General features: G+C 55.4%; 101 protein-coding genes and 1 pseudogene. 51 read left to right on the plus strand and 51 right to left on the minus strand.

Annotated features, from left to right (window positions below; translation table 11 throughout):
- The first annotated feature begins 208 nt into the window (after positions 1–208).
- From metA to aceK, 4 genes are all read left to right on the plus strand, one after another.
- On the plus strand, positions 209–1138 hold the full coding sequence (gene metA, locus QMG44_RS21445) for a homoserine O-succinyltransferase (protein WP_025206409.1): 930 nt from the start codon (positions 209–211) through the stop codon (positions 1136–1138).
- 270 nt (positions 1139–1408) lie between these two features.
- Positions 1409–3010 (plus strand): malate synthase A, encoded by a 1602-nt coding sequence (gene aceB, locus QMG44_RS21450; protein ID WP_281853272.1) that lies wholly within the window; start codon positions 1409–1411, stop codon positions 3008–3010.
- A 31-nt stretch (positions 3011–3041) separates the two neighbouring features.
- A complete protein-coding gene (aceA, locus tag QMG44_RS21455) occupies positions 3042–4346 on the plus strand; it encodes an isocitrate lyase (RefSeq protein ID WP_086533128.1) in 1305 nt (434 codons plus the stop codon).
- A gap of 88 nt (positions 4347–4434) precedes the next feature.
- Positions 4435–6162, plus strand: coding sequence for a bifunctional isocitrate dehydrogenase kinase/phosphatase (gene aceK / locus QMG44_RS21460; protein ID WP_020882863.1), 1728 nt, complete (start codon positions 4435–4437; stop codon positions 6160–6162).
- Positions 6163–6205: 43 nt separating this feature from the next.
- On the opposite strand, the gene iclR is transcribed toward aceK, so the two are convergent.
- Positions 6206–7033 carry a glyoxylate bypass operon transcriptional repressor IclR gene (iclR, locus tag QMG44_RS21465; protein WP_020882862.1) on the minus strand — a complete coding sequence of 276 codons (828 nt, stop codon included), beginning with the start codon at positions 7031–7033 and terminating at the stop codon, positions 6206–6208.
- 194 nt (positions 7034–7227) lie between these two features.
- Between iclR and metH the strand changes: the two genes are divergently transcribed.
- From metH to rluF, 3 genes are all read left to right on the plus strand, one after another.
- Positions 7228–10911: a methionine synthase gene (gene metH, locus QMG44_RS21470; RefSeq protein WP_032681927.1), complete on the plus strand. Its 3684-nt coding sequence runs from the start codon at positions 7228–7230 to the stop codon at positions 10909–10911.
- Positions 10912–11025: 114 nt separating this feature from the next.
- Entirely contained in the window at positions 11026–12657 is a 1632-nt protein-coding gene (locus QMG44_RS21475; protein WP_281853273.1) for a Na/Pi cotransporter family protein, read from the plus strand.
- A 134-nt stretch (positions 12658–12791) separates the two neighbouring features.
- Positions 12792–13661 (plus strand): 23S rRNA pseudouridine(2604) synthase RluF, encoded by an 870-nt coding sequence (gene rluF / locus QMG44_RS21480; RefSeq protein ID WP_025206405.1) that lies wholly within the window; start codon positions 12792–12794, stop codon positions 13659–13661.
- Here the strand turns inward: rluF and QMG44_RS21485 are convergent, their stop codons facing one another.
- From QMG44_RS21485 to lysC, 3 genes are all read right to left on the minus strand, one after another.
- Entirely contained in the window at positions 13662–13934 is a 273-nt protein-coding gene (locus QMG44_RS21485; protein WP_014168182.1) for a DUF3811 domain-containing protein, read from the minus strand.
- 50 nt (positions 13935–13984) lie between these two features.
- A complete protein-coding gene (gene panS, locus QMG44_RS21490) occupies positions 13985–14929 on the minus strand; it encodes a ketopantoate/pantoate/pantothenate transporter PanS (protein ID WP_014168183.1) in 945 nt (314 codons plus the stop codon).
- 92 nt (positions 14930–15021) lie between these two features.
- A complete protein-coding gene (gene lysC, locus QMG44_RS21495) occupies positions 15022–16371 on the minus strand; it encodes a lysine-sensitive aspartokinase 3 (RefSeq protein WP_014168184.1) in 1350 nt (449 codons plus the stop codon).
- A 375-nt stretch (positions 16372–16746) separates the two neighbouring features.
- Between lysC and pgi the strand changes: the two genes are divergently transcribed.
- The 5 genes from pgi (at position 16747) to QMG44_RS21520 (ending at position 22593) form a co-directional block, all read left to right on the plus strand.
- Positions 16747–18396 carry a glucose-6-phosphate isomerase gene (gene pgi / locus QMG44_RS21500; protein WP_020882856.1) on the plus strand — a complete coding sequence of 550 codons (1650 nt, stop codon included), beginning with the start codon at positions 16747–16749 and terminating at the stop codon, positions 18394–18396.
- A 367-nt stretch (positions 18397–18763) separates the two neighbouring features.
- The gene (gene yjbE, locus QMG44_RS21505) at positions 18764–19006 is read left to right on the plus strand and encodes an exopolysaccharide production protein YjbE (RefSeq protein ID WP_014168186.1); all 243 of its coding nucleotides are present in this window, start codon (positions 18764–18766) and stop codon (positions 19004–19006) included.
- Between the two features lie 118 nt (positions 19007–19124).
- Complete coding sequence (locus QMG44_RS21510; RefSeq protein ID WP_025206403.1) at positions 19125–19763, plus strand: YjbF family lipoprotein; 639 nt, start codon at positions 19125–19127, stop codon at positions 19761–19763.
- A complete protein-coding gene (locus tag QMG44_RS21515; RefSeq protein WP_086533129.1) occupies positions 19760–20497 on the plus strand; it encodes a capsule biosynthesis GfcC D2 domain-containing protein in 738 nt (245 codons plus the stop codon). The genes QMG44_RS21510 and QMG44_RS21515 overlap by 4 nt, the downstream gene beginning before the upstream one ends.
- Positions 20497–22593, plus strand: a complete 2097-nt coding sequence (locus QMG44_RS21520) for a YjbH domain-containing protein (protein WP_014168189.1) — start codon at positions 20497–20499, stop codon at positions 22591–22593. The genes QMG44_RS21515 and QMG44_RS21520 overlap by 1 nt, the downstream gene beginning before the upstream one ends.
- A 38-nt stretch (positions 22594–22631) precedes the next feature.
- Here QMG44_RS21520 and QMG44_RS21525 read toward each other — a convergent pair whose 3' ends face one another.
- Together QMG44_RS21525 and QMG44_RS21530 are read right to left on the minus strand one after the other, a co-directional pair.
- The gene (locus tag QMG44_RS21525) at positions 22632–23087 is read right to left on the minus strand and encodes an acyltransferase (protein ID WP_086533130.1); all 456 of its coding nucleotides are present in this window, start codon (positions 23085–23087) and stop codon (positions 22632–22634) included.
- Between the two features lie 8 nt (positions 23088–23095).
- Positions 23096–23609, minus strand: a pseudogene (locus tag QMG44_RS21530) (GNAT family N-acetyltransferase).
- A 129-nt stretch (positions 23610–23738) separates the two neighbouring features.
- Here QMG44_RS21530 and psiE point away from each other — a divergent pair.
- Positions 23739–24149, plus strand: a complete 411-nt coding sequence (gene psiE / locus QMG44_RS21535; protein WP_020882851.1) for a phosphate-starvation-inducible protein PsiE — start codon at positions 23739–23741, stop codon at positions 24147–24149.
- 96 nt (positions 24150–24245) lie between these two features.
- On the opposite strand, the gene malG is transcribed toward psiE, so the two are convergent.
- The 3 genes from malG to malE all read right to left on the minus strand — a co-directional run bounded on the left by malG (position 24246) and on the right by malE (position 27952).
- The gene (gene malG, locus QMG44_RS21540) at positions 24246–25136 is read right to left on the minus strand and encodes a maltose ABC transporter permease MalG (RefSeq protein WP_014168193.1); all 891 of its coding nucleotides are present in this window, start codon (positions 25134–25136) and stop codon (positions 24246–24248) included.
- A 14-nt stretch (positions 25137–25150) separates the two neighbouring features.
- Positions 25151–26695, minus strand: a complete 1545-nt coding sequence (malF, locus tag QMG44_RS21545; RefSeq protein ID WP_020882850.1) for a maltose ABC transporter permease MalF — start codon at positions 26693–26695, stop codon at positions 25151–25153.
- Positions 26696–26761: 66 nt separating this feature from the next.
- Positions 26762–27952 (minus strand): maltose/maltodextrin ABC transporter substrate-binding protein MalE, encoded by a 1191-nt coding sequence (gene malE, locus QMG44_RS21550; RefSeq protein WP_020882849.1) that lies wholly within the window; start codon positions 27950–27952, stop codon positions 26762–26764.
- 372 nt (positions 27953–28324) lie between these two features.
- Between malE and malK the strand changes: the two genes are divergently transcribed.
- The 5 genes from malK (at position 28325) to ubiA (ending at position 33415) form a co-directional block, all read left to right on the plus strand.
- The gene (malK, locus tag QMG44_RS21555; RefSeq protein WP_086533131.1) at positions 28325–29434 is read left to right on the plus strand and encodes a maltose/maltodextrin ABC transporter ATP-binding protein MalK; all 1110 of its coding nucleotides are present in this window, start codon (positions 28325–28327) and stop codon (positions 29432–29434) included.
- 42 nt (positions 29435–29476) lie between these two features.
- The gene (locus QMG44_RS21560; protein ID WP_020882848.1) at positions 29477–30787 is read left to right on the plus strand and encodes a maltoporin; all 1311 of its coding nucleotides are present in this window, start codon (positions 29477–29479) and stop codon (positions 30785–30787) included.
- Positions 30788–30901: 114 nt separating this feature from the next.
- Positions 30902–31855: a maltose operon protein MalM gene (gene malM / locus QMG44_RS21565; RefSeq protein ID WP_032681924.1), complete on the plus strand. Its 954-nt coding sequence runs from the start codon at positions 30902–30904 to the stop codon at positions 31853–31855.
- Between the two features lie 180 nt (positions 31856–32035).
- A complete protein-coding gene (gene ubiC / locus QMG44_RS21570; RefSeq protein ID WP_014168199.1) occupies positions 32036–32533 on the plus strand; it encodes a chorismate lyase in 498 nt (165 codons plus the stop codon).
- Between the two features lie 12 nt (positions 32534–32545).
- Positions 32546–33415, plus strand: coding sequence for a 4-hydroxybenzoate octaprenyltransferase (ubiA, locus tag QMG44_RS21575; RefSeq protein ID WP_025206398.1), 870 nt, complete (start codon positions 32546–32548; stop codon positions 33413–33415).
- Positions 33416–33479: 64 nt separating this feature from the next.
- Here the strand turns inward: ubiA and plsB are convergent, their stop codons facing one another.
- A complete protein-coding gene (gene plsB / locus QMG44_RS21580; RefSeq protein ID WP_063925900.1) occupies positions 33480–35900 on the minus strand; it encodes a glycerol-3-phosphate 1-O-acyltransferase PlsB in 2421 nt (806 codons plus the stop codon).
- 154 nt (positions 35901–36054) lie between these two features.
- On the opposite strand from plsB, the gene QMG44_RS21585 reads away from it, so the two are divergent.
- From QMG44_RS21585 to QMG44_RS21600, 4 genes are all read left to right on the plus strand, one after another.
- On the plus strand, positions 36055–36423 hold the full coding sequence (locus tag QMG44_RS21585; protein WP_014168202.1) for a diacylglycerol kinase: 369 nt from the start codon (positions 36055–36057) through the stop codon (positions 36421–36423).
- A 108-nt stretch (positions 36424–36531) separates the two neighbouring features.
- A complete protein-coding gene (gene lexA, locus QMG44_RS21590; protein ID WP_014168203.1) occupies positions 36532–37140 on the plus strand; it encodes a transcriptional repressor LexA in 609 nt (202 codons plus the stop codon).
- 63 nt (positions 37141–37203) lie between these two features.
- Complete coding sequence (gene dinF / locus QMG44_RS21595; RefSeq protein WP_014168204.1) at positions 37204–38541, plus strand: MATE family efflux transporter DinF; 1338 nt, start codon at positions 37204–37206, stop codon at positions 38539–38541.
- 119 nt (positions 38542–38660) lie between these two features.
- Positions 38661–38870, plus strand: coding sequence for a CsbD family protein (locus QMG44_RS21600; protein ID WP_014168205.1), 210 nt, complete (start codon positions 38661–38663; stop codon positions 38868–38870).
- Between the two features lie 48 nt (positions 38871–38918).
- Here QMG44_RS21600 and zur read toward each other — a convergent pair whose 3' ends face one another.
- Positions 38919–39431 carry a zinc uptake transcriptional repressor Zur gene (gene zur, locus QMG44_RS21605; protein ID WP_014168206.1) on the minus strand — a complete coding sequence of 171 codons (513 nt, stop codon included), beginning with the start codon at positions 39429–39431 and terminating at the stop codon, positions 38919–38921.
- Between the two features lie 115 nt (positions 39432–39546).
- Here zur and QMG44_RS21610 point away from each other — a divergent pair, with 115 nt between their 5' ends.
- From QMG44_RS21610 to pspG, 4 genes are all read left to right on the plus strand, one after another.
- Positions 39547–40035 (plus strand): cupin domain-containing protein, encoded by a 489-nt coding sequence (locus QMG44_RS21610; RefSeq protein ID WP_014168207.1) that lies wholly within the window; start codon positions 39547–39549, stop codon positions 40033–40035.
- 221 nt (positions 40036–40256) lie between these two features.
- Positions 40257–41516, plus strand: coding sequence for a conjugal transfer protein TraF (traF, locus tag QMG44_RS21615; protein ID WP_153853120.1), 1260 nt, complete (start codon positions 40257–40259; stop codon positions 41514–41516).
- Positions 41517–41598: 82 nt separating this feature from the next.
- A complete protein-coding gene (gene dusA, locus QMG44_RS21620) occupies positions 41599–42594 on the plus strand; it encodes a tRNA dihydrouridine(20/20a) synthase DusA (RefSeq protein ID WP_086533132.1) in 996 nt (331 codons plus the stop codon).
- Between the two features lie 136 nt (positions 42595–42730).
- The gene (gene pspG / locus QMG44_RS21625) at positions 42731–42973 is read left to right on the plus strand and encodes an envelope stress response protein PspG (protein WP_020882842.1); all 243 of its coding nucleotides are present in this window, start codon (positions 42731–42733) and stop codon (positions 42971–42973) included.
- Positions 42974–43158: 185 nt separating this feature from the next.
- Here pspG and QMG44_RS21630 read toward each other — a convergent pair whose 3' ends face one another.
- Positions 43159–44142 (minus strand): quinone oxidoreductase, encoded by a 984-nt coding sequence (locus tag QMG44_RS21630; protein ID WP_014168211.1) that lies wholly within the window; start codon positions 44140–44142, stop codon positions 43159–43161.
- Positions 44143–44208: 66 nt separating this feature from the next.
- Between QMG44_RS21630 and dnaB the strand changes: the two genes are divergently transcribed.
- From dnaB to QMG44_RS21670, 8 genes are all read left to right on the plus strand, one after another.
- Entirely contained in the window at positions 44209–45621 is a 1413-nt protein-coding gene (dnaB, locus tag QMG44_RS21635; RefSeq protein ID WP_008503375.1) for a replicative DNA helicase, read from the plus strand.
- A 16-nt stretch (positions 45622–45637) separates the two neighbouring features.
- Positions 45638–46717, plus strand: a complete 1080-nt coding sequence (gene alr, locus QMG44_RS21640; RefSeq protein ID WP_014168212.1) for an alanine racemase — start codon at positions 45638–45640, stop codon at positions 46715–46717.
- 22 nt (positions 46718–46739) lie between these two features.
- On the plus strand, positions 46740–47297 hold the full coding sequence (pnuC, locus tag QMG44_RS21645; RefSeq protein ID WP_025206391.1) for a nicotinamide riboside transporter PnuC: 558 nt from the start codon (positions 46740–46742) through the stop codon (positions 47295–47297).
- The gene (locus QMG44_RS21650; protein ID WP_025206390.1) at positions 47294–48304 is read left to right on the plus strand and encodes an AAA family ATPase; all 1011 of its coding nucleotides are present in this window, start codon (positions 47294–47296) and stop codon (positions 48302–48304) included. The genes pnuC and QMG44_RS21650 overlap by 4 nt, the downstream gene beginning before the upstream one ends.
- Positions 48305–48379: 75 nt before the next feature.
- The gene (gene tyrB / locus QMG44_RS21655) at positions 48380–49573 is read left to right on the plus strand and encodes an aromatic amino acid transaminase (RefSeq protein ID WP_086533133.1); all 1194 of its coding nucleotides are present in this window, start codon (positions 48380–48382) and stop codon (positions 49571–49573) included.
- A gap of 253 nt (positions 49574–49826) precedes the next feature.
- The gene (gene aphA, locus QMG44_RS21660) at positions 49827–50540 is read left to right on the plus strand and encodes an acid phosphatase AphA (protein ID WP_014168217.1); all 714 of its coding nucleotides are present in this window, start codon (positions 49827–49829) and stop codon (positions 50538–50540) included.
- A 113-nt stretch (positions 50541–50653) separates the two neighbouring features.
- On the plus strand, positions 50654–51070 hold the full coding sequence (locus QMG44_RS21665) for a secondary thiamine-phosphate synthase enzyme YjbQ (RefSeq protein ID WP_014168218.1): 417 nt from the start codon (positions 50654–50656) through the stop codon (positions 51068–51070).
- A gap of 2 nt (positions 51071–51072) precedes the next feature.
- Positions 51073–51426 (plus strand): MmcQ/YjbR family DNA-binding protein, encoded by a 354-nt coding sequence (locus QMG44_RS21670; RefSeq protein ID WP_014168219.1) that lies wholly within the window; start codon positions 51073–51075, stop codon positions 51424–51426.
- Between the two features lie 3 nt (positions 51427–51429).
- On the opposite strand, the gene uvrA is transcribed toward QMG44_RS21670, so the two are convergent.
- Positions 51430–54252: an excinuclease ABC subunit UvrA gene (gene uvrA / locus QMG44_RS21675; RefSeq protein ID WP_014168220.1), complete on the minus strand. Its 2823-nt coding sequence runs from the start codon at positions 54250–54252 to the stop codon at positions 51430–51432.
- Between the two features lie 251 nt (positions 54253–54503).
- Between uvrA and ssb1 the strand changes: the two genes are divergently transcribed.
- Complete coding sequence (gene ssb1 / locus QMG44_RS21680) at positions 54504–55031, plus strand: single-stranded DNA-binding protein SSB1 (RefSeq protein ID WP_020882840.1); 528 nt, start codon at positions 54504–54506, stop codon at positions 55029–55031.
- A 63-nt stretch (positions 55032–55094) separates the two neighbouring features.
- On the opposite strand, the gene QMG44_RS21685 is transcribed toward ssb1, so the two are convergent.
- Positions 55095–55376 carry a YjcB family protein gene (locus tag QMG44_RS21685; protein WP_020882839.1) on the minus strand — a complete coding sequence of 94 codons (282 nt, stop codon included), beginning with the start codon at positions 55374–55376 and terminating at the stop codon, positions 55095–55097.
- Positions 55377–55865: 489 nt separating this feature from the next.
- Here QMG44_RS21685 and QMG44_RS21690 point away from each other — a divergent pair, with 489 nt between their 5' ends.
- Positions 55866–57266 (plus strand): sensor domain-containing diguanylate cyclase, encoded by a 1401-nt coding sequence (locus QMG44_RS21690; RefSeq protein WP_086533134.1) that lies wholly within the window; start codon positions 55866–55868, stop codon positions 57264–57266.
- 339 nt (positions 57267–57605) lie between these two features.
- Entirely contained in the window at positions 57606–59171 is a 1566-nt protein-coding gene (locus QMG44_RS21695) for an EAL domain-containing protein (protein WP_086533135.1), read from the plus strand.
- A 6-nt stretch (positions 59172–59177) separates the two neighbouring features.
- Here QMG44_RS21695 and soxS read toward each other — a convergent pair whose 3' ends face one another.
- Positions 59178–59504, minus strand: coding sequence for a superoxide response transcriptional regulator SoxS (gene soxS / locus QMG44_RS21700; protein WP_013095071.1), 327 nt, complete (start codon positions 59502–59504; stop codon positions 59178–59180).
- Between the two features lie 98 nt (positions 59505–59602).
- Here soxS and soxR point away from each other — a divergent pair, with 98 nt between their 5' ends.
- The 4 genes from soxR to QMG44_RS21720 all read left to right on the plus strand — a co-directional run bounded on the left by soxR (position 59603) and on the right by QMG44_RS21720 (position 64480).
- Entirely contained in the window at positions 59603–60061 is a 459-nt protein-coding gene (soxR, locus tag QMG44_RS21705; protein WP_014168225.1) for a redox-sensitive transcriptional activator SoxR, read from the plus strand.
- 302 nt (positions 60062–60363) lie between these two features.
- A complete protein-coding gene (locus QMG44_RS21710) occupies positions 60364–61035 on the plus strand; it encodes a glutathione S-transferase family protein (RefSeq protein ID WP_063157163.1) in 672 nt (223 codons plus the stop codon).
- A 296-nt stretch (positions 61036–61331) separates the two neighbouring features.
- The gene (gene ghxP, locus QMG44_RS21715; RefSeq protein ID WP_020882835.1) at positions 61332–62681 is read left to right on the plus strand and encodes a guanine/hypoxanthine transporter GhxP; all 1350 of its coding nucleotides are present in this window, start codon (positions 61332–61334) and stop codon (positions 62679–62681) included.
- A gap of 152 nt (positions 62682–62833) precedes the next feature.
- A complete protein-coding gene (locus tag QMG44_RS21720) occupies positions 62834–64480 on the plus strand; it encodes a Na+/H+ antiporter (protein ID WP_014168228.1) in 1647 nt (548 codons plus the stop codon).
- A gap of 48 nt (positions 64481–64528) precedes the next feature.
- Here QMG44_RS21720 and QMG44_RS21725 read toward each other — a convergent pair whose 3' ends face one another.
- Complete coding sequence (locus QMG44_RS21725) at positions 64529–65410, minus strand: LysR family transcriptional regulator (protein ID WP_086533136.1); 882 nt, start codon at positions 65408–65410, stop codon at positions 64529–64531.
- Positions 65411–65512: 102 nt separating this feature from the next.
- On the opposite strand from QMG44_RS21725, the gene QMG44_RS21730 reads away from it, so the two are divergent.
- Together QMG44_RS21730 and QMG44_RS21735 are read left to right on the plus strand one after the other, a co-directional pair.
- Complete coding sequence (locus QMG44_RS21730) at positions 65513–65923, plus strand: CidA/LrgA family protein (protein ID WP_020882833.1); 411 nt, start codon at positions 65513–65515, stop codon at positions 65921–65923.
- On the plus strand, positions 65916–66605 hold the full coding sequence (locus QMG44_RS21735) for an LrgB family protein (RefSeq protein WP_023310063.1): 690 nt from the start codon (positions 65916–65918) through the stop codon (positions 66603–66605). Before QMG44_RS21730 ends, QMG44_RS21735 begins: the two co-directional genes overlap by 8 nt.
- Positions 66606–66637: 32 nt before the next feature.
- On the opposite strand, the gene actP is transcribed toward QMG44_RS21735, so the two are convergent.
- The 3 genes from actP to acs form a co-directional block, all read right to left on the minus strand.
- Positions 66638–68287: a cation/acetate symporter ActP gene (gene actP / locus QMG44_RS21740; RefSeq protein ID WP_281853274.1), complete on the minus strand. Its 1650-nt coding sequence runs from the start codon at positions 68285–68287 to the stop codon at positions 66638–66640.
- Complete coding sequence (locus QMG44_RS21745; RefSeq protein ID WP_014168233.1) at positions 68284–68598, minus strand: DUF485 domain-containing protein; 315 nt, start codon at positions 68596–68598, stop codon at positions 68284–68286. Before QMG44_RS21745 ends, actP begins: the two co-directional genes overlap by 4 nt.
- Before the next feature lie 71 nt (positions 68599–68669).
- Entirely contained in the window at positions 68670–70628 is a 1959-nt protein-coding gene (gene acs / locus QMG44_RS21750; protein ID WP_086533137.1) for an acetate--CoA ligase, read from the minus strand.
- A gap of 423 nt (positions 70629–71051) precedes the next feature.
- Between acs and gltP the strand changes: the two genes are divergently transcribed.
- Complete coding sequence (gene gltP, locus QMG44_RS21755; RefSeq protein WP_013095082.1) at positions 71052–72365, plus strand: glutamate/aspartate:proton symporter GltP; 1314 nt, start codon at positions 71052–71054, stop codon at positions 72363–72365.
- A 73-nt stretch (positions 72366–72438) separates the two neighbouring features.
- Here gltP and QMG44_RS21760 read toward each other — a convergent pair whose 3' ends face one another.
- Positions 72439–73113, minus strand: a complete 675-nt coding sequence (locus QMG44_RS21760) for a tetratricopeptide repeat protein (RefSeq protein ID WP_014168236.1) — start codon at positions 73111–73113, stop codon at positions 72439–72441.
- A gap of 323 nt (positions 73114–73436) precedes the next feature.
- On the minus strand, positions 73437–75584 hold the full coding sequence (gene fdhF, locus QMG44_RS21765) for a formate dehydrogenase subunit alpha (RefSeq protein ID WP_078774721.1): 2148 nt from the start codon (positions 75582–75584) through the stop codon (positions 73437–73439).
- A 255-nt stretch (positions 75585–75839) separates the two neighbouring features.
- On the opposite strand from fdhF, the gene QMG44_RS21770 reads away from it, so the two are divergent.
- Positions 75840–76571 (plus strand): response regulator, encoded by a 732-nt coding sequence (locus tag QMG44_RS21770; protein WP_025206379.1) that lies wholly within the window; start codon positions 75840–75842, stop codon positions 76569–76571.
- Here the strand turns inward: QMG44_RS21770 and QMG44_RS21775 are convergent.
- The 6 genes from QMG44_RS21775 to QMG44_RS21800 form a co-directional block, all read right to left on the minus strand.
- On the minus strand, positions 76568–77575 hold the full coding sequence (locus QMG44_RS21775) for a carbohydrate kinase family protein (protein ID WP_086533138.1): 1008 nt from the start codon (positions 77573–77575) through the stop codon (positions 76568–76570). The two genes, QMG44_RS21770 and QMG44_RS21775, sit on opposite strands and share 4 nt — an antisense overlap.
- A complete protein-coding gene (locus QMG44_RS21780; protein WP_086533139.1) occupies positions 77572–78432 on the minus strand; it encodes a ketose 1,6-bisphosphate aldolase in 861 nt (286 codons plus the stop codon). Before QMG44_RS21780 ends, QMG44_RS21775 begins: the two co-directional genes overlap by 4 nt.
- A gap of 10 nt (positions 78433–78442) precedes the next feature.
- Complete coding sequence (locus QMG44_RS21785; protein WP_014168242.1) at positions 78443–79129, minus strand: D-lyxose/D-mannose family sugar isomerase; 687 nt, start codon at positions 79127–79129, stop codon at positions 78443–78445.
- 84 nt (positions 79130–79213) lie between these two features.
- A complete protein-coding gene (locus QMG44_RS21790; protein ID WP_014168243.1) occupies positions 79214–80155 on the minus strand; it encodes an ABC transporter substrate-binding protein in 942 nt (313 codons plus the stop codon).
- 30 nt (positions 80156–80185) lie between these two features.
- On the minus strand, positions 80186–81181 hold the full coding sequence (locus QMG44_RS21795) for an ABC transporter permease subunit (protein ID WP_014168244.1): 996 nt from the start codon (positions 81179–81181) through the stop codon (positions 80186–80188).
- Positions 81178–82698 carry a sugar ABC transporter ATP-binding protein gene (locus QMG44_RS21800; protein ID WP_020882824.1) on the minus strand — a complete coding sequence of 507 codons (1521 nt, stop codon included), beginning with the start codon at positions 82696–82698 and terminating at the stop codon, positions 81178–81180. The genes QMG44_RS21795 and QMG44_RS21800 overlap by 4 nt, the downstream gene beginning before the upstream one ends.
- A 181-nt stretch (positions 82699–82879) precedes the next feature.
- Here QMG44_RS21800 and QMG44_RS21805 point away from each other — a divergent pair, with 181 nt between their 5' ends.
- A complete protein-coding gene (locus QMG44_RS21805; protein ID WP_086533140.1) occupies positions 82880–85201 on the plus strand; it encodes an ATP-binding protein in 2322 nt (773 codons plus the stop codon).
- Here the strand turns inward: QMG44_RS21805 and alsK are convergent.
- From alsK to alsR, 6 genes are all read right to left on the minus strand, one after another.
- The gene (gene alsK, locus QMG44_RS21810) at positions 85113–86057 is read right to left on the minus strand and encodes an allose kinase (RefSeq protein ID WP_086533141.1); all 945 of its coding nucleotides are present in this window, start codon (positions 86055–86057) and stop codon (positions 85113–85115) included. The two genes, QMG44_RS21805 and alsK, sit on opposite strands and share 89 nt — an antisense overlap.
- The gene (gene alsE / locus QMG44_RS21815) at positions 86041–86736 is read right to left on the minus strand and encodes a D-allulose 6-phosphate 3-epimerase (protein ID WP_086533142.1); all 696 of its coding nucleotides are present in this window, start codon (positions 86734–86736) and stop codon (positions 86041–86043) included. The genes alsK and alsE overlap by 17 nt, the downstream gene beginning before the upstream one ends.
- A gap of 10 nt (positions 86737–86746) precedes the next feature.
- Complete coding sequence (gene alsC, locus QMG44_RS21820) at positions 86747–87727, minus strand: D-allose ABC transporter permease (RefSeq protein WP_044857668.1); 981 nt, start codon at positions 87725–87727, stop codon at positions 86747–86749.
- Positions 87706–89238 (minus strand): D-allose ABC transporter ATP-binding protein AlsA, encoded by a 1533-nt coding sequence (gene alsA / locus QMG44_RS21825; protein ID WP_014168250.1) that lies wholly within the window; start codon positions 89236–89238, stop codon positions 87706–87708. The genes alsC and alsA overlap by 22 nt, the downstream gene beginning before the upstream one ends.
- Before the next feature lie 76 nt (positions 89239–89314).
- Positions 89315–90250, minus strand: coding sequence for a D-allose transporter substrate-binding protein (alsB, locus tag QMG44_RS21830; RefSeq protein ID WP_086533143.1), 936 nt, complete (start codon positions 90248–90250; stop codon positions 89315–89317).
- A gap of 65 nt (positions 90251–90315) precedes the next feature.
- The gene (gene alsR, locus QMG44_RS21835) at positions 90316–91206 is read right to left on the minus strand and encodes a D-allose utilization transcriptional regulator AlsR (RefSeq protein WP_014168252.1); all 891 of its coding nucleotides are present in this window, start codon (positions 91204–91206) and stop codon (positions 90316–90318) included.
- A 351-nt stretch (positions 91207–91557) separates the two neighbouring features.
- Here alsR and rpiB point away from each other — a divergent pair, with 351 nt between their 5' ends.
- A complete protein-coding gene (gene rpiB / locus QMG44_RS21840; RefSeq protein ID WP_032681899.1) occupies positions 91558–92007 on the plus strand; it encodes a bifunctional allose-6-phosphate isomerase/ribose-5-phosphate isomerase RpiB in 450 nt (149 codons plus the stop codon).
- A gap of 69 nt (positions 92008–92076) precedes the next feature.
- On the plus strand, positions 92077–92400 hold the full coding sequence (gene yjdP, locus QMG44_RS21845; protein WP_014168254.1) for a DDRRRQL repeat protein YjdP: 324 nt from the start codon (positions 92077–92079) through the stop codon (positions 92398–92400).
- 54 nt (positions 92401–92454) lie between these two features.
- Here yjdP and phnP read toward each other — a convergent pair whose 3' ends face one another.
- From phnP to QMG44_RS21925, 16 genes are all read right to left on the minus strand, one after another.
- Positions 92455–93213 (minus strand): phosphonate metabolism protein PhnP, encoded by a 759-nt coding sequence (phnP, locus tag QMG44_RS21850; protein ID WP_086533144.1) that lies wholly within the window; start codon positions 93211–93213, stop codon positions 92455–92457.
- A 9-nt stretch (positions 93214–93222) separates the two neighbouring features.
- Entirely contained in the window at positions 93223–93657 is a 435-nt protein-coding gene (gene phnO / locus QMG44_RS21855; RefSeq protein ID WP_014168256.1) for an aminoalkylphosphonate N-acetyltransferase, read from the minus strand.
- Positions 93650–94201: a ribose 1,5-bisphosphokinase gene (gene phnN, locus QMG44_RS21860; RefSeq protein WP_086533145.1), complete on the minus strand. Its 552-nt coding sequence runs from the start codon at positions 94199–94201 to the stop codon at positions 93650–93652. The genes phnO and phnN overlap by 8 nt, the downstream gene beginning before the upstream one ends.
- On the minus strand, positions 94198–95334 hold the full coding sequence (gene phnM / locus QMG44_RS21865) for an alpha-D-ribose 1-methylphosphonate 5-triphosphate diphosphatase (protein WP_086533146.1): 1137 nt from the start codon (positions 95332–95334) through the stop codon (positions 94198–94200). Before phnM ends, phnN begins: the two co-directional genes overlap by 4 nt.
- Positions 95331–96011 (minus strand): phosphonate C-P lyase system protein PhnL, encoded by a 681-nt coding sequence (phnL, locus tag QMG44_RS21870; RefSeq protein ID WP_014168259.1) that lies wholly within the window; start codon positions 96009–96011, stop codon positions 95331–95333. Before phnL ends, phnM begins: the two co-directional genes overlap by 4 nt.
- A 9-nt stretch (positions 96012–96020) precedes the next feature.
- The gene (gene phnK / locus QMG44_RS21875) at positions 96021–96776 is read right to left on the minus strand and encodes a phosphonate C-P lyase system protein PhnK (protein ID WP_281853275.1); all 756 of its coding nucleotides are present in this window, start codon (positions 96774–96776) and stop codon (positions 96021–96023) included.
- Positions 96773–97618, minus strand: coding sequence for an alpha-D-ribose 1-methylphosphonate 5-phosphate C-P-lyase PhnJ (gene phnJ / locus QMG44_RS21880; protein ID WP_014168261.1), 846 nt, complete (start codon positions 97616–97618; stop codon positions 96773–96775). Before phnJ ends, phnK begins: the two co-directional genes overlap by 4 nt.
- On the minus strand, positions 97611–98675 hold the full coding sequence (locus QMG44_RS21885; protein WP_086533147.1) for a carbon-phosphorus lyase complex subunit PhnI: 1065 nt from the start codon (positions 98673–98675) through the stop codon (positions 97611–97613). The genes phnJ and QMG44_RS21885 overlap by 8 nt, the downstream gene beginning before the upstream one ends.
- Entirely contained in the window at positions 98675–99259 is a 585-nt protein-coding gene (phnH, locus tag QMG44_RS21890) for a phosphonate C-P lyase system protein PhnH (RefSeq protein WP_014168263.1), read from the minus strand. The genes QMG44_RS21885 and phnH overlap by 1 nt, the downstream gene beginning before the upstream one ends.
- Positions 99256–99708: a phosphonate C-P lyase system protein PhnG gene (phnG, locus tag QMG44_RS21895; protein ID WP_086533148.1), complete on the minus strand. Its 453-nt coding sequence runs from the start codon at positions 99706–99708 to the stop codon at positions 99256–99258. Before phnG ends, phnH begins: the two co-directional genes overlap by 4 nt.
- The gene (phnF, locus tag QMG44_RS21900) at positions 99709–100434 is read right to left on the minus strand and encodes a phosphonate metabolism transcriptional regulator PhnF (RefSeq protein WP_032679404.1); all 726 of its coding nucleotides are present in this window, start codon (positions 100432–100434) and stop codon (positions 99709–99711) included.
- A 20-nt stretch (positions 100435–100454) separates the two neighbouring features.
- Positions 100455–101234 carry a phosphonate ABC transporter, permease protein PhnE gene (phnE, locus tag QMG44_RS21905; RefSeq protein ID WP_025206369.1) on the minus strand — a complete coding sequence of 260 codons (780 nt, stop codon included), beginning with the start codon at positions 101232–101234 and terminating at the stop codon, positions 100455–100457.
- Positions 101235–101286: 52 nt separating this feature from the next.
- Entirely contained in the window at positions 101287–102303 is a 1017-nt protein-coding gene (gene phnD, locus QMG44_RS21910) for a phosphonate ABC transporter substrate-binding protein (protein ID WP_014168267.1), read from the minus strand.
- 24 nt (positions 102304–102327) lie between these two features.
- Positions 102328–103116 carry a phosphonate ABC transporter ATP-binding protein gene (gene phnC / locus QMG44_RS21915; protein ID WP_014168268.1) on the minus strand — a complete coding sequence of 263 codons (789 nt, stop codon included), beginning with the start codon at positions 103114–103116 and terminating at the stop codon, positions 102328–102330.
- 136 nt (positions 103117–103252) lie between these two features.
- Positions 103253–103690: a VOC family metalloprotein YjdN gene (gene yjdN, locus QMG44_RS21920; protein WP_086533149.1), complete on the minus strand. Its 438-nt coding sequence runs from the start codon at positions 103688–103690 to the stop codon at positions 103253–103255.
- 80 nt (positions 103691–103770) lie between these two features.
- Positions 103771–104106: a zinc ribbon domain-containing protein YjdM gene (locus QMG44_RS21925; RefSeq protein WP_020882810.1), complete on the minus strand. Its 336-nt coding sequence runs from the start codon at positions 104104–104106 to the stop codon at positions 103771–103773.
- Between the two features lie 596 nt (positions 104107–104702).
- On the opposite strand from QMG44_RS21925, the gene crfC reads away from it, so the two are divergent.
- Positions 104703–107057 (plus strand): clamp-binding protein CrfC, encoded by a 2355-nt coding sequence (crfC, locus tag QMG44_RS21930; RefSeq protein ID WP_086533150.1) that lies wholly within the window; start codon positions 104703–104705, stop codon positions 107055–107057.
- A complete protein-coding gene (locus QMG44_RS21935; protein WP_014168272.1) occupies positions 107054–107932 on the plus strand; it encodes a diguanylate cyclase regulator RdcB family protein in 879 nt (292 codons plus the stop codon). Before crfC ends, QMG44_RS21935 begins: the two co-directional genes overlap by 4 nt.
- Before the next feature lie 32 nt (positions 107933–107964).
- On the opposite strand, the gene kdgT is transcribed toward QMG44_RS21935, so the two are convergent.
- Positions 107965–108957 carry a 2-keto-3-deoxygluconate transporter gene (gene kdgT / locus QMG44_RS21940; protein ID WP_086462936.1) on the minus strand — a complete coding sequence of 331 codons (993 nt, stop codon included), beginning with the start codon at positions 108955–108957 and terminating at the stop codon, positions 107965–107967.
- 649 nt (positions 108958–109606) lie between these two features.
- Between kdgT and proP the strand changes: the two genes are divergently transcribed.
- On the plus strand, positions 109607–111109 hold the full coding sequence (gene proP / locus QMG44_RS21945) for a glycine betaine/L-proline transporter ProP (RefSeq protein WP_020882807.1): 1503 nt from the start codon (positions 109607–109609) through the stop codon (positions 111107–111109).
- A gap of 33 nt (positions 111110–111142) precedes the next feature.
- On the opposite strand, the gene QMG44_RS21950 is transcribed toward proP, so the two are convergent.
- Positions 111143–112096, minus strand: a complete 954-nt coding sequence (locus QMG44_RS21950; protein WP_047355931.1) for a nickel/cobalt transporter — start codon at positions 112094–112096, stop codon at positions 111143–111145.
- Between the last annotated feature and the right edge of the window lie 352 nt (positions 112097–112448).

Consider the following 112448-nt stretch of genomic DNA (forward strand, 5'->3'; position numbering starts at 1 on the left):
TCCCCATGTGAGAGTAGGGAACTGCCAGGCATCAATTAAAAGAACCCCGTACCGTATGGTGCGGGGTTTTTTGCTTTTTGGGCTTCTTACTTCCTCCTTGAAACTTTCTCACCTTCCGCTTGCAGACTCGACATTCAGCCTGTTTCTGGGTATCGTTAGCTGTCTGGATGTCTAAACGTTTATACGTATGCTGTGAGGATATGAGGTTATGCCGATTCGGGTGCAGGACGAGCTACCAGCCGTCAATTTCTTACGTGATGAAAACGTCTTTGTGATGACGACTTCACGCGCTACAGGTCAGGAAATTCGCCCACTGAAGGTGCTTATTCTCAATCTGATGCCGAAAAAGATCGAAACAGAGAACCAGTTCCTGCGTTTGCTTTCGAACTCGCCGCTGCAGGTTGATATCCAGCTGCTGCGAATCGATGCCCGTGAGTCGCGAAATACGCCTTCTGAGCATCTGAATAATTTTTACTGTAACTTCGACGACATTCGCGACGAAAACTTCGACGGACTGATTGTGACCGGTGCACCGCTGGGCCTGGTTGAATTTAATGATGTTGCCTACTGGCCGCAGATCAAACAGGTACTGGAGTGGGCTAAAGATCACGTCACGTCCACGCTGTTTGTTTGTTGGGCGGTGCAAGCCGCCCTGAATATCCTCTATGGGATCCCCAAACAAACCCGCACTGAGAAGCTTTCAGGTGTTTACGAGCACCACCTTGTTCAACCTCACGCCCTGTTGACGCGCGGGTTCGATGACTCCTTCCTGGCCCCACACTCGCGCTACGCCGATTTCCCGGCGCAGCTGATTCGTGATTACACCGATCTCGATATCCTGGCCGAAACCGAAGACGGGGATGCTTACCTGTTTGCCAGTAAAGACAAGCGCATTGCCTTTGTTACCGGCCATCCTGAGTACGATCCGTACACCCTCGCGTCGGAGTATTTCCGTGACGTTGAAGCCGGTCTGAATCCGGACGTTCCGTACAACTATTTCCCCAAAAACGATCCACAGAACAAACCGAGAGCCACCTGGCGTAGCCACGGGAATTTGCTGTTTACTAACTGGCTCAACTATTACGTCTACCAGATCACGCCATACGATCTGCGCCACATGAATCCAACGCTGGAGTAATCTTCTGCACTAAACGATCCTAAAGCGTTTCAGCTATTCACATCAGGCACCTTCGGGTGCCTTTTTCATTTCCGAAATACCACCCAACAAACAATAAAACTTTAATTTCATATTAATCAATGTATTAAGTGCATTTAATAATTAAAATGGAAATTGTTTTTGATTTTGGAAAAAATATAGATAGTCTTAATTCTGCTGAGCGAAAACTACACAACGATCTTTCGTTCGCATCGGGGGCGTGATTTTGGATCTTTGATGAGGAGCAGAGTAATGACTCAACAGGCAACGACGGTCGATGAACTGGACTTTACCCAGCCGCATGGCGAGCAAGAACAGCAAATTTTGACAGCAGACGCTGTCGAATTCCTGACCGAACTGGTGACCCGCTTTACGCCAACGCGCAATAAGCTGCTGGCGGCACGCATTCATCAGCAGCAGGAAATTGACGATGGCAAGTTGCCTGGGTTTATTTCGGAAACCGCTTCCATTCGCCGTGGTGAGTGGAAAATCCGCGGCATTCCGGATGATTTACAGGATCGGCGCGTCGAAATCACCGGCCCGGTGGAGCGCAAAATGGTGATCAACGCCATGAACGCGAACGTAAAAGTCTTTATGGCAGATTTTGAGGACTCACTGGCGCCGGACTGGCATAAGGTTATCGACGGGCAAATCAATCTGCGCGATGCCGTGAACGGCACCATCAGCTATACCAACGAAGCCGGCAAAATCTATCAACTGAAACCCAATCCGGCGGTTCTGATCTGTCGCGTACGTGGACTGCATCTGCCTGAAAAGCATGTTACCTGGCGTGGCGAAGCCATTCCGGGCAGTCTGTTTGACTTCGCCCTCTATTTCTTCCACAACCACAAGAATCTGCTGGCAAAAGGCAGCGGTCCCTATTTCTATCTGCCGAAAACACAGGCCTGGCAGGAAGCGGCCTGGTGGAGTGAAGTGTTTAGCTTCACGGAAGATCGTTTCAACCTGCCGCGTGGCACCATTAAAGCCACCCTGCTGATTGAAACGCTGCCTGCGGTGTTCCAGATGAACGAAATTCTGCATGCGCTGCGCGACCATATTGTTGGGCTGAACTGTGGACGCTGGGATTACATCTTCAGCTACATCAAAACCCTGAAAAATCATCCCGATCGTGTACTGCCGGATCGCCAGGTGGTCACCATGGATAAACCGTTCCTGAGTGCCTACTCACGCCTGTTGATTAAGACCTGCCACAAGCGTGGGGCCTTTGCGATGGGGGGAATGGCGGCATTTATCCCAAGCAAAGATGCTGAACGTAACAATCAGGTGCTCAACAAGGTGAAAGCCGATAAAGAGCTTGAAGCACGAAATGGCCATGACGGAACGTGGATCGCGCATCCGGGTCTGGCGGATACGGCAATGGACGTCTTCAACCGCGTACTCGGTGAGAACAAAAACCAGCTGTGTGTGACGCGTGATGAGGATGCCCCAACGGCTGAAGAACACCTGCTGGCACCGTGTGCGGGCGAGCGTACGGAAGAGGGTATGCGCGCCAATATCCGCGTAGCCGTCCAGTACATTGAAGCGTGGATCTCCGGTAATGGCTGCGTGCCGATCTACGGCCTGATGGAAGATGCCGCTACCGCCGAAATCTCTCGCACCTCAATCTGGCAGTGGATCCACCATCAAAAAACGCTCAGCAACGGCAAGCCGGTGACCAAATCCCTGTTCCGTCAGATGCTGGCCGAAGAGATGCGGGTGATCCAGGACGAACTGGGTGAACACCGCTTCAGCAGCGGACGTTTTGATGACGCCGCACGCCTGATGGAGCAAATCACCACATCCGATGACTTAATCGACTTCCTGACCCTGCCGGGCTACCGCTTCCTGGCGTAATTCACCCCACAACAATATGGAGCATCTGCACATGAAAACCCGTACCCAACAAATCGAAGAATTGAAGAAAGAGTGGACCCAACCTCGCTGGGAAGGCATCCGCCGCCCGTATAGCGCGGAAGAGGTGGTGAAATTGCGTGGCTCGATCAATCCGGAATGTACCCTGGCGCAGCGCGGCGCGGCGAAAATGTGGGAGCTGCTGCACGGCGGTGCCAAAAAAGGTTACATCAATAGCCTCGGCGCGCTGACTGGCGGCCAGGCCCTGCAGCAGGCGAAAGCCGGCATCGAAGCCATCTATCTTTCCGGCTGGCAGGTTGCGGCGGACGCCAACCTGGCCTCCAGCATGTATCCGGATCAGTCGCTCTATCCGGCAAACTCGGTACCAACCGTGGTGGATCGGATCAACAACACCTTCCGCCGTGCGGATCAGATCCAGTGGGCGGCAGGCATTGAGCCAAACGATCCGCGTTTTATTGACTATTTCCTGCCAATCGTCGCGGATGCGGAAGCGGGATTCGGCGGCGTGCTGAACGCCTTTGAGCTGATGAAATCGATGATTGAGGCCGGTGCAGCGGCCGTTCACTTCGAAGACCAGCTGGCGTCAGTGAAGAAATGCGGACACATGGGCGGGAAAGTCCTTGTCCCAACCCAGGAAGCGATTCAGAAGCTGGTTGCGGCGCGTCTGGCGGCTGACGTGCTCGGCGTACCTACGCTGGTGATTGCCCGTACCGATGCGGATGCGGCTGACCTGATCACCTCTGACTGCGATCCTTACGACAGCGAGTTCATTACCGGCGAACGCACCAGCGAAGGGTTTTATCGTACCCATGCTGGCATTGAACAGGCGATCAGCCGTGGGCTGGCATATGCACCGTATGCGGACCTGGTCTGGTGCGAAACCTCCACGCCGGACCTGGCGCTGGCAAAACGCTTTGCCGATGCTATCCACGCCAAATATCCGGGCAAACTGCTGGCCTATAACTGCTCGCCGTCCTTCAACTGGCAGAAGAAACTGGACGATAAAACCATCGCCAGCTTCCAGCAGCAGCTGTCCGACATGGGCTACAAATATCAGTTCATCACGCTGGCTGGCATTCACAGCATGTGGTTCAACATGTTCGACCTGGCGCATGCCTACGCGCAGGGTGAAGGCATGAAGCATTACGTTGAGAAGGTGCAGCAGCCGGAATTTGCTGCCGGTAAAGAGGGCTATACCTTCGTTTCGCATCAGCAGGAGGTCGGGACCGGTTACTTCGATAACGTGACCACTATCATCCAGGGGGGCACCTCCTCCGTCACCGCCTTAACGGGATCGACGGAAGAAGCCCAGTTCTGAGCCGTGTAATGCCCGGTGGCACGCTACCGGGCCTGTGAACATACTCCCTCTCCCGTCGGGAGGGGGCCGGGGTGAGGGAGCATGAACAATGTCGCGTGGTCTGGAATTACTGATTGCCCAAACTATTCTGCAGGGCTTCGATGCCCAGTACGGACGTTTCCTGGAAGTCACATCCGGCGCGCAGCAGCGTTTTGAGCACGCCGACTGGCATGCGGTTCAGCAGGCCATGAAGCAGCGAATCCACCTTTACGACCACCATGTGGGTCTGGTGGTGGAGCAGTTGCGTTGCATTACCGACGGCAAAATCCCTGACGCGGAGTTTTTACTGCGCGTGAAGGAGCATTACACCCATCTGTTACCTGATTACCCGCGCTTCGAGATTGCGGAGAGCTTTTTCAACTCCGTCTATTGCCGGTTATTTGACCACCGCTCATTATCTCCTGAGCGGTTATTTATCTTTAGCTCTCAGCCGGAACGCCGCTTTCGCACTATTCCGCGTCCGCTGGCGAAGGATTTCTTTCCCGATCGCGGCTGGGAAAAACTCCTGCATCGCGTATTAACGGATTTGCCGCTGCGTTTGCCCTGGGAGAATAAAACCCGTGATATCGGCTATATCTCTGCGCATCTCAAGGAGACCTTTGGCGAAGAGGTGCTCGGGCAAAGCCATTTGCAGGTTGCCAATGAGCTTTTTTACCGTAATAAGGCCGCCTGGCTGGTCGGTAAACTGATGACACCGTCGGCCATTGTGCCGTTTCTGTTACCCATCCATCGTACCGATGACGGTGAACTGTTTGTTGATACTTGCCTGACGACCAGCGCCGAGGCCAGCATTGTCTTTGGTTTCGCCCGCTCCTACTTTATGGTGTATGCCCCGCTGCCTGCTGCTCTGGTGGAGTGGTTGCGCGAGATCCTGCCGGGGAAAACCACCGCCGAGCTGTACATGGCCATTGGCTGTCAGAAACACGCCAAGACGGAAAGCTATCGGGAATATCTGCGCTATGTCACCACGGCAGATGAGCAATTTATCGAAGCCCCCGGTATTCGCGGCATGGTGATGCTGGTCTTTACCCTGCCGGGTTTTGATCGGGTGTTTAAGGTCATCAAAGATACGTTCGCGCCGCAGAAGGAGATGACCGCTGCTCACGTCCGCGCCTGCTACCAGCTGGTTAAAGAGCACGATCGCGTCGGGCGAATGGCGGACACCCAGGAGTTCGAGAACTTTGTGCTGGATAAGCAGCAGATCGATCCGGCATTAATGGCGTTATTACTGCAGGAAGCGCCGGCGAAAATCACCGATCTGGGCGACAAAATTGCCATCAGCCATCTCTATATCGAACGCCGCATGATCCCACTCAATATCTGGCTGGAGCAGTCCGAAGGTCAGGCACTGCGTGATGCCATTGAAGAATACGGCAACGCTATCCGTCAGCTTGCCGCCGCGAATATCTTCCCGGGTGACATGCTGTTTAAAAACTTCGGGGTCACCCGTCACGGGCGGGTGGTGTTCTACGATTATGATGAAATTTGCTATATGACTGAGGTGAATTTCCGCGATATACCGCAGCCCCGCTATCCGGAAGATGAACTGTCCGGCGAGCCGTGGTACAGCATCTCACCGGGAGATGTCTTTCCTGAGGAGTTTCGCCACTGGCTGTGCGCTGACCCGCGCATCAGGCCACTGTTTGAAGAGATGCATGATGACCTGTTCCGCGCCAGCTACTGGCGGGGCCTGCAGACGCGCATCAAGAATGGGCATGTGGAAGATGTGTATGCCTATCGCCGCAAACAACGGTTTTGCATCCGATATGCGGTGTAATGCCCCCTCTCCCGACGGGAGAGGGATTCAGGTGCACCCGATGTTATCGAATCCCGCCATATGCCAGCGTGACCTCTTTCGCCGCCTTAATCACCAGCGCACCTAACTCCGTGACGCGGTCATCGGTCATACGGGAAATCGGTCCGGAGATCGAAATGGCGGCAAACGGCTCGCGGTGCTCGTCAAAGATGCAGGCCGCAATGCAGCGCAGGCCTAACGCATGCTCCTCGTCATCAAACGAATAGCCGCGCTTGCGGGTCAGGGCCAGATCTTCTTTCAGATGTACCGGTGAGACCAGCGTGGCGTGGGTGTAGGCGTGCAGCCCTTTACGGTGCAGCAGCCCGGTGACCTGCTCTTCGCTGAGCTGCGACAGAAACGCTTTCCCCGCCCCGGAGGCATGCATCGGCAGCTTGCCGCCAATTGGTGCCGACATACGCATTAGCTGAGTGCACTGTACCTGGTCGATGATAATGGCCTGATGGTCGCTCTGGTCGAGCACGGCCAGGTTTACCGTCTCGCCGGAATCTTCCATCAGTTTACGCAGAATAGGGTGCACAATCGCCAGCAGGTTGCGGCTCTGCAGGAAGCTGCTGCCGACGATAAACGCATGTGCGCCCACCGCCCAGTGTCCCAGCTCACCCACCTGGCGCACAAAGCCCAGCTGCTGCATCGTGGTCAACAGTCGATGGGTCGTTGAGTTCGGCAGGCCAGCCTGCTGTGCCAGCTCTGTCAGGGCCACGCTGCTGTGCGACTCGGCTATCCATTCCAGCAGCTTCAAACCGCGCGTGAGCGATTGAACCTGTCCGCCCTGAGAGGCGGCGGTGGTGGCAGCAGGTTTTCTGCCGCGTTTAGCGGGAACGGTCGTGACCATGACGAACTCCTTTTTCTGTATCGTGGAAATCATTTTCGTTTTATTTGGTGATTTTGCAACCGTTATCCTGACTGATCGGATGAGTGATAGTGAACATGTCTCATGTTACCGCTGTGTGACTTTTACACCCTGCGAGATTGTGCCAGTATGGACTGCTGGCCTTTTGGCCTGGTTGAGCGTTGTCGGGAGCAAGTGTGAGCAGCAAAGTAGAGCAACTGCGTGCGCAGTTAAATAAACGAATTCTGGTGCTGGACGGCGGCATGGGTACCATGATCCAGAGCTATCGTCTGAGTGAAGACGATTTCCGCGGCGAGCGTTTCGCCGACTGGCCATGCGACCTCAAAGGTAACAACGACCTTCTGGTGCTCAGCAAACCGCAGGTCATTTCGGCGATCCACAACGCGTATTTCGAGGCGGGTGCGGATATCGTCGAAACCAACACCTTTAACTCGACAACCATCGCCATGGCGGATTACCAGATGGAATCCCTGTCGGCGGAGATAAACCTTGCCGCGGCAAAGCTGGCCCGCGCCTGCGCTGATGAATGGACAGCCCGTACGCCGGACAAACCGCGCTACGTGGCCGGGGTGCTTGGCCCGACCAACCGCACCGCGTCGATTTCACCCGATGTAAACGACCCGGCCTTTCGTAACATCAGCTTTGATCAGTTGGTGGCGGCGTATCGTGAATCGACCAAAGCGCTGGTGGAAGGCGGTTCCGATCTGATCCTGATTGAAACGGTATTCGACACCCTCAATGCCAAAGCCGCGATTTACGCGGTGAAAGAGGAGTTCGAGGCGCTGGGCGTCGACCTGCCGATCATGATTTCCGGTACCATCACCGACGCCTCTGGTCGTACCCTCTCCGGCCAGACCACAGAAGCTTTTTATAACTCCCTGCGTCACGCTGAAGCGCTCTCCTTCGGCCTGAACTGCGCGCTGGGTCCCGATGAGCTGCGCCAGTATGTGCAGGAACTTTCGCGCATCGCTGAATGCTATGTCACCGCACACCCGAACGCCGGCCTGCCGAACGCCTTTGGTGAATACGATCTGGATGCAGACACCATGGCGGCGCAAATCCGCGAGTGGGCCGAATCCGGTTTTCTGAATATCGTCGGTGGTTGCTGCGGTACCACGCCAGAGCATATTGCCGCGATGAGCAATGCGGTGGCGGGTCTGCCGCCGCGTCAACTGCCTACGCTGCCGGTTGCTTGCCGTTTGGCTGGTCTTGAGCCGTTGACCATCGGCGACGACAGCCTGTTTGTGAACGTCGGGGAGCGGACTAACGTGACCGGTTCGGCGAAATTCAAACGGCTGATTAAAGAAGAGAAGTACAGTGAAGCGCTGGACGTGGCCCGCCAGCAGGTTGAGAGCGGCGCCCAGATCATCGACATCAATATGGATGAGGGAATGCTCGACGCCGAAGCGGCGATGGTGCGCTTCCTCAACCTGATTGCCGGTGAGCCGGACATTGCCCGGGTGCCGATCATGATTGACTCCTCTAAGTGGGAAGTCATCGAGAAAGGGCTGAAGTGTATTCAGGGTAAAGGCATTGTTAACTCCATCTCGATGAAAGAAGGCGTTGATACCTTTATCCACCACGCGAAGATGGTGCGCCGTTATGGTGCCGCCGTGGTGGTGATGGCCTTCGATGAAATGGGCCAGGCCGATACCCGTGCGCGCAAAATTGAGATTTGTCGCCGCGCATACAAAATTCTGACCGAAGAGGTGGGCTTCCCGCCGGAAGACATCATCTTCGATCCGAACATTTTCGCGGTTGCCACCGGTATTGAAGAGCACAATAACTACGCGCAGGACTTTATTGGCGCGTGTGAAGACATCAAACGCGAGCTGCCGCATGCGCTGATCTCCGGCGGCGTATCGAACGTGTCATTCTCCTTCCGCGGTAACGATCCGGTGCGTGAAGCTATCCACGCCGTGTTCCTCTATTACGCTATCCGTAACGGTATGGACATGGGGATCGTTAACGCCGGACAGCTGGCCATTTACGACGACCTGCCGGCAGAATTGCGCGATGCCGTAGAAGACGTGATCCTCAACCGGCGTGATGACGCCACCGAGCGCATGCTGGATCTGGCCGAGAAATACCGCGGCAGTAAATCCGACGCATCGGTAAACATTCAGCAGGCGGAGTGGCGTGCCTGGGACGTGAAAAAACGTCTGGAATACTCACTCGTAAAAGGAATTACCGAGTTTATTGAACAGGACACCGAAGAAGCACGGCAGCAATCCACGCGCCCGATTGAAGTGATCGAAGGGCCGCTGATGGACGGCATGAACGTGGTCGGCGATCTGTTTGGCGAAGGCAAAATGTTCCTGCCGCAGGTGGTGAAATCCGCACGCGTCATGAAGCAGGCGGTGGCCTATCTCGAACCCTTTATCGAAGCCAGCAAAGAGAAAGGCTCCAGCAACGGTAAAATGGTGATCGCCACCGTGAAGGGCGACGTGCATGACATCGGTAAGAACATTGTGGGCGTCGTACTGCAGTGTAATAACTACGAGATTATCGATCTTGGCGTGATGGTGCCGGCGGATAAAATCCTCAAAACTGCGCGCGAAGTGAATGCTGACCTGATTGGACTTTCCGGGCTGATTACCCCGTCGCTGGACGAGATGGTCAACGTGGCGAAAGAGATGGAGCGTCAGGGCTTTACCATTCCACTGCTGATTGGCGGGGCGACAACGTCCAAAGCGCACACGGCGGTGAAAATCGAGCAGAACTACAGTGGCCCGACGGTTTATGTGCAAAACGCCTCGCGTACCGTGGGCGTCGTGTCGGCATTGTTGTCTGCCACCCAGCGTGATGATTTTGTCGCGCGTACCCGCAAAGAGTACGAGACCGTGCGTATTCAGCATGGCCGTAAGAAACCGCGGACGCCGCCGGTGACACTCCAGGCCGCGCGCGATAACGATCTGGCGTTTGACTGGGCCAGCTATACGCCCCCTGTGGCGCATCGTCTGGGCGTTCAGGACGTCACTGCCAGCATCGAGACGCTGCGTAACTACATCGACTGGACACCGTTCTTCATGACCTGGTCACTGGCGGGCAAATATCCCCGCATCCTTGAAGATGAGGTGGTCGGGGAAGAAGCCAAACGCCTGTTCAACGACGCCAACGAAATGCTTGACCAGTTGAGTGCGCAGAAAAGCCTCAACCCGCGCGGCGTGGTGGGCCTGTTCCCGGCGAACCGTGTGGGCGACGACATCGAAATTTATCGCGACGAGACCCGCACGCACGTGCTGGCAGTAAGTCGCCATCTGCGCCAGCAAACCGAGAAAGTGGGCTTTGCTAACTACTGCCTGGCCGATTTCGTTGCACCGAAGCTTTCCGGGAAAGCGGATTATATCGGGGCGTTTGCCGTGACCGGGGGTCTTGAGGAAGATGCGCTGGCGGAGGCGTTCGACGCGCAGCACGATGATTACAATAAAATCATGGTGAAAGCGATTGCCGATCGTCTGGCGGAAGCCTTCGCAGAGTACCTCCACGAGCGCGTGCGCAAGGTACACTGGGGCTACGCGGCCAATGAGAACCTCAGCAACGAGGAGCTGATCCGCGAAAACTATCAGGGGATTCGTCCGGCTCCGGGCTATCCAGCCTGCCCGGAACACACCGAAAAGGGCACTATCTGGACATTGCTGGATGTAGAAGCCCATACCGGCATGAAGCTCACCGAGTCTTTCGCCATGTGGCCTGGGGCATCGGTGTCCGGCTGGTATTTCAGCCATCCCGACAGCAAATACTTCGCCGTCGCGCAGCTGCAGCGCGATCAGATTGAAGATTACGCCCTGCGCAAAGGCATGAGTGTCTCAGAGGTTGAACGCTGGCTGGCACCCAATTTAGGCTACGACGCTGACTAACGTCACTTTTCCTTACAACAAACAGGGCGCTCATGAGGCGCCCTGTCTCTTTCTTACGTTTAAACCCTTATACTGAATCATAAAAACGTAGAACGATAAGGAGGAGAACCTTCCGTGCTGACCCTGTTACACTTGCTTTCCGCAGTAGCACTGCTGGTATGGGGCACGCATATTGTCCGTACCGGCGTTATGCGCGTCTTTGGCGCGCGCTTACGCACCGTTCTCAGCAGCAGCGTTGAGAAGAAGCCGCTCGCCTTCTGCGCGGGCATCGGCGTGACGGCACTGGTGCAGAGCAGTAATGCGACGACCCTGCTCGTGACCTCGTTTGTGGCGCAAGATCTGGTGGCGCTGGCACCGGCGCTGGTCATTGTGCTGGGCGCTGACGTGGGGACCGCGCTGATGGCGCGTATCCTGACCTTCGATCTCTCCTGGCTGTCGCCGCTGCTGATTTTTATCGGTGTCATCTTCTTCCTTGGCCGTAAGCAGACGCGTGCCGGACAGCTTGGCCGCGTGGGGATTGGCCTTGGGTTGATCCTGCTGGCGCTGGAGCTGATTGTGCAGGCGGTGACCCCCATCACCGAGGCCAACGGCGTTCAGGTCATCTTTGCCTCGCTGACCGGGGACATCATGCTGGATGCGTTGATCGGCGCGGTATTTGCCATCGTCAGTTACTCCAGCCTGGCCGCTGTGCTGCTGACGGCGACGTTAACCGCCGCGGGGGCGATCTCGTTCCCGGTCGCGCTGTGTCTGGTGATCGGGGCCAACCTTGGCTCTGGCCTGCTGGCGATACTCAATAACAGCGCCGCAAACGCTGCTGCCCGGCGCGTGGCGCTCGGAAGCCTGCTGTTTAAGCTGGTGGGCAGCCTGATTATTCTGCCGTTTGTCTATCCGCTGGCCAACCTGATGGACAATCTCCCGTTACCGAAGGCTGAGCTGGTAATCTATTTCCACGTGTTTTACAACCTGGTGCGTTGTCTGGCGATGGTGCCTTTTGCTGAACCCATGGCCCGCTTCTGCGAACGGCTTATTCGGGATGAACCGGAGCTGGATGCGCGTCTGAAACCTAAGCATCTGGACACGTCCGCGCTGGATACCCCGGCACTGGCGCTGGCTAATGCCGCGCGCGAGACGCTGCGCATGGGCGATGCCATGGAAACGATGCTTGAAGGGCTGCAAAAGGTCATGCACGGAGAGCCGCGAGAAGAGAAAGAGCTGCGCAGGCTGGCGGACGATATCAACGTGCTCTATACCGCCATCAAGCTCTACCTGGCGCGTATTCCGCAGGATGAACTGGCAGAGGAAGAGTCCCGCCGCTGGGCGGAAATCATCGAAATGTCGCTTAATCTCGAGCAGGCCTCGGATATCGTTGAGCGTATGGGAAGTGAAATTGCTGACAAATCCCTTGCCGCGCGCCGCGCCTTCTCGGTTGAAGGCCTGAAGGAGCTGGAGGCGCTGCACGAGCAGTTGCTGAGCAACCTGAAGCTGGCAATGCTGGTCTTCTTCTCCAGCGACGTACCGAGCGCACGCCGCTTGCGTCGTAACAAACATCGCTTCCGTATCCTCAACCGGCGCTACTCGCACGCCCACGTTGAACGACTGCACCAGCAGAACGTCCAGAGCATTGAAACCAGCTCCCTGCACCTGGGGTTGCTGGGGGATATGAAGCGTCTCAACTCGTTATTCTGCGCGGTCGCTTATAGCGTCATGGAGCAGCCGGATGAAGACGACGATCGAGATGAATATTAATCTCTGAAAGCGCCTATATAAGGTGGTTAACCTCAAAACCAGCAGGTTTACGCCGGGCATGATGCCCGGTAACCGTCGGCTAATCTTTTTACCAGCCCAAACCTAAGGTATATTTCGCCTTTACAGGAGAAACTATGCTGCCAACTCAATCAACACGATTAAACAAATACATTAGCGAGAGCGGGATCTGCTCACGTCGCGAGGCGGACCGTTACATTGAACAGGGTAACGTGTTCCTCAACGGCAAACGCGCCACCATCGGTGACCAGGTCGTGCCCGGTGACGTGGTCAAAGTGAATGGTCAGCTCATTGAACCGCGTGATGCGGAAGACCTGGTATTTATCGCGTTGAATAAGCCGGTTGGCATCGTCAGTACCACGGAAGACGGCGAGCGGGACAACATTGTTGATTTCGTTAACCACAGCAGCCGTATCTTCCCGATTGGCCGCCTTGATAAAGACTCACAGGGGCTGATTTTCCTGACCAACCACGGCGATCTGGTGAACAAAATTCTGCGTGCCGGTAACGACCACGAGAAAGAGTACATCGTTACGGTCAATAAGCCGGTCACGGACGACTTTATCCGCGGTATGGGCGCAGGTGTGCCGATTCTGGGGACCGTCACGAAGAAGTGCAAGGTGAAGAAAGAGGCGCCGTTTGCTTTCCGCATTACCCTTGTGCAGGGCTTAAACCGTCAGATCCGCCGGATGTGCGAGCACTTCGGTTATGACGTGGTGAAGCTCGAACGTACGCGCATTATGAACGTGAGTCTGTCAGGTATTCCACTGGGCGAGTGGCGTGATTTAACGGATGACGAACTGATTGAGCTGTTCAGGCTCATCGAGAATTCATCGTCTGAAGCGAAGCCAAAAACGAAAGCCAAACCGAAAACCCAGGCCATTAAGCGTCCGGTGGTGAAAGCGCCGCCATCAGAAGAGAAAAGCCGCGGCAAGCCTGCGGGCAAACGCTTCGTCCAGCCGGGGCGTAAAAAGAAAGGGCGCTAATTAGCGCCTTCCACGGGGTGAGGTATTGGCTGACCAGGAAAAGGTCGCTTCTTTATCGGGTTTATAAGCCTGCTCTTTTTTCAGCTTGCGGGCTTGTTTCGCCTCAGTTTCACGCTGAGCCATCAATTTATCGATGTACTCTTTTTTAACCTGATTGGTTTCGGCGTTAGTCAGCGTGCGGCCATGGGCGATACGAGCGCGGTCGAGGAGCGTTTTCAGTTCGCGCTGCTCAGCTTCCGTCATGTCTTTCTGGGTCAAACGTGGTGTAGCCATTGCTGAAGCCTCCTGAAGGGGAGGCTCCAGTGTAAAGCAAGCGAAGGAAATTAACCCTGTTTCACTGCATCTTTTTTCGCGGGCTCATTAATGGGTTTGCCAGACCAGTAGCCTGCCAGCAGCGAGCCGGACAGATTATGCCAGACGGAGAACAGCGCACCCGGCAGGGCTGCCAGCGGCGAGAAGTAGATCTTGCCCAGTGCTGCGGCCAGCCCCGAGTTTTGCATTCCCACTTCGATTGCCAGCGTACGACAGGTGGATTCGTCGAAACCAAACAGCTTCCCGCCCCAGTAACCGCCCAAAAGACCAAGGGTGTTATGCAACACTACCGCGATGATCACCACAAAGCCCACTGAGGCAATGTGCGATGCAGATCCGGCAACCACGGCGCTGATGATAGCCAGAATGCAGACCATCGAGAAGGCAGGCAGGTACGGTTCAACGGCTTTGACCACGCGTGGGAACAGATGGTGAATCACCAGGCCCAGCGCAATCGGGATCACCACAATCTGCAGAATACTGAGTAGCATCCCCATGACGTCTACCTGAATCTGCGCATCCACATACAGACGCGTTAACAGCGGCGTGGCAATCACGCCCACCAGCGTTGAAACGGAAGAGATGGTCACCGAGAGCGCCACATCACCTTTTGCCAGGTAAATCATCACATTGGATGCCGTGCCGCTGGCCACGCTGCCGACCAGCACCATACCGGCGGATAAATCTGGCGGCATTTTAAAGGCCATGGCCAGCAGCCACGCCGCAAGCGGCATGACCAGGTAGTGCAGGAAAATCCCTGCCGCTACGGGGGCTGGGCGCGACAGAACGCGTTTGAAGTCGTCAATTTTCAGGTGTACGCCCATGCCGAGCATAATCAGCATCAGCAGCGTCGTGACCCACGGGCCAATGCCCGTAAAGTGGGTGGGAGTGTAATACGCGAGTACGGAAAGCAGCAGTGCCCACAACGGGAACAGCCGGGTGATGGCGGATAACATAGATAGTCCTTGCAGTATTGTCGTGTTGTTTAGTTATAAAAAAGCCGGGTCTGTGCCCGGCTTATAGGTATTGTTTATCGTGCTAACGAATTTTATTCAAACAAATTCTGATGAAGTTTTTGCACGACCTGCTCGGCCTGATCGGCTGGCACCAGGAAGCAGAGGTTGTAGCTGGAGGCGCCGTAGCAAATCATACGAATGCTGAACGGGTCGAGTACGCCGAAGACCTCTTTGCCCACGCCGCAGGCACGCGACAGCTTGTTGCCGATGATGGCAACCAGCGCCAGATCTTCTTCCACTTCCACGCGGCACAACTCAGAGAGTTCGATCAGCAACGACTGCGTCAGCAGGGTGTCGCCGGTTGACGTGGAGCCAGTGGTGTCCAGCGTCAGCGCGATGCTCACTTCGGATGTGGTGATCAAATCCACGGAGATATTATGGCGCGCGAGGATGCCAAACACTTCCGCCAGGAAACCGCGAGAATGCAGCATATTGTGGCTGTGCAGCGTCACCAGCGTCTGGCGGCGGCGCAGGGCCAGCGCTCGGAACAATGGCGGGTTTTCGGTTTTCTTGCACACCAGCGTACCGCCTGCTTTGGGATCCTTACTGGAGCCAACGAAGACCGGGATATCGCTGCGCACGGCCGGCAACAGCGTCGCCGGGTGCAATACTTTCGCGCCGAAGGTGGCCATTTCTGCCGCCTCTTCAAACGCGATCACATCAATGCGTTTCGCCGCAGAGACCACGCGCGGGTCGGTGGTGTAAATACCCGGCACGTCAGTCCAGATATCCACACGGGTGGCATGCAGCGCTTCGCCGAGCAGGGCTGCCGTATAGTCACTGCCGCCGCGGCCAAGCGTTGTTGTACGGCCTTTGGCTTCGCTACCGATAAAGCCCTGAGTGATCACCATCCCTTCTGCCAGGCGCGGGGCCAGCTGCTGCTGGGTCAGTTCGGCCAGCATTTCAACATCCGGCTCGGCACGGCCAAAGCGATCGCTGGTGCGCATGACTTTACGCACGTCAAACCACTGAGCATGGACGTTACGCTCGCGGAGGATCTCCACGAACAGCAGCGTGGACATCAGCTCGCCGTGGCTGACCAGTTCATCGGTCAGCGCGGTGGAGGTCGCCAGAGAGGCGGCTTCAGCCAGGGTAGTGATATTTTCCAGCAGGCGTTCCACTTCCTCACGGATTACGTTCGGATTCTGCAGACGTTCAAGGATGTTGAACTGAATTTTGCGCAGTGCGTCCAGCTTAACGAAACGTTCGGTTGCTTCCAGTCCTTCAGACAGAGAAACCAGCAGGTTCGTCACGCCAGCAGAGGCGGAAAGCACCACCAGGCGGGTATTCGGATCGGCCAGCACCACATCGGCGCTGCGGTTCATGGCATCGTAATCGGCCACACTGGTGCCGCCAAATTTGGCGACCACAAAACTCGTCATAACAACCTCGTGTCAGGGAATGAATAAAGCGACCTTGGCACAAGAATGAAACGAGAACAGGTGCAGGCGCAAAATACGGCCCTATAAATAAAATGTGGGGGAGGTCCTGTCAATGCTGGGATTATGCGGATTTTTTATGGGGGGGTACCCCTCAGTAACAGGACTTATAACAGGGCCATATTTTATGCTCCTTTTTACCGCCTTTTGACCGACATTTCGCCGCCCCTGAAGGGCGTTTCAGCAGCTATACTTTTCGGGTCTTTTCACCTGTGTTTGATGCAGGCCAGGGCAATGGCATAAAAACCATCACAATTTTTATTTGCAGGCGCTACAATCGACCGCAGTCACAATTCTCAAATCAGAAGAGTATTGCTAATGAAAAACATCAACCCAACGCAGACCGCTGCCTGGCAGGCACTACAGAAACATTATGATGAAATGAAAGACGTCACCATCGCGGACCTGTTCGCGAAAGATGCCGATCGTTTCAATAAGTTCTCCGCGACCTTCGATGACCTGATGCTGGTGGATTTCTCCAAAAACCGCATTACCGAAGAAACGCTGGCGAAGCTGCAGGATCTGGCGAAAGAGACTGAGCTGGCCGACGCCATCAAATCCATGTTCTCCGGTGAGAAGATCAACCGCACCGAAGACCGTGCCGTGCTGCACGTGGCGCTGCGTAACCGTAGCAATACTCCGATTATCGTTGACGGCAAAGATGTGATGCCGGAAGTGAACGCGGTGCTGGAAAAGATGAAAGCTTTCTCTGAAGCGATCATCTCCGGAAGCTGGAAAGGCTACACCGGCAAACCGATTACGGATGTCGTTAACATCGGTATCGGCGGGTCTGACCTCGGCCCATTCATGGTCACCGAAGCGCTGCGCCCATACAAAAACCACCTCAACATGCACTTTGTTTCTAACGTCGATGGTACCCACATCGCCGAGGTGCTGAAGAACGTGAATCCGGAAACGACCCTGTTCCTGGTCGCGTCTAAAACCTTCACCACTCAGGAAACCATGACCAACGCCCACAGCGCGCGCGACTGGTTCCTGAAAACCGCAGGCGACAACAAGCACGTGGCGAAACACTTCGCCGCGCTGTCGACCAACGGGAAAGCCGTTAGCGAGTTCGGTATCGACACCGCGAACATGTTCGAGTTCTGGGACTGGGTGGGGGGGCGTTACTCTCTGTGGTCCGCTATCGGCCTGTCGATCATCCTCTCCGTCGGCTTCGACAACTTCGTTGAGCTGCTCTCCGGCGCGCATGCGATGGATAAACACTTCTCCACCACCGCACCTGAGAAAAACCTGCCTGTGCTGCTGGCGCTGATTGGTATCTGGTACAACAACTTCTTCGGGGCTGAAACCGAAGCGATTCTGCCATACGACCAGTACATGCACCGTTTTGCGGCCTACTTCCAGCAGGGCAACATGGAATCCAACGGTAAATACGTTGACCGTAACGGTAACGCCGTGGATTACCAGACTGGCCCAATCATCTGGGGCGAGCCAGGCACTAACGGCCAGCATGCGTTCTATCAGCTGATCCACCAGGGCACCAAAATGGTCCCGTGTGATTTCATCGCCCCGGCCATTACCCATAACCCGCTGTCAGACCACCATCCGAAGCTGCTGTCTAACTTCTTCGCACAGACTGAAGCGCTGGCGTTCGGTAAGTCTCGTGACGTGGTTGAGCAGGAATACCGCGACCAGGGTAAAGATCCGGCCACGCTGGACCACGTTGTGCCGTTCAAAGTGTTCGAAGGCAACCGTCCAACCAACTCCATCCTGCTGCGCGAAATTACGCCGTTCAGCCTGGGTGCGCTGATTGCCCTGTACGAGCATAAGATCTTCACTCAGGGCGCTATCCTGAACATCTTCACCTTTGACCAGTGGGGCGTTGAGCTGGGTAAACAGCTGGCAAACCGTATCCTGCCTGAACTGGGTGACGATAACGCGATTAACAGCCACGACAGCTCCACAAATGGTCTGATCAACCGTTATAAAGCATGGCGCGCGTAATTAAAGTGTCATGAAAAAGTGCCGGCGAAATGCCGGCATTTTTTTATCGGATAATTCCTGATGTCTGTTATTCAACTCAAATTCCTGTAGTGAGTTTAATCTGAAAATAGTCGTTAACCTGTTAATTGCTGCGGTTTATTTTAGGAAAATACGGATAATTACCGTCACGGGATATAATTCTATTTCATTGATTTATATAAGTTATATTATTACCTAATCGTCCTTTTGTTTCCATTTTATCCAATTGTCCGAAAACCCTTCTTCTATTTACCCCTACGGCAAACCCTCACCTTTAGTTGTGTATACTCGAATCCGCCTGAAATTCTTTTTGGGCAAATCTCCATTCATTAAATGAAGGGAAATTCTTATGAAGAAAGTACTGTATGGCATTTTCGCCATATCTGCGCTTGCGGCGACATCTGTTAATGCGGCTCCGGTTCAGGTCGGAGAAGCGGCAGGGTCGGCTGCGACGTCTGCGTCTGCGGGGATTTCTACCGCGTCCAGCGCCAGCACCGTAAGTTCAGCCGTGGGTGTCGCCCTGGCGGCAACCGGTGGCGGTGATGGCTCCAATACCGGAACCACGACCACCACGACCACCAGCACCCAGTAATAACGGGTGTTTTAATCATAACCACACTTCGGTGTGGTTATTCTGGCTTTTCAGTAGCCTTCGGGACCTGTAGACCGGGTAAGCGCAGCATCACCCGGCAATAATGCGGAGAAGAGTCGTGAAGCGACCTGGGATCATCCTGATTTGTCTGCTTTTGCAGGCGTGCTCGGCCACCACCAAAGGGCTGGGCCATTCACTGTGGGAAAGCATGTTCGGTACGCCGGGCGTGCATCTGACCGATGACGAACTTCAGAACATGCCCTATGCCAGTCAGTACATGCAGCTCAACGATGGCCCACAGCTGTTTGTGGTGCTCGCTTTCGATGAAAACGGGCAGCAGAAATGGGTGACGCAGGATCAGGCCACCATCGTAACGCAGCATAGCCGTATCGTGAAAACCCTGCTCGGGGGCGACAACCTGCTTGAAGTCAACAATCTCGCCGCCGATCCGCTGAACAAGCCGAACCAGATAACCGACGGGGCAAGCTGGACCCGCACGATGGGCTGGACCGAACACAAGCAGGTTCGCTATGCCACCGCCCGCTCCACCTTCCGCTGGGATGGCACGGACAGCGTCAATGTGGGCAGCGACGAAACCCGGGTTCGCGTGCTGGATGAAGAGGTCACTACCGATCAGGCAACCTGGCATAACCGCTTCTGGGTGGACGATGACGGCCAGATACGCCAGTCGTTACAGTATCTTGGTGCCGGATTCTTCCCGGTCAAAACCACGCTGATCAAGGCCGCGAAATCATGAAAACACTTATTCGCGTTGCGCTGATCGCAAGCTTTGCTACGCCGCTCGCATGGTCTGCCGGGACGGTGAAAGTCTATACGCAGGACAATACGAAGCCTAAAACATTGGCCAACGCCGGACACTTGATCGATCTCGTCGGCCAGCCAAGGCTGGCGAACAGCTGGTGGCCAGGTGCGGTCATCAGTGAACGACAGGCGACGGTGGTGGCGGAGCAACAACATAACGCGCTGCTCGCCAGGCTAACAGGGCTGGCGGAGCAGGAAGAGGGTGACGACGCGGCGGCCATTAACAGCCTTCGCCAGCAGCTTAAGGCGCTGAAGGTCACCGGACGGTTGTCGGTCAATCTCGATCCGGACCACGTTCGCGTCGCGGAAACGGCTAACCCGTCACTGGAAGGTGAGTACACGCTCTGGCTACCTGTTCAGCCTTCTACCATTACCGTGTTCGGGCTTGTCAGCAGTCCCGGTGACAAGCCGTTTATGCCGGGTCGCGATGTGGCGAGCTATCTCGATGAACAAAATTTGTTGGGCGGTGCGGATAAGAGCTACGCATGGGTGGTGTACCCGGACGGCCAAACGCAAAAAGCACCGGTAGCCTACTGGAATAAACGCCATATCGAACCGATGCCAGGCAGCGTCATTTTTGTCGGTTTTGCCGACCATTTCTGGACGAAGGCATATGACGGGCTGAACGCCGATATCCTTCACTCCCTGAAACAGCGGATACCGGAATAATGAAAAGAACCTATCTCTATAGCATGCTGGCGTTGTGCGTGAGTGCCGCCTGCCATGCAGAAACGTATCCGGCACCCATTGGCCCGTCTCAGTCAGACTTCGGCGGCGTCGGTTTACTGCAAACGCCTACCGCGCGCATGGCGCGGGAAGGGGAAATCAGCCTCAACTACCGTGATAACGATCAGTACCGCTACTACTCCGCCGCTGTACAGCTGTTTCCGTGGCTCGAAACCACACTGCGCTACACTGACGTGCGCACCAAACGGTACAGCAGCGTCGAGTCCTTCTCCGGCGATCAGACCTACAAAGATAAAGCGTTCGACGTGAAGCTGCGTCTGTGGGAAGAGAGCTACTGGATGCCGCAGGTCTCCGTTGGCGCGCGGGATATCGGCGGTACCGGTCTGTTTGATGCGGAATACGTGGTGGCCAGCAAAGCCTGGGGACCGTTTGATTTCTCACTCGGTCTCGGCTGGGGGTATCTGGGCACCAGCGGCAACGTGAAAAACCCGTTCTGCTCCTACAGCGACAAATACTGCTATCGCGATAACAGCTATCAGAAAGCGGGCTCCATCAACGGCGACCAGATGTTCCACGGCCCGGCCTCGCTGTTTGGCGGCGTAGAGTACCAGACGCCCTGGCAGCCGCTGCGCCTGAAGCTGGAATACGAAGGGAATGACTATTCACAGGATTTCGCCGGCAAGATTGAGCAGAAGAGCAAATTTAACGTCGGTGCCATTTACCGTGTGGCTGACTGGGCTGACGTTAACCTCAGCTATGAGCGTGGCAATACCGTGATGTTTGGCGTGACGCTGCGTACCAACTTTAACGATATGCGGCCACACTACAACGACAACGCGCGCCCTGCCTACCAGCCGGAGCCGCAGGATGCCATTCTGCAGCACTCCGTCGTGGCGAACCAGCTGACCCTGCTGAAATACAACGCCGGTCTGGCGGATCCGAAGATTCAGGTGAAAGGCGATACGCTGTACGTGACCGGCGAGCAGGTGAAATACCGTGACTCGCGGGAAGGGATCGAACGCGCCAACCGGATCATCATGAACGATCTTCCGGACGGGATCAGCACGATCCGCGTGACCGAAAACCGTCTGAACATGCCGCAGGTCACGACGGAAACGGATGTCGCCAGCCTTAAGCGCCATCTGGAAGGCGAACCGCTTGGGCATGAAACCGAGCTGGTGCAAAAACGCGTTGAGCCAGTGGTGCCAGACACCACCGAGCAGGGCTGGTATATCGATAAGTCGCGCTTTGATTTCCATATCGATCCGGTACTGAACCAGTCTGTTGGTGGGCCAGAAAACTTCTACATGTATCAGCTGGGCGTCATGGCGACGGCGGATCTGTGGGTCACCGACCACCTGCTGACCACCGGCAGCCTGTTCGGTAACCTTGCCAACAACTACGACAAGTTCAACTATACCAACCCGCCGAACGACTCGAAGCTGCCGCGCGTGCGTACTCGCGTACGTGAGTATGTGCAGAACGACGCCTACGTAAACAACCTGCAGGCCAACTACTTCCAGTACTTTGGTAACGGTTTCTACGGCCAGGTTTACGGCGGTTATCTGGAAACGATGTTTGGCGGCGCGGGGGCTGAAGTGCTCTACCGTCCGGTAGACAGCAACTGGGCGTTTGGTCTTGATGCCAACTACGTGAAACAGCGTGACTGGCGCAGCGCGCAGGACATGATGAAGTTCACCGACTACAGCGTTAAAACCGGCCATCTGACGGCCTACTGGACGCCGTCGTTTGCCCCGGACGTACTGGTGAAAGCCAGCGTTGGTCAGTATCTGGCGGGGGATAAAGGCGGCACGCTGGATATCTCTAAACACTTCGACAGCGGTGTGGTGGTCGGTGGCTATGCCACGATCACTAACGTCTCGCCGGACGAGTATGGGGAAGGGGACTTCACCAAAGGCGTGTACGTCTCCATTCCGCTGGATCTGTTCTCGTCAGGCCCAACCCGCAGCCGTGCGGCAATTGGCTGGACGCCGCTGACGCGTGACGGTGGTCAGCAGCTGGGGCGTAAATTCCAGCTGTACGACATGACCAGCGATAAGAACATCAACTTCAGATGATGCGTGAGTGCCCGGTAGCGTTACGCCTGCCGGGCACCTTACAAACGCCGCAACAGTCTCGCCGGGTTGCCGGCGTAAACCCCTTTCTCGGTGATGGACTTTGTCACCACGCTTCCCGCCCCAATCACCGCCCCATCACAAATTGAGACAGCCAGAATGGTGGCCCCGCTGCCGATTGAAACGTCGTTGCCCACACGAATGTGTCCCCAGCTGCGCCGGTCGGCATTGGGTTTACCGTCGCGGAACATATCGTTGGCGAACATCACCCCATGGCCAATGAAACAGCGCTCGCCGACGGTGACGAACTCGCAGATGAAGGTATGGGACTGAATTTTGCTGTCAGCACCGATGTGCGAGTTAGCCTGGATTTCAACAAACGGGCCGATAAAGACGTTATCGCCCAGCGAACATTCATAAAGATTCGCGGGTTCGTAAATGACGACGTTTTCGCCGCAGACAACATGACGAATAGCCGTCTGGCGTTGCTCTGGCATACATCTCCTTAGACTGGCATCGACATAATATGGAGGGTGCTGGTTTGTGCCGCAGTGACGAAGAGGGTGTCTTTGACATGTTTCAGCCCCTGCGCTTCGTAAAACCGGCGTGCGCGAGGGTTCTTTTCGAGGACTTCCAGCCACAGCAGATTTTCCGAACAGGCTTTTGCCTGGCGAATCACTTCCGCAAGGAGTTGCTCGCCGTAGCGGTGTCCCGTGGCATCCGGCAATAAATAGAGTTTATGCAGGAGCGTACCCGACAGCCCCTCGGGCTCGATGGTCTGCTGGGTTGAGAATTTTGCGAAACCGACTGGTGTCTGTGCGCTGGCAATGAGCCAGTAAGTGCCCGGCTGCATCAGGCTGTCTGCTATCGCCTGCGGCGTATTCCTGCTCAAGAAAGGCGGCAAGCTCTGTCTGGCTTTCCCATAGATGCCCAAAGTGATGCCGGTAGCTGGCATACCCCATTTCACTCAGCTGTTTTGCATCATCCACGGTGGCGCGTTGAATGGTTAATTTCATCATCCCTTCGTCGAAATAAGCGTGTCACAGTGCAACATGCCACAGCTCTGAACATAATATAAACAAAAAATATAGATCACCGTCACATTTTTGCGTTATACAGGAACCTCGCCCTGGAGAATGAGGTGCTCTATGACATCCCTGACTCGCCCGCGCGTTGAGTTTATCTCAACAATCCTCCAGACCGTGCTGAACCTCGGTCTGCTGAGCCTTGGCCTGATACTGGTCGTCTTTTTAGGCAAAGAGACGGTGCATCTGGCGGATGTGCTGTTCGCCCCTGAACAAACCAGCAAATATGAGCTGGTGGAAGGCCTGGTGGTTTACTTTCTCTACTTTGAATTTATCGCGCTGATTGTGAAGTATTTCCAGTCGGGCTTTCACTTCCCGCTACGCTATTTTGTTTACATCGGGATCACCGCGATTGTGCGGCTGATCATCGTGGATCATACCTCCCCGCTCGACGTACTGATCTATTCGGCGGCGATCCTGCTGCTGGTGATCACGCTCTGGCTGTGCAATTCGAAACGGCTGAAACGGGAATAAAAAAATGGCGGCCCGGAGGCCGCCTAACAACAGTCACAAGTTGGGTCAATACAATACGTCTAAAGTTGAGGGTTGCAGTGGCATAACAAATGAAACTTAACCTTTCACACCGCCCGCCGTCAGGCCATTCACCAGCCAGCGCTGCGCCAGCAGGAACACGACGGTGATAGGGATGGCGGAGAGTACAGCCGCCGCAGCAAAGTCGCCCCACAAATAGTTCTGCGGATTGAGGTATTGCTGCATACCGACGGCCAGCGTATAGCTGTTGACATCACGCAGTAACAGGGAAGCGACCGGCACTTCGGTGATGGCTGCGATAAACGACAGGATAAAGACCACCGCCAGGATCGGCACCGACAGCGGCAGAAGCACCAGACGGAATGCCTGCCACGGGGTCGCGCCATCCAGCGCCGCCGCTTCTTCCAGCGAGCCGTCAATGGTTTCGAAATACCCTTTGATGGTCCACACATGCAGCGCGATACCGCCAAGATAGGCGAAGATGACGCCACCGTGGGTATTCAGGCCGATAAACGGCACATACTGGCCCAGTCGGTCAAACAAGGCATACAACGCCACCAGTGACAGTACCGCCGGGAACATCTGGAAAATCAGCATCCCTTTCAGCAGCGTGGCCTTACCCGGGAAACGCATACGGGCAAAGGCGTAAGCACAGGTCGTGGAGAGTGCGACAATTCCAATCGCGGTAATCCCGGCAATTTTCACCGAGTTCCACAGCCATAACAGCACCGGGAACGGCGGTGGCGTGACGCGGCCATCCGCGTGTTCAACGCTGAAGCCCAGCGCTAACTTCCAGTGCTCCCAGGAGATTTCATCCGGGATCAGGCTCCCGGTCGCGAAGTTACCGGCACGCAGGGAGATGGCGATAACCATCAGCAGCGGGAACATGATTGCCGCGATAAAAATCAGCAGCCCTAAATGCGTCGCGAAGAGGCGCAGTTTCTGAGATTTGGGTTGGACCATAGACATATTCTGTGCCCTCCTTAGTCGAATTTCATGCGTGTTGCTTTCAGGTTCACAATCGCCAGAGCGCCAACCAGCAGGAAGATCAGGGTGGCAATTGCTGCCGCCAGACCGAAGTCCTGACCGCCGCCGCCTTCGAAGGCGATACGGTAGGTGTAGCTGACGAGCAGGTCGGTATAACCTGCCGGCGTGGTGGTGCCAAGACGGTCAGGCCCACCGTTGGTCAACAGCTGAATCAGCACGAAGTTGTTAAAGTTGAAGGCAAAGCTGGCAATCATCAGCGGCGTCAACGGCTTAATGAGCAGCGGCAGCGTAATCTTAAAGAAATTCTGGAACGGACCCGCGCCATCCATTGCCGAGGCTTCGTACAAATCGTCCGGAATCGCCTTCAGCAGGCCCATGCACAGGATCATCATGTACGGATAACCGAGCCAGGTGTTCACGATGATAATCATCGAGCGGGCGGTGATGGGGTCGCTGAACCAGGCCGGTTTGATACCGAACAGCGCGCTCAGCATCATGTTGATTTCACCGAAGCTCTGGTTAAACAGCCCTTTGAAAATCAGAATCGAGATAAACGACGGGACGGCATACGGCAGGATAAGCAGCACGCGGTAAATAGCTTTCCCTTTCAGAGATTCCCACTGCACCAGACACGCCAGCACCATGCCCACGGCAACGGTCAGGATCACCGTCAGTATGGAGAACACTACGGTCCAGACAAAGATGGCGAAGAACGGTTTCTGGATCCCTTCATCGGTGAAGACGCGGGTGAAGTTGTCCCAGCCTATCGTCACGGTGTAGCCCGGGCTGAGCTTGTCATCACCCCATTTGCCATCAGCCGTAATGGACTGGTAAAAACCAATGTCATTGTTTGGACGGTACTTCACGCCGCTCTGGTTGTTGGTCAGCGTGCCGTCGTCCGCCAGCGTATAAAGCGGTTGTGTTCCGGAGAACTGGCGCAGTGAACTCATGGTCACTTTGCTTTCGTCCGGCAGTTGGGCGGTAAGCTGCGTCAGTGCCTGACGGTTCTGCGTAATGATGCGCAGGTTAGCGCGTTCGCCTTCCGGCAGGGCCGCAGCCTCTTTTAAGGCCAGCTTCTGCTCGCCGCCAAATTTGAAAGCGTCGGAGACATAATTTTTGCCGGTTTCTTCGTCAGTGAGTGCTAACTTCCACTCGCTGCCCGCAGGATACAGGCCGAAGTTAAAGGTTTTGCCCGCCTGATAAGAGCGGTCCATCAGCACCTGTTGGGCGCGTTCCTGCGCAAGCTGGTTGGTGCTGCTGTAGTTGGTGAACGCGATAGCAATGGTACAAATCAGCGGGAACAGGACAAACAGACCCATCCCGGCCACGCCCGGGTAAACATATCGCCAGGCATAGGCTTTACGGTTGGCGAAAATATACAGGCCAGCAGAGCTTAAAATCAGCGTCATGATGGCGAACAGATATTCCCCTTGTACGTACATTAAAACAACAAGGTAACCCACCAGCAGACACAGCAGACCCATTACAGACCACTTCAGGGCAGAGCTTTGCCACCAGTGTTTCTTTTTAATGACATCCATGGGGTTCTTCCTCTACAACACATTTTGTTCTCCCTCTCTCCGCAGGGGAGAGAGGGGATAAAAGCCTTACTTCGTGATACGACCCTGAGCATCTTTCAGCGCAGCATCAACCGTCTGACGACCGCTTGCTGCGTTGATGACGGCGGTACGGGTGGCGTACCAGAACGCTGCCATTTGTGGGATGTTCGGCATGATTTCGCCTTTCTGGGCGTTATCCATGGTTGCCGCGATACGTGGGTCTTTCGCCAGCTGATCCTGGAAGGATTTCAGCGCAACCGCGCCCAGCGGTTTGTCCTTGTTCACTTCATCCAGACCCTGATCGGTCAGCAGGTAGTTTTCCAGGAACTCTTTCGCCAGCTCTTTGTTCGGGCTGGCAGCGTTAATACCTGCGCTCAGCACGCCAACGAACGGTTTAGACGGCTTGCCTTTAAAGGTTGGCAGCAGGGTTACGCCGTAGTTGATTTTGCTCTTGTCGATGTTGGTCCAGGCCCACGGACCGTTGATGGTCATCGCGGTTTCGCCTTTGTTGAACGCCGCTTCTGCGATGGAGTAGTCGGTATCCGCGTTCATGTGTTTGTTTTTGATCAGGTCAACCAGGAAGGTCAGGCCTGCTTTCGCGCCAGCGTTGTCCACGCCCACGTCTTTCACGTCATATTTGCCGTTTTCAAATTTGAACGCGTAACCGCCGTCGGCAGCAATCAGCGGCCAGGTGAAGTACGGTTCCTGCAGGTTGAACATCAGCGCGCTCTTACCTTTCGCCTTCAGCTCTTTATCCAGTTTCGGGATCTCTTCCCAGGTTTTCGGTGGGTTGGGTACCAGGTCTTTGTTGTAAATCAGAGACAGCGCTTCTACCGCGATTGGGTAAGCGATGATCTTGCCATTATAGCGAACGGCATCCCAGGTGAACGGGTACAGTTTGTCCTGGAAAGCTTTGTCTGGCGTCACTTCAGCCAGCAGACCCGACTGCGCGTAGCCACCGAAACGGTCATGTGCCCAGAAGATGATGTCCGGACCGTCACCCGTTGCAGCAACCTGCGGGAATTTCTCTTCCAGTTTGTCCGGGTGTTCAATGGTAACTTTGATACCGGTGTCTTTCTCGAATTTCTTGCCCACTTCGGCCAGGCCGTTATAGCCTTTATCGCCGTTAATCCAGATAACCAGCTTACCTTCTTCAATTTTGGCGAGAGCCGGTGCGGAAATCATCATTGCTGCAAGGGCGGACAATGCGAAAACGCGTGCGCCAGTCTTGATCTTCATATCTGCCATCCTTTTTTGGTGATGTGCTCGTGGATACACTGAGGTGGTTCAACGTGACTCAGTCTCCTTATTTGACATCCTCTTTCCATCCTCCCAACCCCTACGCCCCACCCCCCGTTTGTGTGATCTCCGTTACATAAATTTAAGTTATGAGTGCTGGCGCACATAAAAACACAGTGAATTTTGCAGGTGGCTTCACGAATTTCGCCTCAGCCCTCCAGCGGCGGTCGCAGAGCCTGCTCTCTCATCCTCCCGCCTCCTCCCCCATAAAAAAGCCGGGGGGTGGAGGATTCACGAAAGTAATGGATACCCCATAGTGAACTTATCTTGAATGTTTCTGTCGGTGACAGGTTGTAACGAAGGGAGAAGGGCATGGCGAGCGTACAGCTGCGTAATGTAACGAAAGCCTGGGGTGACGTTGTGGTGTCGAAAGACATCAATCTGGACATCCACGAAGGTGAATTCGTGGTATTTGTCGGCCCATCTGGCTGCGGTAAATCAACTCTGCTGCGTATGATTGCCGGTCTTGAAACCATCACCAGCGGCGATTTGCTGATTGGTGATACCCGAATGAATGACATTCCGCCTGCCGAACGTGGCGTCGGCATGGTTTTCCAGTCTTATGCACTCTATCCCCACCTTTCCGTAGCCGAGAACATGTCCTTCGGTCTGAAGCTGGCGGGCGCGAAAAAAGAGGTGATTAACCAGCGCGTCACGCAGGTGGCGGAAGTGTTACAGCTGGCACACCTGCTTGAGCGTAAACCAAAAGCCCTTTCTGGTGGTCAGCGTCAGCGTGTGGCAATTGGCCGTACGCTGGTCGCCGAACCGCGTGTGTTCCTGCTCGATGAACCGCTTTCTAACCTGGATGCCGCTCTGCGCGTCCAGATGCGTATCGAAATCTCCCGTCTGCACAAACGTCTTGGCCGCACGATGATTTACGTCACCCACGATCAGGTCGAAGCGATGACGCTGGCCGACAAAATTGTGGTGCTGGACGCCGGTCGCGTGGCGCAGGTGGGTAAACCGCTGGAGCTTTATCACTACCCGGCAGACCGCTTTGTTGCGGGCTTTATTGGCTCGCCAAAGATGAACTTCCTGCCCGTCAAAGTGACCGCGACAGCCATTGAACAGGTACAGGTGGAGCTGCCAAACCGTCAGCAAGTGTGGCTGCCGGTCGACAGCGCCAACGTACAGGTGGGGGCCAATATGTCCCTCGGTATTCGTCCTGAGCATTTACTGCCGAGCCACATCGCCGATGTGACGCTGGAAGGTGACGTTCAGGTCGTCGAACAACTTGGTCACGAAACACAGATTCATATCCAGATCCCCGCCATCCGTCAGAACCTGGTCTACCGCCAGAATGACGTGGTGTTGGTAGAAGAGGGTGCCACATTCGCTATCGGTTTGCCGCCAGAGCGTTGCCATCTGTTCCGTGAGGATGGCACCGCATGTCGTCGGTTGCACACAGAGCCAGGCGTTTAAGCATTCCAATTACAAAGAAAAGCAATGATCTCAGGAGATAGAATGATGATTACTCTGCGCAAACTTCCTCTGGCAATCGCCGTGACGGCAGGCATTTTGTCTGCACACGCGGGTGCCGTGGACTTTAAAGGTTATGCTCGTTCTGGCATTGGCTGGACCGGGAGTGGCGGTGAACAACAATGTTTCCAGGCAACCGGTGCACAAAGTAAATACCGTCTCGGTAACGAATGTGAAACCTACGCTGAACTGAAACTGGGTCAGGAAGTGTGGAAAGAGGGCGATAAGAGCTTCTATTTCGACACTAACGTTGCGTATTCCGTTTCTCAACAGAATGACTGGGAATCCACCAGCCCGGCCTTCCGTGAAGCAAACGTGCAGGGTAAAAACCTGATTGAATGGCTGCCAGGCTCCACCATCTGGGCCGGTAAGCGTTTCTATCAGCGTCATGACGTCCACATGATCGACTTCTACTACTGGGATATCTCTGGTCCTGGTGCGGGTATCGAAAACATCGATCTGGGCTTCGGTAAACTGTCTCTGGCCGCGACCCGTTCTTCTGAGTCCGGCGGTTCTGCAACCTTCGCCGATCGTGATGCGAACGGCGACCGTATTTATGACAACGTAGTACCAAACGATGTCTTCGACGTCCGTCTGGCCGGCCTGGAAACCAACCCGGGTGGTACACTGGAACTGGGTGTTGACTATGGTCACACCAACATTCCTGACGACTACTATCTGCAGCCTGGCGCCTCTAAAGATGGCTGGCTGTTCACCGCTGAGCACACCCAGAGCATGTTGAAAGGCTTCAACAAGTTCGTGCTGCAGTACGGTACGGACTCCATGACCTCTAACGGCAAAGGTATTCCGCAGGGCGGTAGCATTGATAACGACGGTTCCATGTGGCGTGTGCTGGACCACGGTGCAATCACCCTGGCAGACCGTTGGGACCTGATGTACGTCGGTATGTACCAGAATATCGATCGTGACAACAACAATGGTACAGAGTGGTGGACTGTCGGCGTTCGTCCAATGTTCAAATGGACGCCAATCATGAGCACCCTGCTTGAAGTGGGCTACGACAACGTTAAGTCTCAGAAAACTGACGAGAAAAACAGCCAATACAAAATCACCCTGGCACAGCAATGGCAGGCAGGCGACAGCATCTGGTCTCGCCCGGCTATCCGTGTCTTCGCAACCTACGCGAAGTGGGATGAGAAATGGGGCTATGCGAACAACGACTCAGGCGCAGGTTACACCTCTGGCGTAGCGTATAGCGACACTTCCGCGAAAACCTTCAGCCGTGGCGACTCCGACGAGTGGACCTTCGGTGCCCAGATGGAAATCTGGTGGTAATTCGGTAGACCTGACGTAATGACCTAAAAAGAGGGGCGTAAGCCCCTCTATCCTTAGGGTGCTGCGCGCTATTGCCTGGCCACCGCAGTGCTCACGCTATCAGAGGTAATAACAATGAAAATGAAGAAAAGTCTCGTCGCGCTGTGCCTCTCTGCGGGGCTGCTGGCCTGTGTTCCGGCGATCACCTTCGCAGATGTCAATTTCGTGCCACAAAATACCAGCGCTGCGCCTGCCATCCCGGCGGCAGCGCTCCAGCAACTGACCTGGACGCCGGTTGACCAATCCAAAACCCAGTCAACCCAACTTTCTGCGGCAGGCCAACAGCTTAACGTGCCGGGAATTGCCGGTCCGGTTGCCGCTTTCAGCGTCCCGGCCAATATTGGTGAGCTGACCCTGACGCTGACCAGCGAAGTAAGTAAGCAGACCAGCGTATTTGCGCCTAACGTCCTGATTCTGGATCAAAACCTGACGCCATCTGCCTTCTTCCCGAGCGACTATTTTGGTTACCAGGAACCTGGCGTCATGAGCGCTGACCGCCTCGAAGGCAAAATGCGCCTGACGCCTGCTCTGGGACAGCAGAAGATTTATGTCCTGGTCTTCACCACGGACAAAGATTTGCAGCAGACCACTAAGCTCACCGACCCGGCAAAAGCCTATGCCAAAGGAACCGGTAACTCTGTTCCGGATATCCCGGATCCGTTAGCGCGTCATGTCACCGACGGGTTGCTGAAGCTGAAAGTCTCAACAAACAGTGCTTCCAGCGTACTGGTTGGCCCTCTGTTTGGTTCATCCGGTACAGGCCCGGTCACGGTGGGGAACACTGCTGCGCCTGTGTATGCCGCACCCGTTGCTACGGCGGCGGCTCCGGCTGCAACCGCAGCTCCAGCTCCGGCGAAGAAAGCCGAGCCGGTACTGAACGACACCGAAGAATACTTCAATAACGCCATTAAGCAGGCGGTGAAGCGCGGCGATGTCGACAAAGCGCTGAAACTGCTTGATGAAGCCGAACGTTTAGGTTCAACCACTGCCCGTTCCACCTTTATCAGCAGTGTAAAAGGCAAGGGGTAACCGTTTCCCCACAGTGCTGATTTGTTAGTAGTTTAGTGCGCCTGAGTGGGCGCACTTTTTTTGGTGTCACACGGGCTGTTGCGCTCTTGTTGCGATCGTGATCGTTAAATAACGTTTGGCCCCCCTCAATCCGCTTTTCTGCGATACAATGCCATTACGTTATGTATCGGAGAGTCTGGCATGTCACACCCCGCGCTAACGCAACTGCGTGCGCTGCGCTATTTCGACCAAATACCTGCGCTTGACCCGGAGCAACTGGACTGGCTGCTGCTGGAAGATTCCATGACTAAACGTTTCGAGCAGCAGGGCAAAACCGTTACGGTGACCCTGGTTCAGGAAGGGTTTGTCTCTTGTGCTGAGATCGCCTCTGAGCTGCCGCTGTTGCCGCAGGAAGAACGCTACTGGCTGCGCGAAATTTTACTCTGTGCAGACGGTGAGCCATGGCTTGCCGGACGAACGGTCGTTCCCGAGTCTACCCTTTCCGGGCCAGAACTGGCGCTACAACGGCTGGGGAATACGCCGCTGGGGCGTTATCTTTTCACGTCGTCCGAGCTTACCCGGGATTTTATTGAGATTGGTCGCGATGCCGAACTGTGGGGGCGTCGTTCCCGCCTTCGCCTGAGCGGTAAACCGTTAATACTGACGGAGCTTTTTTTACCGGCATCGCCGTTGTACTAAGAGGAAGAAAAAATGGAGTGGAGCCTGACGCAGAATAAGCTGTTGGCTTATCACCGCTTGATGCGTACAGATAAACCCATCGGCGCGCTGTTGCTGCTGTGGCCGACCCTATGGGCGCTATGGGTAGCAACACCAGGGGTACCGCCGCTGTGGATCCTGGGGGTGTTCATTGCAGGCGTCTGGCTGATGCGTGCGGCGGGCTGCGTAGTCAATGACTATGCGGATCGTAAATTCGACGGGCACGTAAAACGTACGGCCCATCGTCCGTTGCCCAGCGGACAAGTGACCGAAAAAGAGGCCCGTACGCTGTTTATCGTACTGGTGCTGCTCTCTTTCCTGCTGGTGTTAACCCTGAACACCATGACCATTCTGCTTTCAGTCGCGGCCCTGGCTCTGGCCTGGGTTTATCCGTTCATGAAGCGCTACACCCACCTGCCTCAGGTGGTGCTGGGCGCGGCGTTTGGCTGGTCGATCCCGATGGCGTTTGCGGCGGTGAGTGAGTCCGTCCCGTTAAGCTGCTGGCTGATGTTCCTGGCGAACATTCTCTGGGCCGTGGCATACGACACGCAATACGCGATGGTAGACCGCGACGATGACCTGAAGATTGGCATTAAATCGACGGCGATCCTCTTCGGACGTCATGACAAGCTGATCATCGGTATCCTGCAGGTTGCGGTGCTGGCGTTAATGGTGACGATGGGTTACCTGAACGGGCTCAACTGGGCGTTTTACTGGGCCGTGCTGGTGGCGGGAATGCTGTTTGTCTACCAGCAGAAGCTGATTGCGAAACGGGAGCGTGAAGCCTGTTTCAAGGCGTTTATGAATAACAACTATGTCGGTCTGGTGCTGTTTTTAGGGCTGGCGATGAGCTACTTTTCGTAAAAAAACGGCAGCCAGAAGGCTGCCGTTTTTGTTTTCATCGCAGGTCATCAGACCGCTGCACGCTTCATTCGCCTTGCGTCGCACTTTCAATCGTTAAACGCACATCAGACGTGATCAGTTCGGCCAGCATCTGGTACACCTTCAGCGTCTCTTCCGGCTCGGCATCGCCCGTATCACTGATAAACCCTTCATCACGCAGCGTCAGCACCAGAGAGCTGAAGACCGCTTTGTCGAAGAATTCCGGGGCGTTAATCCCGTGCAGAACAGACAGGCGCTGTGCCAGCGTCCGGCTCTCTTTCTCGAGCGTACCGCGGTTAATGGACGGATTCGCGCTCAGCAACCAGAAGGTGATAGCGTAGCGCTGCAGCGTTTCACGCGCGCCCGCCGCCAGCAGTTGCAGGGTACGGGACCGTGACGGATTGATATGCAGCTCGTCGTTCGTGACGGTAATCAGCCCCTGACGACGCAGCTCTTCGGTCAGTTTATCCAGCTCAGTCGCCAGTTCGTCCTTGTCCCAGCGCAGGAACAGCTCCGCTTTCAGCATTGGATAGAGCGTTTCAACATGACGCAACAGCTCCTGACGCGAGATGCGACGATGCTGGGTGATGATGGCCGCCATGAGCGAGGGCAGCATTAGCATATGCGCGATGTTGTTGCGATAGTAAGTCATCAGCACCGCCTGCTCGCGCGGGAGAATGATGATGTCGCCGATGGTGTCCTTTTCGACTTCAAACTTGTTCATCTGCAGGGCATGCTCGATAAGCTCGCTTGCTGTGCTTACCGGTACGGTCGAATCCACCGAGTACGGCACGTTGCGCATCATGTCCAGATAGCAATCCAGCTGCTCCGTAAGCTGTTCACGGGTCAGTGAACGCTGACGAGAGGCCAGAAGCGCCGTACAGCACAGGTTCATGGCGTTTGCCGCACCGGCGTTGTTAATACGCACCATCAGTTCAGAGGCGATGCTGTTGACCGTAGGCGTCAGCCAGGCCGGGCGAATCGCTTCGATAGGATCGATAGACTCGCGCCACTCCGGAACATGGTTGTTCAGGTAGGTCATCAGCGGCATCGGCTCGCCAAAGTTGACGTAGCCCTGGCCAAGGTTGCGTAACTTGCTCAGGCCGCGCAGCATCTGCGGCAGGCTCTCTTTCTCTTTGGTCGCACCGCGCAGCTCTTTGGCGTAGGTGCCCACTTCCATCACGTGCTCGTAGCCAATGTAGATGGGTACCAGGGTGATCGGGCGGGTTCCCCCGCGCAGCATCGCCTGAATGGTCATCGACAGCGTGCCGGTTTTAGGATCGAGCAGACGACCGGTACGGGAGCGACCCCCTTCCACGAAGTATTCAACGGAATAACCGCGGCTGAACAGCTCGCCAAGATATTCACGGAATACGGTGGAGTAGAGCTTGTTGCCCTTAAAGGTACGACGGATAAAGAACGCCCCCAGGCGGCGGAAAATCGGGCCGGCTGGCCAGAAGTTCAGGTTAATGCCGGCAGCGATGTGCGGCGGTACTAGACCCTGGTGATAGAGCACATAGGAGAGGAGCAGATAGTCCATGTGGCTGCGGTGGCAGGGGACATAGACAATCTCATGGCCATCATGGGCCAGCTGGCGTACGCGCTCGGCGTTATGAACGTTGATGCCCTGATAGAGGCGGTTCCACGTAAAGCCCAGAATACGATCGGAAAGACGAATCATCTCGTAAGAGAAGTTCGCGGCAATCTCCTCCATCAGTGCAATAGCGTTCTGCTGTGCTTTCTCATGGGAAATCTTTTTGCTACGCGCTTCGTCTTCAACGGCTCTGGCAATCGCTTTGGAGGCCAGCAGCTTGTTGAACAGGTCCTGACGTGCAGGAAGACGCGGGCCGACGGCAGCCAGACGCTGACGGGCGAAGTGCATACGCGCCACGCGCGCCAGTTTTTGCGCGATAATCTTGTCGGTGCCGTGCTCGTCCGCCATACGGCGCAGCGAAACGGACGGGGAGAAACGCACGAAGCTGTCACGTCCCAGCCAGGAGACCGCGAAGAATTTCTGAATACCGTTAAGCATGCGCAGCGGCGGGTTCTCTTCACCTTTCTCTCTGCCCGGGCGGCGACCAAACATCACCGATACCGGCACCATCTGCACATCCAGACCCGGATTGCTGCGGTGCAGGTCGAGATAGTCGTGGAAAAGCTTGATGGACTCTTCCTTTGGCGTGTAATAGGTAAACACGCGCGGCCCGCCGTGAATGAACACATAGCGCGGCAGCAGAGTGCCGTCGACTTCGAGGGGGTCAAGCGGGTCAGGTAAATCATGCGCCAGACACTGGGCGCGAAGCGTCAGTAGGTCTGCCTTCGAGTTATAAGGCAAAACGTACATAATTGGGCGTGACGTATCGAGCCCCAATTCCAGCGCGGGTTCCGCTGGGATAGACTTGCTTTTTACCAGGACGCTTAATGGTAAATTAAGTAATTTGTAGTAAATTCGTGGCCAGCCGGACATAAACGATGTAAAGCCTCTGGTTAATAATGCAATTGCGGCGCAAGGATAACAGAAAGCGCGCAAAATTTCTGTTGTTACCCGTCATACTTCAGGCAGCAGCGAAACACGCTGCGCCTACTGTTACTGACGCTATTTTAATTAAAAGGTTCTTTTAATGGCCAATAATACCACTGGGTTAACCCGAATCATCAAAGCCGCCGGCTATTCATGGAAAGGTTTCCGTGCCGCGTGGGTCAATGAAGCCGCGTTTCGCCAGGAGGGCGTCGCCGCTATCATCGCGGTGATTATCGCCTGTTTCCTTGATGTTGATGCGATTACCCGCGTTTTGTTGATCGGCTCCGTGCTGTTGGTGATGATAGTGGAAATTCTCAATAGCGCTATTGAGGCCGTGGTGGACCGTATCGGCTCTGATTTCCATGAGCTCTCCGGCCGGGCGAAAGACATGGGGTCCGCTGCCGTATTGCTGGCGATTATCACTGCGGTCATCACCTGGGTCACGCTGCTTTGGTCACATTTCCGATAAGCCTCGAGAAATAATTAAGTCCCTGGTTTTTTGTGCAGTTTTTGGTTCCAAAATCGCCTTTGACTGTATATACTCACAGCATAACTGTATATACACCCAGGGGGCGGAATGAAAGCGTTAACGACCAGGCAGCAAGAGGTGTTTGATCTCATCCGGGATCATATCGGCCAGACGGGTATGCCACCCACGCGTGCGGAGATCGCTCAGCGTCTGGGTTTCCGTTCTCCGAATGCTGCCGAAGAACACCTGAAAGCGCTGGCGCGTAAAGGCGTCATTGAGATTGTATCGGGCGCTTCACGTGGCATCCGTCTGCTGGTGGAAGAAGAGACAGGCATTCCGCTGGTGGGCCGTGTCGCGGCAGGTGAACCTTTGCTGGCACAACAGCATATTGAAGGTCACTACCAGGTTGACCCAGGCATGTTTAAACCGAGCGCAGATTTCCTGCTGCGCGTCAGCGGCATGTCGATGAAAGATATCGGTATTCTGGACGGCGATCTGCTCGCAGTTCATAAAACCCAGGACGTGCGCAACGGGCAAGTTGTGGTCGCGCGTATTGACGATGAAGTTACCGTTAAGCGTCTGAAAAAGCAGGGTAACACCGTCCAGTTACTGCCTGAAAACAACGAGTTCTCCCCGATTGTTGTGGATCTCCGCGAACATAACTTCTCTATTGAAGGGCTGGCTGTTGGGGTTATCCGCAACGGTGAATGGCTGTAATCATGTCATAACAGGCTACGGACCTGCCGTAGCCTGATTCAATCTCCACTGCCGGTATTTTTCATGTCACTGCTGACGACATCAGATAAGGCATTGTGGCGTCTTGCACTGCCAATGATTTTTTCCAATATCACCGTCCCTCTGCTGGGACTGGTAGACACGGCTGTTATTGGTCATCTGGATTCCCCCGTTTATCTGGGCGGCGTCGCGATCGGCGCGACGGCAACCAGCTTCCTTTTTATGCTGCTGCTCTTTTTGCGTATGAGTACCACCGGGCTTACGGCTCAGGCGTACGGCGCAAAAGATCCGTTGCGTCTGGCGCGAGCGCTGGTACAACCCTTGATCCTTGCCCTGGGCGCAGGTGCGCTGATTGTGGTGTTGCGCACGCCACTGATTGATCTGGCGCTGCATGTCGTTGGCGGGAGCGAGGCGGTACTTGAGCAGGCGCGACGCTTCCTTGAAATTCGCTGGCTCAGCGCGCCCGCATCACTGGCGAACCTGGTCCTGCTTGGCTGGTTACTCGGCGTGCAGTATGCCCGTGCGCCAGTCATTCTGCTGGTGGCAGGCAATCTTCTCAACATCGTGCTTGATGTCTGGCTGGTGATGGGTCTGCATATGAACGTGCAGGGCGCCGCGCTGGCGACGGCAATTGCAGAATACGGTACCTTTTTCATCGGCCTGTGGATGGTCTGGCGCGTGCTGGCCCTGCGCGGTATCTCGCTTGCGATGCTCAAAACCGCGTGGCGCGGTAATATCCGCACGCTGCTGGCGCTCAACCGCGACATTATGCTGCGCTCGTTACTGCTTCAGCTCTGCTTTGGCGCGCTGACGGTCTTTGGGGCGCGACTTGGGCCGGAGATCGTCGCGGTTAATGCGGTCCTGATGACGCTGCTCACCTTTACCGCGTATGCGCTGGATGGCTTTGCCTATGCCGTTGAAGCCCATTCCGGGCAAGCGTATGGCGCACGCGAAAGCGGCCAGCTCCGCGAGGTGTGGCGGGCCGCCTGTCGTCAGTCAGGCCTGGTGGCGCTGGCGTTTGCACTCATTTACGCCTGTCTGGGTGAACAGATCGTTGCCTTACTCACCTCCCTCCCATCGCTGCGCGAGCTGGCGAGTCACTATCTCTTCTGGCAGGCAATCTTACCGGTGGTGGGCGTGTGGTGTTATCTGCTGGACGGCATGTTTATTGGCGCGACGCGAGGTGCGGAGATGCGCAATAGCATGGCGGTCGCTGCGGCGGGATTTGGTCTGACGTTGCTGACGCTGCCGTATCTGGGCAACCACGGTTTGTGGCTGGCTCTGGCGGTTTTCCTCGCGTTACGTGGTCTGTCGCTGGCCTTTATCTGGCATCGTCACTGGCGAAATAACACCTGGCTGCCTTCCCGCCACGATATATCGTGACGGTTAAAGATTCCGAATATAAAAACAACTGCCGGATCCTTAACTACAATAATAATCACGTCCAGCAGAAAAGAACGAAGCGGACGAAACTTACAGACGCTTAACACGAGGACACGATTATGAATAAAGACGAAATCGGCGGCAACTGGAAGCAGTTCAAAGGTAAAGCGAAAGAACAGTGGGGTAAGCTGACGGATGATGATATGACCATCATCGAAGGTAAACGCGATCAGCTGGTGGGTAAAATTCAGGAACGTTACGGCTACGAGAAAGATCGTGCTGAAAACGAAGTGAAAGACTGGGAAACCCGTAACGATTATCGCTGGTAATCCTTTACTCCCCCTGAGGGCGGCTTCGGGCCGCCTTTTCTTTTGCCGTTAACGCGGCTTTTTCTTCACCAGTACAGAATGGTCGTGCTGGCACTCATCCTGGTGACGACAGGCTTCTACCTCTACGCAGGCTGAGCACAGGCCGTGCGCTTCAATCACGTTATGACGCAACGCAAAGCCCATTTTGGCTGCCAGCGTATGCATAATATCTTCAACGCCTTCCGCACCTTCTTCCTTCACGCTGCCGCAGCGATCGCAGATAAACATGGCCGACGTATGGGTTGGCTGATCGAACAGATGGCACAGCACATAGCTGTTTGTCGATTCAACCTTATGCACAAAGCCCTGTTCCAGCAGGAAATCCAGCGCGCGGTACACCGTTGGCGGTTTAGCCTGTGGCTCGCTTTCGCGCAGCAGATCAAGCAGATCGTACGCGCTGATCGCGCCCTGCTGCAGGCTCATCAAACGTAATACTTCAAGGCGCTGCGGAGTCAGGCGCACATTGCGTTGCACGCACAGCTTTTCTGCCTGCGCTAACAGCTCTTTTGTGGACTTATCCATTTAGCACCCCGGATGTTATAGGCTGGAAAACCCCCACTTTATCATGTTCTGCTAAAAACACCGAGATCCGCCAGGCTGTGCTATACCTGACGCAACGCAATCCGGGGAATAAACGATGAAAAGACCTGACTGTATTCGACACTGGCGCGACGTAGAAGGCGCAGATGACTCAACCTATCCCGACAGTAGTGAACGTTTTGCCATTGGCGCACCGCTGGCGCGTAAGCTCGGCCTTGGACGCATTGGTATACACCATGAGCGCTTACCGCCAGGCCGACGGACCTCTTATCCTCATGCTGAAAGCGACGAAGAAGAGTTTATCTACGTGCTTGAAGGCTACCCTGAAGCCTGGATTAACGGATATCTATGGAAACTTGAACCTGGCGACAGCGTGGGCTTTCCCGCCGGAACCGGGGTCTGTCATACCTTCATCAACAACACCGACGAAGAGGTACGGCTTCTGGTGGTGGGTGAGGCCAACAAGAAGCATAACCGTATCTATTATCCGCTTAATCCGGAGTACGCCGCCACGCGCGACGATCGCTGGGTAGACCACCCTCCTCAGTTTTTTGGACCGCACGATGGAAAACCTGGGAAAAAATAATTTCCTCTTCTATAAATATTGAGGGCCGTCACAAATAACAACAGGCCTGGCGGGAATTTAACTTAAGGAAATAGCGGGTCTTTTTGCACTTATTCACAGCAATAGTTCGTTCCTGTTTGGGAGATAACAGACAGGGGTTATTTAATAACAGACTATAAGACGAGCATACTGTGAAAAAACATTTTAAATTTTCGGTGGTTAGCATCGCTGTCTCCTTGTTTATGGCAAATCAGGCGGGAGCAGCCAATACCTGGACAGAATCACGTAGCGACGCCATGGGGGGCACGGGTGTCGCGGCCGGAAACTATGGCAGCGGGGCGTTAATCAACCCTGCGCTACTGGCGAAGGCGAAACCGGACGACGATGTGACGGTCATTTTACCGTCCGCTGGCGTGCAGGTGACTGATGAAGACAATCTTCAGGATGAGATTGATACCATCAACGATAAAATCAACCATTACAAAGACGTGGTTGATAACCTTACACCGATTGAGATCATTACCAACCCGTTAGGTTCCATCAACCAGTTCCAGGGCGCGGCGAAAGATCTCGCCGATGAGCTGGATTATCTCAAGGGCAAAACGGCACGCGCCACGGCGGGTGCGGGGATAGCCGTCAGTATTCCTAACGATGTCCTTTCCGTGGCCTTTATGGCTAAAGGCTATGCCCACGGACGCGTCAGTTCTTCTATTGATCAGCAAGATATTGATTACCTGCGCGGTATTCAACGCAGCGATGCGGTGGCTGCCGGCGTTGCACTGGACGCTGCGCTGAACGGCACCGATCAAATCACGAAAAACCTCAACTCAACGGCGTCTGGCCGGGCGGCAATTGTCTCCGACTATGGTATCGCGGTGGCGCGTCAGTTCGAGCTTGGCGGTGTTCCGGTATCTGTTGGCGTCACTCCAAAACTGCAAAAGACCTGGGTCTATAACTACACCACCTCCATTTACGATTATGACAGCAACAAGTGGAACGACAGCCGCTACCGTACTGACGACACCGGCTTTAACGTTGATGCCGGTATCGCGGCCGATTTTGGTGAGCACTGGACGGTCGGCGTGAGCGGACAAAACCTGATGTCACGCGATATCGACACCAAAGACATTCGCATCCGCAACGGGCGCACGGGTGAGGTGGTGAGCTATAAAGACACCTACCAGATCCGCCCTCTGGTTACCGCGGGTGCCGCCTGGCATAACGATCTGGTGACGTTAACCGCCGATGGCGATCTGACGGAAACCAAAGGCTTCAAAAGCGAAGACACTTCTCAGTATGTTGGCGTAGGCGCCGAAGTGACGCCGCTGAACTGGCTGGCGGTGCGTGCGGGTTTCCGTGCTGACATGAAAGGTAACGACAGCAATGTCTTCACTGGCGGTGTCGGTTTTGCACCGTTTAACACGGTCCATGTCGACCTGATGGGCCTGTACGGTGAAGACGAGACCTGGGGCGCAGGCGCCCAGCTGAGCATGACCTTCTAAAGTGCACCGGAGGCGCTGCGCCTCCGGCTTTTCTTTGTGCTATAGTAGCGCCCCCTTTTCACCAGATGCTTAAAACTTCGCCATGTCGTCAGAATTACAGACTGCTTTCCCTGCATACCGTTTCTCCATTGCGCCGATGCTCGACTGGACGGACAGACACTGTCGCTACTTCCTGCGTCAGCTCTCCCGCCATACGCTGCTGTACACCGAAATGGTGACCACCGGAGCAATTATTCACGGAAAGGGCGACTATCTGGCCTACAGCGAAGAAGAGCATCCGGTTGCGCTGCAGCTTGGCGGTAGCGATCCCGCTGCGCTGGCGCAGTGTGCGAAGCTTGCAGAAGCGCGTGGCTATGACGAGATTAACCTTAACGTTGGCTGTCCGTCCGATCGTGTGCAGAACGGCATGTTCGGCGCGTGTCTGATGGGCAATGCATCCCTGGTGGCAGATTGCATCAAGGCGATGCGCGATGTGGTTTCCATTCCGGTGACGGTCAAGACCCGTATCGGCATTGACGACCAGGACAGCTACGAATTTCTCTGCGATTTTATCAATACGGTCTCCGGAAAAGGCGAGTGCGAGATGTTTATCATCCATGCGCGTAAAGCCTGGCTCTCCGGACTTAGCCCGAAAGAGAACCGTGAAATCCCGCCGCTGGACTACCCGCGCGTGTACCAGCTAAAACGTGACTTCCCGCAGCTCACGATGTCGATCAACGGCGGCATTAAATCGCTGGAAGAGGCCAAAACACACCTGAAGCATATGGATGGCGTAATGGTCGGGCGCGAGGCGTATCAAAATCCAGGCATTCTGGCGACGGTCGACAGGGAAATCTTTGGCGTTGAAGGCGCAGATACCGACCCGGTTGCCGTGGTACGCGCCATGTATCCCTACATTGAGCGTGAGCTGAGTAACGGGACGTACCTTGGTCATATCACCCGTCATATGCTGGGCCTGTTCCAGGGGATCCCGGGAGCACGCCAGTGGCGTCGCTACCTTAGCGAGAACGCGCATAAAGCCGGTGCAGATATCGAGGTGCTGGAACACGCGCTACGTCTGGTCGCTGATAAGCGATAATTTTCGCTAAAAGATCGTCAAATTCACCACGCCTCGCACACCCGTGCGGGGCGTTTTGCTTTAAGAACAGCGGGTTATGGTTGGCATGATTCTTGTAATGATCGCGGTATCATTTGGGAACGCGTGGGAGAGCACCATGTTAGAACTACTTTTTGTGATTGGCTTTTTTGTCATGCTGATGATGACGGGTATTTCCCTGCTCGGGATTCTGGCGGCTATCGTCGTGGCGACGGTGGTCATGTTTATCGGGGGATTATTTGCCCTGACGCTGAAGCTCCTGCCGTGGCTGTTGCTGGCCATTGCCGTGGTGTGGGTGATACGGGCGATTAAATCACCAAAACTGCCCACTTATCAGCGCAATAACCGTTTTCGTTACTAAGGTATTGAGGTGTTCGTCACATACCTGCAACTTTTCCGGCAGCATTGCTTAGAACAGAATAGGATTTACTTATCGAATCTGTCACTATGACTGCCGCTAAAGAATTCATCGAGCTGTACCCTACATACAGCCGAATTAAAAAAAAGAAAGGGCTTCCCATGGGAAGCCCAATTTCTTTTTAGGGGTCAGGGAATTAACAGACTTGAACCCTGTGTTGCTCTGCTCTCCAGCACCTCATGTGCTCGCCTGGCATCGGTTAGTGCGTATTTCTGCGCCTCCGCCACATCCACTTTAATCACGCCGCTGGCGATCAGCGAAAAGAGCTCGTTGCTGGCCTCGATCAGCTCTTCCCGGTTAGTGATATACCCCTGCAGGGAAGGGCGAGTCACATACAGCGACCCTTTCTGGTTGAGAATGCCAAGATTAATGCCGGTCACGGCGCCCGAGGCGTTGCCGAAGCTCACCATCAGCCCGCGACGCTGCAGACAATCCAGCGACGCCTCCCAGGTATCTTTACCCACCGAGTCATAAACCACGCGCACCTTTTTGCCGTTGGTTATCTCTTTGAGGCGCTCAGCAATGCTCTCTTCACGGTAGTTAATCACCTGCCAGGCGCCGGCCTGAAGCGCGCGCTGGGCTTTTTGTGCACTGCCCACCGTGCCGATAAGTTTTGCACCGAGCGCTTTGGCCCACTGACAGGCGATCAGCCCCACGCCGCCCGCTGCGGCATGAAACAGGAACTGCTCGTCAGGTTTGATCTCATAGGTTTTGCGCAGCAGATAATAGACCGTGAGTCCTTTCAGGAATGAGGCGGCCGCTTGTTCAAACGAGATGGCATTTGGCAGAAGGGCGGCTTTATCGGCCGGCACGTTGTGCACGGAGCTGTAGGCACCCAGCGCGGATTGCGCGTACACCACGCGATCGCCCTCTTTAATATGCTTAACGGCACTGCCCACTTTGAGCACGACGCCTGCCGCTTCCGTTCCCAGTCCGCTTGGCATGGAGGGAGGCGGATAGAGACCGCCGCGAATATACGTGTCGATGTAGTTAATGCCGATGGCTTTGTTTTCAACCTGAACTTCGTTTTCACCAGGCGCTGCGGGGGTAAACTCCACCGCGTTTAACACTTCTGGCCCACCATGTTTCTGGAATTCAATGCGCGTTGCCATGCTCCCTCCGTCAGAAAAATATGGTAATCTTTCGACCCACTCTTTATCTCGGTAACTCCATTCACTATGGCAGGAAACAAACCCTTCAACAAACAGACTGAACCTCGCGAGCGTGATTTCCAGGTCGCAGGATTAAAAGTCCCGCCGCACTCGATTGAAGCGGAACAGTCGGTGTTGGGCGGTTTAATGCTGGATAACGAACGCTGGGACGACGTCGCCGAGCGCGTGGTGTCCGAGGATTTCTATACCCGTCCGCACCGTCATATCTTTACCGAAATGGCACGTCTGCAGGAGTCGGGCAGCCCGATTGACCTTATCACGCTCGCGGAATCGCTGGAGCGTCAGGGGCAACTGGACAGCGTGGGTGGGTTTGCTTACCTGGCGGAACTGTCAAAAAACACGCCAAGTGCGGCGAATATCAGCGCTTATGCCGATATCGTGCGCGAACGTGCAGTTGTTCGTGAGATGATCTCGGTGGCGAATGAGATCGCCGAAGCCGGTTTTGATCCGCAGGGGCGTACCAGCGAAGACCTGCTTGATCTGGCCGAGTCCCGCGTCTTTAAAATCGCGGAAAGCCGGGCAAACAAAGACGAAGGCCCGAAAAATATCGCTGATGTGCTTGATGCTACCGTCGCGCGTATTGAGCAACTGTTCCAGCAGCCGCACGACGGTGTCACCGGCGTGAACACCGGCTATGACGATCTCAATAAGAAAACCGCGGGTCTGCAGCCGTCAGATTTGATTATCGTTGCGGCGCGTCCCTCCATGGGTAAAACGACATTTGCGATGAACCTCGTCGAAAATGCGGCGATGTTGCAGGACAAGCCGGTTCTTATCTTCAGTCTTGAGATGCCATCAGAACAGATCATGATGCGTTCTCTGGCGTCGCTGTCGCGCGTGGATCAGACCCGTATCCGTACCGGCCAGCTCGACGATGAGGACTGGGCGCGTATCTCCGGCACCATGGGTATCCTGCTGGAAAAACGGAATATTTATATCGATGACTCCTCCGGCCTGACGCCGACGGAAGTGCGCTCCCGTGCGCGCCGTATCGCCCGTGAACATGGCGGCATTGGCCTTATCATGATTGACTACCTTCAGCTGATGCGCGTGCCGTCGCTGTCCGACAACCGTACGCTGGAAATCGCGGAGATTTCCCGCTCGCTCAAGGCGTTAGCCAAAGAGTTGCATGTGCCCGTGGTGGCGCTGTCGCAGCTTAACCGCTCCCTGGAACAACGTGCTGATAAGCGCCCGGTCAACTCCGACCTGCGTGAATCGGGCTCCATCGAGCAGGATGCCGACTTAATCATGTTCATCTACCGTGACGAGGTTTATCACGAGAACAGCGACCTGAAAGGGATCGCCGAAATTATTATTGGTAAACAACGTAACGGCCCTATCGGTACGGTACGTCTGACCTTTAACGGACAGTGGTCGCGTTTCGACAACTACGCCGGTCCTCAATATGATGATGAGTAATTTTTAAGGAATTCAAATGCAAGCGGCAACTGTAGTCATTAACCGCCGCGCTCTGCGACACAACCTGCAACGTCTGCGTGAACTGGCTCCCGCCAGTAAACTCGTTGCAGTCGTGAAAGCGAACGCTTACGGACACGGTCTTATTGAGACCGCGCGAACGCTCCCCGATGCCGACGCCTTTGGCGTCGCCCGTCTTGAAGAAGCCATCCGCTTGCGCGCGGGCGGGATCACTCAACCGATTTTGCTGCTGGAAGGCTTTTTTGAAGCGGCAGATCTGCCGACCATTGCTGACCAGCATCTGCACACCGCGGTACATAACGAAGAACAACTCGCGGCGCTGGAAACCGCCGAGCTGAGTGAGCCGGTCACCGTCTGGATGAAGCTCGATACCGGCATGCACCGTCTGGGCGTGCGCCCGGAAAAGGCGGACGCGTTTTATCAGCGTCTGTGTCAGTGCAAAAACGTCCGTCAGCCGGTGAATATCGTGAGCCACTTTGCCCGTGCCGATGAACCCGAGTGTGGCGCGACCGAGCAGCAGCTGGATATTTTTAATACTTTCTGCGAAGGCAAGCCAGGAATGCGCTCCATTGCCGCGTCTGGCGGTATTTTGCTGTGGCCGCAGTCGCACTTCGACTGGGCGCGTCCAGGCATTATTCTTTACGGCGTCTCTCCACTGGAGAACAGACCCTGGGGGCCGGATTTTGGTTTCCAGCCGGTAATGTCCCTTGTGTCTAACCTGATTGCCGTGCGCGATCACAAAGCGGGTGAGCCCGTGGGCTACGGCGGAACCTGGACCAGCGAGCGCGACACACGCCTTGGCGTGGTGGCGATGGGCTATGGCGACGGTTATCCCCGCGCCGCGCCGTCCGGCACGCCGGTACTGGTCAATGGCCGTGAAGCGAACATCGTGGGCCGCGTGGCGATGGACATGATCTGCATTGACCTCGGGCCAGATGCGCAGGATAAACCGGGTGATGACGTGGTGATGTGGGGTGAGGGTTTGCCTGTTGAACGCATCGCTGAAATCACAAAAGTGAGTGCTTACGAACTTATCACGCGCCTGACATCAAGGGTTGCGATGAAGTACATCGACTAACAGACCTTTCCAGGGAGGGGTAATGTCACCATCCGAAATGGCCGCTTGTCTGGCTTATGCCCTCTCGGTCTGGCTGGCTGCCAGAAACAGTATTCACACGTGGTGGATAGGCATCATCGGCAGTGGGCTTTATGGCTGGGTCTTTTATTCGGTTCAGCTTTACGCTGACGTTACCCTGCAGCTCTTTTTCATCATCACCAGCATCACCGGCTGGGTGCACTGGCTCAAAGGTCATCGCGGGGAGGTATTGCCCGTTCGGCGTACCCCGCCCAGACATTTCTTCATCCTGCTCGCCTGCGCCCTGCTGGTGGCCGCGGGTTATGGCCTGATCTTGCATCGCTACACTAACGCCTGGGCCCCCTGGGTGGACTCCGTTATTTTGACATTCAGCGTGCTTGCACAGTTTATGTTAATGGGGCGACGCCTGGAGAACTGGTACGTCTGGCTGGCTGTAAACACGCTGGCGGTACCGTTATATGCGATGAGAGATCTGCATTTGACCGCGGGTTTATATCTGGTGTTTTGGTTTAATGCCTGGCACGGTTTATATCAGTGGCGTAAGGAGATTCGCACCCAGTGAAGCCTTATCGCGACGGTCTGGTTGTGGGCAAATTTGCGCCATTACACGTGGGGCATGAAGCGCTGATAAATGCTGCGCTGGCCCAGTGTGAGACGGTCTATATCATCAGTTATTCGCGTCCGGAAATCCCGGGTTATGACCCCGACAAGCGCCTTCACTGGTTAAGCGCGCGCTTCCCGCAATGTCATCACCTTGTGCTGACGCCGGAGGTCATCGCGACCCATGCGCTTGAACCACTGCCGCATAATGATGCGGATGCCGATCTTCACCGGCATTACGTGGCAACGCTGTGTGAAAAAATACTTCACTGCCAGCCACAGGCCGTATTTACCGCCGAAGACTACGGCGACGGATTTGCGGCGGTGTTAAGCCAGCGTTTTGGCAAGCAGGTTACGCATGTCCGCCTCCAGCGTCCGAAGGGGCCTGATGCGCCCTCGGGAACCCTGATACGTTCTGACGTCCATCGCTACCGCACGATGATGTCCCCGGAGGTCTACCGTAGCTTTGTCTTTCGGATTTGTTTATTGGGGGGCGAATCGACAGGAAAAAGCACGCTTTCCCGCGCGCTGGCGACGACGCTCAACGCCCCATTTGTCGCCGAGTTTGGCCGAGAATACTGGGAAGAGAAGAACGGCGTGCTGGGATGCGACGATCTGCTGCATATTGCCCGCGAGCAGGTGCGTCGTGAAGCGATGGCCAGCACGGCTCCCTTCCTGGTTTGCGATACCTCGCCCTTAACCACGCTGTTTTATATGCTCGACCAGTTTGGCAGCGCGCCACGGGAGCTAGAGGAATTAGCCGGGCGTGCATATTCTCTGGTGGTGCTCTGTGGCGATGAGTTTCCTTTTGTTCAGGATGGTACCCGTCAGGGGGCTGCATTCCGCCAGCGACAACAGGCATGGTACATCCGCGCGTTAACTGACAGAAATATCCCCTATCTGCCTGTTTCTGGTTCGCTCGCTGAACGCATTGAACAGATTCGACGACATCTGCAGGAACGGATCTGATATCGCTCTCGATCTTCTGTCATATCCGGTTTATTGTTGAAATCCCTGCCTCATCGAATTCCGGAGAATCATCGCGTGTTTCAGAAAGTTGACGCCTATGCCGGCGACCCCATTCTCTCCTTAATGGAGCGTTTCAAAGAAGATCCTCGCAGCGACAAAGTCAACCTCAGTATTGGTTTGTATTACAACGAGGAGGGCATTATTCCTCAGTTGCAAGCCGTGGCAGAAGCGGAAGTGCGTCTTAACGCCGTCCCGCACGGGGCCTCGCTCTATCTGCCAATGGAAGGGTTAAACAGCTACCGCAACACCATTGCGCCGCTGCTGTTTGGTGCCGATCACGCCGTGCTGACACAAAAACGGGTGGCGACCATCCAGACGCTGGGTGGTTCGGGCGCATTAAAAGTTGGCGCTGACTTTCTGAAAAAATACTTCCCGGATTCTGGCGTGTGGGTCAGTGACCCGACGTGGGAAAACCACGTGGCGATTTTTGAGGGCGCGGGCTTTACGGTGCAGACCTATCCGTGGTTTGACAGCGAAACCAACGGCGTGCGTGTTGACGCGCTGCTGGAAAAACTGAATACGCTGCCGGAGCGCAGTATTGTTCTGCTGCATCCGTGCTGCCATAACCCGACCGGTGCAGACCTGACTAATACCCAGTGGGATGCGGTAATCGACGTGCTGAAGACGCGTAACCTGATCCCCTTCCTCGACATCGCCTATCAGGGCTTTGGCGCGGGCATGGAAGAAGATGCCTACGCTATCCGCGCCGTTGCCAGCGCCGGACTGCCTGCGCTGGTCAGCAACTCGTTCTCAAAAATCTTCTCCCTGTACGGTGAGCGCGTCGGCGGCCTGTCAGTGGTCTGTGAGGACGCTGAAGCGGCCGGACGCGTGCTCGGTCAGCTGAAGGCGACCGTGCGCCGCATTTACTCCAGCCCGCCAAACTTTGGTGCGCAGGTAGTCGCCACGGTGCTGGGTGACGATCGGCTGAAAGCGTCGTGGCTCGCCGAAGTGGAATCTATGCGCAAGCGCATCCTGACGATGCGTCAGGAGCTGGTCGACGTGCTGAAAGAGGCCGTCCCAGGGCATAATTTTGACTATCTGCTTAAGCAGCGTGGGATGTTCAGCTACACCGGCCTCAGCGCGGCTCAGGTCGATCGCCTGCGTGAAGAGTTCGGCGTCTACCTGATTTCCAGCGGCCGTATGTGCGTGGCGGGGCTTAATGCCAGCAACGTTCATCGTGTTGCGCAGGCGTTTGCGGCAGTGATGTAAGCACTCACTATCCATGCTCTCTCCCTGCGGGAGAGGGCCGAGTGAGAGCATCATGACGCACAAATATCCTGTCCGGTGGCGCTGCGTCTACCGGGCTTTCGGACCTCATCCGCGCTTTGTGATCTTCTTCTTTTTATTCAGCTTCATAAGTAAAAACTCCTTTCCTTCATCTCCCCCCGGGGTTATGGTCGGATAGTTTTTTGACCATTCACTCAAAATAAAACGATAACAAACTGAATATTCAGGGGAAAACATGCGCAAGATCACACTGGCGCTCAGCGCCGCCTGCTTATTATTCTCGCTAAATAGTGCCGTCGTGGCGCGCGCTTCCGCACCGACGCCACTTTACACCGGCACAACAGCCGCCATGCTTGCCGAGCAGGCACCTGTTCACTGGGTATCCGTAGCCCAAATCGAAAATAGCCTGTTAGGGCGCCCGCCAATGGCTGTAGGCTTTGATATCGACGATACGGTCCTGTTTTCCAGCCCGGGATTCTGGCGGGGCAAAAAAACCTACTCACCGGACAGCGAAGCGTATCTGAAGAACCCCGAGTTCTGGGAAAAGATGAATAACGGCTGGGACGAGTTCAGCATTCCTAAAGAGGTGGCGCGCGCGCTTATCGCCATGCACGTTAAACGCGGTGACAGCATTTACTTTGTGACCGGACGCAGCCAGACCAAAACCGAAACCGTCTCTAAAACGCTGCAGGATGATTTTCAGATCCCGGCTTCCAGCATGAATCCGGTTATTTTTGCCGGCGACAAACCCGGCCAAAACACCAAAACCCAATGGCTGGAACAGAAGAACATCAAAGTCTTCTATGGCGATTCAGATAACGATATCACCGCCGCGCATGACGTCGGAGCCAGAGGGATCAGGGTGTTACGCGCCTCAAACTCTACGTATCGACCGTTGCCCATGGCCGGAAAGTTTGGCGAAGAAGTGATTGTTAATTCTGAGTATTAACCGCCGGGCGGCGAGGCTGCCTCTTTTTTAATCAAATCTCGCCGCTGTGGGTTTTACCTTTCGCTTTCTTGCTGCACACTTAGAAAGATTCATCTTTCATAACGGAGCAGCACATGTGGTATCAACAGACCCTGACCTTAAGCGCGAAACCTCGTGGATTTCATCTGGTGACTGATGAAGTCATTGGGCAAATTCGCGACCTCTCGCGCATCAGGACGGGGTTACTGCATCTGCTGCTTCAGCACACGTCAGCCTCTCTCACGCTTAATGAAAATTGCGATCCCACCGTCCGGTCTGACATGGAGCAGCATTTTCTCAAAACCGTTCCGGACAACGCCCCTTATGAACACGACTATGAGGGAGCAGATGACATGCCGTCGCATATCAAATCCTCTCTGCTGGGCGTATCGCTGATGCTGCCGGTGCACAATGGTCGGTTACTGCTGGGAACGTGGCAAGGGATCTGGCTGGGAGAACATCGTATTCACGGTGGTTCGCGTAAAATTATCGCAACGCTACAAGGGGAATAAAGATGACAATTTCGGAGCTACTTCAGTACTGCATGAGTAAACCTGGCGCGGAGCAAAGCGTTCACAGCGACTGGAAAGCCACGCAGATTAAAGTGGGGGATATTCTGTTTGCGATGGTGAAAGAGGTTGAGGGTCGCCCGGCGGCGTCGCTGAAAACCAGTCCGGAACTGGCGGAGCTGTTACGCCAGCAGCACCATGACGTCCGGCCAAGCAAGCATCTCAACAAAGCGCACTGGAGTACCGTTTATCTCGACGGTTCACTGCCGGGTTCGCAAATTTACTATCTGGTGGACGCGTCTTATCAGCAGGCGGTAGAGCTGCTGCCGGAAGCGACCCGACAGCAACTCTCCGTGTGACAATTACAGCAACGGTTTGAGGAAGCGCGCGGTGTGCGAGGCTTCGCACTCTGCAACGGTCTCTGGCGTACCGGAGACGAGGATTTCACCCCCGCCGCTGCCGCCTTCCGGGCCGAGATCGACAATCCAGTCCGCGGTTTTAATCACGTCCAGGTTGTGTTCAATGACCACAATCGTGTTGCCCTGATCGCGAAGCTGATGCAGAACATCAAGCAGCTGCTGGATATCGGCAAAGTGCAGACCGGTGGTCGGCTCATCGAGAATGTACAGCGTCTGGCCGGTACCGCGTTTGGAGAGCTCACGCGCCAGCTTCACGCGCTGTGCTTCACCGCCAGACAGCGTGGTGGCAGACTGCCCCAGACGAATATAGGTCAGGCCCACATCCATCAGCGTCTGCAGCTTACGCGCCAGCGCAGGGACCGCGTCAAAGAACTCACGCGCCTCTTCGATGGTCATATCCAGCACTTCGTGGATGGTTTTGCCTTTGTACTTAATCTCCAGCGTTTCGCGGTTATAGCGTTTGCCTTTGCACTGGTCGCACGGCACGTAAATATCCGGCAGGAAGTGCATCTCAACCTTGATAACCCCGTCGCCCTGGCACGCTTCACAGCGTCCGCCGCGCACGTTAAAGCTGAAACGTCCTGGCGTATACCCGCGTGAACGCGCTTCCGGCACACCTGCAAACAGTTCACGTACGGGTGTGAACACGCCCGTATAGGTGGCAGGGTTGGAACGCGGAGTCCGCCCGATTGGACTCTGATCGATATCGATCACTTTATCGAAATGCTCCAGCCCCTGGATGTCACGGTACGGCGCCGGTTCGGCCAGCGTCGCGCCGTTCAGCTGCGTCTGCGCAATCGGGAACAGCGTATCGTTGATCAGCGTCGACTTACCGGAACCGGATACGCCGGTGATACAGGTAAACAGCCCAACCGGCAGCGTCAGCGTCACATCTTTCAGGTTGTTGCCGCGGGCGCCGGTCAGCTTCAGCACTTTTTCCGGGTTCGCCGGTACACGCTGTTTCGGCACTTCAATCTTGCGCTTGCCGCTCATGTACTGGCCGGTCAATGACTCCGGCACCGCCATAATATCTTTCAGCGTTCCTTCCGCGACCACCTGGCCGCCGTGTACGCCAGCGCCCGGGCCGATATCGATAACGTGGTCAGCGGCGCGGATCGCGTCTTCATCGTGCTCAACCACAATCACCGTGTTACCGAGATTACGCAGGTGGACAAGCGTGCCGAGCAGACGCTCGTTGTCACGCTGGTGCAGGCCGATTGAGGGTTCATCCAGCACATACATCACGCCGACGAGGCCTGCGCCAATCTGGCTCGCGAGGCGGATACGCTGAGCTTCGCCACCGGAGAGGGTCTCTGCGGAGCGGGAAAGCGTCAGGTAATTCAGGCCGACGTTCACCAGGAACTTCAGACGATCGCCGATCTCTTTCAGCACTTTTTCCGCGATTTTCGCGCGCTGGCCGGAGAGCTTCAGGTTGTTGAAGAAGTCCATCGCGTGACCGATGCTCATGTCTGAGATGGTCGGCAGCGCCGTGTTTTCAACAAACACATGGCGAGCTTCACGGCGCAGACGCGTACCTTCACAGGTCGCACAGGAACGGTTGCTGATAAACTTCGCCAGCTCCTCGCGAACCGCGCTGGATTCGGTCTCTTTGTAGCGGCGTTCCATATTGTGCAGCACCCCTTCAAACGGGTGACGGCGCACGGAGGTATCACCGCGATCGTTCATGTACTTGAACTCGATGTTCTCTTTGCCGGAACCGAACAGCACCACTTTGTGCACGTTCGGGTTCAGGCTGGCCCACGGGGCTTCGACGTCGAATTTATAGTGCTCTGCCAGCGACTTCAGCATCTGGAAATAGTAGAAGTTGCGGCGATCCCATCCGCGGATCGCACCGCCAGCCAGCGACAGCTCCGGGTTTTGGATCACGCGGTCCGGGTCAAAATATTGCTGTACGCCCAGCCCGTCACACGTCGGACAGGCGCCCGCCGGGTTGTTGAACGAGAACAGACGCGGCTCCAGCTCGCGCATGCTGTAACCACAAATCGGACAGGCAAAGTTGGCGGAGAAGAGCAGCTCTTCCGCTTTCGGGTTGTCCATATCGGAGACCACGGCCGTACCGCCAGAGAGTTCCAGCGCGGTTTCGAAGGATTCGGCCAGGCGGGTCGCCAGATCGTCACGGACTTTGAAACGGTCAATCACCACTTCGATGGTGTGCTTCTTCTGCAGCTCCAGCTTAGGCGGATCCGACAGGTCACACACTTCGCCGTCGATACGGGCGCGGATATAGCCCTGGCTTGCCAGGTTCTCCAGCGTTTTGGTGTGCTCGCCCTTACGCTCTTTAATGATGGGCGCCAGCAGCATCAGGCGTTTGCCTTCCGGCTGCGACAGCACGTTATCCACCATCTGGCTTACGGTCTGCGCGGCCAGCGGGACGTCGTGATCCGGGCAGCGCGGTTCACCCACGCGTGCATACAGCAGACGCAGGTAGTCATGAATTTCGGTAATCGTACCAACCGTTGAACGCGGGTTATGCGAGGTGGATTTCTGCTCAATGGAGATAGCAGGTGATAACCCTTCAATATGGTCTACATCCGGTTTTTCCATCAGTGACAGGAACTGACGTGCGTATGCAGAGAGTGACTCCACGTAACGACGCTGTCCTTCGGCATATAAAGTGTCGAAAGCCAGTGAGGATTTGCCAGACCCCGAAAGCCCGGTCACGACGATGAGTTTGTCGCGAGGGATTATGAGGTTGATATTCTTGAGATTGTGGGTGCGGGCGCCCCGAACTTCGATCTTATCCATTCACCTTTCCCGGTTGGAACACGGATTGCCTGGTTTGTTTGAAGGACAAACGGCTGTCAGAAACGGCTAATTATGACACAAAATGACCTGTTTGAATATACAGTATTGGAATGCATTTTCTGATTCACTGTGTAACAATGTCGAGTTCGCGAGAGATTTCGGAACCGACTACGCAACTATGCAAATTGCAGCGTGGAAATGGTACACTCGCGCGTTTACACTATTAAGAAACGTATTCAGGAGACACGAACATGGCCAGCAGAGGCGTAAACAAGGTGATTCTCGTCGGTAATCTGGGCCAGGACCCGGAAGTACGCTACATGCCGAGTGGTGGCGCAGTTGCCAACATTACGCTGGCTACTTCCGAATCCTGGCGTGATAAAGCGACCGGTGAGATGAAAGAGCAGACCGAATGGCACCGCGTAGTGCTGTTTGGCAAACTGGCGGAAGTGGCTGGTGAGTATCTGCGTAAAGGTTCTCAGGTTTATATTGAAGGCCAACTGCGTACCCGCAAATGGACCGATCAAGCCGGCGCTGAGAAGTACACCACGGAAGTTGTGGTCAACGTGGGTGGCACCATGCAGATGCTCGGTGGCCGTCAGGGCGGTGGCGCACCAGCAGGTGGCGGTCAGCAGCAGCAGGGCGGTTGGGGTCAGCCTCAGCAGCCACAGGGCGGCAACCAGTTCAGCGGTGGCGCGCAGTCTCGCCCACAGCAGCAGTCCGCGCCAGCACCGTCTAACGAACCCCCAATGGACTTCGACGACGATATTCCGTTCTGATATCCGACTGTTTAAAACAAAAAACCCAGACCTCGGTCTGGGTTTTTTTATTCATCTCAGGGATCAGGTAATCACCATCGGCCAGTCTGGCGGGGTATGGCTCATGGCTTCCACCATGACCACTTTAATATTTTCCCAGACGGCAGCGAGATCCAGCAGGGTGATGCCAAGCAGGCCCGTTGCGAACCAGCATGCTGCGCCCAACCCCAACAGGGTGCTGATGACAGCAAGGCCAGCATAGTCAGATTTACGAAACTGAATGTTTAGCGTGCTGGCCAGGAACATCAGCACCGCACTTAACAAAGGCCAGCGCAGGAGAACCATGCTGGTAGTAATGGTTGCCATAAAACCCATCCTCAACAAAACAGACGAACTGAATGAAACAGTGTTTCTCGTTACACAATATGTGTGAACTATATCACATTTGTTGATTTATTCGCCAGCCTCAGACGGGTGAAAAAAGCAGGAATTATCACAGCCAGGCGTCGCACGAGGATTGAGGGGAAAATATATCTTTGCACGCTAATGACCCCCTTTTATCGCTTCCAGGTAATAAATTCATTGAGATAACAAATCCTCTGCAAATTGAGGTGTGCTGTAGAACGTTTACAGCAACAACCCTTTGGATTATGCTTGAGTGGATAAATAAATTTACTCGCATTCTATAATTCAGGTTTTTGAATTTTATTGGTTTTTTTCTCTTTGTACGTTTTTAATTACACACAACGTCTCGCACTCCAGCTGTGCTGATATTCAGCATCCTGCTCTGGCTCGCCGATTTTTGAATCTGAAGAAAGTTGCGTCCGGTTTAACGCTTAATAATCTGCGAAGAAAATGAAAGAAAAACGACGTGAGATTGTTAATGACAGCCTGCGGGCGTTGCATGCGCTGGCAGATCTGATGCCCCAGCTTCACGCCCATTGTTCGCTGGGTGAGATGCTTGAGACGATCAACCGGGCCTTCGGGGCAAGCCTGGCCTGGATTAGCGTTGATACTGACGGGCTGCAGCGCGTGGTCTGTGCCGGTGAAGTGACCTGTCACTCATTTGAGGTGGCCGATTTTCTTGCCGGTACCCTGCTGGAGAAGCATCACCGCGCGTGGCGGGTCGTCTACTGGAAAGAGAATATCGGCCGCGCATTATTCTCCGCTCATCATCCTGGTTATTCGCAATTGCAAAGCGGGGTGTTATGCAAGCTTTCAACCCATAACGGACAAGGCAGCGGCTATTTCTTTCTGGCGTTTGCTGAGCCGTTATATTCTCTGGCCATCCTGAAAAGTATTGTTGCGGTACTGGTCGAAAAATTAAAAGACTATTTTTCAGAAATTATCGTTCGTGAAAAAACAGCGCAGGAAATGCAGCGTGTGGTGACCCAATATAAAACCCTGTTTGAACGAGCGCCTGTTTTAATGAACTCATTCGATAAATTTAACCGCTGCGTGCTGTGGAATGCTGAGTGTGAAAAAGTGTTTGGCTGGACAATGGCGGAGATCAGCGCCCATGCCGATCCGCTCTCACTGTTTTACCCCGACCCGGAAGAGCGGCGACGGGTCAGGGAGTCGGTAAATGTCTCGCCGCTAAAGGATATGTACGAGTGGCATCCACTGCGTAAAGACGGTACGCCGTTGACGGTTTTGTGGTCAAACATTCTGCTGCCGGACAGCTCAGTCCTGAATATCGGGCTTGATATTACCGAGCGTAAAAAAGCCGAACAGCAGCTGGAAGTGAAAGCCACCACGGACGATCTTACCGGGTGTTTTAACCGTTCAACCATTTTACAGCAGCTGGAATCCGCGCTGGCGGCAAATGCCAGGCAGGATGCTGACAGCCATTTTTGCGTGCTCATGTTTGACCTGGATTTTTTCAAACAGATCAACGATCGGTGGGGGCATCAGGTGGGCGATCGGGCACTTATCCACTTTTGCCAGGCAATCCGTGAGTTAAGCCCCGAGAACGCTGCGCTTGGCCGTGTGGGCGGCGAGGAGTTTTTACTCCTGCTGGCACGAACCGACGGCAACGCGGGCGCCCTTTTTTCGGCGAGGCTACGTACTGCCCTCAAAACCAACCCGCTCGTGGTGGGAGAGAAAAAGCTGGTGCTGTCATTCAGCGCCGGGGCGGTGGAGGTCTGCCAGGGCCAACACGATACTTCAGGATTACTGATGCGTGCCGATAAAGCATTATATGACGCCAAGCGTACGGGTCGGGGGAAAACGGTGGTGGCTGCTGATTATTTATAAATCAAAAAACAAAATACGCGCGAGTAAATAGCATAAAATGTCATGTTGCCGTTGTTGTTTTTTCACACTGTCAGAAGTTTGGCTTAATCAACGATCCTCTGTTGTGTTATCTTAAAACCTCCCGTACCCGCTGGATAATTATTTTCCTTAATTGAAACGGAACGAATACTTACAGTTTAGCTTACGGGAAAATATTATCGTCATAACGAAAATTAAGATTTTTAATACTAAAAGTCAGTTGCTAACTTCGCATGATTCATGCAACGTAATCACCTGTTAAACAAAGCATCCGGCCTTCATTACTACAGGCGTACAACATGCAGGGATATAGGGCGGGAAATGAATCGTAGCGCGCGGCGCAAGATGCTCAGGGTGGTAGGGATCATCATGGTAGTTATGCTGCCGGTGATGCTTGCGCTATGGTTTGCCCAGATAAGAGCCGTGTCGGAAACAAGCGCCCAGCTACGTACCTTTGCTGAACTGGCGTTAGACAAAACAGAGCTGGTAATTCAACAGGTTGATCTGGCCCGCGACGAGGCTGAAAAATATCAGGGTGAACGTTGTACACCAGAACATCGCCAATATATGTTGAACGTTGTTCGGGGTCGTCTGTTTGTGGCGGATTTAATTTATGCAGAAGGTCAGAATTTTCTTTGTTCGACCGTTTTTACACCCGCCAATCCTTATCTGATATCCACTGCTAATTACACACGTAAACCTGACGTTGCTATCTATTATTATCGCGATACGCCATTTTTTACTGGCTATAAAATGACATATATGCAGCGCGGAAATTATGTTGTGGTGGTCAATCCGCTTTCCTACAGCGAAGTAATGTCGACAGATCATTCCCTTTCGTGGGGGGTATACGACACGGTAACGAATGCATTCTTTTCCGTCAGTCAGCGCGCGAATGTTTCTTTATTAAGTTCGATGATTCGGGATAAGGAATCGGTATTTCAAAAAGATAACCGTTTTTATACAGTCGTCAAATCCCCAAAACGGCCTATTGCCGCTATCGTGTCGACGTCGAATAAACGTTTTTATGAAATGCTTTATCACCAGGCGACGTTGACGCTACCGCTGGGGATGATCTGCAGCATAATTATTTTGCTGGTGTGGTCTCGCACCCATCGTGAACTCAATTCTCCCGGGCGGTTACTGCAGCGAGCGCTCAATAAACGCCAGCTTTGTGTTCACTATCAGCCGATTATTGATATCAAGAACAACCGGTGCGTGGGAGCCGAGGCGTTATTACGCTGGCCTGGCTTTAACGGGCCGGTCATGAGCCCGGCTGAATTTATTCCGCTGGCGGAAAAAGAGGGCATGAGCGAGCGAATTACGGATTATGTTGTCGAAGAGGTATTCAGCGATCTGGGGACATTCCTGGCAACGCATCCGCATCTCTATATTTCGATTAACCTGTCGGCCACGGATTTCCACTCTTCACGGCTGATCGCCATGATTTCGGACAAGGCCCGACACTACGCCGTGCGTGCGCAGCAAATTAAAATCGAAGTCACGGAGCGCGGTTTTATTGATGTCCCTAAAACCACTCCGGTTATTCAGGCGTTCCGTCAGGCGGGTTACGAAGTGGCGATTGATGATTTTGGAACGGGTTACTCTAACCTGCACAACCTTTATTCGCTGAATGTCGATATTCTGAAAATCGACAAATCCTTTATCGACACCCTAACAACCAACAGCACCAGCCACCTTATCGCCGAGCATATTATTGAGATGGCACAAAGCCTGCGGCTTAAAACCATTGCGGAAGGGGTGGAAACGGCAGAACAGGTGAGCTGGTTGTTGAAACGTGGCGTTCAGTTCTGTCAGGGATGGCACTTCGCGAAAGCGATGCCGCCCCAGGAGTTTATGACCTGGCAGCAGCAACCTTTGCATTGAGAGTCATTAATTCAACTGGTGGCGATAGTCGCTCGGTGTGCGGTCAAACTCGCGGCGAAACACGCGGGAAAAGGTTTGTTGCGACACATATCCCAGATCCATCGCGATATCAAAAATGGGCCGCTGCGTTGAGCGTAAGGCCTGCGCCGCCAGCAGCAGTCTGCGCTGACGAATGTACTCACCCAGCGTCTGGTGCATAACGGTACGGAACATTCTCTGTAAATACCATTTCGAATAGCCGGATTTTTTAGCGACCACATCAATGTTCAACGGTTGGTCGATATGTTCATCAATCCATTCAATAAGTGTCTGAATAATTTGCTGATGCGACATAAGGTTGCCCCTCTGTAGATACAACTGCCCTGGTTGATTCGTCGTTTTCTCTGCGGGCGAGTATAATTCCTCAAGTTAACTTGAGGTAAAGAGGTTTTATGGAAAAGAGATTGCCGCGAATTAAAGCGTTGTTAACCCCCGGCGAAGTGGCGAAGCGAAGCGGCGTTGCGGTGTCGGCGCTCCACTTCTATGAAAGCAAAGGGTTAATTAAAAGCATCCGAAACGCCGGAAACCAGCGACGCTACACGCGTGATGTGCTCCGTTATGTCGCGATTATCAAAATTGCCCAACGAATCGGAATCCCCCTGGCCACCATCGGCGATGCGTTCGGCGTGCTGCCGGAAGGGCACTCTCTCAGCCCGAAAGAGTGGAAAGAGCTTTCCTCTCAGTGGCGTGAAGAGCTGGATCGACGCATTCACACGCTGGTAGCGCTGCGTGATGAACTGGACGGATGTATTGGCTGCGGCTGTTTGTCGCGCAGTGATTGTCCGTTGCGTAACCCGGGCGACAGGCTGGGTGAGCAGGGGACAGGGGCGCGGTTGCTGGAGGAAGACTGAGATGCGGCAGAAAACCGCACCTCATACCGCACCTCATAAAGAACTAAAGCGCCACAAAAGGGCGCTTTAGTTTTTCCCGGTCTTTGTCTTTCACTCTATCCCGCTGGTTCACGGGAGGGTTTCCCCCGACATCAGCACCCCTCATGTCGAGCGTGTTGGGGAGGTTCCGGATTGTGCTGACACTTTAATTCTATGCAAGACCCGTCTTTTCGCCAGTCGGTCAGGCCATTTTTTAGGCGAATTTTTTTCGCGGTGTTGTTCGATTTTCTATAGTTAAAAAGTATGAATAAAAGGAGAATACAATGCTCACGGTACACCACCTGAACCAGTCCCGCTCACACCGTGTGATCTGGGCGCTGGAAGAACTTTCCCTGCCCTATGAGATTGTTCATTACCAGCGCGAAAAGAGCATGCTGGCGCCTGAGTCGCTCAAAAAAGTGCACCCGTTGGGCAAATCGCCGGTTATTGAAGATAACGGCCTGATCCTCGCCGAGTCGGGGGCCATCCTCGAATATCTTCAGGAAACCTACGATCCTGAGTCGCGGCTTAAACCTCTGGATCCTGCGCATAAGGTGCAATACCGCTTCTGGTTGCACTATGCCGAAGGTTCGCTAATGCCGCTGCTGTTGATGAAGCTGGTTTTCAGTAGCCTCGGTAAGCCGCCCGTGCCGTTTGGTATCCGCACGTTGGGTAAAGCGCTGGGGCAGGGAGTGCAAAAAGCGTATCTCAACCGCCAGCTTGAAACCCATGCACGCTTTATTGAGTCGCATCTTGCCGAAAACAGCTGGTTTGCCGGCGACGCGCTCAGCATGGCGGATATTCAGATGAGCTTCCCGATTTTTGCCCTGCTGGCGCGCGGTGGCATCGATAACCTCCCGCATACCCAGGCCTGGAAGAAAAAAGTAGAGAGCAGCCCTGGCTGGCAAAAAACGCTGGAGCAAGGTGGCCCGTTATCGATTCCGGGTGGGGAGTGAAATGTAAACAAATTGCGCACAGACGATAACGTTTGCGCATCCTCTGTTTATTTCTTCAGCGTCATAAGGGAATTTTAGCGAAAAACGATAAAGTTCAGTTGAAAAGGGCGGGGATTAGGCTAGATAATCGTTTGCCTTAATTTGACCACCCGTTTGTAAGCGCGGAGCTAAACGTTTGCTTTTTCTGTGACGCCCCTTTCGTCGCAAATGCAAAACACGGATTTGACGTTTAGCTGGCAGTGGCGTCTCCACCACGCTTACGGACTTTCTATAAAAACTCTCAGGGGATGTTTTCTATGTCTACGCCATCTGCGCGTACTGGCGGTTCGCTTGACGCCATTTTTAAAATTTCGGCTCGCGGCAGCACCGTGCGTCAGGAAATCGTTGCCGGTCTGACCACGTTTCTGGCGATGGTTTACTCCGTCATTGTCGTTCCGGGTATGCTGGGTAAAGCGGGCTTCCCGCCGGCTGCTGTCTTTGTTGCTACCTGTCTCGTGGCGGGCGTTGGCTCCATCGTGATGGGCCTGTGGGCGAACCTGCCGCTGGCGATCGGTTGTGCAATCTCGTTGACCGCCTTTACCGCTTTCAGCCTGGTTCTGGGTCAGCACATCAGCGTACCGGTTGCGCTCGGTGCCGTGTTCCTGATGGGTGTACTGTTTACCGTTATCTCCGCCACCGGCATCCGTAGCTGGATTTTGCGCAACCTGCCTCAGGGCGTGGCGCATGGCACCGGCATTGGTATCGGGCTGTTCCTGCTGCTGATTGCCGCAAACGGCGTCGGCCTGGTGATCAAGAACCCGCTGGACGGTCTGCCGGTGGCGTTGGGGCACTTCGCGAGCTTCCCGGTCATTATGTCCCTGATCGGTCTGGCGGTAATTATTGGTCTGGAAAAACTGAAAGTCCCGGGCGGCATTTTGCTGACCATTATCGGGGTGTCCATTGTTGGCCTGATTTTCGATCCTAACGTTCACTTCTCCGGGATTTTCGCCATGCCGTCGCTGAGTGATGACAAAGGCAACTCTCTGATTGGCAGCCTGGATATCATGGGGGCGTTGAACCCGGTGATCCTGCCAAGCGTGCTGGCGCTGGTGATGACCGCGGTGTTTGATGCAACGGGTACCATCCGTGCCGTCGCGGGTCAGGCGAACCTGCTGGATAAAGACGGTCAGATTATCGATGGCGGCAAAGCGCTGACCACCGACTCCCTGAGCAGCGTCTTCTCGGGTCTGGTGGGCGCGGCTCCGGCTGCGGTCTATATCGAGTCCGCTGCGGGTACGGCGGCAGGCGGTAAAACCGGCCTGACGGCCATTACCGTTGGCGTGCTGTTCCTGCTGATCCTGTTCCTCTCTCCGCTCTCCTACCTGGTGCCGGCCTACGCGACCGCACCTGCACTGATGTACGTTGGTCTGCTGATGCTGAGCAACGTGGCGAAAATCGATTTTGCTGATTTTGTGGATGCGATGTCAGGCCTCATCACGGCGGTCTTTATCGTGCTGACCTGTAATATCGTGACCGGCATCATGATCGGTTTCGCGTCGCTGGTGATTGGGCGTCTGGTCTCCGGCGAGTGGCGCAAGCTGAACATCGGCACCGTTGTGATTGCCGTCGCGCTGGTGGCGTTCTACGCGGGCGGCTGGGCAATCTAAGTTGTCCATTGATGCGAAAACGGGTGGCTCAGGCCGCCCGTTTTTATTTTCAGGACTCATCCCGTTGTCTTTTGCGTTACTCTGGGGAAGATAGAATAACAGGCACGACGCCTTAGGTTTGGCTTTTAAGAAACACAGCAAACAGGGAACGCATGGAAATCTTCTTCACAATACTCATCATGACTCTTGTGGTCTCGCTATCCGGGGTAGTCACACGCGTACTGCCCTTTCAGGTCCCCCTGCCATTAATGCAAATTGCCATCGGCGCGCTGCTGGCGTGGCCGACGTTTGGCCTGCACGTGGAGTTCGACCCCGAACTGTTCCTCGTGCTGTTTATTCCGCCGCTGCTGTTTGCCGATGGCTGGAAAACGCCCACGCGTGAATTCCTTGAGCACGGGCGAGAGATATTAGGTCTGGCGCTGGCGCTCGTGGTGGTCACGGTGGTTGGGATTGGTTTCCTGATCTACTGGGCGGTACCGGGCATTCCGTTAATTCCGGCCTTTGCGCTGGCCGCGGTGCTGTCACCAACCGATGCCGTGGCGTTGTCCGGCATTGTCGGTGAAGGCCGTATTCCGAAGAAAATCATGGGGATTTTACAGGGTGAGGCGCTGATGAATGACGCCTCTGGCCTGGTTGCCCTGAAATTTGCCGTGGCCGTCGCGATGGGCACGATGATCTTTACCGTAGGCGGCGCGACCCTGGAATTCTTCAAGGTGGCGATTGGCGGTATCCTGGCCGGGTTTGTGGTGAGCTGGCTGTATGGTCGTTCGCTGCGCTTCCTCAGCCGCTGGGGCGGCGATGAACCGGCGACACAGATTGTACTGCTGTTCCTTCTGCCGTTTGCCTCTTACCTGATTGCCGAACATATCGGCGTGTCGGGCATTCTGGCGGCGGTGGCGGCGGGGATGACCATCACCCGCTCCGGCGTAATGCGCCGTGCGCCGCTGGCCATGCGCCTGCGTGCAAACAGCACCTGGGCGATGCTGGAATTTGTCTTTAACGGGATGGTGTTCCTGCTCCTGGGCCTGCAGTTGCCGGGCATCATGGAATCCTCGCTGGTGGCGGCCGAGGCCGACCCGAACGTCGAAACGTGGATGTTGTTCACCGATATCGTGCTGATCTACATGGCGCTGATGCTGGTGCGTTTCGGCTGGCTGTGGACGATGAAAAAATTCAGCATGCGCTTCCTGACGAAAAAACCGATGGAGTTCGGCTCGTGGACCACGCGGGAGCTGCTGATTGCTTCTTTTGCTGGCGTTCGCGGGGCGATTACGCTTGCCGGTGTGCTGTCCATTCCGCTGCTGCTGCCCACGGGCGATGTCTTCCCGGCGCGCTATGAACTGGTGTTCCTGGCGGCAGGGGTGATTCTGTTCTCACTGTTTGTCGGCGTGATAATGCTGCCTCTTCTGCTGCAGCATATTGAGACGGGTGACTCGACTCAGCAGCATAAAGAGGAGCGTATTGCCCGCGCGGCGACCGCCGAAGTGGCGATTGTGGCCATTCAGAAGATGGAAGAACGTCTTGCGGCGGACACGGAAGAGAACATCGACAACCAGCTGCTGACCGAAGTGAGCTCGCGCGTGATTGGTAACCTGCGTCGTCGTGCCGATGGCCGCAACGATGTGGAAAGTTCGCTGCAGGAGGAGAACCTGGAGCGCCGGTTCCGTCTGGCGGCGCTGCGCTCAGAGCGTGCGGAGCTGTACCACCTGCGCGCCACGCGGCAAATCAGCAATGAGACGCTGCAAAAACTGCTGCACGATCTGGATTTGCTGGAAGCCTTGCTGATAGAGAATCAGTAGTCCGTGCGGGCTGATGCCCTCACCCTGACCCTCTCCGCCCGGAGAGGGTCAGGGGACCCAAAATCCTTCGCAGCATTTCAGCCACGCCTGCGCGCTGTGCGATAAATAAACCCCTTCGCGCCAAATCATCCCTAACTGCCAGTGCAAATCGCTTTCCAGCGGGATCCAGCGCAGGGTGTTTTTATCGAGCCGTTCGCAAATCGGCTGCGGCAATATCGCAATGCCGACGCCAGCCTGCACCATCGCGGCCAGGAAATCCCACTGCCCGCTGCGCACCGCAATGCGCGGCTTCACGTTGTGTTGATTAAACAGCGCCATCAGCTGGCGGCTGAGGGCGAAATCTTCGTTGTAAATCAGCAGCGGGTGTTCACCGAGCCGTTCGGGTTTCACCGTGTTGACCTTCAGCCAGTCACCAGAGCGGGGTACCAGCACGCACAGCGGGTGGCTAAAGAGCGGCAGCGTCGCCAGACCGCTCTCTTCTTCCACGGGGAGGGCGGTCATGGCGACATCCAGCTCGCCGTTGGTGACCGCCTGTTGAACCGTTAAGCCGCCAAACTCGGAAATCTTCAGCTCAACGCCGGGATAACGCTGGCGAAACAGGCTGATGGGGCCGGCCATCATCATCCCAACCATCGGCGGGATGCCGAGGCGCAGCAGCCCTTTTGTCAGGTGATTGATATCGCCAAGCTCCGCTTCCAGCTGACGGAACTCCGCCAGGATCGCCAGCCCGCGTTCAAAGACGACCCGCCCGGTATCGGTCAGCAGCAGCTTCCGTCCATCGCGGATAAGCAGGGTGCAGTTCAGTTCATCTTCGAGGTTTTTCAGCATCTTGCTGATGGTGGGTTGGGTGACAAACAACTTCTCCGCTGCGCGGGTAAAACTTTGCTGACGAACCACTTCGACAAAATAGCGCAGCGTTCTTATGTCCATGATTATTCCTCGGAACTATACCTTTGATGATTTTAATTCATTTCAGTCCATTACGTGCGCTCACTATACTGGCGCCTCGTCTCATTTTTGAGGAAAACCCCCATGGCCATGGCGTTAAGCCGTGTTACGCCTGCCGTTGTGCAACGACTTCAGGTACCGGTTCAGGTACTGCTTTATGCGGGACTGTTTGTTTTCGCGGAATATCTTGTCAACTGGTTGCATCTGCCGCTGCCTGCCAACCTGGTCGGAATGGTGCTGATGCTGACGCTTATCCTCTGCCGCGTTATCCCCCTCAACTGGGTACGCGCCGGCGCGCGCTGGCTGCTGGCGGAGATGCTGCTGTTCTTTGTGCCTGCCGTGGTCGCGGTGGTGAACTATGCGCAACTGCTGAGGGTAGATGGCTGGCGCATCTTCGCGGTCATTGCGCTGAGCACGCTGATGGTGCTGGGGGCCACCGCCTGGGTGGTTGATAAAGTGTATCGGTTTGAAATCAGCAGGCAAAAGCATGACTAACTTCCAGATAAGCGTGTTGTGCCTGATTGCCACCCTGGCGATCTACTTTGCCAATAAACGCCTGTATCGCCGTTTTCACGCGCTGCCGCTGATGCCGCTGGTCTTTACGCCGATCCTGCTGGTCCTGATGCTGGTCTTTGGGCATATCTCCTGGCAGAACTACATTGGGGAATCCCACTGGCTGCTGTGGCTACTGGGGCCTGCGACCATTGCCTTTGCGGTACCGGTGTATGACAACCTGGCGATCATCAAACGCCACTGGATGTCGCTCAGCGCTGGCGTGATCACGGCCACGGTGGTGGCGGTCTGCAGTTCCGTCTGGCTGGCCCGGCTGTTTACGCTGCCCGATGAAATTCAGCGTAGCCTGGCCGTCCGTTCGGTCACCACCCCGTTTGCGCTGGCCGCGGCCAAGCCGCTCGGCGGACAGCCGGATCTGGTCGCGTTGTTTGTGGTCGTGACGGGCGTCTTCGGGATGGCGGTTGGCGACATGCTTTTTTTGCGGCTGTCGATCCGTGAAGGAATGGCGAAAGGGGCGGGATTTGGCGCGGCATCGCACGGTGCGGGAACGGCACGTTCGTATGAACTCGGGCAGCAGGAAGGGGTGGTGGCAAGCCTGGTGATGATGCTCTCGGGCGTGGTGATGGTATTGATTGCACCGCTGGTGGCGTGGGTGATGTTCTGATTTCCCCGGCCGATAAAGCCGGGGAGACGAGGTTAGTGCGCGCGGCCTTGCTCGACGCCCAGACCCGTTTGTGAGCGGATAAACTGGGCGCGGAATTTCTCACGCTCCAGGTTACCTTCCGGCGAGTTATCGGTCGCGGAGAAGATCCAGATACCAATAAACGCCACGGCAATGGAGAACAGCGCCGGGTATTCATACGGGAAGATAGCGCTTTCGTGACCGAGGATCTGTACCCAAATCGTCGGGCCAAGGACCATCAGAATCACGGCCGTCAAAAGCCCCAGCCAGCCGCCAATCATCGCCCCACGGGTGGTCAGTTTTGACCAGTACATGGAGAGCAGGATGATAGGGAAGTTACAGCTTGCCGCAATGGAGAAGGCCAGCCCCACCATAAAGGCGATGTTCTGCTTCTCGAACAAAATCCCCAGCAGAATAGCGACCACGCCCAGCACCAGCACGGTGATTTTCGAGACTTTCAGCTCATCACGTTCGCTTGCCCCTTTGCGGATAACGTTGGCATAGAGGTCGTGCGATACCGCAGACGCACCCGCCAGCGTCAGCCCGGCAACCACCGCGAGGATGGTGGCGAAGGCCACGGCCGAGATAAAGCCAAGGAACAGGTTACCGCCTACCGCGTCGGCCAGATGCACTGCCGCCATGTTGTTACCGCCAATCAGCCCGCCCGCCGCGTCTTTAAACGCCGCATTCGCCCCCACCAGCATGATGGCGCCAAAACCAATGATAAAGGTCAGGATGTAGAAGTAACCCATAAAGCCCGTGGCGTAGAAGACGCTTTTGCGCGCTTCACGCGCATCGCTCACGGTGAAGAAACGCATCAGGATGTGTGGCAAGCCAGCCGTACCAAACATCAGACCCAGACCGAGCGAAAGCGCAGAAATAGGGTCCTTCACCAGCCCGCCAGGGCTCATGATCGCTTCCCCTTTCGGGTGTACCGCCATCGCTTCAGTGAACAGATTATTGAAGCTGAACCCGACGTGTTTCATGACCATAAAGGCCATAAAGCTGGCGCCGAACAGCAGCAGGACCGCTTTGATGATTTGCACCCAGGTCGTGGCCAGCATGCCGCCGAACAGGACGTACATCACCATCAGCACACCCACCAGCACCACCGCGATGTGGTAGTTCAGGCCGAACAGCAGTTCGATCAATTTACCCGCGCCGACCATCTGCGCAATCAGATACAGCGCGACCACCACCAGCGAGCCGCAGGCGGAGAGGGTACGAATCGGCCCCTGCTTCAGCCGGTAGGAGGCCACGTCTGCGAAGGTATAGCGGCCCAGGTTGCGCAAGCGTTCAGCGATCAGGAACAAAATAATCGGCCAGCCCACGAGGAAGCCGAGGGAGTAAATCAGACCATCGTAGCCGGAGGTGTATACCAGCGCGGAGATACCGAGGAAGGAGGCGGCGGACATAAAATCGCCTGCAATTGCCAGCCCGTTCTGAAAACCGGTAATGTTGCCGCCTGCGGTGTAGTAATCATTACGGGAGCGCACGCGTTTCGAGGCCCAGTACGTGATGTACAGCGTCAGCAGCACGAAAATCAGGAACATGATAATCGCCTGCCAGTTGGTTGGCTGGCGCTGTACCTCGCCGGTGATGGCATCAGCGGCGTTGGCGGCAAAGGGAAGTGTGGCGGCAAGCGCCGTCAGGACTCTCTTCATGATGCTTTTACCTCTGCCAGGACTGCTCTGTTAAGACGATCGAATTCGCCATTGGCGCGCCAGACGTACACGCCGGTCAGCACAAACGAAATGATTATCACGCCAATCCCAATCGGAATTCCGCGCGTGACGCTGGTGCCCGCGTGCAGCGGCGTACCGAGCCAGTGTGGGGCAAAGGCAATCAGCAGAATAAAGCCGACGTAAATAATCAGCATGATGATGGAAAGTAAGAAGGCAAACCGTTGCCGTTTATCCACGAGCTCCCTGTAGTGCGCACTATTCTCTATCTGCTGACAAATATCGTTATTCATCAGAGGTCTCCAGAAGTATTTATAGGGGAGGTTTTTTTATTCCCTCTCCCGGGGGGAGAGGGGAGATCGCGTTACGATGGCATTGCGATGGACTGCTTCTCTTCGAGCAGTTTTTCCACCACGCCAGGATCGGCAAGCGTTGAGGTATCACCGAGGTTGCTGGTGTCACCGGCTGCGATTTTGCGCAATATGCGGCGCATAATTTTGCCTGAGCGGGTTTTCGGCAGAGAGTCGGTCCAGTGCAGCACGTCCGGCGTGGCAAGCGGGCCAATCTCTTTACGTACCCAGTTGCGCACCTCGGCATACAGCTCTGGTGACGGCTCTTCGCCATGATTCAGCGTGACGTAGGCGTAAATCGCCTGGCCTTTAATGTTGTGTGGGATCCCAACGACGGCGGCTTCGGCGATCTTCGGATGAGATACCAGCGCGGATTCAATCTCCGCGGTACCCAGACGGTGGCCGGAGACGTTCAGCACGTCGTCCACGCGCCCGGTTATCCAGTAATAACCGTCCTCGTCACGCCGGGCGCCGTCACCGCTAAAGTACATGTTTTTAAAGGTGGAGAAGTAGGTCTGCTCAAAGCGCTCGTGGTCGCCGAACAGGGTACGCGCCTGGCCCGGCCAGGAATCGGTGATCACCAGATTGCCTTCGGTGGCCCCGTCCAGCGGATTACCTTCGTTATCCACCAGCGCAGGTTGTACGCCGAAGAACGGTTGAGTTGCTGAACCGGCTTTTAACTGCGTCGCACCCGGCATAGGGGTGATCATAAAGCCGCCGGTTTCGGTCTGCCACCAGGTGTCCATTACCGGACATTTTTCGTTGCCGATTTTCTTCCAGTACCACTCCCAGGCTTCCGGGTTGATGGGCTCGCCAACGGAACCGAGGATGCGCAGCGAAGAGCGGTCAGTGCCTTCAATGGCCTTATCGCCTTCCGCCATTAATGCGCGGATCGCCGTTGGGGCGGTATAGAGAATATTGACCTTGTGTTTGTCGACCACCTGACACATGCGCGCCGGCGTTGGCCAGTTCGGTACGCCTTCAAACATCAGCGTAGTGGCACCACAGGCCAGCGGGCCGTAAAGCAGGTAGCTGTGACCGGTGACCCAGCCTACGTCGGCAGTACACCAGTAAATGTCGCCCGGATGGTAGTCGAATACGTACTTGAAGGTGGTAGCGGCATAGACCAGATAGCCGCCGGTGGTGTGCAGCACGCCTTTCGGTTTGCCGGTTGAGCCGGAGGTGTAAAGAATAAACAGCGGGTCTTCCGCGTTCATCTCTTCCGGCTGATGCTGGTCGCTGGCTTTTTCAATCAGATCGCTCCACCACAGGTCGCGTCCTTTGTTCCAGTCGATCTTGCCGCCGGTACGCTTGAGGACGATGACGTTGCTGACGGTTTTCACGTTCGGATTTTTCAGCGCTTCATCGACGTTTTTCTTCAGGGGAATGCCACGGCCAGCACGCACGCCTTCATCGGCCGTGATCACCAGTTTCGAGCTGGAATCGACAATACGTCCGGCTACCGCTTCCGGTGAGAAGCCGCCAAAAATCACCGAGTGAATCGCACCGATGCGCGCGCAGGCCAGCATGGCTACCGCCGCTTCAGGCACCATTGGCATATAGATAGCTACTACGTCGCCTTTTTTAATGCCCTTTTCCAGCAGAACGTTGGCAAAGCGGCACACGTCGCGGTGCAGTTCTTTATAAGTAATGTGTTTGCTTTGAGAGGCGTCGTCGCCCTCCCAGATAATGGCCGTTTCATTACCGCGTTCGGCAAGGTGGCGGTCAAGACAGTTTGCTGCCAGGTTCAGCGTGCCGTCTTCGTACCATTTAATGGAGACGTTGCCGGGCGCAAAGGAGGTGTTCTTCACCTTCTGATAAGGTTTAATCCAGTCAAGAATATGGCCCTGCTCACCCCAGAAGACGTCCGGGCTGGAGACGGATTGCTGATACTTCTCGTGGTACTGCTCCGGGTTTATCAGGCAACGGTCCGCAATGTTTGCGGGAATGTCGTGTTTATGTACTTGGCTCATGGCTTTTTTTCTCCTTGTAAGATGTTAATAATATGTCGCAAAAACGTTAATAGTAGGGGCTTTACAAGCTTTGTTTATTATTTGGGCTACAGATCACGCATTGTTTGAAGAGTATGAAAAATGAGCGAATGAAACTTTGAAGGAAAATAATTCACCGTGCCGATTATTCACAATTTCCATTAAAAAAGCCTTTTTATAACAAAAAGTTATTGATGGGAATTGTGACAAACTCACGTCATGACCGCTTTTTGCAGCGAAATGTGCCGTTCTTTAAGGCTTGCGCAACATGCCGCGCAAATGATACTCATACGCCGCGTTAAAAAATCCCATAAACCAACGCAACACAATTCATACCCTTTCAGTATGTATCCATATTCATGCAGTTTATGTGAATAGGGCGCTTCATTGAGGAAGTCAGTTTCTATGAAAAACGTTAAAGTCAGCCTGGCCTGGCAAATCTTGCTAGCCCTTGTGCTGGGTATCCTGCTGGGTAGCTACCTGCATTATCACAGCGACAGCCGCGAGTGGCTGATTGCGAACCTGCTCTCCCCGGCAGGAGATATCTTTATTCATCTGATCAAGATGATTGTCGTACCGATTGTTATCTCAACGCTGGTCGTCGGCATTGCCGGTGTGGGGGATGCAAAACAGTTAGGCCGTATCGGCGCGAAGACAATTCTTTATTTCGAAGTGATCACGACGATTGCCATCATTCTGGGCATCACACTGGCGAACGTGTTCCAGCCAGGATCCGGGATCGATATGTCGCAGCTGGCGACGGTGGATATTTCGAAATATCAAAGCACTACCGCTGAAGTACAGAGCCACGCGCATGGCCTGATGGGAACCATCCTTTCGCTGGTGCCGACCAACATCGTGGCTTCCATGGCGAAGGGCGAGATGCTGCCGATCATCTTCTTCTCGGTGTTGTTTGGTCTGGGTCTCTCCTCCCTGCCTGCCACGCACCGTGAACCGCTGGTCACCGTGTTCCGCTCAATTTCTGAAACCATGTTCAAAGTGACTCACATGGTGATGCGCTACGCGCCGGTTGGGGTGTTTGCGCTTATCGCGGTAACCGTGGCGAACTTCGGTTTCGCCTCTCTGTGGCCGCTGGCGAAGCTGGTGATTCTGGTTCACTTCGCCATCCTGTTCTTCGCGCTGGTGGTGCTGGGAATTGTGGCGCGCCTGTGTGGGCTGAGCATCTGGATCCTGATCCGTATTCTCAAAGATGAGTTGATTCTCGCGTACTCCACGGCAAGCTCTGAAAGCGTACTGCCGCGTATTATCGAGAAGATGGAGGCCTACGGCGCGCCGGCATCGATTACCAGCTTTGTGGTGCCAACCGGCTACTCCTTTAACCTGGACGGCTCAACGCTGTACCAGAGTATTGCGGCTATCTTTATTGCTCAGCTGTACGGCATTGACCTGTCTCTGTGGCAGGAGATCGTGCTGGTGCTGACCCTGATGGTGACCTCAAAAGGCATCGCAGGCGTACCTGGCGTCTCCTTTGTCGTGCTGCTGGCCACCCTGGGCAGCGTAGGGATCCCGCTGGAAGGTCTGGCGTTTATCGCCGGTGTCGACCGTATCCTCGACATGGCGCGTACGGCGTTGAATGTGGTGGGTAACGCCCTGGCGGTGCTGGTTATCGCTAAGTGGGAGCACAAATTCGACCGTAAAAAAGCGCTGGCGTATGAACGCGAAGTGCTGGGTCGTTTTGATAAGACCGCAGACCAGTAAAATAAAAAGGCCGGGGTTAACCCGGCCTTTTCGCATTCCCTCTCTGCCAAAAGAGAGGGCCGTGTAAGAGACTTTACTCCCCACTCAACGCGTCAAATTCTTCACATCCCGTATCAAATCCTTCGGTACAGCTCAGGTTCAGCCAGTAGAGCGCTTTCTGCTTATTCGGCGTTATAAAGCCTTTCTCGCCCTGCTGGAACAGCATTCCGGCCCAGTACTCCGCGTAACCCGTACGCGAAAGGGAGGAGCTGCGTTTGAACCACGACGCGGCTTTGACGTCGTCCTGCGCCACCTCAACGCCGTTGGCATAAATCATCCCCAGCAGCATTTGCGCATCCACCGCGGAGTCGTTGTCGATATCTTCGGTTGCCGTTTGCAGCAGTGCGATGGCCTGTGGGTAGTCGGTTTTCCCTGCCTGGGTGTTGACCAGCACGCGTGCCAGCATAATTGCGCCGCGTTTACTGCCGGCGATAGTGGCCTGCTGCGCCAGCGCTTTGGCCTGCGCGTAATCGCCCTGTGTAAACTGGATTTGCGATAACAACGCCATGGCGTCGACATCGCCCCCTTTTGCTGCTTTCTCTGCCCACTGCGCGGCCTGCTTGCTGTCGCCGGAACTGAAGTAGGTATCGGCAAGGTAATACTGGGCGCGGGCGTCACCCGCTTCCGCCTGTTGCTTGTACTGGCTGCCAATCTCATCCGCGTGGACGAGTGACGTAAAAAATAACAACATCAGAAAAATTGATTTCATGGATTCTTATCATTTGGGTACACGCCGCGCAGTATAATCGTCGTTGCAGAAGAAAAAAACGGGCGCGGTAAAGGTGAATGAACATTTCCCGGTGTCCACCGCGTTTCGTCTCACAATAATGCTTGTGAAAGAGGGTATTAGACGCTCGCGGGGGAGATTCTCTCACTGAATTAAAATACAAAGCCGGGTATTTATTTCGGTGCTAATGACATTATTGCTGCGGGGCAGCGTGCACAATATATATTGATAATATAAATAGCTTATTAAGAAATAAAAAAGGGGTGAATAAGTCACCCCTTTTATTCATCGATTAATTAACGGCATTAACCCAACGCGCTTTCACGCAGTCTGGCTTTCAGCTTGCTATATTCGTCAATCACATACTGTTCCGCGGCGTGCTGGTCAGCAATCGGCTCCACGCGTACGGCGCAGTACTTATACTCCGGCGTTTTGGTTATCGGGCTTAAGTTCTCCGTCACCAGTTCGTTGCAGGCACCAATCCACCACTGGTAGGTCATATAGACCGCCCCTTTGTTAGGTCGGTCGCTGACCTGCGCACGGGTAATGATGCGTCCTTTACGCGAGTGCACCCAGATCAGGGCTTCATCTTCAATACCCAGACGCTCTGCGTCAGCGGTGTTGATCTGCGCATAGCCCGGTTCATCCGCCAGTGCCGCCAGTGCAGCGCAGTTACCGGTCATCGAACGACAGGAGTAGTGGCCCACTTCACGCACGGTAGAGAGCACCATCGGATACTCATCGGTGAGTTTATCGATTGGCGCGACCCAGTCGCAGGTGAAGAACTGCGCCAGTCCGTTCGGGGTGTCGAACTTCTCTTTAAAGAGATACGACGTGCCCTGATCGGCCTCTGACTCATCGCGGCACGGCCACTGGATATACCCCAGTTCACCCATTTTCTCATAGGTGGCACCGGTGAAGTCCGGACACAGTTTGCGCAACTCGTCCCAGATTTCCTGGGTGTTGTTGTAGTGCATCGGATAACCCATGCGGGTGGCGATTTCGCTGATGATCTGCCAGTCGGTTTTCAGATCCCACTTCGGCTCCACCGCTTTGAAGAAGCGCTGGAAGCCGCGGTCTGCCGCCGTGTAAACACCTTCATGCTCGCCCCATGACGTTGACGGTAAAATCACATCCGCCGCCGCCGCGGTTTTGGTCATAAAGATATCCTGGACAATCACCAGTTCGAGATCCTCAAAGCCTTTACGCACCGCTGACAGCTCGGCGTCGGTCTGCAGCGGATCTTCACCCATAATGTAGGCGGCACGCACTTCACCGTGCGCCGCACGGTGCGGCAGCTCGCTGATGCGATACCCGGTATGTTCCGGCAGGCTCTCCACGCCCCAGGCCTTCGCGAATTTCTCACGATTTTCCGGGAACTTAACGTACTGATAGCCCGGATAGGTATCCGGCAGTGCGCCCATGTCACACGCACCCTGCACGTTATTCTGACCACGTACCGGGTTCACGCCCACATGCGGTTTGCCCAGATTTCCGGTCAGCATCGCGAGGCTTGTCAGGGAGCGTACGGTTTCCACGCCCTGATAGAACTGGGTTACGCCCATGCCCCACAAAATGGCCGCGGTTTTCGCCCCGGCGTACATCCGCGCTGCCTGGCGGATCTCTTGCGCGCTTACGCCGGTTATCGCTTCGACGGACTCCGGCGTGTAGCCTTCGACAATTTTCCGATACTCGTCAAACCCTTCCGTACGGGTCGCGACGAACGCCTGGTCGTAGAGATTCTCCTCAATAATGACGTGGCCCATCGCATTCAACAGCGCGATATTCGAGCCGTTTTTCAGTGCAATGTGCATATCCGCAATACGTGCCGTTTCAATTTTGCGCGGATCGCAGACGATGATTTTCGCCCCATTCTGTTTGGCGCGAATCACGTGGTTCGCGACGATAGGGTGAGAATCCGCCGGGTTATAGCCAAAAATAAACACGAGATCGGTGTTATCTATCTCGTTGATCGCATTACTCATAGCGCCGTTACCGACCGACTGGTGCAGACCTGCAACCGATGGGCCGTGTCAGACGCGAGCGCAGCAGTCGACGTTATTGGTACCAATAACGGCGCGCGCGAATTTTTGCATTACATAGTTGGTTTCATTACCGGTACCGCGTGAAGAGCCGGTAGTCTGGATCGCATCCGGGCCATACTTGGCTTTGATGGCGCTCAGGCGCGTGGCGACATAATCCAGCGCCTCGCTCCAGGAGACGGCTTCCAGCTTGCCACCGCGCTCGCGGCGGATCATAGGGGTTTTCAGGCGTGGGGTAAGGATTTGGGTATCGTTAATAAAATCCCAGCCGTAGTAGCCTTTCAGGCACAGCGTGCCCTGGTTGGTTTTCCCCTGGGCGGCCTCCGCCCGGACGATTTTGCCGTTATCGACCACCAGGTTGATCTTGCAACCCGAGGCACAATAAGGGCAAACCGTGACGACTTTTTTCATCAGTCTGCTCCAGTTAATCAATGCTTACGCCCCACTATGCAGCTTCTATGCCATGTTTTTATTGTGGGTATCAGCAGACTTTACGGCCAACAGAGGGGCAAAACCCTGACGAAAAACAGCCAATCGTCAAAATTGACGTGTCGAATGGGCAGTGGATGTGACATGGGTTGTAATTCCGTCATGTAAAAGTCAAATTGGCTGGAGCCGACGGCAGAATAGTTCAGACTTAACATAATCCCCTGATGGAAGCATGCGATGAAACCGGCGATTCTGGTGGTTGATGACGATACCGCAGTTTGCGAGCTGCTGCAGGATGTGCTGAGTGAGCACGTCTTTAGCGTGCTCGTCTGCCATAACGGCCAGGACGCGCTGAGTCTGGTTCAGCATGAGCCACACATCGCCCTTGTCCTGCTGGATATGATGCTGCCGGATATCAACGGCCTGCAGGTATTACTGCACCTGCAAAAGCAACGTCCGGAGCTGCCGGTGGTGATGCTGACCGGGCTGGGCAGTGAGTCAGACGTGGTGGTGGGGCTGGAGATGGGGGCCGACGATTATATTGGCAAACCGTTTAACCCGCGCGTGGTGGTTGCCCGGGTTAAAGCCGTGCTTCGCCGTACCGGGGCGCTGGCCGCAGACACCCCGGTGCCACGCGTGGCGGGCGTGACGTTCAATGGCTGGACGCTGGATACCTCCCGCTGTGAACTCAGCGATCCGCAGCGTAACCCCGTACCGTTGACCCAGGGAGAATATGGTCTGCTGCTGGCGCTCACCCAGAACGCCCGGCGGGTGCTCAGCCGGGAACAACTGCTCGAGCTGACGCACAGCGAAAGTGCCGAGGTGTTCGACCGCACAATCGATGTGTTGATCATGCGCCTGCGCCGTAAAATAGAAGCCAACCCGCATCAGCCCGTACTCATTAAAACCGTCCGTGGGCTGGGCTACGTCTTTGCTGCCGATGTGTCTCACAGCGAGAAAGCGGCTTAAATATTCTCTTTAATAAACAGCTGCAGCTCGGCCAGCGTTTTTGCCCCATCAATGGCGTTCGCAGCCAGCAGGCTTGCCCGCGCGCAGGCATGGGCCAGATAAATACTCTCGACCAGCGACAACGCTTCATGGCAGCCGTATAAGAAGCCTGCGCAGAAGGCATCACCCGCTCCGACGCTGCCGATAATCTCTTCCCGCTCCAGCAACCAGGAGGGGATCCAGCGCCCTTCATCGTCCGGTGTTAACCCCCACGCCCCTTCCGGACAGTGGATCACCACCCGCTGACGCACGCCAGCCGCCAGAAGCTGTGAGGCGGCTTCCGCGATATGGGCAATGTGCGGAGCATCGTTCTCGTCGCGCATCTCCAGCCCGCTAAACTCGCCGGCTTCCAGTTCGTTGATGACCAGATAATCAAGATGGCGCAGGGCAGGGAGGACCAGCGGCTGATAGCGCGGGTCACCCTTTCGCGAGACCAGATCGAGCGATGTTTCATACCCCTGATCGCGCATCTGGGCCAGCAGCCGTGCGCTGCGGGTGCCGTACTCGTCATCGGGCATATCCAGGCTGTCGAGCAGTAACAGGTAGCCGAGATGGAAAATCTTCATCGCGGCGTCGAGGCGGTCGAAGGCGGGCAGATCCAGAAGACGGTTGGCGCCCGGGGAGTGGAAAAAAGTGCGCTGCCCGCTGGGGTCGGTCATAACCTGCGACATAGAGGTTGGCGCAAAGGTCGTGCGCTGCACCCGCTGGCGGTTGACGTGATACTGGTCGAGCATCGCCAGGATGTAATCGCCGTCGCTATCTTCGCCAATCAGGCCGACGGCCTGCAGCGGCAGGCCAACGTGCATTTTGGCCAGCGTCAGCAGGACGTTCAGCGGCGCACCGCCGGTTGAACGTTCGCTGTGGGTAATCTCCGCCAGCCAGCCGCGTTCCGGCCATTGCACAATCTGGTGGACGTGATCCACCAGCATATTGCCGGCGGCGATAATCCCTTTACGTTCCATTATGCCTGCCCCGCGCTGCCAAAGATGCGCATTTGCGCGGCGACCGTATCGGTAATCGCCTCTTCTATACCCAGCAACAGTTCTGCAAATTCATCGTACAGAGGCTGACGTTTTGCCATCCGTTGCTCAACGGCAGAGAGCGCGGCCTGTGACATGCCGGTATAAAAGTTGATTTTATGGATCCCCAGTTCGATGGCGCGACGAAAATCGGCATCGCTGATGCCGGAGCCGCCGTGTAAGACCAACGGCAGGCCGGTCTGCTGGCAAATGGCGTCCAGACGAGGGAAATCGAGTTTTGGCTCGCCTTTGTATTTACCGTGCGCGTTGCCAATGGCGACAGCCAGCGCATCAATGCCGGTGGCATCGACAAACTCGCGCGCCCGCAGCGGGTCCGTAAACAACGCTTCATCCGCATGGCCATACAACGCGCCACCTTCGTCACCGCCTACCGCACCCAGCTCCGCTTCTACCGATACGCCAACCGCGTGGCACATCTTCACCACCTCCCGCGTCTGGCGAATGTTTTCTTCGTAGCTCAGGGTGGAGCCATCAAACATCACGGAGCTGAAGCCTACGCGCAGCGCACGTACCACCGCCTCGAAATGCAGGCCGTGATCGAGGTTGAGCACCACCGGAATATCATGACGGGCGGCTTCAAACCTGACCGCTTCGACCAGCGACTCCAGGGAGACATACTTAAAGTGGACTTCCGCAATATTAATGATAAACGGCGAGCGTTCCTGTTTCGCGGCAGCAAACAGCGCGCGCAAAAAATGGGAGTCGAGAACGTTAAACGCGCCGAGCGCGTAGCGGTGTTTCCTGGCGTGCTCAAGACCGTCGGCAAGAGAAATCAATGGCATTATTTACTCCTTATTTCCGAAACAGGTTGTACTCGTTGCACAACACCAGCACCGCCGGTTCGTCTTCTTCGATATTGTTATAGCGGGCAATGGGCTGTAAAAAATGGTTATCGTGTTCATCGTCATTCACCGATGACACTTCCCCCACCAGTACGTCGCCAAAACCGCGTTCGCCCCAGAAACTGTGGTACAGGCCGGGGGTGAGGCAGATGCTGTCCCCGGGTTGCAGGCGTAACTGACTGCCGGGCGCGTGGGTCTGCAGACAGCCGTCGAGGGTAACGGTCACGTCGGTATTTTCAGGTTCTTGATGTGCGCCGGCATTCCATAACTCGACGATCAGGTTTCCGCCGCCACGGTTGATGATGTCTTCCCGTTTACGCCAGTGAAAATGCATGGGCGTCACCTGACCATCCCGGACGTGCATGATTTTTTCGGCATAGCACTTTTCATAGGGCACGCCGTTCGGTGAGCCATTGCGCAGGGTAAAGAGCGTTAGCCCCTGTGCGGCAAAATGGTCGCCGCCGAATGCCGTTACGTCCCAGCCAAGCCTGAGATCAAACACTTCCTGCCAGGCGGCCGGGTCAAGCTGCTGCCATTTCGTCGGCGGAAAACTGGCAAAGGGAGGGAGATGCACATCGTGCATGGAGAAGAACTGCCGCGTGTGGCCAAGGATTTCATTGATTTCGGAGCGTTTCATGGGGCCCCCTGGACGCTATGTCAGGCCTCACCCCAACTCTCCCGCGAAGAGAAGATCAGGGTGAGGGCATCAAACCGCACTACATCACTTCACTGTCCACCCTTTATAGGATCCGACGTTCTTCTTATCGATCATCGTCACCGGGATCAGCACAGGCTCTTTAGGCGCAGGTTTGCCCTGCAGAATGTCATAGCCGATCTCAACCGCTTTTGCCGCCATTACCTGCGGATCCTGAGCCGGCGTCGCGACAAACAGGGAGTTCTCACGCTTAAGCGCTTCTTCGCCGTCCGGGCTGCCGTCTACGCCAACGATAAAGAATTCATTGCGTTGGGCCTGTTTTGCCGCCAGATCGGCACCGATCGCCGTCGGATCGTTAATCGCGAACACGCCGTCGATCTTCGGATTGGCCGCCAGCAGTGAGGTCATCACTTCCAGACCGCCTTCACGGCTACCTTTGGCGTTCTGGTTATCAGAGAGCACCTTAATATCCGGATGTTTTTTGAACTCGGTCTGGCAGCCTTCGACGCGGTTTTGCACCGCGGACACTGGCGGCCCGTTGATGATGACCACGTTGCCTTTGCCTTTCAGGCGGTCAGTAATGTATTTACAGGCCATTTCCCCCGCCTGGGTGTTATCGGAGGTGATGGTGGCATCCGCCCCTTCCGCCGCGACGTCAACCGCGACAACCACGATCCCGGCCTCTTTCGCGCGTTTAACCGCCGGGCCGATCCCTTTGGAATCCGCGGCGTTAAGGATGATCATGTCCACTTTGGCCGCAATAAAGTTGTCTATCTGCGCCACCTGCTGGCCGAGATCGTAACCGCTGGAGACCAGCGTCACTTTGACGTTATCCCCCGCCAGTTTGCGCGCTTCCAGCTCGGCACCTTTGGTGATCTGCACGAAGAATGGGTTGGCCAAGTCGCCCACCGTCACGCCGATGGACTTCAGATCTTTCGCCTGCGCAAACGGCGTTGCGGCAAGCAGCGCGCCAGCACAGAGCGCGGTCACTAACGGTTTCAAACGCATCTTCTCTTCCTCGCTTGTAGGGTATTGTTGTTATGCACTTTGATGGTGTCGGGTACGGTATTTGTCGATCAGCACCGCTATGATGATCACCGCCCCTTTGATCACCAGTTGCCAGAAGTAGGAGACGCCCATCAGCGTCATGCCGTTGTTAAGCGTGGCGATGATCAGCGCCCCCACCAGCGTGCCGGTGATCGTGCCGATCCCGCCGACAAAGCTGGTGCCGCCGAGGATCACCGCCGCAATCGCATCCAGCTCGTAGCCCATGCCCAGGTTGCCGTTGGCGCTGTAGAGACGCGAGGCACTCATCACGCCGCCCAGGCCCGAGAGCAGCCCGCTCATGCCGTACACAAACAACAGCACCAGCCAGACCTTAATGCCTGTCAGACGCGCCGCCTGCATGTTGCCGCCAACCGCATAAATGTGAACGCCAAGCGTGGTGCGGCGCAGAATAAACCAGCACAGCACAATTACCGCCAGCGCGATCACCACCAGCCACGGAATGGGTCCAAGGTAGTTATTGCCGATCCACTCAAAGTTAATGTTGGAGTTAATGACGGTCGTACCGTCCGCCAGCAGATAAGCCGCACCGCGCAGTGCCGTATAGGTACCGAGCGTCACGATAAACGGCGGCAGCCCGGCAAAAGCGACCAGCGCGCCGTTGAACAAACCCAGCACCAGGCCGAGCATGAGCGCTGCCGGAATAGAAAGCATGGCGAACTCAGGTATTAACGACACCACCATCGCCGCCACGGCCGTGGTGCCCAGAATGGAGCCGACGGAGAGGTCGATCCCGCCGGTCAGAATGATGAAGGTCATCCCTGCGGCCAGTACGATGTTGATCGACGCCTGGCGGGTGATATTGAGCAGATTACTTTCGGTAAAGAAGTTAGGCGCGATAAAACCAAATACCGCCACAATCAGGATCAAGATGGGCAAAATGCCGACCGTCTGCATCAGATCGCTCATCAGCATTTTTTTGGCAGAGGCGGACTTCGCCACCTGCTGCGGATGGGTTGAATTTGTCATAGTTGCACCGCCTGATGATGAGAGTCGTTCACGCCGGTCGCCAGCGTCATGATGTTTTCCTGAGAAATTTCTGCTCCGTGAAGTTCACCTGCAATGCTGCCTTCACGCATGACATAGACGCGGTCGCTCATGCCGACGATTTCCGGCAGCTCGCTGGAGATCATCAGGATCGCCACGCCCTTGCGCGCCATCTGGTTCATGATGCGGTAGATTTCACTTTTCGCCCCGACGTCGACGCCGCGCGTCGGTTCGTCCAGAATCAGAATGCGTGGGCCGATGGCCACCCAGCGGGAGATAAGCAGCTTTTGCTGATTGCCCCCAGACAAGCCGCCCGCGCGGACCTGTGAATGCGGCACGCGGATGTTAAGCAGGGCGATCGCATCGTCAGAAATGGTCTGCGCTTTTTTGCGGTTCAGCATGCCGAAGGTGGCGTCGCGCTCCAGCGTCGCCATGGTGATGTTCTCCTGTGCGGCCAGCTCGAGGAACAGCCCTTGTTCTTTGCGGTTCTCGGTGAGAAAACCGATCCCGTTGTCGATGGCTGCACGCGGGGAGTGGATCACCACCGGTTCGCCGTCGACCTCAATCATGCCGCCCGTGGCTTTGCGCGCGCCGAAGATCAGCTGCGCCAGTTCGGAACGTCCGGCGCCCACCAGACCTGCCAGGCCGACAATTTCTCCGGAACGCACCTGCAGACTGCAGGGGAGCACTTTCTTGCCGTCGGTAAGGTGATGCACGTTAAGACGCGGGCTGCCGAGCGGGATATCGCGCTCTTTGTTAAACAGATCGCTTAGCGGACGGCCGACCATCATTTTCACCAGCTCAGAGGCGTTCAGTTTGTCGCGCGTCAGGCTACCGACGTACTGCCCGTCACGCAGAACGCTGACGCGATCGGAGAGTTCATACACTTCCGCCATGCGGTGGCTGATATAGATAATCGCCATTCCTTCCTCTCGCAGGCGCAGTATCAGCTCGAACAGACGATGGGTTTCACGTGAGGAGAGGGCGGCGGTGGGTTCATCCATCACCAGAATGCGGCTGTTACGGTGCAGCGCGCGGGCAATTTCAACCTGCTGCTGCTCGGCGATGGTCAGCCTCATTACCAGGTCGGTCGCCTTGAAGTGCGCGCCCAGACGGTCAATCACCGCCTGCGCCTGTGCGGCCATCTCTTTGCGCTGTACCAGCCCGGCGCGCGACAGCTCGCTGCCCAGGAAAATGTTTTCAGCGACGGTCAGATTGGGGGCAAGCTGCATCTCCTGATAAATGAGGGTGATACCCGCGGCCAGCGCATCCTTTGGCCCTTTGATGTGAAACGGCTGTCCGTCAATCAGGATCTCGCCGCTGGTGGCGGTATAGGCCCCCGCGAGGATCTTCATCAGGGTACTCTTTCCTGCGCCGTTTTCCCCCATCAGCGCGTGGATCTCACCGGGGTATACCGTCAAATCCACACCCTTGAGCGCGTGGAAATGGCCAAACGTTTTGGCAATGTTGCGCATCTCCAGTACCGGGGTTCTGCTCATGGCGGATCTCCTTGAATGTCGATATCCGCACTTCATCACAGGTTGGTAAATGCAAAATGTCAGAAGCCGTTCATATTTGTCATAGTTATGAATAGTTAACTTACATCACAATTCCCCGCTTTTTCCCTCTCAGCAGGAGAGGGCCAGGGTGAGGGCATCACATTGCACCGGAGCTTACCGTATGCCATCACACCGTCCGCCCTTCTTTGCCAGCGCCCGTGGTCGCCTGCTGATTTTTAATCTGCTGGTGGTGGCGGTGACGCTGATGGTCAGCGGCGTGGCGGTGCTCGGCTTTCGTCATGCCAGCCAGATCCAGGAACAGGTGCAGCAGCAGACGCTGGATGACATGACCGGCAGCATGAACCTCGCCCGCGATACCGCCAATGTGGCAACGGCGGCGGTGCGGCTCTCGCAAGTTGTAGGCGCGCTGGAATACAAGGGCGAAGCCGAGCGCCTGAAGCAGATGCAGATGGCGCTGCGTCACTCGCTGGAACAGCTTGCCGATGCGCCACTGGCGCAACAGGAGCCCGCGCTGGTGGCGCGAATTATTCAGAGAAGTAATGAGTTACAGCAGAGCGTGACGGGCATGCTGGAGCGCGGGCAGCGGCGTCATCTGGAGCGTAATGCGCTTCTCAGCGCGCTCTATCAAAGCCAGAGCTATTTGCGCCATCTGCAGGACATCAACCGCCGTTACGCCAGCAACGTCCCGGATGCGCAACAGCTTATGGAAATGGACAGACTAATCATCGCCGCTATTGAAACGCCCTCGCCGCGCGCCACGGTTCAGCAGCTGGATGCCGTGACGGCAACGCTGCCCCGAAGCGTGACGCAGCCCGTGGTGAACGCTATCCTGCCCGATTTTAATGCCGAGCTTCACAAGCTTGTTCCGCTCTCGACGCAGCTGGAGGAGAGCGATCTGGCGATCAGCTGGTATATGTTCCACATCAAGGCGCTGGTGGCGATATTAAACAGCGACATCAATCAGTACGTTGAACAGGTGGCGCAGGCCTCCCGGCTGCGCACTGCCCAGAGTCACCAGGAGCTGCGCTCCATCAGTGTATTTATCAGCGTGTTCGCCGTGCTGGCACTGATCATCACCGGGTGCGCCTGTTGGTATATCTACCGTAATCTGGCCTCCAACCTGACGGCCATCTCCCGGGCGATGTCGCGCCTTGCCCACGGCGAGCAGGATGTTTCCGTCCCCGGACTGCAGCGCCGTGATGAGCTGGGTGAGCTGGCGCGAGCGTTTAACGTTTTTGCCCGCAACACCGCCTCGCTTGTCCACACCACCCGCCTGCTGAAAGAAAAAACCACGCAGATGGAGATCGACCGCATCGAGCGTCAGGGGCTGGAAGAGGCGTTAGTGCACAGCCAGAAGATGAAGGCCGTCGGGCAGCTGACGGGCGGTCTGGCTCATGACTTTAACAACCTGCTGGCGGTGATCATTGGCAGTCTGGAACTCACCGATCCTGACTCACATGACGCCCCGCGTATCACCCGGGCACTCAAGGCCGCCGAGCGTGGTGCGGTGCTGACCCAGCGCCTGCTGGCGTTTTCCCGCAAGCAATCCCTGACCCCGCACGCGGTAGAGATGAAACCGCTGCTCGAGAACCTGCGGGAGTTGATGTACCACTCGCTGCCGGCCACCCTGACGCTGGAAATTGAAGCGCAATCACCGGCGTGGCCGGCGTGGATAGACGTCAGCCAGCTGGAAAACGCCATTATTAACCTGGTGATGAACGCCCGCGATGCGATGGAGGGACAGACGGGGGTTATTAAGATCCGCACGTGGAATCAGCGCGTGACCCGCAGTGACGGACGCAGGCAGGATATGGTGGCGCTGGAGGTTATTGACCGGGGAAGTGGAATGTCGCAGGAGGTCAAATCCCGGGTCTTCGAACCGTTCTTCACGACCAAGCAAACCGGGAGCGGTAGCGGATTAGGCCTGTCGATGGTCTACGGTTTTGTACGCCAGTCCGGTGGGCGCGTGGAGATTGAAAGCGCGCCGGGGCAGGGAACCACCGTGCGGCTGCATCTGCCACGCTCGACGCTGCCTGTTAGTTCTGCTGATGAGACCCAGGCCGCCGCGGCTGCCATTGAAAATGAACGCCTGGTACTGGTGCTGGAAGATGAAGCCGATGTCCGCCAGACCCTGTGCGAGCAACTGCATCAGCTGGGCTATCTGACGCTTGAAGCGGACAACGGCGAACAGGCCCTGAAGATGCTGGACGCGTCACCGGATATTGGCATGTTTATTAGCGATTTAATGCTGCCCGGCAACCTCAGCGGTGCTGAGGTGATCAACCATGTGCGCAGCCATTATCCGCAGCTTCCGGTGTTGCTGATCAGCGGCCAGGATCTGCGTCCGACGCATAACCCGCAACTGCCGGACGTGGCGTTACTGCGTAAGCCTTTTACCCGTGTACAGCTGGCGCAGGCGTTGCGCAAGGTGATGACAGGAACTGGCAGAGAGCCAGGGTCGCCGCCCCCTGAGCACCGTTAAAGGATGACGATGATGCTGTAATGAAACGGACTGCCTCATACGGCAGCGGACGGCGCAGATGCTGTTTAATTCTGGCAATCAGCGCGTCGCGTGGAAAATCGACCATATCCATCACGCCGCCGCCGAGGATCACCGCATCCGGGTCGAAGAGATTTACGCTGGTGGCAATGGCTCGGGCTGCATGATTTAAGAGCTGTATGACAAAGGGGTCATGACACGCTGAGGTAAAAATCTCGCCAATCGCGTAATCACGGGGCTGTTGTTCATACCACTGTTTCAGGGCAATACCGGAACAGACGGTTTCCAGACATCCTGTGTTACCACAACCGCAATGGCGTGACATATCGCCCTGCGGAATATGTCCAAGCTCGCCCGCGACCCCGTGTGCACCTGTCCAGGGCGCGCCGTTCAGCCAGATGGCGAACCCCATGCCGGTACCGAGATAGGCTGCCAGAACCTGCTGTTGCTGCAAGTTGTGCTGGATAACATCAAAAGAGAGCTGGAGGTTAACGTCACGGTAGAATTCGACCGGGCATCCCAGCGCGTCCGCCAGTTTGCCCGCCAGGTCCCGTCGGTCTGTTGCCTGTAATGGCAGGTTTGGTGTCGAGATAATGGTGCGTTTGTCTTTGCCGACCAGTGCAGGAAAACCCATCACCAGACCCCGACAGCGAACCTGATAGTGGCGAAGCCTTGCAACGATCATTTCTGCGACGCCGCACATGACGCCTGAACGGATAATGTCTGCTGTACGGTGTTTTTCACAGTGCAGCACGGCCCCGTCGGCTGTAAGCAGGCAAAAACGGATATGGGTAGCGCCCATATCCACTCCGGCGACGACATCAGGCTGTTTTTGCATGAGGAAGGGCCTCGTTCTTTGCCGACAGAATCTGTCCGGCCATCAGTTGCCATGCGTCGTCGATATTCTCTGCGTGGTTGAACAGTCCTGACGTCCCGACGATAAAGACATCAGCCCCGGCGGCCATCAGTTTTTTGTAGGTGGACTGATTGCAGGAGCCATCGATCTCAATCTCATAGCGCAGCCCTTCACGTTCGCGCCAGGCTTTCAGCTCGGCAATTTTTTCCAGCATTTCCGGAATGAAAGGCTGCCCGGCAAAGCCAGGATCGACGGTCATGACCGTAATTTTGTCCGCCTTGTGAATGTAATATTTCATCGCTTCAACGGGCGTTTCAGGGTTGAGGATCAGACCGACTCTCATGCCATGACGGCGAATTTCGCCAATCAGACGGAAGGCCTGACCGTTAATCGTTTCCGGATGCAGGGTGATGAAATCCGCTCCGGCCTGTGCCAGTTGACTAATGTAGTCCTGGGGGCGCGTCACCATCAGATGGCAGTCCAGCGGTTTGGTGGCGAGCTTCTTCACCTGACTGACAAAGAACGGTGATAGCGTCAAATTGGGCACAAAGTGACCGTCCATGATGTCGATATGGAAGTAGTCCGCGTGCTGGTCTATGAATTCGATCTGCTCTTTGAATTTCAGCAGGTCCATACACATCAGGGAGGGGGAAATTTTCATCGTCAATTCCTTACTTACTGATCAATCTATCGAGGGCGACAGCGGCGATAATCAACCCGCCCATCACCACCAGCTGGTAGTAGGTTTGTACTTGTAAAATATTGAGTCCGTTATTGATGGTGCCGATGATGAGCCCCCCAATCACGACAGAGAAGATGCGCCCTTTACCGCCAAAGAAGCTGGTTCCGCCGATAATGGCGCTGGCAATGGCGTAGGTTTCAAAGCCCATCCCAGCCAGCGGCTCTGCTGCCCCCAGTCGTGCCGTTGACACCACGCCTGCCAGCCCTGCACACACACCGGAGATAATGAAAACCACCAGGATATGAAACTTCACGTCAATACCGGAGTAGAACGCCGAGTTCTTGTTACCGCCCAGCGCGTAGATGTTGCGTCCCAGCCGCATACGGGTGGTGAGGAACCAGAGGATCACCGCCACTACCAGCGAGAAGATCACCGGCACGGGGACACCTAAGAGATTGGCGGCAAAAAAGTTTACAAAGTCGAACGAGAAGCCGTATACCGAGTTGGCATCCGAAATCACCAGCGTAATGCCGCGAAAAATGGCGTTAGTGCCCAGGGTGATAATGAACGGATGCAGCCCGGTCCAGTTGACCAGACAGCCGTTGATCGCGCCTAACGCACCACCAACCAGCACGCCGCCAATGAGCGCTGCCAGGAACGGGTCGACGCCGGCCAGCATGAGCTTGGCGGTCACCATCCCGGACAGCGCCAGAATCGCCCCGACGGACAGATCGATACCTGCCACCAGAATGGCAAAGAACTCGCCCATCCCGATCAGCACCGTCACCGAACTCTGGACAAAAATTTGAGTGATGTTATTGGTGGTCAGGAAGTATTCCGACGACAGCGTGCCAAAGATGGCAACGATGATCGCGAGGATGAAAAAGGTGCCGTACTTGTCCCAGAACAGCGCGAAATTAAACGGTTTTTTTTCGTCCATATCGCGTTTCACTCTTGTGGTAATGCCCATGCCATAATCTCCTCTTCGCCCATGTCGTCGCGATTGGTCAGGATTTGCGTCAGTCGCCCTTCGCAGAACACGGCGATGCGGTCGCAGACGGCGATAATTTCAGGTAGCTCGGATGACACCATCAGGATGACCTTGCCCTCGTCAGCTAACTGGCGCATCACCTTGTAGATTTCGGCCTTTGCGCCGACGTCGATGCCGCGGGTAGGTTCATCAAAAATGATGACGTCCGGGTTGCAGCACAGCCATTTGGAAATCAGCACCTTCTGCTGGTTTCCGCCGGAGAGCTCAGTGATGTTTTGCTCCACGCTATGGCACTTTAACGCCAGCAGCTGGCGCTGCGTTTCAGCAGTTTTGCGCTCTTCATGTTCGCGAAACAGGCCCATGGCGCCTTTGTAGCCGCCATTTTTCAGGCTTTGGCTGACCGCCATGTTCTGAGCAATAGAGAAGTTGGGGAAGAAGCCGTTTTCCCGACGACTTTCAGTGATGTAGGCCATCCCTTTTTTCAACGCATCCAACGGCGAGTGTGGGGAGATGGTTTTACCGTTGAGACGGATTTCACCGCTAGCGCGTTTATCCACCCCGAAGAGGCAGTCCATCAGCTCGGTGCGGCCTGAGCCGACGAGTCCTGCAAAGCCAAAGATTTCACCGCGGTTCACGCTGAACGAGATATCACGTACTTTTTTCTTGTCCCGGCTGGTGACGTTTTTCACTTCGAACACGGTATCGCGTTCGAGGTTGCCGGTACTTTCTTTCATCGCGTTAAAGCGGTTTTGCAACTCGCGGCCCACCATCAGGCGCACAATATCGTCGTTTGTGACATCACTCACCATGCCCGTGCAGACGCTGCTTCCATCTTTCATCACGGTAAAGCGGTCGCAAATGCGGCGGATTTCTGCGAGCTTATGCGAGATATACACAATTGCTGTGCCCTCTTTACGTAATTGATTCATGATCAGGAAAAGATAATCCACCTCTTTATTGGTTAAAGACGATGTGGGCTCATCCATAATGATCGCTTTAGCGTTGAGCATTAATGTTTTTGCAATTTCCAGCATTTGCTTGTGGCTGATGGATAAATTCGCCACCTTTTCATCTAAATCGACTTTCAATCCCACGCGTAAAAGCATCATTGCGCCGCGAATACGCATCTCTTTCCAGTCGATGATATTGACGCCACAGACTTTTTTCGTCAGATGACGGCCAATATATAAATTCTCCAGAACGGTTAATTCATCGATAACGCTAAGCTCCTGGTAAATTATGCCAATGCCCAACTGTGCTGCCAGTTTATGATCGAGCTTGTCGTAATTTACCTCGTTGATAGTAATAGTTCCTTTGGTCGGTTCATGTATTCCCGACAATACTTTCATTAAGGTTGATTTACCGGCGCCATTCTCCCCTAATAACGCATGAATCTCGTGGGGATAAATAGTTAAATCAACCGACGTTAATGCGTGAACCGGACCAAAGGATTTGCCGATCCCCGCCATTGAGATATATGGCGTGACCATGTTTACTCCTTATTTTTTCCCTCTCATCCTGTGGGAGAGAGTTGGGGCGTGGGCATCTGACCGCACCGGATATCAGTTATTTCGTCACCAGAACCGAATCAACCAGTTTGAATTCAGGCGTTTTTTCTAGTGGGATCACGTTGCCGGTTTTCGCCGCATCCACCATCAACTTCAGGCCCGTGGCACCAATATCCGCTGGGTTCTGCGCGACGGTGGCAGTCATTTGTCCGGCGTCGACCATCTTACGTGCTTCAGGAATGCCATCCGTGCCAACGACCAGTACTTTTCCTGTTTTACCGGCGTTTGCCACCGCCTGTGTCACGCCCATTGCCATGGTATCGTTTGCACAGTAGAAGGCTTTCAAATTCGGGTTGCGTTGCAAAACGTTGGTGGCGACATCCAGGGCTTTAATGCGATCCCAGTCGGCGGGTTGGCTGGCAACGAGCTTGATTTGACTTGCTTTTTTAAAGGTTTCTGTCGCGCCATTGCGGCGTGCCTCTCCCGATGCATTTCCGGCTTTCCCTTCAATAATCGCGACTTCACCGCCCTGCACACCGAGTTTATCAATGATAAAGCCTGCGCCTTTTGCCCCAACGGCTACGTTATCCGTCGTGACAAAACCTTCAACGTTACCGCCGGCTTTTTTCAGGTTATCCATATCGATTTTTTCATCGAGGTTGACCAGAAAAATGCCTTTCTGCCAGGCGCGTGAGACGGGCATCACCAGGTTGACCGAGGAGAGTGGGGCAAAGGCAATGCCTTTGTATTTCTTATTACTCAAGTCTTCAAAAAGCTGCAGTTGAGACTGAAAATCACCTTCTGACGGCGAAGCAAAAATATCAACACTTACCCCCAGGGTTTTTGCTTCATCTTCGATCCCTTTCTTCATATCCACCCAGAATGGATTGTTCAATGTTTTTAATACTACCGCATATTCTGCGGCAGCAAATGCGCTGGTAGATAACATTAAGCCCATAGCGGCGCCGCTGAAATATTTCAGATATTTATTCATAGCAGTGTTCTCAATGTAGGGTATATTTTTGTTGATCCCGCTAGTACGGGATCAACCTTTTATCGTTACTTCAGGGCGCCAGGGGAGAAGAAATCCACAATAGCACCGGTTTTTTGCATGTTGAGTGTGGCCTGTTGAATATTCTGTTGTGCAACGGATACAAATAAAGCATCTAATAGTGTGAGTTGTAATATACGCGCGGAGGCGTTGCGCCCTAATAAAGGGGTCTCTGGTGCTGGCGAGCAAATAATATAATCAGCGAGTTTGGCAATGGGTGAATGATAGCTATGGGTAATGCAGATAATCTTCGCACCGTTCTTTTTCGCTAACTCTACTGCAGCTTTCACATCGCTGGTGCGTCCTGAGTGTGTTACCACCAGCACTACGTCTCCCTCTTTCAGCAGCGATGCTGACATCATCATGATATGGGCGTCCTGATAGGACTGGCAGCGCACGCCGATACGTAAAAACTTGTGCTGGATGTCGGCACAAATGGCGTTAGAGCCGCCGACGCCGTACAGATCGCGCTGGTTAGCCTGAGCGAAGAAACGTGCTGCGCGATGAATTTCATCCACATTAACAATCGACTGGCCTTCCATAATGGTGCGAAGCGTAATGTTGAACACTTTATTAACCACATCCTGTGGTGCTTCATCAAAGGCGAGTTCAGCGGGGAGCACCTGCTCGGATTGAGAGAAGTAGTCCACAAGCGCTGCGCGCAGAGTACGAAAACCGCTAAACCCGAGCAGCTTGGCTACTTTGACGATCATCGCTTCCGAGACCAGCAGTGTTTCGGCAACATCTTTAATTGCCGGCGCACCGCTCAGGTTACCTGGCTGAAGCAGCCAGTCGACGATACGGCTCTCGTTGTCGGTCATCCCTTCCTGTTTCATACGCAGGTAAGGTGCCAGACCGATGCCATTAGGCAGCTCTTTTTCAAATTCTGACTGACTCATCGCTCTCTGTTGTCCTTAAAAATGAAGACGACACTATATCATCACAACCTCCCCGGGAAATATGCTGCCAACTTCACAATATTTATAAATTCATAAAGTTTTATTGCTCGTGAAGTTTTGGGCTGTGTGTTGTTGCTTCATTCGTTGTAAATCAATCATTTAATTTATTCTGCATTTAATGACCTAAGACTTACAGGCAAACTTAACCATCAGGTCAGGGTTGAAATGCGATCCTCAGGGGTGTAGAACACGCTCAGAACGCGATGGTTTTGTGGTTTTATTGCACAACTAACCGGTCTTAAATCACAAAATACATCGCGTTCGTAAAGTTTACTCACTGAGAGGCAAATCATGAAAAGGATTGCGTTTGGTTGCGATCACGTTGGCTTCATACTGAAAGAGGACATACTGGCCCATCTGCGTGGGCGTGGCGTAGAGGTGGTGGATAAGGGCACCTGGTCGCCCGAACGCACCGACTACCCGCATTATGCCAGCGCTGTTGCGACGTCCCTGCTCGACGGTGAGGTTGATGGCGGCATCTTAATTTGTGGTACCGGCGTTGGGATCTCTATTACGGCCAACAAATACCCCGGCATTCGTGCAGTGGTATGTAGTGAGCCTTATTCTGCGCAGCTTTCAAGGCAGCATAACAACACCAATATACTGGCATTTGGCTCACGTGTTGTTGGCCTTGAGCTGGCAAAAATGATTGTCGATGCCTGGCTCAATGCAGAATTTGAGGGCGGGAGACATCAGGTGAGAGTGGAAGCGATAGGGGTGATTGAACAGGCGCAGAAATGAGATTCCTCCGCTACCCCAGCCAGCTGTTGTTCATTACCGTAAGGCCAGTCCACCTGCGAGTCTGGTCTTATGAAACGTTACTCTACCGCTCTGTTATTTGGTCTGCTGTCACTTACCAGCCAACTGGCTCACGCCGATGTTATTGATGAGGCCATTGGCAATATTCAGCAGGCGATCAACGATGCCTATAACCCCAGCAGCAGTCGCAGTAGCGATGATGACGACGATCGCTACGATCGCAGCCGCCAGACCGACAGCCGTCAGTATGACGATCGCCGCAGGCAACTGGAGGATCGCCGTCGCCGTCTGGATGAGCGTCAACGCCAGCTGGATGATGACAGACGTCAGTTAGAAGAAGATGAACGCCGGTTAGAAGACGATTACGATCGCTGATACGCGCGGTTTAGCATCCATACGCCTCGCCCTCTCATTCAGAGAGGGAGTGACCTAATCCAGCAACAACGTCATTCCGTCATATCCCGCCTCGAACCCGCCGGGTAGCGGGTTATCCATCATCCATACGTCGAACTGATGACTGATATGGGTCAGGATCACCTGCGGACAGCCGATGATCTCATTTAAGGCAATAACCGTATTCAGATCGCAATGGTTGCGCGGCGTTTCGTCACGCGGTTCGTGGCTGCAGTCGATGATCATCGCCTGCGGCCGGTTATTGAGCAGGAATTTTACCGTTTTATCGGGTAATCCGGCGGTATCGGAGAGCCAGGCCACGCGGCTGTGGGCGGACTCCAGCAGGTAGCCAAAGGTGATTTTCGAGTGATTCAGCGGCAGCGGCGTGACCCGCAGGCCCTGCAGTTCAAACACCACAAACGGCTCTACCGTATGGCTGAAATCCAGAATTCCCGGGTGTTTAAACAGGTCGTCACACCCCGACTCGTCTGGCGGACCGTACACCGGAACAGGGGCACCGACGCCCCAGCGCAGGGGGAACAGCCCCTGGACGTGATCCATATGGTAGTGGGTCAGTAAAAACTGCTGAAAGCTGCCTGCCGGCCAGTCGTCCATCAGGTGCGGGATACCGGCGTCCAGCAGCGTTACCGCATCGTTGAATTTGACTACCGCGCTACAGGGGCGACGGCGATGGTTATCCTGCAGACGCGCCCGGCGACACGCGGCGCAGTCGCAGCCAAACACCGGCACCAGCTGAGCGCTACCGGTTCCCGTTAACGTAATCGTCAGACTCATCGTGCACCTCTACAACAGTTTGGTGAAACGAAAATGGCTCTGCGTATACCCTTCACGAGCATAAAAACGGTGAGCGTCCAGGCGCTTCACGCTGGTGGATAGCTCTGTCAGTTCAGCGCCCGCCTGCCGCGCCACGTTCTCCGCCCAGGCCAACAGCTGGCTGCCCACCCTGAGACCGCGCGCCTGCGGCATGACCACCAGCTCCTGGATCTCGCCAATCCATCTGGCGTGGTGCAGGTGAAACTGCATATGCAGGCCAATCATGCCCACCACCTGGCCGTTTAATTCAGCCAGCTGGTAGCGCATATTGTGGTCCTGCAGATTGGCAAGATACCCGGCGTGGAACGCCTGATGATCAAACTCACTCTGCTTGAGTTCGCAAATCAGCGCGTAAACAATCTGCGCATCGTCGGCAGTGGCGGGGCGAAGCTGGCAGTCAGGCATGCTGTTTCTCCTTCTGACGGATAAGCGTTAAAAAGTTATCGACTGACTGTAGCAAACTTCCGTCGTTATTGAGGATATGACAGTTCGATGGGGTATAGCGCGCCGCACGTTCAAGCCGCTGCTCGATCTCTTTGGCGTTTTCGCGACCCCGGCTCTGCAACCGGCTGCGCAGCACATCAGGCGAGACCTGCAGACAGACCGGCAACAGCGCTGCTTCATAGCGGGCGCGCGCTTGTTGAAGGTGCGCGCGTGAGCCGTTGACCAGCACGTCGAACCCGGCGTGCAGCCACAGGTCTGTCTCGATGCCTATCCCGTAGTAATAACCGTTGGCGTGCCAGCTGAGCGCCAGCAGATTTTGCCCGGCGCGCGTGAAAAATTCCGGCTCGCTCAGGGCGATATGGTTCTCACTCCCGGCATTCGCTGCACGGGTGATATAGCGGTGCGCAACCAGAAGCTGGGGATGTTCCCGCTGCCGTAACGCGGACAGCAGGCTGTCCTTACCGGAGCCTGACGGCCCCATTAGCCAGATTAGTTTTCCCATCAGAACACCCGTTTTCCCTGACGCCAGACGTGGTCGATATGGATGTGCTCGCCCTTACGGTGAACCAGCACCAGATCCGCCCGTTTACCTTCAGCTATCTCTCCACGATCGTGAAGATTAAGTGCCGTTGCCGGGTTTTTCGTTACCAGACGAATCGCCTGCGGCAGCGTAAAGCGATTGTTTTCGTCAGCCGCGACCCGGAAGGCGGCGTCCAGCAGGCTGGCGGGGTAGTAGTCGGACGAGAGGATATCCAGCAGACCTAGCGACGCGAGCGCGCTTGCCGCCACGTTGCCGGAGTGTGAGCCGCCGCGCACGATATTCGGCGCCCCCATCAGGACGTTCATGCCATGGGTGCGGGAGGCTTCTGCTGCTTCAAACGTGGTGGGAAATTCAGCGATTACGCTGCCAAGCTGGTGTGATTCGCGCACATGTTCATGCGTCGCATCATCATGGCTGGCTAAGGCAATGTTGCGATCCCGACACATGGCGGCAATGGAGAGTCGGTTTGGTTGAGACCACTGCGCCGCAAGCTGTCGCTGTTCCTCTTCATAACGCGCCATTTCCTCGTTGGTCAGCGCGTATTTTCCCTGATAGTACTCGCGGTATTTCTCTATTCTGGCGAACTGACGCTGCCCCGGCGAGTGGTCCATCAACGAGACCAGTGAGACCGGCTCGCGGTCCACCAGCTTTTCAAACAGCGGCAGAGTGGTGTGATGCGGGAGTTCACACCGCAGGTGCAAACGATGCTCGGCGCGGTTAAGGCCGCGTTTTTGCGTCTCTTCCACGGCGTTGATCATCTTCTCAAGGTTTTCCAGACGGTCGCCGCCGTCGCGCACGTCGCCAATCGCTACGGCGTCCAGCACGGTAGTGATGCCGCTGGCGACCATCAGCGCGTCATGGCTGCTCATCGCGGAATGGGCAGGCCAGTCGACTTTCGGACGCGGGGTAAAGAATTTATCCAGATTATCGGTGTGCAGTTCGATAAGGCCCGGCAGCAGCCAGCCTCCTTCACCGTCCATCGCTTCCGGGGCGCGGCTCTGGGTTTCCGCAAAGGCGCGGATCTCTCCGGCCTGGATCTCAATCGAGCCATCAATGACTTCATTTTCCAGCACCAGCTTTACGTTATTCACGATCATGCGAGCGTCCCCATCGGGTGCAGCCTGTCTGCGACGCGGGAGCGAACGGTGTCGTCGTGGAAGATCCCCACGATCGCCGCGCCGCGTGCTTTGGCCTGTTCGATCAGTTCAACCACCGCCGCGCTGTTCTTGCTGTCGAGCGAGGCAGTGGGTTCATCAAGCAGTAAAATCGGGTAGTCGACGATAAACCCGCGGGCGATATTCACCCGCTGCTGCTCGCCACCGGAAAAGGTCGACGGGGCAAGGTGCCAGAGGTGTTCCGGCACGTTCAGGCGCGTGAGCAGGCCGGCGGCTTTCGCGGCGCAGGTTTCGCGCGGAACGCCCAGGTCCAGCAGCGGCTGCATGACCACGTCCAGGGCGGAGATCCGTGGGATCACCCGCAAAAACTGGCTGACCCAGCCGATCGTCGAGCGGCGCACGTCCAGCACCTTACGCGCCGGCGCCTGCACCAGATCGACCCATTCATTGCCATGACGAATATAGATGTGGCCTTCGTCCGGCAGATAGTTGGCGTACAGGGAGCGCAGCAGCGTCGATTTGCCGCTGCCGGAATGGCCGTGCAACACCACGCATTCACCCTTGCTAACGTCCAGAGAGGCGCTGTGCAGGACCGGCAGGCGCACGCCGTTTTGCTGGTGGAGCACAAAGGTCTTACTGACATTTTCTACGCGGATCATGGGGGCCTCTTAATTCTGCAATACCGATGACACCAGCAGCTGGGTGTACGGATGGTAGGGATCGTCGAGTACGCGGTCGGTCAGCCCACTTTCCACCACCTGACCCTGCTTCATCACCAGAAGACGGTCCGCCAGCAGGCGGGCAACGCCTAAATCATGGGTGACAATCACCACGGCCAGGTTCAGTTCCACCACCAGGCCGCGCAGCAGGTCGAGCAGACGCGCCTGAACGGAGACGTCCAGCCCACCGGTGGGTTCATCCATAAACACCAGCTTCGGGTGAGTGACGAGATTGCGGGCAATCTGCAGGCGCTGCTGCATACCGCCGGAGAAGGTGGTGGGCAGGTCATCAATGCGCGAGGTGGGGATCTCCACATCGCTCAGCCATTGCTGTGCCGTGGCGCGGATGTTGCCGTAATGGCGTGCGCCGGTGGCCATCAGCCTTTCACCGATATTGCCTCCGGCAGAGACCTGCCGGCGCAGGCCGTCCATGGGATGTTGATGCACCACGCCCCATTCGGTGCGCAGCAGGCGACGGCGTTCGGCCTCGCTCATGCCGTACAGCGACCGGCCCTCATATAAAATGTCGCCCTTTTGCGGCGTCAGTCGTGCAGAGATAGATTTCAGCAGGGTGGTTTTGCCCGAGCCGGACTCGCCGACAATGCCCAGCACCTCGCCCGGCCACAGCTCAAACGAGACGTCGCTGAAGCCTTTGCCCGGCGCGTAAAGGTGGGTCAGGTTATTAACCGAAAGCAGCGGTTTCATTGGCTTTTCGCCTCGCTCTGTTGGCGGCAGAAGTCGGTGTCGGAGCAGACAAACATCCGTTTGCCCGTGTCATCCAGCACCACTTCGTCCAGATAGCTGTGTTTTGAGCCGCAAATGGCGCAAGGCTCGTCCCACTCCTGCACTGTAAACGGGTGGTCGTCGAAATCGAGACTCTCCACGCGGGTGTAAGGCGGTACGGCGTAGATGCGTTTTTCACGCCCGGCACCAAACAGCTGCAGGGCAGGCATCATGTCCATCTTCGGGTTGTCGAATTTGGGGATGGGGGACGGGTCCATCACGTAGCGTCCATTGACCTTGACCGGATAGGCGTAGGTTGTGGCGATATGGCCGAAGCGGGCGATATCCTCATACAACTTCACCTGCATGACGCCGTACTCTTCCAGGGCGTGCATGGTGCGGGTTTCCGTTTCACGCGGCTCGATAAAGCGCAGGGGCTCCGGAATAGGCACCTGAAAAATCAAAATCTGATCTTCCGTCAGCGGCGTTTCCGGAATGCGGTGACGGGTCTGGATCAGCGTCGCATCTTCGGTTTTTTCGGTGGTATTGACGCCCGTCACGCGTTGAAAGAACTGGCGAATCGACACGGCGTTGGTGGTGTCATCAGCCCCCTGGTCGATGACCTTCAGCACGTCCGACTCGCCGATGACGCTGGCGGTCAGCTGAATGCCGCCGGTACCCCAGCCGTATGGCATGGGCATTTCGCGACCGCCGAACGGCACCTGATAACCGGGGATAGCCACCGCTTTCAAAATGGCGCGGCGGATCATGCGTTTGGTTTGTTCATCCAGATAAGCAAAGTTGTAGCCGCTTAAGTTAGTCATGTGCGCGCTCCCGTTGCAGGCGTTTCAGCAGTTCCAGTTCGGCCTGGAAATCGACGTAGTGCGGCAGCTTGAGGTGGGAAACGAAGCCCGCGGCCTCGACGTTATCCGCATGGGCCAGCACGAACTCCTCGTCCTGCGCCGGGCCGGAGACCGCTTCGCCGTAGTCCGGTGCCTGCAGGGCACGGTCGACCAGCGCCATCGCCATTGCCTTGCGCTCACTCATGCCGAACACCAGCCCATAACCGCGGGTAAAATGTGGGGCCTCGTTCTCGGGGGCGACAAATCCATTCACCATTTCGCATTCGGTCATGAGCAGTTCACCGACGTTCACCGCAAAACCCAGCTCTTCGGGCACAATCTCGACGTTAAGGTAGCCGCTACGAATTTCCGCCGCGAACGGATGGTTGCGGCCGTAGCCACGCTGGGTGGAGTAGGCCAGCGCCAGTAAATACCCCTCGTCGCCGCGCATCAGCTGCTGCAGGCGCGACGAGCGTGAACAGGGGTAAACCGGCGGCGTGCGGGTGATGTCGTCAGGTTGCGCGCCGGTATCGTCTTCGGCCTTCGCCAGACCCTGTTTCGCCAGCAGGCTAAAAACGTGCGGGGAGGGAACCTGCTCTGCATCCGTGGTGCTCAACTGGGGCGTTTCGCCGTTCGCCAGCAGGGTGAAATCCAGCAGACGGTGGGTGTAGTCATAGGTGGGCCCAAGCAGCTGACCACCGGGGATGTCTTTATAGACCGCCGAAATACGACGTTCCAGACGCATTTCTGCCGTATTGATCGGTTCGCTCACTGCCAGTTTCGCCAGCGTGGTGCGATAAGCACGCAGCAGGAAGATGGCTTCGACGTTGTCGCCGCTGGCCTGTTTCAGCGCCAGCGCCGCCAGTTCGCGGTCAGCGACGCCGCCTTCAGTCATTACCCGGTCGACGGCCAGATTGAGCTGCTGCTCAATCTGGGTGACGCTGAGCTCGGGAAGCACGTCATCACCCCGTCGTCTGTGCGCCTGCAAGGCATGGGCGGCGGCGATAGCTTTCTCGCCCCCTTTGACGGCAACGTACATCAGCACACCTCCACATGAGTGGTACGAGGGATGGCCAACAGGCGTTCTCCGCAGGTGAGGATCAGGTCAATACCGAGCGGGAACGGGTGCGGGCGTTCGGTCAGTTCATGAATGATGCACTCCGGTAGCTGTGGCGCGACCATGCGCTCTTCGGCAATACCCGCCCCCGTGAGGCGCAGCATGCGGCCACCGCTCAGGCTTGATACCTGCAAAATCAGCGTGGCGCTGGTCTCCGGTGCCACCGCGCTTCCTTCGCTCAGGGCATTAAGCTGCTCGTGGCTGATTTGCTCGTCGGCCACGGCAAACACCGCCTGCCGGGGTTGTTCAACCAGCGGGGCGTTGGTGTGAAAGCGTAGGTTCTGGCTGGCGATATCATTCGATAACGCGCCAGAGAGCCACACCGGGGTGTCGTTGTCGGCGAGCGTCAGCAGTACGCTGGTGGTCGCCAGATTCAGCGGCAGCCAGCCCTGAGAGAGCTGATGCAGCGAGACGATGACGCCCGGCTCGCTCATGGCTTTCAGCAGGCGACGAAAACTTTGTTGGGCATCCTGGACGGCCAGGGTAAAAGCGGGTTGAAGCGTCATGCGTTATCTCCGCGAACGAGCGTAAAGAAGTCGACCCGGCTGGTGTTTATCTGGGCCTGGCGGGCGGCAATCAGTGCAGCACCGTCGGCTTCCAGCGGGGCAATAAGGGTTTCCATCAGGGTCTGGAAATGAGGTTGTTCCTGTAACAGGGCGTCAATCACCGCGCAGCGTTCGGCGTGTGGTTTGTCGCGCCCGAGCACGTAGCTGTAGCCCAGCGTGCCGCTGTTCAGGCGGATCACTGCGCGGGTGAGGGTGGCATCGCCGGCGAAGAAACGCTCACCGGTACCGCCCATACGCGCCTGGATCTGCACCAGACCGATTTCCGGCGCGCGGATGAGGTCATATTCCGGCGTCAGATTCAGCGCCTGCATGCGGTCCGAAAGCGCAGCGGGCTGGCTGTGCGCCAGTACGCCCATCCAGCGCTGGCGGGTGGAGGTATCGAAATGCATTCAGTGCTCCATGGTGAATTCGATCATGTCGGCGCGGGTCAGGCTGACGGAGTATTCCGTCGCGTCGATCTCGCCGTCACGGTGGTTGAGGGTGCGTACGCAGAGCAGCGGAGCCATGTTGGGGATCTCCAGCACGTTGCTCTCTTTGGCCTGCGCGCGGCGGGCGCTGATGCGCGTCTGGGTACGTTTAAGCGCGATGCCCGTGGCATCCTGAAGAAAATCATGCAGCGAGCCGCTGGAGAAATTTTGCAGCACCGGCCACAGCGCCAGGTCGGCGAAGTAGTGGTCTATCTGGCACACCGCAACGCCGTTGACCCGACGCAGGGTACGCAGGTGGATGACATTGTCGCCCTCCTGAATGCCCAGCGCGTCCGCGACGTGGCTTGAGGCCGGGCGCAGCACCGACAGCAGTTTTTCGCTGGTCGGGTGGCTGCCCTGATCCAGCAGGTTCTGGCTAAAACGCGCCTGCGCATTGAGCGGATAGTCAAACGGGCGCATCAACACCAGCACGCCGACGCCCTGACGGCGCTGCACCCAGCCGCGCTCGACCAGCTGATCAATGGCGCGGCGCAGCGTGTGTCGGTTCACTTCATAGCGGTCGGCAAGCTGCTGCTCGGCAGGCAGGTAGTCTCCGCAGCGGTAGTGGGTGCGAAGTTCCACCTCGAGCTTTGCCGCTATCTCTTGCCAGCGGGTGGGGTAACTGGTCGGATGTCTGGATAAGTGCATACAAATCAAAGCCTCGCTTCTCAGATGAAGTGCTTACGCAAACGTTGAGACATAAAATCCAGCAGGCTGACGGTGATGATAATGAGCACCATCAGGGCGCAGGTTTGCTGGAACTGGAACCCGCGAATCGCTTCCCACAGCGTGACGCCAATACCGCCTGCGCCCACCATGCCGACGACGGTGGCGGAACGAACGTTGGATTCGAAACGGTACAGGGAGTAGGAGATCAGCAGCGGCATCACCTGGGGCAGTACGCCGAAGAGAATCTCTTCAATTTTGTTGGCGCCCGTTGCGCGGATGCCTTCGACCGGGCCCGGCTCGATAGCTTCCACCGCCTCGGAGAGCAGCTTGGAGAGCACGCCGGTGGTATGAATAAACAGCGCCATCACCCCGGCGAACGGACCCAGGCCGACGGCCACCACGAACAGCATGGCAAAGACCATTTCGTTGATGGCACGGCAGGCGTCCATCAGGCGACGCATCGGCTGGTAAATCCACCACGGTACGATGTTCTCGGCGCTCATCAGGCCGAACGGAACAGAAAGGATGACGGCCAGGGCGGTGCCCCAGACGGCGATTTGCAGAGTGACCGCCATTTCGCTGAGGTAATCCTGCCACTGGCTGAAATCAGGCGGGAAAAAGTCGGCGGCAAAAGTGGCCATATTGCCGGCATCTTTAAACAGCAGCAGCGGATCCATTTCCGCGCCCTGCCAGGAGATAACGAGCACCGCAAGCAAAATGGCCCAGCTAAAAAGCGAGAACCAGCTGCGTTTCGGCGGTGGGAGGGTGATGGTTTGCATGTGTGCCCCTTTGGTCTGAATGCCCTCTCCCACCGGGAGAGGGCGGTAAGCGTTATTGCACCGCTTTATTCACGCTGCTCATGGCGCCGAGCGCCGCGGTCAGGCGGTCAAGGTCTTCGAGCTGAGCCTGAATCGCAGCCACTTTGCTGCTCTTCTCCTCCTCCTTCAGACCCTTGTTGTCCTTCACGCCCTGCATCTCTTTAAACAGCGCCAGCTGGCGAATCGGGACCAGCTGCAGGTCGCTTGACGGGCGGAAAGGTGCCCAGCCCAGGCGTTCCAGAACCGTTTTTTCTTCCGGCGTTTTGCCGTAATTCATAAAGAAGTCGTACACCTTGTCTTTGGTGGTCTCAGACAGGTTTTTGCGCCAGACGATGGGGTCGCCCGGGATCAGAGGGGATTTCCAGATAACCTTCAGCGCTTTCAGCTTGTCCGGTGCCGAGGTTTTCAGCTTGTCGAGGTTCTCGGTGTTGTTCGTGGCGACATCCACCTGCTTATTGGCCACGGCCAGCGCGTTGGTTTCATGGCTGGCGTTCACGGTGCGCTTAAATTCGCTGGCAGAGGCGTTGTTTTTAGCAAAGACGTAATAGCCCGGCACGAGGAAACCAGAGGTGGAGTTGGGATCGCCGTTACCAAACGTCAGCTCTTTACGTTTGGCGAGCATGTCGTTCAGGTTGTTGATGGGGCTGTCTTTATTGACGATCAGCACGCTCCAGTAACCCGGAGAGCCATCCGCGGCAACGGTCTGGGCAAAGACCTGGCCGTTCGCGCGATCCACCGCTTCCATGGCGGAGAGGTTACCGTACCAGGCGATGTCGACTTTGTTAAAGCGCATCCCCTGGATGATGCCCGCATAGTCCGGGGCGAAGAAGGCGTTCACTTTGATCCCCAGTTTGGTTTCCATATCTTTCAGGAACGGTTCCCACTGAGGTTTCAGGTTCTGCTGTGATTCCGTCGAAATAATGCCAAAGTTCAGCGCTTTTTCCTGCTCCTGGGCGTACGCAGGGCTTAACAGAGTGCTTATGCTGAACATGCTGGTAAACGCCAGCGCGGCAACGGCTTTGTAGCTCATGTACTTTCCTCGGATCGGTTTTAATTAAGCAGCCTGCGCGTTCTCTTCGACGCGGTTAATGCTGCGGTAGAGATGGTCGAAACGGTCGTTATCAAACTGATGGCTTGGGCCATCAAAGAACACATGCCCCTGACGCAACGCGACGATGCGCTCGCAATAGCGCAGGGCGTAATCCACCTGGTGCAGCGTCACCACCACGGTGATGCCGTCGTTGAGGTTGATGTCGCGCAGGGTTTCCATCACGATGCGAGCCGATTCCGGGTCCAGCGAGGCGATGGGTTCATCGGCAAGAATGATTTGCGCTTTTTGCATCAGGGCACGGGCGATAGCCACGCGCTGCTGCTGTCCACCGGAAAGTGTGGAGACGCGCTGGTGGGCGAAATGCGCCATTCCGACGCGGGTCAGCGCCTGCAACGCTTCCTGCTTTTGAGAGGGGGAGAACCAGCGCAGACAGGTACGCCAGAACGGGGTGCTGCCGAGCGCGCCAATCAGCACGTTCTCCAGTACCGTCAGGCGATTGACCAGGTTGAACTGCTGGAAGATATAGCCCGTCTGGGCGCGGCTTTTGCGGATATCCCGCGCCAGGCGTCCTGCACGCTGCACGGTGTTGCCCAGCAGCTCGACGTGGCTTTCTGAGGTCTTATCACAGGTGATAAGGCCGCTTAAATGACGCATAAGGGTGGATTTACCAGAGCCGGATGGCCCCAGGAGCGCCACCATTTCGCCCTGCTGGACGGTCAGATCAACGGCATGCAGGGCCTTGTTGTGATGAAAGGTCTTGCTCAGTTTCTCGACGCGGATAACAGTTTGCATATGCTGGGCCTCACAATAAATGTGGCCTCATGCTGGCGCATCAATATGACATTTGGGTTAAGTCTCGGTTGCGGGAGTTTGAAGAGTTGAGGGGAGTTTGATGACAGGCGGGGGCAGACTGCCCACCGCCAGAAGATCACTGCTGTTGCTTAACGACGTTAATCATCCACGGCACGCCGTATTTGTCGGTGACTTTACCGAAACCGTGCGCCCAGAAGGTCTCCTGCCAAGCCATTTCGATATGGCCTTCCGCGGCCAGATTGTCGAACCAGCGTTTGCCTTCTGCCATGTCCTGGGTGTCCAGCACCAGCGTGAACCCGGCATACTGCGCTTTGCTGCCGGGCGGCTGCCCATCACTCATCATGATATCGCTGCCCGCAATGCGAACATTCGAGTGGGCGATCGCCGAATCCGGAAACTGCATGCCAGACGGACAGCCTTCTTCGCTGCTGTCGCCTTTTGGCATTTCACCGAAGGTGATTTTATAGAGGAGCTCTGCGCCGACGGCGTGCTGATAAAAGGCGGAGGCCTCGGCACAGTTACCGGCGAAAGAGATGTAGGGACTTAACGGCATAATCTATACCTCACGTAAGAAGAGCCCGTTAAGTGTAGTTCTCGCCAGCCCGGTAAGCGAAGCGCCACCGGGCGGGTAAATCAGTTCTTTTTCACAAACTCTGATTTCAGTTTCATCGGGCCAAAGCCGTCAATTTTGCAGTCAATATTATGGTCGCCTTCTACCAGACGGATATTCTTCACTTTAGTGCCGATCTTCAGCATGGAAGAGCTGCCTTTAACCTTCAAATCTTTAATCACGGTGACGCTGTCGCCATCAGCCAGCAGATTACCGTTCGCATCTTTTACAACAAGCGTATCAGTATCGTGCGACGGCTCGGCGTCATTCCATTCGTGAGCGCATTCCGGGCAGATGAACATGCCATTATCTTCATAGGTGTATTCAGAATTGCATTTCGGGCAGTGTGGGAGTTGCATAAGGGTATCCTCAAAAAGTGCGTAACACGCTGGAAAGTGCCAGCAAAATGACGGCTGGGTGCCGAAAAAGGGGGCAAGTATAACGCAAATCCACACCGTTGTCGGTGATATTCTATTTAAAAAAAAAGCAAAAAGCGTGTCGCCAGTGACATTTCCTGTCAGTCAGTTAAGCGATGCTTACGGCATTAACACGGTGGAAAGAAATGGCAGTAAATATATCGAATATTTTATTGCAGCAAATTGCTACGCACCTCCATTTCGGATAAGGTGAAGCGACACATTGTTATTTATCTCCTGACTTCCCCGTCATCCATATCTTATGGCGGTGACGCATTACCTCTCTTTTTAGGTGGGTAAATAATGATGATATATCCTGAAGTTTCTTAAAAATGGGCCAGGCTTTTATCTTTTGGCTGTCATGCCAGAGGGGAAGCTTTACACGCCATGCAAGGATAGCGATTTATTTCTGATTATCTTCAATCAGTTATATTTCGGTGAACATGTTTTCCACACGTGATCATATAAGCCTGAACAACATAATTAAAACCAGTGGCTTAATAAAAGTAATAAATTTGCGTTAAGGAAAGGCTTTTATCATGCACACACAGACCATTTTTGAATTAAGCCAGGAAGCAGAGCGTTTGTTACAGCTCGCCCTGCAAAATCTTGATACGTTGAAATCAATGCCGACGGCGAAGCTGGAAAGCACCGCCGCAGCCATTACGGGTGAAAAGAACAACGTCTTACCTTTGCATTTTAGTGCGCGGGGTGTCGAAGCCCAGCAGGCTATGCTGAATAATGAATTACGGAAAATAACCCGTCTGGAAATGGTGCTGGCAATTGTGGGCACCATGAAAGCGGGGAAATCGACCACCATTAATGCCATTGTCGGAACCGAAGTGTTGCCGAACCGCAACCGACCGATGACGGCGCTTCCGACATTGATCCGTCATACGCCGGGTCAGAAAGAGCCGGTGCTCCATTTTGCTCACGTCTCTCCTATCGATGAATTAATCCTCCTGTTACAGAAAAAGCTCTGCGATTACGATCGCGGGAAGCTGGCGCAGCGTCTGGAAATTGATAAGGACATGATTACGCTGCTGGAAAGAATTGAAAATGGTGAGGCTTTCGAGAAGCATCACCTTGGTGCGCAGCCGATATTTCATTGTCTGAAAAGCCTTAACGACCTGGTGAGGCTCTCACAGGCGTTAGGCGTCGAGTTTCCGTTCTCTGAATATGCGGCCATCGAACACATTCCGGTGATTGAAGTGGAGTTCGTGCATCTCGCGGGTCTGGATGCCCACCTTGGGCAACTGACGCTGCTTGATACCCCCGGGCCGAATGAGGCCGGGCAACCGCATCTGCAAAAAATGCTGAGCGAGCAGTTATCACGCGCGTCGGCGGTGTTGGCGGTGATGGATTACACCCAGCTCAAATCGATTTCCGATCAAGAGGTCCGGCAGGCCATTTCAGTCGCCGGTAAATCGGTGCCGCTGTATGCGCTGGTCAATAAATTCGATCAGAAAGATCGTAACAGCGACGATGAAGAACAGGTTAAAGCGATGATCTCGGGCACCCTAATGAAAGGGAATATTTCGCCGGGGCAAATTTATCCCGTTTCGTCGATGTGGGCGTATCTGGCGAACCGCGCCCGTTATGAGATGACTACCCACGGTCAGCTACCGGATCACAAGGAGCAGCGCTGGGTTCAGGATTTTGCCGAAGCCGCGCTGGGACGCCGCTGGCGTACGGAGGATTTGGACGACATCGACCATATTCGTCATGCGGCCGATTTGCTGTGGGAAGATTCGTTATTTGAACAGCCGATCCGCAAGCTTATTTATGCCGCCTATGCCAATGCATCGCTCTTCGCTCTGCGTTCGGCGTCGCATAAGCTGCTTAACTACGCCCAAAATGCCCGGGAGTACCTGGACTTCCGCTACCAGGGGCTGACGGTCGCTTTTGAGGCGCTGGAACTGAATATCGCGCGCCTGGAAGAGGACATGGCCCTGCTGCATACGCGTCAGCGCGTGGTGAGCGACGAAGTGAAGCATGAAGTGGAGCAGGCGCTTAACGCCACCGCTGACTTTATGATGTCGCAGAATACTTCACTCCAGCAGGCGATTAGCCATGTGTTTAGCGCTCGCTCTGTTCTCGAGCTGGCTGGCATCGAACCGCGGGATCTTCGCCGTGACGAGCCGCAGGCGCTGAAACAGCTGGTACTGGATGATGAAGGGCAGGCGCAAATTGCGCTGAGTAAAATCCGCTCCTCCTGCGAGCTGATCATGCTGGATGCGCAGACGAAGATCGGCCGGGAGCTGGCGTTACGCTTCGATCAACTGGAGTCGACGCTGGCGCGTTCGCTGAATGAAGCCATGCGGCCAATCGAAACGCGTATTAAAGAACAACTCAGCCATGCGGGTTTTCGCGCGCGGATAAGCTTCCCGGCGTTTCAGGCGCATCAACTTAACTTCAACACCCGGGCGCTGTTTAACGATGCGATTGCGCAGGATCACCGCCCGGCAGGCCAGCCAGCGGGCGCGGCGAGCATGCGTGAAACCGTCTCTCGCTGGCTGAATAACCCGGGCTGGGGCTGGGAAGATTATGTTGTCGCACGAACACGCTATGTCATTGATATTGAACAGCTTAATGAAAAATTCAAGCAGCATATCGATCAGTTCTGTGAACAAATCCGTAAAGCTTTGACCGCCCAGGTCGATGTCTCTGTTACGGCGGGGATGGCAACGTTCTTTGCGGAATTTTCGTTATGCCTGACCGGGTTACAGGAAAGTTTGCGTGATAGCCTCGCAGTACGTCAGCAAAATGAGCATTCGACCCGAGCGCTCAGCCAGCTGTTAAAGCAAAGTATCACGACTGCGACGTGGATACAGGAAGATACCCGACTGTTACGCGATGATATTCAAACCCTATTCGCGGCAGAACAACCATGACAACACAACTACTGGACGGCCCCGGGCGAACGCTGGAGTGTATTCATCCAAAATTTATGGTCGATCTGGTTCAGGGGGTGGACGCGGCGCGTCATCCCCACCCGGGACCACAACAGCTGCAGTTTCGTGAGCGTTTGACCCAGGAGATCATGACGCATACCCGGCTACGGCCCTGGGCGATGGCGGGTATGCTTAATGAAAATGCGGCGCTGCGCCTGGGGCTGGCGGAAAAGCTGGCCGGTATGCTTGACCCCGGGCACCTTGCGCTGACGCTGATGGCAGACAAATTGATTGCGCTGCGTCAGCAGACTAACCCGCGGGCCCAGCAATCGCCCGGCCTGATTCAGCAGTACGCTGAGCTTTCCGCTCATTTTACGCAACGAGCCGCCTATAAAGAGAAGGCGCTCTCCCAGCGAGGGCTGACGGTGCAGGCGGGTGAGCACAGCGAACAAATTTTTACCCGCTGGCGAGCCGGTCACTACGATGGCTGGTCGCTGGCCGGGCGTTGCTATGTCGTCCTGGAAGAGCTGCGCTGGGGTGCATTTGGTGATGCCTGTCGCCTGGCGAATGAAGACGTGGCGGCGATGCTCAAGGATAACTTACGCAGTATGGCGGCAAACTATCTTGCGCAGGGCATCAACGCTTCTCCTTCCACCCGCCATTTCTACCATCAGTGGCTGACAACGCCCGCATCGCCGGGACTGATAGATCATAAAGACATGCTCGGCTGGCTGGGCGACTGGTGTCAGGCGGATAACCATCCGGTGAGCTGGTCGGTGACGCAAAGCTGGCACACTGTCGCGCTGGGTATGCCGAGGTTGTGCTCGGCAAAACGGCTTGTGGATGGGATGGTGGAAGAGATTTTTGGTGGCTGAAATCCCCCTCTCACCGGGAGGGGGAGCACCGGTTAGTGGTGTGTTTCAACAGGCTTAGGCTCTGTCTGAACCTCAGCAACATGTCCGACACGTTTTGCATACAGTGCGGTGATGATGGGAACCAGAATCGCGGTCACAATCACGCTGGCTGCAACCAGTGCCGTCGCGGACGCGGCCACCGGTTCAAAAGCCGGGTTAATCTGCGCAATGATCACCGGGTTGGCCACGGCTGCACCTGCGGCTGAAGAGGCGGCGATCCCCGCCGTTCCGTTTCCTCCCCCAATGACCCGGTCGGCAATAATCAGCGGAATACCGGTGATGATGATCACCGCCACGCCCAGCACGATACCCAGCAGACCCGTATCGAGGATGACATTCAGGTTGATGGTGTTACCCAGCGCAAAACCGAAGAACGGGATCAGCACCGGCGTGGCTTTGCTGAAGAAATCACGCAGATCGTTATCCAGGTTACCCAGAGCAAAACCGATCAGGAAGGGCAGGATCGCGCCGATAAAGTGGTGGGGTTCAAAGGACGCCAGGCCAGCAGAGCCCAGAATCAGCATGGTCATCAGCGGACCGGACTCCAGAGACATCAGGACAAATGCACCTGACTCTTCTTTGGTGCCGTACTGGTTCATCAGGCTGGCATACAAACCGCCGTTGGTCATATCCATCGCAGAGACAATTGCCAGAACCGATAATCCGGCGAAGAATCCGGTCTGAATTCCATTCTCCGGAATGAACATCGCACAGATCATTGCCACTACCCAGGCCACGGCAATTTTCGTAATCACCAGCGTGCCGGATTTTCGTAATACGGTGCCTGTTGCCCGTAAATTAATTGAGGCGCCGATACAAAAGAACCAGACGGCCAGAATGGGAACGGTGCCCGTAATCATCCCTTTTGTGAACCCGCCAAAATAAGCGCCGGTTTCAGGGGCCAGGGTATTCAGGATAGCGCCCAGTACAAGCGGAACCAGCATCATACCGCCCGGTATGCGTTCAATCGTGGCTTTAATCTTCATAGATAACCCTCAAATCGTATCCCGCATGGCGGGCGGCAAAAACAAAAAAATAAATCAATAAATTCAATGAATTGAATGTCTCTGGGGGCGATGGCGTCATTACCCATGCAATAAAACTAAAAAAGCGATCCTGGTAAACGGGGTGCCACAGCACCGGGAACGTGGTGTTCGGAATTATCATGCGATCATTGGAATGATGATTCAATGAAAATAAAACAGTGTTTTAGTTATCTGCATCACATATTGACGTAAACGTTTTAAACGCGCGTCGGAGGGTTAGAATTTATGTAAATCTGATGTGAAGTAATGGGGTTTCATTTTCCGTTGTCCGGGAAATAATGACGTGTGTGAGGATGTGTTTTTATGGCGATTGAGAACGTGCAGATTTGCGCTAATTGACAAAAACTGCAGCCAGCTGACGTAACATAAATATATGTGTGAAGTTGATCACAAATATAAACGCTGGTAGGGTAAAAAGGTCATTAACTGCCCAGGCAGGCGTCAACAGGTTCGGTTGTATCGACGTAAAACGTCAATGTAAGTAAACCTGCTACGCTTGAATAAGGCGATTCGCATGGAGCGAATCCCATGGTTCACAGATCGCATACGGGACTGTGAAACGGACAGGGCCGAGTCTACGAGGATAGCTATGCTCAGAAGGAAAAAAATCAAACCCATCACGCTTCGCGACGTCACCATTATTGATGACGCCAAACTGCGCAAAGCGATCACCGCCGCCTCGCTGGGTAATGCGATGGAATGGTTCGATTTTGGTGTTTACGGCTTTGTGGCCTATGCGTTAGGTAAAGTGTTCTTCCCCGGCGCCGACCCCAGTCTGCAGATGATTGCCGCGCTGGGTACGTTCTCCGTCCCCTTCCTGATTCGCCCGCTGGGTGGTCTGTTCTTCGGTATGCTTGGCGATAAATATGGTCGCCAGAAGATCCTTGCTATCACCATTGTCATTATGTCGATCAGTACGTTCTGTATCGGCCTGATACCGTCCTATGCCAGCATCGGTATTTGGGCTCCGATTCTGCTGCTGCTTTGTAAGATGGCCCAGGGCTTCTCCGTAGGCGGTGAGTATACGGGTGCCTCTATCTTTGTCGCAGAGTATTCCCCGGACCGTAAGCGCGGCTTTATGGGAAGCTGGCTGGACTTCGGCTCGATTGCCGGGTTTGTCCTGGGTGCGGGCGTGGTGGTGCTGATTTCTACCGTCGTCGGTGAAGAGAACTTCCTCTCCTGGGGCTGGCGTATTCCGTTCTTCCTGGCGCTGCCATTAGGGATTATCGGTCTTTACCTGCGTCATGCTCTTGAAGAAACGCCGGCGTTCCAGCAGCACGTTGAGAAGCTGGAGCAGGGCGACCGCGAAGGGCTGCAGGATGGCCCGAAAGTCTCCTTTAAAGAGATTGCGACAAAGCACTGGCGCAGCCTGCTGACCTGTATTGGTCTGGTCATCTCCACGAACGTGACCTACTACATGTTGTTGACCTACATGCCGAGCTATCTGTCGCATAACCTGCACTATTCAGAAGACCACGGTGTGCTGATTATTATCGCCATCATGGTGGGTATGCTGTTTGTGCAGCCGATTATGGGGCTGTTGAGTGACCGCTTTGGCCGTCGACCGTTCATTATTCTGGGGAGTGTCGCGCTGTTTGCTCTGGCAATCCCGGCCTTTATTCTGATTAACAGTAATGTGCTGGGTCTGATTTTTGCCGGTCTGCTGATGCTGGCGGTGATCCTCAACTGCTTTATCGGGGTGATGGCCTCGACGCTGCCTGCGATGTTCCCGACACACATTCGGTACAGTGCGCTGGCGGCTGCCTTTAACATCTCGGTGCTGATTGCCGGTCTGACCCCGACGCTTGCCGCCTCGCTGGTGGAAAGTACGCAGAACCTGATGATGCCGGCTTATTACCTGATGGTTATCGCGGTGATTGGTTTGATTACCGGTATTACCATGAAGGAGACGGCGAATCGTCCTCTTAAAGGGGCCACGCCTGCGGCGTCTGATATCCAGGAAGCGAAAGAGATCCTGCGCGAACACTACGATAATGTAGAGCAGAAGATTGAAGACATTGATGCAGAGATTGAAGAGCTGCAGCAAAAACGCTCCCGCCTGGTGGACCAGCATCCACGAATCAACGAGTAATAAAAAAACCCGCCGCTGGCGGGTTTTCTTTTATTAGCAGCCTGCGGCGATGTAATCGCCATTGGCGCTGATGGGGAGTACCGTCAGGAACAGCACGGTTGCGAACAGGATCAGGACTATTCCTCCGGCTATTTTAAAGACCGGAACCAGCCAGCTGAGTGAAGCCCCGCCGCCAAACCAGGCCACCGTCCGCTCTCGGGCATAACGTACCGCCAGTGAGAGGCCCATAATCGACAACGCCGTTCCCAGCGACATGGTCATGACCGCAGCCATCCCCCAGGTAACAATACCCAGCGCATTTGAAAACATCAGGATCATGATCGCCCCGCTGCACGGACGCGCACCAATCGCCAGTATGACGCCCAACCGGGTTTTCCAGTCGCCTTGCGCCAGGTCTGCACCTACACCGTGATGACCACAACCACAGTGTTCATTATGTTGATGAAGGGGCGTGATGGCTGAGATAACCATCCGGCGAGGTCGCAGGCTTTTCAGCGCCTGGTAAATGACAAATACACCAAATGCACCGATGAGCACCGCGCTTATCTTCTCGACGTACCAGCGGCTGGTACTGATATCCCCCGATGCGAGGTTAAACCCTACCGCCAGAATAAAGACAAAGAGAATGGCGCTGACGCCCTGCATCAGGCTGCCAAGAAAAGGAACGACCCGGGCGGCCCGTTCGCTTTCTTTATTTGTCGTGAGGTAGGTCGTCACAATGAATTTCCCATGCCCCGGCCCGATGGCGTGCAATACGCCATAGAAGAAGGCGCCGGTTAATAGCCATAACCCGCCGCTGTACTGGTGGTTGTTAAGCTGGAGCAGGTACATCACCAGATAACGGTGCAGGGTAATTTGCGTGGCAAGGCACCACTGAAGAAAGGTGTTCCAGTGCGTATGCAGGGTAAACCCGGCTAAGAGGATCGCCAGCAACATGATGCCTGCTGTAGGAAGGCGCCAGTCACGCGTCAGTTGTTGTGTGGTCATGGGGTGGCCTGGTGGGGGAATATTTGTCGCTAGTATAGTTGATCTTGCCTGTTAATCCGTAGGATCGCACAGAGATCCCGCCTCAATTGTGGATAAGTCTGTGTGTAAAAGGGTATAAAGCGGGGTTTTGCTGGGGAATACAGCAGTCAGTCATCTTTTTGCAACTTTTAGGTTGCGGCCTGCAGAGAACTCCCTATAATGCGCCTCCATCGACACGGCGGATGTGAATCACTTCACAGATAACCCGGTCGGTTGAAGAGAAAAAATCCTGAATTTCAGGGTTGACTCTGAAAGAGGAAAGCGTAATATACGCCACCTCGCGACGGTGAGCTGTAAGCCGCGTCGCAACTGC

Source organism: Enterobacter sp. 200527-13 (assembly GCF_027924865.1).
Lineage (GTDB): Bacteria > Pseudomonadota > Gammaproteobacteria > Enterobacterales > Enterobacteriaceae > Enterobacter > Enterobacter ludwigii.

Coding starts and splice junctions, on each gene's coding strand:
- phnD (WP_014168267.1), bottom strand. CDS start 102,303: ATGAGCTACAAAGCCGTTGCCGCGCTGGCGTTTACCAGCATGTTCAGC.
- kdgT (WP_086462936.1), bottom strand. CDS start 108,957: ATGAAGATTAAAGCCACGATTGAACGCATACCGGGCGGTATGATGCTG.
- acs (WP_086533137.1), bottom strand. CDS start 70,628: ATGAGCCAAGTACATAAACACGACATTCCCGCAAACATTGCGGACCGT.
- dusA (WP_086533132.1), top strand. CDS start 41,599: ATGTCGTCAGAATTACAGACTGCTTTCCCTGCATACCGTTTCTCCATT.
- QMG44_RS21745 (WP_014168233.1), bottom strand. CDS start 68,598: ATGAATAACGATATTTGTCAGCAGATAGAGAATAGTGCGCACTACAGG.
- phnE (WP_025206369.1), bottom strand. CDS start 101,234: ATGCAAACCATCACCCTCCCACCGCCGAAACGCAGCTGGTTCTCGCTT.
- malF (WP_020882850.1), bottom strand. CDS start 26,695: ATGGATGTCATTAAAAAGAAACACTGGTGGCAAAGCTCTGCCCTGAAG.
- QMG44_RS21630 (WP_014168211.1), bottom strand. CDS start 44,142: ATGGCAACGCGCATTGAATTCCAGAAACATGGTGGGCCAGAAGTGTTA.
- malK (WP_086533131.1), top strand. CDS start 28,325: ATGGCGAGCGTACAGCTGCGTAATGTAACGAAAGCCTGGGGTGACGTT.
- psiE (WP_020882851.1), top strand. CDS start 23,739: ATGACATCCCTGACTCGCCCGCGCGTTGAGTTTATCTCAACAATCCTC.
- phnF (WP_032679404.1), bottom strand. CDS start 100,434: ATGCACTTATCCAGACATCCGACCAGTTACCCCACCCGCTGGCAAGAG.
- QMG44_RS21665 (WP_014168218.1), top strand. CDS start 50,654: ATGTGGTATCAACAGACCCTGACCTTAAGCGCGAAACCTCGTGGATTT.
- yjdN (WP_086533149.1), bottom strand. CDS start 103,690: ATGCCGTTAAGTCCCTACATCTCTTTCGCCGGTAACTGTGCCGAGGCC.
- dinF (WP_014168204.1), top strand. CDS start 37,204: ATGTCACTGCTGACGACATCAGATAAGGCATTGTGGCGTCTTGCACTG.
- aceK (WP_020882863.1), top strand. CDS start 4,435: ATGTCGCGTGGTCTGGAATTACTGATTGCCCAAACTATTCTGCAGGGC.
- QMG44_RS21800 (WP_020882824.1), bottom strand. CDS start 82,698: ATGAGCAGAACCCCGGTACTGGAGATGCGCAACATTGCCAAAACGTTT.
- lysC (WP_014168184.1), bottom strand. CDS start 16,371: ATGACGAGTTTTGTGGTCGCCAAATTTGGCGGCACCAGTGTGGCCGAT.
- QMG44_RS21520 (WP_014168189.1), top strand. CDS start 20,497: ATGAAAAGAACCTATCTCTATAGCATGCTGGCGTTGTGCGTGAGTGCC.
- lexA (WP_014168203.1), top strand. CDS start 36,532: ATGAAAGCGTTAACGACCAGGCAGCAAGAGGTGTTTGATCTCATCCGG.
- QMG44_RS21735 (WP_023310063.1), top strand. CDS start 65,916: ATGACTAACTTCCAGATAAGCGTGTTGTGCCTGATTGCCACCCTGGCG.
- alsE (WP_086533142.1), bottom strand. CDS start 86,736: ATGAAAATTTCCCCCTCCCTGATGTGTATGGACCTGCTGAAATTCAAA.
- QMG44_RS21695 (WP_086533135.1), top strand. CDS start 57,606: ATGAATCGTAGCGCGCGGCGCAAGATGCTCAGGGTGGTAGGGATCATC.
- iclR (WP_020882862.1), bottom strand. CDS start 7,033: ATGGTCACGACCGTTCCCGCTAAACGCGGCAGAAAACCTGCTGCCACC.
- QMG44_RS21770 (WP_025206379.1), top strand. CDS start 75,840: ATGAAACCGGCGATTCTGGTGGTTGATGACGATACCGCAGTTTGCGAG.
- QMG44_RS21560 (WP_020882848.1), top strand. CDS start 29,477: ATGATGATTACTCTGCGCAAACTTCCTCTGGCAATCGCCGTGACGGCA.
- pspG (WP_020882842.1), top strand. CDS start 42,731: ATGTTAGAACTACTTTTTGTGATTGGCTTTTTTGTCATGCTGATGATG.
- alsR (WP_014168252.1), bottom strand. CDS start 91,206: ATGAGTCAGTCAGAATTTGAAAAAGAGCTGCCTAATGGCATCGGTCTG.
- QMG44_RS21690 (WP_086533134.1), top strand. CDS start 55,866: ATGAAAGAAAAACGACGTGAGATTGTTAATGACAGCCTGCGGGCGTTG.
- aceB (WP_281853272.1), top strand. CDS start 1,409: ATGACTCAACAGGCAACGACGGTCGATGAACTGGACTTTACCCAGCCG.
- ubiA (WP_025206398.1), top strand. CDS start 32,546: ATGGAGTGGAGCCTGACGCAGAATAAGCTGTTGGCTTATCACCGCTTG.
- alsB (WP_086533143.1), bottom strand. CDS start 90,250: ATGAATAAATATCTGAAATATTTCAGCGGCGCCGCTATGGGCTTAATG.
- malE (WP_020882849.1), bottom strand. CDS start 27,952: ATGAAGATCAAGACTGGCGCACGCGTTTTCGCATTGTCCGCCCTTGCA.
- QMG44_RS21785 (WP_014168242.1), bottom strand. CDS start 79,129: ATGAAACGCTCCGAAATCAATGAAATCCTTGGCCACACGCGGCAGTTC.
- QMG44_RS21935 (WP_014168272.1), top strand. CDS start 107,054: ATGACAACACAACTACTGGACGGCCCCGGGCGAACGCTGGAGTGTATT.
- alsK (WP_086533141.1), bottom strand. CDS start 86,057: ATGCAAAAACAGCCTGATGTCGTCGCCGGAGTGGATATGGGCGCTACC.
- rpiB (WP_032681899.1), top strand. CDS start 91,558: ATGAAAAGGATTGCGTTTGGTTGCGATCACGTTGGCTTCATACTGAAA.
- QMG44_RS21710 (WP_063157163.1), top strand. CDS start 60,364: ATGCTCACGGTACACCACCTGAACCAGTCCCGCTCACACCGTGTGATC.
- QMG44_RS21725 (WP_086533136.1), bottom strand. CDS start 65,410: ATGGACATAAGAACGCTGCGCTATTTTGTCGAAGTGGTTCGTCAGCAA.
- alr (WP_014168212.1), top strand. CDS start 45,638: ATGCAAGCGGCAACTGTAGTCATTAACCGCCGCGCTCTGCGACACAAC.
- plsB (WP_063925900.1), bottom strand. CDS start 35,900: ATGTCCGGCTGGCCACGAATTTACTACAAATTACTTAATTTACCATTA.
- pgi (WP_020882856.1), top strand. CDS start 16,747: ATGAAAAACATCAACCCAACGCAGACCGCTGCCTGGCAGGCACTACAG.
- phnC (WP_014168268.1), bottom strand. CDS start 103,116: ATGCAAACTGTTATCCGCGTCGAGAAACTGAGCAAGACCTTTCATCAC.
- phnO (WP_014168256.1), bottom strand. CDS start 93,657: ATGCCTGACTGCCAGCTTCGCCCCGCCACTGCCGACGATGCGCAGATT.
- QMG44_RS21485 (WP_014168182.1), bottom strand. CDS start 13,934: ATGGCTACACCACGTTTGACCCAGAAAGACATGACGGAAGCTGAGCAG.
- QMG44_RS21720 (WP_014168228.1), top strand. CDS start 62,834: ATGGAAATCTTCTTCACAATACTCATCATGACTCTTGTGGTCTCGCTA.
- ubiC (WP_014168199.1), top strand. CDS start 32,036: ATGTCACACCCCGCGCTAACGCAACTGCGTGCGCTGCGCTATTTCGAC.
- yjbE (WP_014168186.1), top strand. CDS start 18,764: ATGAAGAAAGTACTGTATGGCATTTTCGCCATATCTGCGCTTGCGGCG.
- ssb1 (WP_020882840.1), top strand. CDS start 54,504: ATGGCCAGCAGAGGCGTAAACAAGGTGATTCTCGTCGGTAATCTGGGC.
- dnaB (WP_008503375.1), top strand. CDS start 44,209: ATGGCAGGAAACAAACCCTTCAACAAACAGACTGAACCTCGCGAGCGT.
- QMG44_RS21585 (WP_014168202.1), top strand. CDS start 36,055: ATGGCCAATAATACCACTGGGTTAACCCGAATCATCAAAGCCGCCGGC.
- rluF (WP_025206405.1), top strand. CDS start 12,792: ATGCTGCCAACTCAATCAACACGATTAAACAAATACATTAGCGAGAGC.
- QMG44_RS21610 (WP_014168207.1), top strand. CDS start 39,547: ATGAAAAGACCTGACTGTATTCGACACTGGCGCGACGTAGAAGGCGCA.
- QMG44_RS21795 (WP_014168244.1), bottom strand. CDS start 81,181: ATGACAAATTCAACCCATCCGCAGCAGGTGGCGAAGTCCGCCTCTGCC.
- soxS (WP_013095071.1), bottom strand. CDS start 59,504: ATGTCGCATCAGCAAATTATTCAGACACTTATTGAATGGATTGATGAA.
- QMG44_RS21790 (WP_014168243.1), bottom strand. CDS start 80,155: ATGCGTTTGAAACCGTTAGTGACCGCGCTCTGTGCTGGCGCGCTGCTT.
- traF (WP_153853120.1), top strand. CDS start 40,257: ATGGCAAATCAGGCGGGAGCAGCCAATACCTGGACAGAATCACGTAGC.
- gltP (WP_013095082.1), top strand. CDS start 71,052: ATGAAAAACGTTAAAGTCAGCCTGGCCTGGCAAATCTTGCTAGCCCTT.
- pnuC (WP_025206391.1), top strand. CDS start 46,740: ATGTCACCATCCGAAATGGCCGCTTGTCTGGCTTATGCCCTCTCGGTC.
- phnK (WP_281853275.1), bottom strand. CDS start 96,776: ATGAAACCGCTGCTTTCGGTTAATAACCTGACCCACCTTTACGCGCCG.
- QMG44_RS21685 (WP_020882839.1), bottom strand. CDS start 55,376: ATGGCAACCATTACTACCAGCATGGTTCTCCTGCGCTGGCCTTTGTTA.
- metA (WP_025206409.1), top strand. CDS start 209: ATGCCGATTCGGGTGCAGGACGAGCTACCAGCCGTCAATTTCTTACGT.
- QMG44_RS21925 (WP_020882810.1), bottom strand. CDS start 104,106: ATGCAACTCCCACACTGCCCGAAATGCAATTCTGAATACACCTATGAA.
- phnG (WP_086533148.1), bottom strand. CDS start 99,708: ATGCATTTCGATACCTCCACCCGCCAGCGCTGGATGGGCGTACTGGCG.
- yjdP (WP_014168254.1), top strand. CDS start 92,077: ATGAAACGTTACTCTACCGCTCTGTTATTTGGTCTGCTGTCACTTACC.
- phnL (WP_014168259.1), bottom strand. CDS start 96,011: ATGATCCGCGTAGAAAATGTCAGTAAGACCTTTGTGCTCCACCAGCAA.
- panS (WP_014168183.1), bottom strand. CDS start 14,929: ATGTTATCCGCCATCACCCGGCTGTTCCCGTTGTGGGCACTGCTGCTT.
- QMG44_RS21950 (WP_047355931.1), bottom strand. CDS start 112,096: ATGACCACACAACAACTGACGCGTGACTGGCGCCTTCCTACAGCAGGC.
- malM (WP_032681924.1), top strand. CDS start 30,902: ATGAAAATGAAGAAAAGTCTCGTCGCGCTGTGCCTCTCTGCGGGGCTG.
- QMG44_RS21670 (WP_014168219.1), top strand. CDS start 51,073: ATGACAATTTCGGAGCTACTTCAGTACTGCATGAGTAAACCTGGCGCG.
- QMG44_RS21760 (WP_014168236.1), bottom strand. CDS start 73,113: ATGAAATCAATTTTTCTGATGTTGTTATTTTTTACGTCACTCGTCCAC.
- QMG44_RS21780 (WP_086533139.1), bottom strand. CDS start 78,432: ATGCCATTGATTTCTCTTGCCGACGGTCTTGAGCACGCCAGGAAACAC.
- ghxP (WP_020882835.1), top strand. CDS start 61,332: ATGTCTACGCCATCTGCGCGTACTGGCGGTTCGCTTGACGCCATTTTT.
- phnJ (WP_014168261.1), bottom strand. CDS start 97,618: ATGACTAACTTAAGCGGCTACAACTTTGCTTATCTGGATGAACAAACC.
- phnM (WP_086533146.1), bottom strand. CDS start 95,334: ATGATCGTGAATAACGTAAAGCTGGTGCTGGAAAATGAAGTCATTGAT.
- phnH (WP_014168263.1), bottom strand. CDS start 99,259: ATGACGCTTCAACCCGCTTTTACCCTGGCCGTCCAGGATGCCCAACAA.
- proP (WP_020882807.1), top strand. CDS start 109,607: ATGCTCAGAAGGAAAAAAATCAAACCCATCACGCTTCGCGACGTCACC.
- aphA (WP_014168217.1), top strand. CDS start 49,827: ATGCGCAAGATCACACTGGCGCTCAGCGCCGCCTGCTTATTATTCTCG.
- QMG44_RS21600 (WP_014168205.1), top strand. CDS start 38,661: ATGAATAAAGACGAAATCGGCGGCAACTGGAAGCAGTTCAAAGGTAAA.
- aceA (WP_086533128.1), top strand. CDS start 3,042: ATGAAAACCCGTACCCAACAAATCGAAGAATTGAAGAAAGAGTGGACC.
- QMG44_RS21525 (WP_086533130.1), bottom strand. CDS start 23,087: ATGCCAGAGCAACGCCAGACGGCTATTCGTCATGTTGTCTGCGGCGAA.
- uvrA (WP_014168220.1), bottom strand. CDS start 54,252: ATGGATAAGATCGAAGTTCGGGGCGCCCGCACCCACAATCTCAAGAAT.
- soxR (WP_014168225.1), top strand. CDS start 59,603: ATGGAAAAGAGATTGCCGCGAATTAAAGCGTTGTTAACCCCCGGCGAA.
- QMG44_RS21885 (WP_086533147.1), bottom strand. CDS start 98,675: ATGTACGTTGCCGTCAAAGGGGGCGAGAAAGCTATCGCCGCCGCCCAT.
- malG (WP_014168193.1), bottom strand. CDS start 25,136: ATGTCTATGGTCCAACCCAAATCTCAGAAACTGCGCCTCTTCGCGACG.
- alsA (WP_014168250.1), bottom strand. CDS start 89,238: ATGGTCACGCCATATATCTCAATGGCGGGGATCGGCAAATCCTTTGGT.
- actP (WP_281853274.1), bottom strand. CDS start 68,287: ATGAAGAGAGTCCTGACGGCGCTTGCCGCCACACTTCCCTTTGCCGCC.
- phnP (WP_086533144.1), bottom strand. CDS start 93,213: ATGAGTCTGACGATTACGTTAACGGGAACCGGTAGCGCTCAGCTGGTG.
- QMG44_RS21730 (WP_020882833.1), top strand. CDS start 65,513: ATGGCCATGGCGTTAAGCCGTGTTACGCCTGCCGTTGTGCAACGACTT.
- QMG44_RS21805 (WP_086533140.1), top strand. CDS start 82,880: ATGCCATCACACCGTCCGCCCTTCTTTGCCAGCGCCCGTGGTCGCCTG.
- zur (WP_014168206.1), bottom strand. CDS start 39,431: ATGGATAAGTCCACAAAAGAGCTGTTAGCGCAGGCAGAAAAGCTGTGC.
- QMG44_RS21515 (WP_086533129.1), top strand. CDS start 19,760: ATGAAAACACTTATTCGCGTTGCGCTGATCGCAAGCTTTGCTACGCCG.
- alsC (WP_044857668.1), bottom strand. CDS start 87,727: ATGGGCATTACCACAAGAGTGAAACGCGATATGGACGAAAAAAAACCG.
- crfC (WP_086533150.1), top strand. CDS start 104,703: ATGCACACACAGACCATTTTTGAATTAAGCCAGGAAGCAGAGCGTTTG.